Source organism: Chryseobacterium sp. 22458 (genome assembly GCF_052044975.1).
GTDB lineage: Bacteria > Bacteroidota > Bacteroidia > Flavobacteriales > Weeksellaceae > Chryseobacterium.
Map to the genome: position 1 here is coordinate 1 of NZ_JBQEOA010000008.1, position 115,343 is coordinate 115,343.

Annotated in this window: 114 protein-coding genes, 1 tRNA gene and 1 pseudogene (1 of these 116 running past the window's edge); 34 read left to right on the plus strand and 82 right to left on the minus strand. The window is 36.6% G+C overall.

Features of this window, described 5'->3' with window-relative positions:
- From ACTJJF_RS20475 to ACTJJF_RS20500, 6 genes and pseudogenes are all read right to left on the minus strand, one after another.
- Positions 1-811: pseudogene (locus ACTJJF_RS20475) on the minus strand (hypothetical protein); the annotation flags it as partial.
- A gap of 522 nt (positions 812-1,333) precedes the next feature.
- Positions 1,334-1,684: a hypothetical protein gene (locus ACTJJF_RS20480; RefSeq protein WP_440700843.1), complete on the minus strand. Its 351-nt coding sequence runs from the start codon at positions 1,682-1,684 to the stop codon at positions 1,334-1,336.
- A 1,873-nt stretch (positions 1,685-3,557) separates the two neighbouring features.
- A complete protein-coding gene (locus ACTJJF_RS20485) occupies positions 3,558-4,913 on the minus strand; it encodes a RagB/SusD family nutrient uptake outer membrane protein (protein ID WP_440700844.1) in 1,356 nt (451 codons plus the stop codon).
- A gap of 31 nt (positions 4,914-4,944) precedes the next feature.
- Complete coding sequence (locus ACTJJF_RS20490; protein ID WP_440700845.1) at positions 4,945-7,245, minus strand: TonB-dependent receptor domain-containing protein; 2,301 nt, start codon at positions 7,243-7,245, stop codon at positions 4,945-4,947.
- A complete protein-coding gene (locus ACTJJF_RS20495) occupies positions 7,242-8,126 on the minus strand; it encodes a TonB-dependent receptor plug domain-containing protein (RefSeq protein WP_440700846.1) in 885 nt (294 codons plus the stop codon). Before ACTJJF_RS20495 ends, ACTJJF_RS20490 begins: the two co-directional genes overlap by 4 nt.
- Positions 8,127-8,194: 68 nt before the next feature.
- Positions 8,195-9,487, minus strand: a complete 1,293-nt coding sequence (locus ACTJJF_RS20500) for a TlpA family protein disulfide reductase (protein WP_440700847.1) — start codon at positions 9,485-9,487, stop codon at positions 8,195-8,197.
- Between the two features lie 657 nt (positions 9,488-10,144).
- Between ACTJJF_RS20500 and ACTJJF_RS20505 the strand changes: the two genes are divergently transcribed.
- From ACTJJF_RS20505 to ACTJJF_RS20565, 13 genes are all read left to right on the plus strand, one after another.
- A complete protein-coding gene (locus ACTJJF_RS20505) occupies positions 10,145-10,453 on the plus strand; it encodes a helix-turn-helix domain-containing protein (RefSeq protein WP_241313607.1) in 309 nt (102 codons plus the stop codon).
- 262 nt (positions 10,454-10,715) lie between these two features.
- Positions 10,716-11,723: a hypothetical protein gene (locus ACTJJF_RS20510; protein WP_241313606.1), complete on the plus strand. Its 1,008-nt coding sequence runs from the start codon at positions 10,716-10,718 to the stop codon at positions 11,721-11,723.
- 31 nt (positions 11,724-11,754) lie between these two features.
- Positions 11,755-12,831 carry an SMEK domain-containing protein gene (locus ACTJJF_RS20515; RefSeq protein ID WP_440700848.1) on the plus strand — a complete coding sequence of 359 codons (1,077 nt, stop codon included), beginning with the start codon at positions 11,755-11,757 and terminating at the stop codon, positions 12,829-12,831.
- A gap of 3 nt (positions 12,832-12,834) precedes the next feature.
- Positions 12,835-13,599 carry an HNH endonuclease gene (locus ACTJJF_RS20520; RefSeq protein WP_059154149.1) on the plus strand — a complete coding sequence of 255 codons (765 nt, stop codon included), beginning with the start codon at positions 12,835-12,837 and terminating at the stop codon, positions 13,597-13,599.
- Between the two features lie 218 nt (positions 13,600-13,817).
- Positions 13,818-14,123, plus strand: coding sequence for a hypothetical protein (locus tag ACTJJF_RS20525; protein ID WP_440700849.1), 306 nt, complete (start codon positions 13,818-13,820; stop codon positions 14,121-14,123).
- A gap of 52 nt (positions 14,124-14,175) precedes the next feature.
- The gene (locus ACTJJF_RS20530; RefSeq protein WP_440700850.1) at positions 14,176-16,125 is read left to right on the plus strand and encodes a type VI secretion system Vgr family protein; all 1,950 of its coding nucleotides are present in this window, start codon (positions 14,176-14,178) and stop codon (positions 16,123-16,125) included.
- Between the two features lie 2 nt (positions 16,126-16,127).
- Entirely contained in the window at positions 16,128-17,177 is a 1,050-nt protein-coding gene (locus ACTJJF_RS20535) for a hypothetical protein (RefSeq protein ID WP_440700851.1), read from the plus strand.
- 6 nt (positions 17,178-17,183) lie between these two features.
- Positions 17,184-18,116, plus strand: coding sequence for a hypothetical protein (locus tag ACTJJF_RS20540; RefSeq protein ID WP_440700852.1), 933 nt, complete (start codon positions 17,184-17,186; stop codon positions 18,114-18,116).
- A 10-nt stretch (positions 18,117-18,126) separates the two neighbouring features.
- Positions 18,127-18,756 (plus strand): hypothetical protein, encoded by a 630-nt coding sequence (locus ACTJJF_RS20545; protein WP_440700853.1) that lies wholly within the window; start codon positions 18,127-18,129, stop codon positions 18,754-18,756.
- Positions 18,757-18,917: 161 nt separating this feature from the next.
- Positions 18,918-19,304: a hypothetical protein gene (locus ACTJJF_RS20550; protein WP_440700854.1), complete on the plus strand. Its 387-nt coding sequence runs from the start codon at positions 18,918-18,920 to the stop codon at positions 19,302-19,304.
- The gene (locus ACTJJF_RS20555) at positions 19,304-19,939 is read left to right on the plus strand and encodes a hypothetical protein (RefSeq protein WP_440700855.1); all 636 of its coding nucleotides are present in this window, start codon (positions 19,304-19,306) and stop codon (positions 19,937-19,939) included. Before ACTJJF_RS20550 ends, ACTJJF_RS20555 begins: the two co-directional genes overlap by 1 nt.
- Positions 19,940-20,042: 103 nt before the next feature.
- Entirely contained in the window at positions 20,043-20,429 is a 387-nt protein-coding gene (locus tag ACTJJF_RS20560; RefSeq protein ID WP_260125904.1) for a hypothetical protein, read from the plus strand.
- The gene (locus ACTJJF_RS20565) at positions 20,429-21,061 is read left to right on the plus strand and encodes a hypothetical protein (RefSeq protein WP_260125903.1); all 633 of its coding nucleotides are present in this window, start codon (positions 20,429-20,431) and stop codon (positions 21,059-21,061) included. The genes ACTJJF_RS20560 and ACTJJF_RS20565 overlap by 1 nt, the downstream gene beginning before the upstream one ends.
- 452 nt (positions 21,062-21,513) lie before the next feature.
- Here the strand turns inward: ACTJJF_RS20565 and ACTJJF_RS20570 are convergent, their stop codons facing one another.
- The 3 genes from ACTJJF_RS20570 to ACTJJF_RS20580 form a co-directional block, all read right to left on the minus strand.
- On the minus strand, positions 21,514-22,218 hold the full coding sequence (locus ACTJJF_RS20570; RefSeq protein ID WP_440700856.1) for a hypothetical protein: 705 nt from the start codon (positions 22,216-22,218) through the stop codon (positions 21,514-21,516).
- Positions 22,219-22,284: 66 nt separating this feature from the next.
- Complete coding sequence (locus ACTJJF_RS20575) at positions 22,285-22,503, minus strand: hypothetical protein (RefSeq protein WP_440700857.1); 219 nt, start codon at positions 22,501-22,503, stop codon at positions 22,285-22,287.
- A 56-nt stretch (positions 22,504-22,559) separates the two neighbouring features.
- Positions 22,560-22,715 carry a hypothetical protein gene (locus ACTJJF_RS20580; protein WP_440700858.1) on the minus strand — a complete coding sequence of 52 codons (156 nt, stop codon included), beginning with the start codon at positions 22,713-22,715 and terminating at the stop codon, positions 22,560-22,562.
- Between the two features lie 359 nt (positions 22,716-23,074).
- On the opposite strand from ACTJJF_RS20580, the gene ACTJJF_RS20585 reads away from it, so the two are divergent.
- Positions 23,075-23,147 (plus strand) — tRNA-Phe (locus ACTJJF_RS20585).
- Between the two features lie 231 nt (positions 23,148-23,378).
- Here ACTJJF_RS20585 and ACTJJF_RS20590 read toward each other — a convergent pair.
- The 19 genes from ACTJJF_RS20590 to ACTJJF_RS20680 all read right to left on the minus strand — a co-directional run bounded on the left by ACTJJF_RS20590 (position 23,379) and on the right by ACTJJF_RS20680 (position 40,999).
- Positions 23,379-23,708, minus strand: coding sequence for a hypothetical protein (locus ACTJJF_RS20590; RefSeq protein WP_440700859.1), 330 nt, complete (start codon positions 23,706-23,708; stop codon positions 23,379-23,381).
- A gap of 299 nt (positions 23,709-24,007) precedes the next feature.
- Positions 24,008-24,319, minus strand: coding sequence for a hypothetical protein (locus ACTJJF_RS20595; RefSeq protein WP_065398775.1), 312 nt, complete (start codon positions 24,317-24,319; stop codon positions 24,008-24,010).
- Positions 24,320-24,337: 18 nt separating this feature from the next.
- Positions 24,338-24,649: a hypothetical protein gene (locus ACTJJF_RS20600; RefSeq protein ID WP_065398776.1), complete on the minus strand. Its 312-nt coding sequence runs from the start codon at positions 24,647-24,649 to the stop codon at positions 24,338-24,340.
- A 27-nt stretch (positions 24,650-24,676) separates the two neighbouring features.
- The gene (locus tag ACTJJF_RS20605) at positions 24,677-25,162 is read right to left on the minus strand and encodes a hypothetical protein (RefSeq protein WP_065398777.1); all 486 of its coding nucleotides are present in this window, start codon (positions 25,160-25,162) and stop codon (positions 24,677-24,679) included.
- A gap of 303 nt (positions 25,163-25,465) precedes the next feature.
- Positions 25,466-25,930: a hypothetical protein gene (locus ACTJJF_RS20610; RefSeq protein ID WP_440700860.1), complete on the minus strand. Its 465-nt coding sequence runs from the start codon at positions 25,928-25,930 to the stop codon at positions 25,466-25,468.
- A gap of 30 nt (positions 25,931-25,960) precedes the next feature.
- Positions 25,961-26,422, minus strand: coding sequence for a hypothetical protein (locus ACTJJF_RS20615; protein ID WP_440700861.1), 462 nt, complete (start codon positions 26,420-26,422; stop codon positions 25,961-25,963).
- Positions 26,423-26,463: 41 nt separating this feature from the next.
- The gene (locus tag ACTJJF_RS20620) at positions 26,464-26,838 is read right to left on the minus strand and encodes a hypothetical protein (RefSeq protein ID WP_440700862.1); all 375 of its coding nucleotides are present in this window, start codon (positions 26,836-26,838) and stop codon (positions 26,464-26,466) included.
- Between the two features lie 34 nt (positions 26,839-26,872).
- Complete coding sequence (locus ACTJJF_RS20625) at positions 26,873-27,271, minus strand: hypothetical protein (protein ID WP_312305351.1); 399 nt, start codon at positions 27,269-27,271, stop codon at positions 26,873-26,875.
- Between the two features lie 35 nt (positions 27,272-27,306).
- Positions 27,307-27,717: a hypothetical protein gene (locus ACTJJF_RS20630; protein WP_312305353.1), complete on the minus strand. Its 411-nt coding sequence runs from the start codon at positions 27,715-27,717 to the stop codon at positions 27,307-27,309.
- Positions 27,718-27,750: 33 nt separating this feature from the next.
- Positions 27,751-28,137, minus strand: a complete 387-nt coding sequence (locus tag ACTJJF_RS20635) for a hypothetical protein (RefSeq protein WP_440700863.1) — start codon at positions 28,135-28,137, stop codon at positions 27,751-27,753.
- Between the two features lie 73 nt (positions 28,138-28,210).
- On the minus strand, positions 28,211-28,678 hold the full coding sequence (locus ACTJJF_RS20640) for a hypothetical protein (protein ID WP_440700864.1): 468 nt from the start codon (positions 28,676-28,678) through the stop codon (positions 28,211-28,213).
- A gap of 47 nt (positions 28,679-28,725) precedes the next feature.
- Complete coding sequence (locus ACTJJF_RS20645) at positions 28,726-29,334, minus strand: hypothetical protein (protein ID WP_440700865.1); 609 nt, start codon at positions 29,332-29,334, stop codon at positions 28,726-28,728.
- Positions 29,335-29,471: 137 nt separating this feature from the next.
- Positions 29,472-30,233, minus strand: a complete 762-nt coding sequence (locus ACTJJF_RS20650; protein WP_440700866.1) for a LytR/AlgR family response regulator transcription factor — start codon at positions 30,231-30,233, stop codon at positions 29,472-29,474.
- 75 nt (positions 30,234-30,308) lie between these two features.
- Positions 30,309-31,628 carry a RagB/SusD family nutrient uptake outer membrane protein gene (locus tag ACTJJF_RS20655; RefSeq protein ID WP_440700867.1) on the minus strand — a complete coding sequence of 440 codons (1,320 nt, stop codon included), beginning with the start codon at positions 31,626-31,628 and terminating at the stop codon, positions 30,309-30,311.
- A gap of 11 nt (positions 31,629-31,639) precedes the next feature.
- Positions 31,640-34,969: a SusC/RagA family TonB-linked outer membrane protein gene (locus tag ACTJJF_RS20660; protein WP_440700868.1), complete on the minus strand. Its 3,330-nt coding sequence runs from the start codon at positions 34,967-34,969 to the stop codon at positions 31,640-31,642.
- Positions 34,970-34,975: 6 nt separating this feature from the next.
- Positions 34,976-37,543: a zinc-dependent metalloprotease gene (locus tag ACTJJF_RS20665; protein WP_440700869.1), complete on the minus strand. Its 2,568-nt coding sequence runs from the start codon at positions 37,541-37,543 to the stop codon at positions 34,976-34,978.
- A gap of 130 nt (positions 37,544-37,673) precedes the next feature.
- Positions 37,674-39,311, minus strand: a complete 1,638-nt coding sequence (locus ACTJJF_RS20670) for a histidine kinase (RefSeq protein ID WP_440700870.1) — start codon at positions 39,309-39,311, stop codon at positions 37,674-37,676.
- A gap of 157 nt (positions 39,312-39,468) precedes the next feature.
- Positions 39,469-40,035, minus strand: a complete 567-nt coding sequence (locus tag ACTJJF_RS20675) for a cysteine hydrolase family protein (RefSeq protein ID WP_440700871.1) — start codon at positions 40,033-40,035, stop codon at positions 39,469-39,471.
- 10 nt (positions 40,036-40,045) lie between these two features.
- Positions 40,046-40,999 carry an alpha/beta hydrolase gene (locus tag ACTJJF_RS20680; protein ID WP_440700872.1) on the minus strand — a complete coding sequence of 318 codons (954 nt, stop codon included), beginning with the start codon at positions 40,997-40,999 and terminating at the stop codon, positions 40,046-40,048.
- A 141-nt stretch (positions 41,000-41,140) separates the two neighbouring features.
- Between ACTJJF_RS20680 and ACTJJF_RS20685 the strand changes: the two genes are divergently transcribed.
- Entirely contained in the window at positions 41,141-41,497 is a 357-nt protein-coding gene (locus ACTJJF_RS20685) for a winged helix-turn-helix transcriptional regulator (protein WP_312305379.1), read from the plus strand.
- Positions 41,498-41,533: 36 nt separating this feature from the next.
- On the opposite strand, the gene ACTJJF_RS20690 is transcribed toward ACTJJF_RS20685, so the two are convergent.
- From ACTJJF_RS20690 to ACTJJF_RS20700, 3 genes are all read right to left on the minus strand, one after another.
- The gene (locus ACTJJF_RS20690) at positions 41,534-42,202 is read right to left on the minus strand and encodes a hypothetical protein (RefSeq protein ID WP_440700873.1); all 669 of its coding nucleotides are present in this window, start codon (positions 42,200-42,202) and stop codon (positions 41,534-41,536) included.
- 11 nt (positions 42,203-42,213) lie between these two features.
- Positions 42,214-43,233 (minus strand): alpha/beta hydrolase, encoded by a 1,020-nt coding sequence (locus ACTJJF_RS20695; protein ID WP_440700874.1) that lies wholly within the window; start codon positions 43,231-43,233, stop codon positions 42,214-42,216.
- A gap of 159 nt (positions 43,234-43,392) precedes the next feature.
- On the minus strand, positions 43,393-44,508 hold the full coding sequence (locus tag ACTJJF_RS20700; RefSeq protein WP_440700875.1) for a helix-turn-helix domain-containing protein: 1,116 nt from the start codon (positions 44,506-44,508) through the stop codon (positions 43,393-43,395).
- A 327-nt stretch (positions 44,509-44,835) separates the two neighbouring features.
- Here ACTJJF_RS20700 and ACTJJF_RS20705 point away from each other — a divergent pair, with 327 nt between their 5' ends.
- From ACTJJF_RS20705 to ACTJJF_RS20715, 3 genes are read left to right on the plus strand one after another with little or no spacing between them, the layout of a single operon-like run.
- Positions 44,836-46,014, plus strand: coding sequence for a thioredoxin family protein (locus ACTJJF_RS20705; RefSeq protein WP_440700876.1), 1,179 nt, complete (start codon positions 44,836-44,838; stop codon positions 46,012-46,014).
- A gap of 7 nt (positions 46,015-46,021) precedes the next feature.
- Positions 46,022-46,645: a DUF3575 domain-containing protein gene (locus tag ACTJJF_RS20710; RefSeq protein ID WP_440700877.1), complete on the plus strand. Its 624-nt coding sequence runs from the start codon at positions 46,022-46,024 to the stop codon at positions 46,643-46,645.
- 4 nt (positions 46,646-46,649) lie between these two features.
- Positions 46,650-46,856 (plus strand): hypothetical protein, encoded by a 207-nt coding sequence (locus tag ACTJJF_RS20715; RefSeq protein ID WP_065398796.1) that lies wholly within the window; start codon positions 46,650-46,652, stop codon positions 46,854-46,856.
- A 153-nt stretch (positions 46,857-47,009) separates the two neighbouring features.
- On the opposite strand, the gene ACTJJF_RS20720 is transcribed toward ACTJJF_RS20715, so the two are convergent.
- The gene (locus ACTJJF_RS20720; protein ID WP_440700878.1) at positions 47,010-48,206 is read right to left on the minus strand and encodes an exo-beta-N-acetylmuramidase NamZ family protein; all 1,197 of its coding nucleotides are present in this window, start codon (positions 48,204-48,206) and stop codon (positions 47,010-47,012) included.
- 4 nt (positions 48,207-48,210) lie between these two features.
- Here ACTJJF_RS20720 and ACTJJF_RS20725 point away from each other — a divergent pair, with 4 nt between their 5' ends.
- Both ACTJJF_RS20725 and ACTJJF_RS20730 read left to right on the plus strand, forming a co-directional pair.
- Positions 48,211-49,440: an ABC transporter permease gene (locus tag ACTJJF_RS20725; RefSeq protein WP_440700879.1), complete on the plus strand. Its 1,230-nt coding sequence runs from the start codon at positions 48,211-48,213 to the stop codon at positions 49,438-49,440.
- A 111-nt stretch (positions 49,441-49,551) separates the two neighbouring features.
- Positions 49,552-50,535, plus strand: coding sequence for a PLP-dependent cysteine synthase family protein (locus tag ACTJJF_RS20730; protein ID WP_440700880.1), 984 nt, complete (start codon positions 49,552-49,554; stop codon positions 50,533-50,535).
- Positions 50,536-50,618: 83 nt separating this feature from the next.
- On the opposite strand, the gene ACTJJF_RS20735 is transcribed toward ACTJJF_RS20730, so the two are convergent.
- Genes ACTJJF_RS20735 through ACTJJF_RS20745 form a run of 3 tightly spaced genes read right to left on the minus strand, consistent with a single transcriptional unit; the run spans position 50,619 to position 52,396 of the window.
- The gene (locus ACTJJF_RS20735) at positions 50,619-51,146 is read right to left on the minus strand and encodes a hypothetical protein (RefSeq protein ID WP_440700881.1); all 528 of its coding nucleotides are present in this window, start codon (positions 51,144-51,146) and stop codon (positions 50,619-50,621) included.
- Positions 51,147-51,178: 32 nt separating this feature from the next.
- Positions 51,179-51,481 (minus strand): chaperone modulator CbpM, encoded by a 303-nt coding sequence (locus ACTJJF_RS20740; RefSeq protein WP_312305407.1) that lies wholly within the window; start codon positions 51,479-51,481, stop codon positions 51,179-51,181.
- A 3-nt stretch (positions 51,482-51,484) separates the two neighbouring features.
- Positions 51,485-52,396, minus strand: a complete 912-nt coding sequence (locus ACTJJF_RS20745) for a J domain-containing protein (RefSeq protein WP_312305409.1) — start codon at positions 52,394-52,396, stop codon at positions 51,485-51,487.
- A 94-nt stretch (positions 52,397-52,490) separates the two neighbouring features.
- Here ACTJJF_RS20745 and ACTJJF_RS20750 point away from each other — a divergent pair, with 94 nt between their 5' ends.
- The gene (locus ACTJJF_RS20750; protein ID WP_440700882.1) at positions 52,491-53,696 is read left to right on the plus strand and encodes a dicarboxylate/amino acid:cation symporter; all 1,206 of its coding nucleotides are present in this window, start codon (positions 52,491-52,493) and stop codon (positions 53,694-53,696) included.
- 55 nt (positions 53,697-53,751) lie between these two features.
- Here ACTJJF_RS20750 and ACTJJF_RS20755 read toward each other — a convergent pair whose 3' ends face one another.
- Positions 53,752-54,135 (minus strand): DUF779 domain-containing protein, encoded by a 384-nt coding sequence (locus ACTJJF_RS20755; protein WP_065398803.1) that lies wholly within the window; start codon positions 54,133-54,135, stop codon positions 53,752-53,754.
- A gap of 325 nt (positions 54,136-54,460) precedes the next feature.
- Positions 54,461-55,990, minus strand: coding sequence for an aldehyde dehydrogenase family protein (locus ACTJJF_RS20760; RefSeq protein ID WP_312305417.1), 1,530 nt, complete (start codon positions 55,988-55,990; stop codon positions 54,461-54,463).
- A gap of 181 nt (positions 55,991-56,171) precedes the next feature.
- Here ACTJJF_RS20760 and ACTJJF_RS20765 point away from each other — a divergent pair, with 181 nt between their 5' ends.
- On the plus strand, positions 56,172-57,107 hold the full coding sequence (locus tag ACTJJF_RS20765) for a helix-turn-helix domain-containing protein (RefSeq protein ID WP_440700883.1): 936 nt from the start codon (positions 56,172-56,174) through the stop codon (positions 57,105-57,107).
- A gap of 78 nt (positions 57,108-57,185) precedes the next feature.
- On the opposite strand, the gene ACTJJF_RS20770 is transcribed toward ACTJJF_RS20765, so the two are convergent.
- The 12 genes from ACTJJF_RS20770 to ACTJJF_RS20825 form a co-directional block, all read right to left on the minus strand.
- A complete protein-coding gene (locus ACTJJF_RS20770) occupies positions 57,186-58,808 on the minus strand; it encodes a RagB/SusD family nutrient uptake outer membrane protein (RefSeq protein WP_440700884.1) in 1,623 nt (540 codons plus the stop codon).
- A 12-nt stretch (positions 58,809-58,820) separates the two neighbouring features.
- Positions 58,821-61,673: a SusC/RagA family TonB-linked outer membrane protein gene (locus ACTJJF_RS20775; RefSeq protein WP_440700885.1), complete on the minus strand. Its 2,853-nt coding sequence runs from the start codon at positions 61,671-61,673 to the stop codon at positions 58,821-58,823.
- A gap of 570 nt (positions 61,674-62,243) precedes the next feature.
- On the minus strand, positions 62,244-63,572 hold the full coding sequence (locus tag ACTJJF_RS20780) for a hydroxymethylglutaryl-CoA synthase family protein (RefSeq protein WP_312305426.1): 1,329 nt from the start codon (positions 63,570-63,572) through the stop codon (positions 62,244-62,246).
- Between the two features lie 230 nt (positions 63,573-63,802).
- Positions 63,803-66,313, minus strand: coding sequence for a M1 family metallopeptidase (locus tag ACTJJF_RS20785; protein WP_440700886.1), 2,511 nt, complete (start codon positions 66,311-66,313; stop codon positions 63,803-63,805).
- Positions 66,314-66,338: 25 nt separating this feature from the next.
- A complete protein-coding gene (locus ACTJJF_RS20790) occupies positions 66,339-66,557 on the minus strand; it encodes a hypothetical protein (RefSeq protein ID WP_065399709.1) in 219 nt (72 codons plus the stop codon).
- Positions 66,558-66,710: 153 nt separating this feature from the next.
- Complete coding sequence (locus tag ACTJJF_RS20795) at positions 66,711-68,150, minus strand: hypothetical protein (RefSeq protein WP_440700887.1); 1,440 nt, start codon at positions 68,148-68,150, stop codon at positions 66,711-66,713.
- Positions 68,151-68,252: 102 nt separating this feature from the next.
- On the minus strand, positions 68,253-69,047 hold the full coding sequence (locus ACTJJF_RS20800) for a thymidylate synthase (protein ID WP_312305436.1): 795 nt from the start codon (positions 69,045-69,047) through the stop codon (positions 68,253-68,255).
- Between the two features lie 138 nt (positions 69,048-69,185).
- On the minus strand, positions 69,186-69,626 hold the full coding sequence (locus ACTJJF_RS20805; protein ID WP_312305439.1) for a hypothetical protein: 441 nt from the start codon (positions 69,624-69,626) through the stop codon (positions 69,186-69,188).
- A gap of 145 nt (positions 69,627-69,771) precedes the next feature.
- Positions 69,772-71,121, minus strand: coding sequence for an alpha-amylase family glycosyl hydrolase (locus ACTJJF_RS20810; RefSeq protein WP_440700888.1), 1,350 nt, complete (start codon positions 71,119-71,121; stop codon positions 69,772-69,774).
- A 616-nt stretch (positions 71,122-71,737) separates the two neighbouring features.
- Complete coding sequence (locus tag ACTJJF_RS20815) at positions 71,738-72,331, minus strand: IS1096 element passenger TnpR family protein (RefSeq protein ID WP_312305444.1); 594 nt, start codon at positions 72,329-72,331, stop codon at positions 71,738-71,740.
- A 134-nt stretch (positions 72,332-72,465) separates the two neighbouring features.
- Complete coding sequence (locus tag ACTJJF_RS20820; RefSeq protein ID WP_065398817.1) at positions 72,466-73,497, minus strand: sensor histidine kinase; 1,032 nt, start codon at positions 73,495-73,497, stop codon at positions 72,466-72,468.
- A 48-nt stretch (positions 73,498-73,545) separates the two neighbouring features.
- Positions 73,546-74,223, minus strand: a complete 678-nt coding sequence (locus ACTJJF_RS20825) for a response regulator transcription factor (protein WP_276162987.1) — start codon at positions 74,221-74,223, stop codon at positions 73,546-73,548.
- Positions 74,224-74,421: 198 nt separating this feature from the next.
- On the opposite strand from ACTJJF_RS20825, the gene ACTJJF_RS20830 reads away from it, so the two are divergent.
- Positions 74,422-77,061 (plus strand): TonB-dependent receptor plug domain-containing protein, encoded by a 2,640-nt coding sequence (locus ACTJJF_RS20830; RefSeq protein ID WP_440700889.1) that lies wholly within the window; start codon positions 74,422-74,424, stop codon positions 77,059-77,061.
- 34 nt (positions 77,062-77,095) lie between these two features.
- A complete protein-coding gene (locus ACTJJF_RS20835; protein ID WP_312305452.1) occupies positions 77,096-78,286 on the plus strand; it encodes a hypothetical protein in 1,191 nt (396 codons plus the stop codon).
- Positions 78,287-78,413: 127 nt separating this feature from the next.
- On the opposite strand, the gene ACTJJF_RS20840 is transcribed toward ACTJJF_RS20835, so the two are convergent.
- The 8 genes from ACTJJF_RS20840 to ACTJJF_RS20875 form a co-directional block, all read right to left on the minus strand.
- Positions 78,414-79,652: an amidohydrolase gene (locus ACTJJF_RS20840; RefSeq protein ID WP_440700890.1), complete on the minus strand. Its 1,239-nt coding sequence runs from the start codon at positions 79,650-79,652 to the stop codon at positions 78,414-78,416.
- An 80-nt stretch (positions 79,653-79,732) separates the two neighbouring features.
- Complete coding sequence (locus tag ACTJJF_RS20845) at positions 79,733-80,578, minus strand: AraC family transcriptional regulator (protein ID WP_440700891.1); 846 nt, start codon at positions 80,576-80,578, stop codon at positions 79,733-79,735.
- A gap of 207 nt (positions 80,579-80,785) precedes the next feature.
- A complete protein-coding gene (locus ACTJJF_RS20850; protein WP_440700892.1) occupies positions 80,786-81,454 on the minus strand; it encodes an ankyrin repeat domain-containing protein in 669 nt (222 codons plus the stop codon).
- A gap of 19 nt (positions 81,455-81,473) precedes the next feature.
- Positions 81,474-82,808, minus strand: coding sequence for an amidohydrolase (locus tag ACTJJF_RS20855; protein WP_440700893.1), 1,335 nt, complete (start codon positions 82,806-82,808; stop codon positions 81,474-81,476).
- 297 nt (positions 82,809-83,105) lie between these two features.
- The gene (hemL, locus tag ACTJJF_RS20860; RefSeq protein WP_440700894.1) at positions 83,106-84,395 is read right to left on the minus strand and encodes a glutamate-1-semialdehyde 2,1-aminomutase; all 1,290 of its coding nucleotides are present in this window, start codon (positions 84,393-84,395) and stop codon (positions 83,106-83,108) included.
- Between the two features lie 74 nt (positions 84,396-84,469).
- Positions 84,470-85,528, minus strand: a complete 1,059-nt coding sequence (locus ACTJJF_RS20865) for a glucosaminidase domain-containing protein (protein ID WP_312305464.1) — start codon at positions 85,526-85,528, stop codon at positions 84,470-84,472.
- Positions 85,529-85,543: 15 nt separating this feature from the next.
- Complete coding sequence (locus ACTJJF_RS20870) at positions 85,544-86,452, minus strand: 1-aminocyclopropane-1-carboxylate deaminase/D-cysteine desulfhydrase (RefSeq protein ID WP_312305466.1); 909 nt, start codon at positions 86,450-86,452, stop codon at positions 85,544-85,546.
- A 398-nt stretch (positions 86,453-86,850) separates the two neighbouring features.
- The gene (locus ACTJJF_RS20875; RefSeq protein ID WP_312305468.1) at positions 86,851-87,177 is read right to left on the minus strand and encodes a hypothetical protein; all 327 of its coding nucleotides are present in this window, start codon (positions 87,175-87,177) and stop codon (positions 86,851-86,853) included.
- Between the two features lie 40 nt (positions 87,178-87,217).
- Here ACTJJF_RS20875 and ACTJJF_RS20880 point away from each other — a divergent pair, with 40 nt between their 5' ends.
- From ACTJJF_RS20880 to ACTJJF_RS20890, 3 genes are all read left to right on the plus strand, one after another.
- The gene (locus tag ACTJJF_RS20880) at positions 87,218-87,400 is read left to right on the plus strand and encodes a DUF5522 domain-containing protein (RefSeq protein ID WP_007842321.1); all 183 of its coding nucleotides are present in this window, start codon (positions 87,218-87,220) and stop codon (positions 87,398-87,400) included.
- 1 nt (position 87,401) lies between these two features.
- Positions 87,402-87,929 (plus strand): DUF4136 domain-containing protein, encoded by a 528-nt coding sequence (locus ACTJJF_RS20885; RefSeq protein ID WP_065399712.1) that lies wholly within the window; start codon positions 87,402-87,404, stop codon positions 87,927-87,929.
- Between the two features lie 234 nt (positions 87,930-88,163).
- Positions 88,164-89,954, plus strand: coding sequence for an endonuclease (locus ACTJJF_RS20890; RefSeq protein ID WP_440700895.1), 1,791 nt, complete (start codon positions 88,164-88,166; stop codon positions 89,952-89,954).
- Between the two features lie 145 nt (positions 89,955-90,099).
- Here ACTJJF_RS20890 and ACTJJF_RS20895 read toward each other — a convergent pair whose 3' ends face one another.
- The 17 genes from ACTJJF_RS20895 to namA all read right to left on the minus strand — a co-directional run bounded on the left by ACTJJF_RS20895 (position 90,100) and on the right by namA (position 106,018).
- Positions 90,100-90,480, minus strand: coding sequence for a hypothetical protein (locus tag ACTJJF_RS20895; protein ID WP_440700896.1), 381 nt, complete (start codon positions 90,478-90,480; stop codon positions 90,100-90,102).
- Positions 90,461-91,021, minus strand: a complete 561-nt coding sequence (locus tag ACTJJF_RS20900) for a LemA family protein (protein WP_440700897.1) — start codon at positions 91,019-91,021, stop codon at positions 90,461-90,463. The genes ACTJJF_RS20895 and ACTJJF_RS20900 overlap by 20 nt, the downstream gene beginning before the upstream one ends.
- Positions 91,021-91,701, minus strand: coding sequence for a hypothetical protein (locus ACTJJF_RS20905; protein ID WP_440700898.1), 681 nt, complete (start codon positions 91,699-91,701; stop codon positions 91,021-91,023). Before ACTJJF_RS20905 ends, ACTJJF_RS20900 begins: the two co-directional genes overlap by 1 nt.
- A gap of 179 nt (positions 91,702-91,880) precedes the next feature.
- The gene (locus ACTJJF_RS20910) at positions 91,881-92,537 is read right to left on the minus strand and encodes a hypothetical protein (protein WP_440700899.1); all 657 of its coding nucleotides are present in this window, start codon (positions 92,535-92,537) and stop codon (positions 91,881-91,883) included.
- 24 nt (positions 92,538-92,561) lie between these two features.
- Positions 92,562-93,332 (minus strand): hypothetical protein, encoded by a 771-nt coding sequence (locus ACTJJF_RS20915; RefSeq protein ID WP_440700900.1) that lies wholly within the window; start codon positions 93,330-93,332, stop codon positions 92,562-92,564.
- 40 nt (positions 93,333-93,372) lie between these two features.
- Positions 93,373-94,083, minus strand: a complete 711-nt coding sequence (locus ACTJJF_RS20920) for a hypothetical protein (protein WP_440700901.1) — start codon at positions 94,081-94,083, stop codon at positions 93,373-93,375.
- 5 nt (positions 94,084-94,088) lie between these two features.
- Positions 94,089-94,694, minus strand: a complete 606-nt coding sequence (locus tag ACTJJF_RS20925; RefSeq protein ID WP_440700902.1) for a hypothetical protein — start codon at positions 94,692-94,694, stop codon at positions 94,089-94,091.
- A gap of 1 nt (position 94,695) precedes the next feature.
- On the minus strand, positions 94,696-97,491 hold the full coding sequence (locus ACTJJF_RS20930; protein ID WP_440700903.1) for an OmpA family protein: 2,796 nt from the start codon (positions 97,489-97,491) through the stop codon (positions 94,696-94,698).
- Between the two features lie 8 nt (positions 97,492-97,499).
- Entirely contained in the window at positions 97,500-97,991 is a 492-nt protein-coding gene (locus ACTJJF_RS20935; protein ID WP_440700904.1) for a DUF4280 domain-containing protein, read from the minus strand.
- Between the two features lie 137 nt (positions 97,992-98,128).
- Complete coding sequence (locus ACTJJF_RS20940; RefSeq protein ID WP_440700905.1) at positions 98,129-99,163, minus strand: hypothetical protein; 1,035 nt, start codon at positions 99,161-99,163, stop codon at positions 98,129-98,131.
- Entirely contained in the window at positions 99,164-100,204 is a 1,041-nt protein-coding gene (locus ACTJJF_RS20945; protein ID WP_440700906.1) for a DUF2931 family protein, read from the minus strand.
- 81 nt (positions 100,205-100,285) lie between these two features.
- Complete coding sequence (locus tag ACTJJF_RS20950) at positions 100,286-101,659, minus strand: phospholipase effector Tle1 domain-containing protein (RefSeq protein ID WP_440700907.1); 1,374 nt, start codon at positions 101,657-101,659, stop codon at positions 100,286-100,288.
- A gap of 23 nt (positions 101,660-101,682) precedes the next feature.
- On the minus strand, positions 101,683-101,859 hold the full coding sequence (locus tag ACTJJF_RS20955) for a hypothetical protein (protein WP_312305521.1): 177 nt from the start codon (positions 101,857-101,859) through the stop codon (positions 101,683-101,685).
- 1 nt (position 101,860) lies between these two features.
- The gene (locus ACTJJF_RS20960) at positions 101,861-103,792 is read right to left on the minus strand and encodes a type VI secretion system Vgr family protein (protein ID WP_440700908.1); all 1,932 of its coding nucleotides are present in this window, start codon (positions 103,790-103,792) and stop codon (positions 101,861-101,863) included.
- 150 nt (positions 103,793-103,942) lie between these two features.
- The gene (gene tssD, locus ACTJJF_RS20965; RefSeq protein WP_312305527.1) at positions 103,943-104,347 is read right to left on the minus strand and encodes a type VI secretion system tube protein TssD; all 405 of its coding nucleotides are present in this window, start codon (positions 104,345-104,347) and stop codon (positions 103,943-103,945) included.
- Between the two features lie 210 nt (positions 104,348-104,557).
- Complete coding sequence (locus tag ACTJJF_RS20970) at positions 104,558-104,836, minus strand: DUF2752 domain-containing protein (protein WP_440700909.1); 279 nt, start codon at positions 104,834-104,836, stop codon at positions 104,558-104,560.
- A 129-nt stretch (positions 104,837-104,965) separates the two neighbouring features.
- Positions 104,966-106,018, minus strand: coding sequence for an NADPH dehydrogenase NamA (gene namA, locus ACTJJF_RS20975; protein ID WP_440700910.1), 1,053 nt, complete (start codon positions 106,016-106,018; stop codon positions 104,966-104,968).
- Positions 106,019-106,117: 99 nt separating this feature from the next.
- Here namA and ACTJJF_RS20980 point away from each other — a divergent pair, with 99 nt between their 5' ends.
- The gene (locus tag ACTJJF_RS20980) at positions 106,118-106,600 is read left to right on the plus strand and encodes a cytidine deaminase (RefSeq protein ID WP_065398844.1); all 483 of its coding nucleotides are present in this window, start codon (positions 106,118-106,120) and stop codon (positions 106,598-106,600) included.
- A 176-nt stretch (positions 106,601-106,776) separates the two neighbouring features.
- Here the strand turns inward: ACTJJF_RS20980 and ACTJJF_RS20985 are convergent, their stop codons facing one another.
- From ACTJJF_RS20985 to ACTJJF_RS21020, 8 genes are all read right to left on the minus strand, one after another.
- Positions 106,777-107,088, minus strand: coding sequence for a barstar family protein (locus ACTJJF_RS20985; protein WP_312305542.1), 312 nt, complete (start codon positions 107,086-107,088; stop codon positions 106,777-106,779).
- Positions 107,085-107,705, minus strand: a complete 621-nt coding sequence (locus ACTJJF_RS20990) for a Zn-dependent protease (protein ID WP_440700911.1) — start codon at positions 107,703-107,705, stop codon at positions 107,085-107,087. Before ACTJJF_RS20990 ends, ACTJJF_RS20985 begins: the two co-directional genes overlap by 4 nt.
- A 56-nt stretch (positions 107,706-107,761) precedes the next feature.
- Positions 107,762-108,277, minus strand: a complete 516-nt coding sequence (locus tag ACTJJF_RS20995) for a ribonuclease domain-containing protein (RefSeq protein ID WP_440700938.1) — start codon at positions 108,275-108,277, stop codon at positions 107,762-107,764.
- A gap of 29 nt (positions 108,278-108,306) precedes the next feature.
- Positions 108,307-109,101 carry an NAD(+) synthase gene (nadE, locus tag ACTJJF_RS21000; RefSeq protein WP_440700912.1) on the minus strand — a complete coding sequence of 265 codons (795 nt, stop codon included), beginning with the start codon at positions 109,099-109,101 and terminating at the stop codon, positions 108,307-108,309.
- A gap of 13 nt (positions 109,102-109,114) precedes the next feature.
- On the minus strand, positions 109,115-109,645 hold the full coding sequence (locus tag ACTJJF_RS21005) for a GNAT family N-acetyltransferase (RefSeq protein WP_312305547.1): 531 nt from the start codon (positions 109,643-109,645) through the stop codon (positions 109,115-109,117).
- A gap of 2 nt (positions 109,646-109,647) precedes the next feature.
- Positions 109,648-110,172, minus strand: coding sequence for a GNAT family N-acetyltransferase (locus ACTJJF_RS21010; RefSeq protein ID WP_440700913.1), 525 nt, complete (start codon positions 110,170-110,172; stop codon positions 109,648-109,650).
- A 36-nt stretch (positions 110,173-110,208) separates the two neighbouring features.
- Positions 110,209-110,733: a GNAT family N-acetyltransferase gene (locus tag ACTJJF_RS21015; RefSeq protein ID WP_440700914.1), complete on the minus strand. Its 525-nt coding sequence runs from the start codon at positions 110,731-110,733 to the stop codon at positions 110,209-110,211.
- A 131-nt stretch (positions 110,734-110,864) separates the two neighbouring features.
- On the minus strand, positions 110,865-111,005 hold the full coding sequence (locus ACTJJF_RS21020) for a hypothetical protein (RefSeq protein ID WP_312305560.1): 141 nt from the start codon (positions 111,003-111,005) through the stop codon (positions 110,865-110,867).
- A 55-nt stretch (positions 111,006-111,060) separates the two neighbouring features.
- On the opposite strand from ACTJJF_RS21020, the gene ACTJJF_RS21025 reads away from it, so the two are divergent.
- The 6 genes from ACTJJF_RS21025 to tnpA form a co-directional block, all read left to right on the plus strand.
- On the plus strand, positions 111,061-112,044 hold the full coding sequence (locus ACTJJF_RS21025) for a gliding motility protein GldB (RefSeq protein WP_440700915.1): 984 nt from the start codon (positions 111,061-111,063) through the stop codon (positions 112,042-112,044).
- 31 nt (positions 112,045-112,075) lie between these two features.
- Positions 112,076-112,399, plus strand: a complete 324-nt coding sequence (gene gldC / locus ACTJJF_RS21030) for a gliding motility protein GldC (RefSeq protein WP_167023884.1) — start codon at positions 112,076-112,078, stop codon at positions 112,397-112,399.
- Between the two features lie 112 nt (positions 112,400-112,511).
- On the plus strand, positions 112,512-113,651 hold the full coding sequence (locus ACTJJF_RS21035; protein WP_065398850.1) for a cystathionine gamma-synthase: 1,140 nt from the start codon (positions 112,512-112,514) through the stop codon (positions 113,649-113,651).
- A gap of 68 nt (positions 113,652-113,719) precedes the next feature.
- Positions 113,720-114,166, plus strand: coding sequence for a GNAT family N-acetyltransferase (locus tag ACTJJF_RS21040; RefSeq protein ID WP_440700916.1), 447 nt, complete (start codon positions 113,720-113,722; stop codon positions 114,164-114,166).
- 88 nt (positions 114,167-114,254) lie between these two features.
- A complete protein-coding gene (locus ACTJJF_RS21045) occupies positions 114,255-114,767 on the plus strand; it encodes a DinB family protein (RefSeq protein WP_440700917.1) in 513 nt (170 codons plus the stop codon).
- A gap of 187 nt (positions 114,768-114,954) precedes the next feature.
- On the plus strand, positions 114,955-115,343 hold the 5' portion of the coding sequence (gene tnpA / locus ACTJJF_RS21050) for an IS200/IS605 family transposase (protein ID WP_440700918.1). 40 nt of this gene lie beyond the right edge of the window; only the first 389 of its 429 coding nucleotides appear in the window; its start codon is at positions 114,955-114,957; the stop codon falls past the right edge of the window.

A 115,343-nucleotide genomic window follows, 5' to 3' on the forward strand; every position in this document is an offset into this window, starting at 1 on the left:
TTGCACCAGAAGACCAAGAACCAACACATTCTAAGGTACATTCCGCCCATCCTTGAGGCAAGTTCTGATAATGTGAGTTATCCCCAGTCTTTTTAGTCTTCTTTTTGCTTTCGGGATGCTCCGATTTTATGCGTTCAAGCAGTACGGATGCCGGCTCATCGTTTGGATCCTGAGGAACAAGTTTGCCTCGGATGGCGAGGTCTAGGATTTTTGATTTTGTTTTTTGTATATAAGAAGATAATTGACTCTCATCATTCCCAATGCCATCAACAATCAAAAATAATTTTGATATACTTGAGAGAATTTTAGATATTTCTTCTAGGGGTGGAAGTGCAATAAGATAATCTCCGATAATATTTTTTCCGACACGTTGCTGTCCTACGGCTCCAGAAAAATTTGCTATCCCATTTGAAATAAAATTTTCCGTCTTTGATACGTACAAGGCATATTCTGCAATAATAGGAAAAATAATGGGGCGAAATACGTGTAATTCTGTAGTTCCTGCACCATAATTATTATACAAGTTTTTAAATACTACAGATTTTCTATTTTCAAAACAAGGTGTAATTTTAGCTATACCCAGATCATTGTTTTGAAAATGTGTAAATCCTAATCTTATGTCTCTCCATTGTCGCCTGTCAAATTTAGCTTCATTTGCATATCCATCCTTTATATGGGCCATAGGTACAAAAGAAACTTCAACATCTTCTTCTATTGTGTTTTTGGGATTAATTTGGAAAAGATTTCTCCATCTACACCACTCCCAACTCTCCGGTATCTCAAAAGGTATCTCCTCATCAACACATTTCACGGTTCCGTCTGCGAACTTCTCGTAATATGATTTATCAGAATGAAAAAAGCGATTATGATATCATATTGCTTCCCGAAAACAGTCGGTTCCATCAGTTTAAGTTTGAGGATAAAGAAGTTTCTTCGGTTTATAAGATTAATATAAAAACTCATTATGACAAAAACACATCAAGCTTTAGAAACAGGCTTCAATTCCTCAGCAAAATCCAACATCACCACCTGACTTCCTACAAACGGATTATATGACGGCTGATAATCAATATAGCCCGAAGAGTGGAGATTCTTCAGGCATTTGTGGTAGGAGGTGGCTATCACCTTTTAAAAACTGAAGTAAATTACTGTAATCACTGTCTGTTTGGGCAAAGCCCATTACTGGTAGTACTATTGCCAGTAAACAACAAAATAAGGTTAGTTTTTTATTCATGTTCAATATTGATATTTGTATTATTATACATTGAGAAATTCTTAATCTGATGTCGAATCTGGCGAGAGTATGATCCCATAGGTTACATTATCTTCAGAATCATTTTCCAAGCATAGAATAGATTCTGGAAAAAATCATATTCTGTTCTTTCTTCAATTTTTCAATTTCAGAAAGTGTATTTGAAAAATCTTCCAATAACTTTTCAGAAATAAACTTTTGCCCATTTACGATTCTTGCAACTTGGTTGATATTGGTTTCAATCTTGAAAAAAACGTTGCCTTGCTTTTCAATGAAAGCCATTACCATTCTTCTTTCATCATTAAAAATTCTATTTTCTACTGAATCAATGATTAGACTACTCAGAAAGATTCCCTTTTTGGAACAAAGCTTTTTCCAGTTTTCTTTTCTGGATTTTTGAATTCTTATGTAAATCCTTTCCTCCTTTTCCATGTTTATTCATTTTCAGTTATAAATAACTTTAGTACAGATCTATCTAATTAAAATAGCTCAGCGCTTCTAAGTAAGGTTTGATATTGCGGCCTTGATGAGGGATAGAAAAAATAAATCAGTGTTATATTTTCTGATTATTTTTTTTGCAAAATTGGGGTGTAAAAACATTAAAAGCAATAGTATACAAGGGGCTTGGGCTAAATAAGAATGATCTGGACTTATCTGGAATATCCAAAGATTAAAAAAGAATATACTGGGTTAATCTGGAATATTATACCTGATTTTCCCAAAATAAAAAAACTGAGTTCCGAAGTTTTTCCCCCTTTTTGCAAAAAAGGCAAGAGAGTCTTTGTAGGAAAAACTTGAAAAGTTTGTACGTACAAAGACACATCTTGCCGAGAAAAAAACGCCTAATTTTTAGAGCTCTGAAAAAGTAAAAAACAAACAACTAACACGCTATATATTAGTTGATTACGATTCAATTCAAGATTTCTTGCTATTGAAAGAAAAAAAAACGGCAAATTATGGAGGGAAGACCTGCGTAATTATTACGCAGGTTTTTCATTAACCTGTATCTATTTTACTCACCCTTGGTCATAGCCTGCCACTTTTTCACTCACGTTCTACAACAAGGTGGGTAAAAATTACTCAGGTTAGAGAAATAGGTGGGTGATTTTTACGCAGGCTGTAATTATTTTAAAAACTATGAGACAGTTTAGTCCTGAAAAAAGTTTACAGTTTTTTAGTTACGAAATGTGTAAACCTATTTTAGGACTAGACAGACTATCACATAAAAAGACGATGAATTATTAGAGTAAGACCTGAGTGATAAGAATTACTCAGGATCTTTGCTAACCTATATCTATTTTACACACCCTTGGTCATAGCCTGCTACTTTTTCACTCACGTTCCACAGCAGGATGGGTGAAAATTACTCAGGTTAGAGAAATTGGTGGGTAATTTTCACGCATGTTGTAATTATTAAAGTGAATCATGAAAAGAATTAAACTATATTAATGGACAGATTAATAAAAGAAAGTTCTCCTTTGTCGGAAACAGATTGAAGGATTCCAAAACCCTTTTAATTCCAATATTCTTTTTTATTTCTTTACAGTTCATTTTTTCTTTTTTCAAAGCAAATTTTCCCGTCTCTTTTCCTTTTAAATAAAAAAAGACTTTTTAATTACTTTTAATATACTTTTAGTGATTAGCCACATCCCCTTATGACAAAGCATCCATCTTCAATTCGGAATGAGTACAATTCCGAATTCCCCATGAGTACAAATCCGAAACACAAATGAGTGCAATTCCGAAAAAACAGCTTTTACCAGATGAGTACAATTCCGAATCTGGTTTTATTTTCTTCTGTTATTTTTACCTTATCTACAATTTTCAACGATTTTAGAATACCTAAATGAGTGCAATTCCGAAATCGACATCATAAAAATCCCAATTTTAACAATTTTTTAACTTCAGCGAGTGCAATTCCGAATTCCACATGAGTACAAATCCGAAATACGGATGAGTGCAATTCCGAAATTAAAGAATAACAGGTAGCCGTTTGGCAGTATTTCTGTCATTTTCGTTTCTCTATATAATCGTATAATAAGTTCCTGTATTTTGCTAAAAAAAACCGCTCCCTGAAAATAAATGTATAGATTATTTCAGAAGATACAGGTATACAGCAATAGCAGTAGTACTAAACCTTACTTTTTGGTTATATCCCCAAACACCGTACTTTCCGGTAAGACAAATGCTCAGGTACTTTCGATTAGTATGAATCGTAAACCTTAATTTATAACAAAGGTTGGCAAAATTGCCAACCTTTAATTTTTTTAAGTAAATCTATTATATATAATCACAATTTATTATTTCATCTACGATTCTGAGGCATCCCCGACAATTTAATAATTTCCTCTGGAATAGCTATAGCATAACGAGGATCATTAGGAGGCAAAGAATATTGTTTATTTTCAATAGTTCTTGTTAAGGTTATATTCGCTCCATCACGGTTGTATCTTTTCAAATCTGCCCAGCGAATTCCTCTAAACAATAACTCCTTTTGTCTTTCTTTCCTAATAAGCTGTAATGCCTCTTCTTTAGAATTAGCCATAAAAGGAATAAATGTTTCGGCTTTCCATCTGGTGATTAGAAGATCATTAAGCATTTTCATAGATTTGGTAACATCACCAGTCTGAGCATAAGATTCTGCTGCTATCAAATATAGCTCATCCACTGCAACACTGGTCATTTTTCCCGAAGAACCTCCTGTATAGTTTCCTTTAAATATAATATCCCCATTAGGGTTTACTCTAAAGTAAATAAGTTTTCTAAGATCATTTTCATGATATAATTGAAATAAATTTAAGGGAATCTTAGCTACTGCAAAGCGTACAGGTCCTGAAATACGCATCGTAGTTCTTAATAAAACTTCAGCGTTCATATCCTTAATAGGATAAGTATCTGATGATTTCAGCTTATTAAAATCCATTAATGTATTTTGCAACTCTAATGCCTGCGATACATATTGTAAAGCTTTTTCATAGTCTCCTACAAATAAATAGGTTCTGGCTAAATATCCAAGTGCCGTAATCTTTGAGGGTCTGCTGGCAGCTACCTGCTTTACAGGCAGTAATTCCACAGCCTGAGTTAAATCCCTTAAAATCTGATCATAAGTTTGTTTAACCGAAGACCTTACCGAAGTCTGGTTCATATCAGAATCTAATCGGAGTGGTAGCCCTAAATCCTGTTCTGCTGTTGCCTCATTATAAGCCATGCACCATATCTGCGCAGCATCCAGATAGCGTATGGCACGCAGTGCTAATGCCTGACCTTTTACATTTTCAGCTCCTGAAATATGATAGGTTTCCAGATTGTCAAGTACCGCATTACTTACATAAATAGCCTTATAACAAGAATACCAGTCATTTCCTACCCCTTGATTGGTAGAAACATAATCAGGCTGCCACGTATACAATCTTTTATCTTCATTATATTCCAAGGCATTATAATCACTATCTGATAAATAAAATTCATCTGAGGAGGTCATTCCACTGGAAGCAAAATCTCCCAGTACATCTGTTATTCTATCCAATAATGCCTGATTATCTTCAAGGGTTTGGGGAGTAGCCAACTGCGAGTCAGATTTTTCATCTAAAAACCTGCTACAGCTCGTTAACACTACTAATACAAATAAAAATCCAAATATTTTTTTCAATGTTTCTTTCATAACATAATAATATAGTATTGAAATAATCAGGTTAGAATTTGGCACGAAGCCCTATTGTATAAACACCCGGAGGTCTCAATCCATTAATCCCAAGGTTATAATCCGGGTCTATTCCGCTTTTATTAGCCCTCCATAAAATGCCCAGATTGCTTAGGTTCACAAATACACTCAGGTTTTCAAAAAGTGGAGATCCAAAAAGAGCCTTATCAAAAGTATAAGTGAGGTTGATATATTGTAATCGTATATGATCTCCTTTCTCAACAAGTATGCTTGATCCGCTATAGAATGCATCCCTGTTCGCATCACTCTGATAATTATTGGATGGTACATTGGTAAAGGCTTCATCCCCCTCTTTTTGCCACCTCAAGGCATAATCACTATGCCCAGCCCAACTGGTAAATAAGTTGGTATAGTTTATTGAGTTTCTTCTAAACCAGTATCCAAACTTGTAAGAAATACCTATATCCATACTCAAGTTTTTGTAGCTAAAGGAGTTCACAAATGAGCCGTAGACTGTAGGAACTGCTGAGCCGTAGAACTTTAAATCCTGAACTGAAGTACCTACACCCACCATTTGGGAATAATCCTTACTGACCTGTCCGTTAAGATACCCCTGCGGGTCTCCGGTTTTAGGATCTAATCCTGCCCATTTATACGCAAATATAGAATAGACAGGTAATCCCTCTATTCCTGATACAGGTACAGAAGAGCCATTCCCTATGAATTGACTTGCCAGAGGATCTGCCAGATAATATTTTGTGACTTTATCCCTGTAAGTGCTGAAGTTTAGAATAGTATTCCATTTTACTGCCCTGTCAATGTTTATAGTCTTTAGTTCAACATCAACTCCATGTCCGCTTGTCTCCGCCACATTGGAAAGCATATAATCTATACCCGTTGTGTAATCCATTTGTCTGGGACCAAAAAGGTTGGTTCCTTTTTTGGTAAAATACTCAACCGAGCCACTTATTCTGCTGTTTCGAGAAGAGAAATCTATTCCTGCATTAATCATTCTGGAAGTTTCCCAACGAAGCCTTGGATTAAAATAATTGTCAAAACGAGCCACTGATGTTCCGGTATAACGGGATTTGTCCGTATCAAAAGCGATGGTACTTACAGCGACCATTGCTGGATCTATATTTCCATTAAACCCATAAGAGGCTCTCAATTTTACATATGGAAGCCATTCTACATGGTAAAAATTTTCTTTGGAAATTTCCCATAATGTTCCCACTGACCAAAAGGGATTCCATTGGTCATTGGTATTTAACCCAAACAGATTACTGGCATCCCTGCGAAAGCTTCCCGAAATAGTATACTTGTTATCAAATGTATAGGCAGCATTTGCAAACAGAGAAACAAAACGAGTTGTTCTCTTTCCAATAGATTGCCCTCTCTGGATAAATTCCATATTACCCGTTGGAAGAAGTGTATACTGCCGGGTATAATCAACATTCCCGGAAGCCATACTGTTTTCATTATACCCATAGTAACGGTTATATTCATAGCTTCTTACCGCATCACGACTCTCTGCTCCTGCAATTGCTGTGACGCCGTGTTTATACCATTTACCTGTATAGTTTAATTGTCCTCTTACATTATTGATAATGGTTAATGCTCCTGACTTGTCTAAGATTCCTCCCTTAGGAACAATGAAGTTCGTATTTCCGTTGGTATCCACTTGGGCAAAACTGTTCACATAATTTCTGGCAAAGTAGCTTTGCGAATTATGAAGGCTTTCTGTAATATCATTCTGTCTCTGGTATTGGTATTTGAATTCAGCTTCAAATCCTCTTAGAATTTTATAATTAACAGAAGCGTTAATCATCACTTCCGTTCCATTAGTCTTTGTGCGGTCATTCTGCCAGTCTAAAAGTGGATAATAGTTCCAGTCCAAAAGCTTTCCTGATTCAAAACTATCTTTATAATTCTGATCATAGCCCTTTGTCACTATACTAGGATTACCTTCACTGTCTGCCAACTGCATATAAGGAACTGCTGAGTTTCTTGCCATTGTAATCCCACCATAGCTCGTGCGCCCACTTTCTGTACGGGTATCGGTATAATATATTCCGGTATTTACAGTTAATTGCTTTATGGGTCGCCATGTATTCTGAAAGCGAAGGTTGGTTCTGGTATATTTCTCTCCAAGATTTCCTTTGTTATCATCATAACCAATTCCGGATGTCCACGAAAATTTTGGTGCTCCACCTGCAATGTTTAAAAAGTACTGTCTTTTTTCAGAGGGCAGATACATATATCGCCTGTACTGATCTTTGGCATCAATGTTCCTTAAAGCTCCAATCTGACGGTTAACTTCATCCTCACTCATAAGCCCCTTTTCTGCTTATTCAGTAGGTCTACCACCGGAGATAAAGCAGGATGTAATGAAGAGTTAATATCACTTTCATAGTAACCTCTCTTAAAGAGTTCCGTTTCAACATCTATAAAATCTGATGATGAGATGGTCTTTAGGTAATTGAAATCAGGTTTTGGGCTTAAGCTTGTATTAGCGGTGAACTCTAGTGACAGTGGCTGACTGAATTTCCCGCTCTTTGTTGTAATGACAATAACACCATTGGCAGCTCTAGCTCCCCAAATACTTGCCGCAGAAGCATCTTTTAGTACCGTAATACTTTCGACCATATTAGGGTTGATATTACTAATGTCGCCCTCATAGGGAAAATTATCCACGACAATCAAAGGTGATTTAGGACCATTGATTGTACTGATACCCCGAATCATCAGTTGTGGAGTCCCTGAGGTTCCTCTGTCTATTGTTACGCCGCTTATCATATTGGAGAGACGATCCAAAACATTGGTTCCAACCTGTTGGTTTAAGAGTTTGTTATCTGCATGAGAATAAGATCCCGTGGCTCTTTCCTTTGAAATTTTCTGATATCCGGTGGCTATATTAACAGCTTCTATGTCCGTAAACTTAGCCGTTAGCGTAATTTTTACAGGGATACTTTGAAGAAGGTTTAATTCTATGGTTTTGGATTCATATCCCAGAACTGAGGCTATAACTTCAATTTTATTTTCTTTTGTCTGAAATTTAAAAAAGCCATTACTATCTGTGATTACTGCGGTATTGCTATTTTTTAGAGCTATGGTAACATTCCTTAATGGCGAATGACTCAACTCATCAAGCACCTGTCCGGAAATAGTATGTTGAGCCATAAGTGATATACTACTGCATAGTATCAATGGCATGAGTATTTTTTTCATAGTATATTATTAGAGTTTTATTATTGAGGGCTAAAGAATAGTGGGTATTCTCTTTATGACTTGTCCTTAATGACAAGTACATCTATATCCTTGTCTGCCTCAATGATCTCAAGATCATATTTTGAAAGTTCCTTATTCAAGGAGACAGGATCTGAAATACCCAATAACTTTAAATCCACATTTCCGGTATATCCTGTTTCGTCTATAATAGGTAGTTTTATTTCAGGAATTCCATTAATACTATTGACAAAAGCATACATGGAAATATTTTGTAAGTCCGATTCAGAGGTTGAAAATCTATATTTCATTTCTCCTCCTTTGGTAGCAATCTTATCTTTTTGCGAGGTTCTTCTAAGAATCAGACATTTTACCTTTCTTTTTTCTATACTGGCGGAATAATCGGCAAATTGGCTAAGATTTCTAAGCATCATAGGATAGAGTGAATCAGATAGTGATACCGGAACGATATATTCGTAATTATACAGATTGTTATCCTCCACACGTCCTTCTGAATTCTTTATATAATCCAGTGCAGCCCCATTCTTCACTTCTATAACTATTCTTTTATTACTGAAAGATTCTTTTCGTTGTTGAAAGATTTCATCGGTAATAGCGGTAAAGATCTCTAGTAGGGAGAGATTGGTAAATTGGCGGCCATATACAATATTTCCTTTTCTATGGAAGCCTGAACCGAAACCTATACTTCTTATCCTTCCTTTTGAAAGAAGTGAATAATTTGTAAGGCTGGTCCCTTTCTCCTGATCGAAACTTTCTGATAACATTAAAGGTCTTTCCCTACTCATGTATACAACGGTCTGAAGACTGGAGCTTTCTCCTTTTAATACTTCATTTATGGTATTTTCATTGACCTGAGCGCCATCGGTGGTATTAAGTAGTTTTCCGTCCTTAATCCATATAATATAAGGGACTCCTTTATGAGGAAATTGAGAATGCAGAATTTTATCTCCTGCTACGGAAAGGATCTCCTTATACCTTTGTCCATTTTTAGAGGCAAAGAATTTTTCCAGAGTGGCTCTATCCTGATTGCTCACAGCCAGTATTTTTATCTTGCCACTAAACTTCTTTTGAAGTTCTTCCATTTTAGGAAAACCTGTAAGGCACGCACTGCACCATGTATTCCAGAAGTCAAGTAAAATCAATTTATCTTTATCCTCGGATAATTTTATAGTTTTCTGTGGATGGTTGACAACCTCCATTGGGGCTGTCCAAACAGAATTTGGCACGGTATCACCTATTTTCAGAGTTTTTTTTTGTGAATATGCCAAGGCAGCTACTGTTACGGCTAAAATAAGGGACACACGCCCCCTGCAAAAGAAATTTTTCATACTTTTGATGAGTTTAAATAAACTATTTCTGATTACTCTTCCTCACTTTATGTAAATGCTACTTCACGAGGTGCTGGAAGAGTTTGTTTTTTCACGCTTAAAGATGCCATTGGTAGTGTTCCAATGATGAATACGAAGTTATTGGTATATCATAGGCAGTTGAAATTGTATTTTGAAAAAGCAGGAAAATATATCTCATAACTATATTCTCCCGCTAAATGCAAAAAATCTGGTTGATAAGACGAGAAAGATTTCATAAATAAGGATTGCTCCCGCAATGGTTGTACACCCACTGTAACTGTCCACAGTGATACTTTTACGGTAGGAGCGTCTTAGAGAATTGTAGAGTAGATCGGACAGCATAGAAATAAAAACGGCATGGGAAACTCTACAATATCTAACTTGAGGCACTGGTATACCTATCCCAAGATAAGAGAGAAACCCACGCCATGGTCGTGAGCCTCATTACTTATCATCTCAGGGATTTAAAAATTACCAGTTTTCAAGTTGAGATTCTAAGCAATAGCTTCTATTTATTATTCGTTGAAGTATCGCAAAGTTACCTTTATTGTAACTTATAATGCAAATATAATAAAAAATATTCAAAACGAAATATACTTCTTCATGAAAAGCAATTTAATTCCTAAATTTTACTAAATGTATAAATGGAATGTTGAAGAACTGAAAATTCAAATTGGAATTATCATCAAGCTATATAGGCTTAGGAAGGGATTATCGCAATTTCAAGTAGGAAATGAAGTTGACCTCACTAAGGATTATATTGGTATAATTGAAAGAGGTAAAACTAACCCAACGATTGAGGTAATTATTGGTATATGTAATTTTCTTGAAATAGATATAAGCTACTTGGTTACCAAAGTAGATGAAAATCAAATTGAAACTTTTAAACTTGAAACATTGGAGTTAGAAGCAAAATTTAAAAATCAAAATAAGAAAAAATCCTAGCAAGTAAATTAGAGTTTTTTTTACGGTTTCCCGTAAATACACTTTTAATATATTTCTTAATTTTAGAATTATAAAAGTAACAGCAATAATAAATCTTAAAAGATGATATTCAGTAATAGAACATATACTCTGTTTAGATAATATCAACTTTTTTGTTAACCAATAAATCCTGACGAGAGTTGGGATTTATTACTTTAATACGCTAATATATAAATGTTTGTATATTGCAATTTAGCTAATGATTTTAAAACAAATAATACCTATGAGCAAAGATAGTAAGTGGAAAGATTTTTTGTTAAAAAGTGGACTTCCATTAGAATATGAAATTAAAGAATATTTGGAAAACAATGGCTTTATTACAAATTTTGAATACACTTATCTTAGAGAAAATCAAGAAAATCAAATTACAGAATTTTCATACGACATAGATGCAACGTATGCATACCCGCCTTTTTTCTTTGAGCTAATGATAGAATGTAAATATCGGCACAATTCAACAAAATGGTTATTTCTCCCTGAAGATTATGAAGGAGTTGATGAAACAAATTTCACAAGCTTTCTTCATTTTAATGACCATTTTAATAAAAATGGACGCTATCCAAACTCTGAATATCCTTTCAAATTTGCAGATTTATGTTCTAAAGGTATTGAAATAACAACGGAGGGGCAAAATCCTAAAACTATCGATCAGGCAATGGCACAGCTTTCCTATGCAATGGCGGAAAAGATTATTTCAGGGATGCATCATCAAACAGATGAAATCCTTTCCAAGAGTTTTAATGGCACTATTTTTTTCCCTATTCCCATAATAATAACTACATCTGAACTTTATAGATTAAATGAGAATGTATCAATTGAGGAAATAAGAGGTTGTAATGATATTACAGAAATTGCTACAAAAACAAATAAGTTAATCATAAAAAACTCCACGGGAGTAAATTTAGAAAGATTTAACTATACCAAATTTAAAAGTTTTGAAGAGGAAGTAGGCAAAAATATTTTAGAGCAAAAGCTTAATACCTTCAATGAGGATTTAGATTTTGTTTGGAGTGTTATTTCAAAAAACTATTCTCCACAGTGTATTGTAGTTTTACATTATTCAAAAGAAAATAATGGGTTAGAAGAATTAGTAAAATATATTAAGCGATTTGTTAACCCTGACAAAATTACAATAAAAGAACTTGCAAAAATCAAAAAAAACAAAGAAGAAAGAATGCAGAAATTTTTGGAAAGGATGAACACAAACACCAAATCGATTAAGCCTAACTAAATTCACTCTCAAAATAATTAATCAGACCAAATTGAAAAGAGAACTATTTATAAAAGAAATTATTGAGGAATTTAGTATCCTTAGAAATAGGATTGAACTATTATCTGAAGTCAATCTACAAGATATTAATGTTGTTTCTGAATACCATATTCAAGAAATTCTAAATATTATTTTGGATTTAAAATTAAGCAATTCAAATAGTAACAGAAAAAATCAAACAGCAATTGACTTACAGGATGAAACAAATAGAATAGCTGTGCAGGTTACAGCCACTTCTAGAAAAGTGAAAATTCAAGAAACATTAAATAAATTTTTTGAGTCGAATCTTGAAGAAAATTATGACACTTTAATAATTTTTATTCTGGGTAAAAAACAGAAATCATACCCTAATTTAAAAATAAAAGATGGATTTGTATTTAATCCGGAGGAACATATTTTTGACTTTTCCAAAATTGTCTCCAGGTTTTCGCTCATGCCTACCAGTAAACTTGAAAAAATCAGAAATATTCTAAAAAATGATAAAATAAAACTTCAGACAAAGAATAATTCAAAGAAACAACTGTTTAAGAAAAATCAATCTATTAGAAAGAAAATAATAAAGTCCTTCATTGGCACATATAATCCAACAGACGAACCATTAATCTCTTACTATAATCCTCCATATAAATTTTTCTGCGATGAATTTATTATAAGATCTATTGAAGACAAATGTTATCCAGATTTTGATGATCCTGTTACTGGAGAACGTGCAGATTGGTATAAAGTATTTGCATTTGATGTCAAAGAGTTCTATTTAGAAGTACGAATAATGTACAGTGTTGAGATTGTTATTAATGATAAATTAGAATGGAATTATTTAAATGACCGTGAGAAGGGAAATTTTGATAAGTCTTTAAAATTCGGAAAAGTCGATGTTCTTGAAAGAATCCCATTCGAAAATATAGTTGATATCGAAATGGATGGAGAGTATCCAACGATATTTGTTGAGTTTAAAGATGGTAATGCCTACTTTGAACAAATACCTTTTATACCAGGATATTATATAAATGATAGGGATTGCAGAGCTACATATTATTTTGAAACAGCTAAACAAAATCTTGATTTATAATATATGAAAAAATGCATTTGGTGTAACCGTGATAATAACCACACAAGTTTCAAAACTATTGCTCATACTTTCCCTCAATCATTGGGAGGAAAAAATATTTGTATAAATGTTTGTGACAAATGTAACTTTGCTTTCGGAAATAAACAAAGTTTTCAGCCCTCTGTGGATCTAGCAATTAAGGAGATTTTTAATTTATCTAGATTTTTAATTTCAGATAAAAAGAACATATCATCTTACAAAAGATTCAGTTCGGAATATTTTAAAATAAATCTTGACCAGCGTAAAATTACTCTTAAAATGAAATACAAGCTTCTGGCAAAATTTCAAGAAAATTTTGCCAGAAGTTTCAAACGCGGCATATATAAAATATTTTTAGAGGAACGGGAAAGAATTTGTGGAGATTCCCACTCTGAAGAATTCAATTTTATTAGAGAATTTTCTAGATATAACCTGAATGATATTCCTTTATACTATTTAAAGCCCCAAAATGCTATAATATTTATCGACCAAGAACAGTTTGATAACCCTCGGCTCAATTTTCTGGAACCACATAATGAACTTCAAAAAAACTATAGGTTATATGAATTTTATTACGGAGGATATACCTACATACTTCATACAAACGTTTTCATGCAGGAATACCATATTAATAAATATGAAAATGAAGTCGTGCTAAGAAATAAAAACAGTATGAATCTATCATCTTTAGTTCAAATTCATAAAATGGAAGATTTAGATTTTAGGTATCATTTATTTAATAAAAAGTGATATTCCGATAAGAGAGTTGGGAATTTTATAAGTTCTAGCTATAGTATCGTGAAATATATTCTCCTCAATTACAGTATAGAAGGAATTTGAAAAATATTCTGATTATCATTTAGAAAATATACCTATTTAGGATTTTCATAATCTACTAATTTCCAAACATCTTATGCTTATTTTCAAAAAAATCACTATTTTTGGATATAAACACCAAGATCACACAAATGATTTATAAAATCCATCAGATTACCAATGATTTCATTATTGGGTCTGTCCAAGACAAAATAAGGAACTACCGCTGGATCGTAGTGGCAGATATTCCACGCCAAATGACCTTATATAATCGGGTTCAACCTCAAAATATTAGCCTTATCAGTGGCGAATCTGATGAAGACTTTAGTCATGATTTTGAAAGAGTATGGACACTATACATGGCAGAGCGTCTAAGAAACTGGCTAATTATTGAACATCCAGAAAAGCTATTTTCTTATAGAGATCAGCCAGTATCAATCAACAATAATTTTATCTGATTACTATTAATTAAAGATACTTACCAAAAAAACACTAAAACAAAAACAAAATATGAAAAAGAAAAATACTCCTGAAGATATTTTCTTCAAACCTGACGGATATAAAGCTCCGGATAATGCCAATGCTATTAAAGAGAATAGTATTGCAGGTATTAATCGTGTTGTAAAACTACAATGCATTGTGAATGGTAAAATCATTCCACACTTTAAAGATTTTAAGCTAAAACAGAGTACCAGAAACCATCATGAATTTGAGCTCATTCTGGCACATGATAGTCTTGAAAACAGACAGGATCATACATTAGAAGATGTCAATAAATTTCTTGGTGGCAGACTAACCGTCAGAATCATGTATAAAGATGTGGACAACAGTCCCGAAAGAGTATTTGTTGGAGTCATCACGAAGGTAGGATTCAGTCAGGATAATCATAGTCTTGGAAACATTGTACTGAAAGGTTTTAGCCCAACAATACTTTTAGATGCTGCTCCTCATACTCAAAGCTTTGGAGGTGGACAGCCTGTTAATATGGGTATTATTGCCACTGAAATTCTTAAGCAAGGTATAGATAAAGGTAAATATGACTATCGTGTTGATGCTAAAGCTTCTTCACAAATTATCTATAGTGCTCAGTATGAAGAAACCCATTACAATTACTTATGTAGAATGGCGGAGGCTTATGGTGAACAGTTTTATTATGATGGTGAAGTGCTGCATTTTGGGAACCTGCCACCTCAGAATAAAGTTCTGGAACTTATTTATGGGAGTAATGTTTCCGATATTAATGTAGAATTAAAAGCCGTACATATCAATCCTAGTTTTTACGGCTATAACAGCAGTGACAACACAAAACTAACATCGGGACAAACTCCGATTAGTCACAAGGGTGATTTGGCACAGACTGCCTATAAAAATAACAATGGTATCTTTAAAACACAATCCCTTCAAGTTGCTCCTATTAAAGCGAGAACTGATATGGATGTCACCAATTCCCAGACCAGTACAGCAGGAAGCCAGGCTGTAGAGGTGTTTACAGTTTCAGGGAAAACTACGGTTCCTTTCCTGTATCCCGGATGTGTAGCCGATGTTAAAATGAGAAAAGCTGATAGTAATGAAACTTCTTATTTTACCAAAGTAATGATAACTGAAGTAAACCATGAGATAGATACACTTGGACATTATACTGGTAGTTTTGTAGCTATTGCAGCAGACACAGGATTCTTACCAAAAGCTGATTTCACTATTCCGACTGCTTTACCTCAAATAGCAACAGTAATCTCCAATACAGATGCTGAAGGACAGGGAAGAGTTCAGGTGAAATTTGACTGGCAATTGAATGATACCACGAATTTTATTAGGGTAATGAGTCCTGATGCAGGTGGAACTGACCAAATCACTCAAAACCGAGGTTACGTTGCCATACCTGAGGTTGGGGATCAGGTAATGGTTAACTTTCAACATGGCCATCCGGACAGACCTTTTGTAATGGGTGGAATGTTTCATGGTGGAACAGGAATTGGTGGAAATATAGATAATCATATTAAATCCATACAGACCAGAAGTGGTAATAAGGTTATCTTTAATGATGCTGAAGGCAGTATACATATCGAAGATCCAAGTGGAAATATTTACTTTATGGATGGTAAAGGGAATATTACAGTCACCGCTCCCCAGAATATGACATTTAATGCCGGGCAGAATATAAGCATCAATGCCGGACAAAACATAAATGTCATAGCAGGAACCAATATCATGGCATCAGCAACGTTGAATTACACACAAGCAGTAGGAGTAAATTATATGAGTACAATTGCAGGAAATTCAAGCCATTTTATTACAGGGAAGCTTATGGAAATAATTGATGGAGACACTGTATCTGAATCTAAAAAAGAGAGGAAGGAATACAGTAGTCAGGATATGGAGGTACAATCAGAAGGAAATATAAAAAAGTATTCCCAAAAGACATTATATAACAACGGTGGTGAAAAATCTAACTCCCATTAAACATGAGCAGAATAAGAATTGTAAAGGGAAAATATACTAAGATAACCGGAGGTGATCATTATATGTTTTCTGATGGAAATATTATTTCCTCTGCCGGAGGAAAGTATGAGGAACAAGGGAATGAGGGAGGTATTGTTTTTGATGCCCCTAAGCCATACGAACCTTGGAAAAATTTTAAAGAATTTAAGACCTATTATACATATATTGGTTCAACTATTAATAAAAATTTCCCATTGAAGGAAATTAATATGGATAGAAATGTCAAAACCTGTCTTACTTGTATTACCATGTTGATGAAGGTTGAAGCCAAAGATGAGGAAATGAAAAATCAGTTTTATCTGCATAATTGGATGTATAATTTCAGTATTTATATGAATAATCGAGGTGAGGTTGTATATGGTACTTTGGATTTGTTTTCTTATCTATGTGACAATTCTGTGATGGTAGATGAACAGGATAAATTTGGAATGAATACCAGAAATTATAAGAATATAACAACCACGAATTTTCCACTTGCCAATAAAGGAAAAGCTTTGCATGATGAAATTTTTCTGGATAAAAAGATTAGCCTTAAAAATGGAACTACCTATGAAATGGATTATGAAGGAGGAATGGGAAACGAAGACTTTTACAACAAAATGGCGGCTTATCTGGTAGAAGCCAGTAAAGTATGCAGAGCTTTGGATATTTCTTATGTGTTTATGCTTACCAAGAAGCCAAAAGCGTATATTGAAAAGATGAAGGATTACACAAACATAACCATCTCATGCCCTTTATTGGATAAGGCAATAGAAAAGTTTAGTGGAGTATCATTGTTTAAAAAAGTATTTGGAATATTTAATTATACATTATCTCTTAATGAGGCTGCTAATAAGTATGGGAAAGTAGAAACCCTGAGAGGGCCAGCCCAAATGGGAGATACTATTTGTATTACAAAAATGAAAGATAAAGATAAAACTTACAGTACTGTATTACTGAACGAAATAACTCACGATACCCAAAAACTAGCTAAGTTCCTACAGAAACAGAATGATAATCCCTCTAAAAAATAATAAGTGATGGAGAAAGTTTATTTACCACAGGATTTTACAGGAGTTTTAGAAGATGATTTACGTTCTTATGAAGATAGGTCAACGAATTCTTTTGCTATAGGTTATACCAAAAATAAGCTCATAGAAATGAATATTGGTGAAAGATATAAAGATCAATTGAATGCCAATCTTACGGCTATTACATGGGTGGAAGATAGTAGGGGGAATTATAAAGGGGATTCATTTGATCTTCCTCCATTTGATAGAATTATTAAAATTTTCACAATATATTTAGATAGAGGAGGGTTTATAGTTGAGGGATTTTACAGAACAGTAAAATATTATGGTAAAATGGAAAGCCCAGTGAATATGCCAAGTGATGCTCGTATAGAAAAGAAGATAAAGGATGAATATAATATAACTCGTAGTTTCAAATCTCAAGGAATGGATCTTCACGAGGAAATTTTTGTAAAAGGAGTTATTAGAATTGATGGGTTTGAAGATGTAAAGATAAATTCAAAGTCTGTTTATTTCAAGCTACTTAGAGAGGCATCTATTTTTAACCGATGTTGTGATATGAATTTTGTATATGCAGTTGCGAATGAGGAGCAGGAAACTTTTGAAAAAATAAAAACTATTATTGGATTAGCAGCAATCCCTTTTACCATAGAAGCAGGAGCTTTTGTAAAAAGTTTACAAACGGCAGTTGGAATAGTTTCTTATTTATGTGATATAGATTCAACTTTTAGTTTGTCTGAAAAATTATATGAATATAGAGGCCCTGTTGTTATATCAGATGTATACTTAAAAGTATGGATGAATTCTTATTATTTTGATGATCAAGGAAAACGATTATGGGGAATGCCTAAAATAAATCCAGCATACGAAACACAATCGATTACAAGCAAGTCGGATGCGTTAGAAAAGTTCAAAAATCTCAAAAATGTCTTTAATATTTAAGAATTAGAAAATGAAAAAGAATAATTACATAATATTTTTAATAGGGATCTTATCTTTATTTGCTTGTAAATCAAATAACAAATTAATTAAAGAAGATTATATAAATCTTTACCCACAGAGTATAACCTTAGAAAAAGAATATTATCATTACAGAGATCGATTTCCTTATGATGATCGATATTCCATATTTTCACCAATAGAGCCAAGTAAAGAAGATAAAAAGTATGCAAAAGTATTAATTGAAGCTAAACTGCCATACAGTTATGATATTTTAAACAAGTATATCATGAATAATATGAATGGAATATATACATCCTATTTACTTGAAAATAACAAACCTATTTTTAGATTTTATTTAAAGATGTTTAAAAATAATGATAATGAAGAATTTAATACAAAAGAGAAAATAGAAAGTTATTTTCAAAAAAATAAAATTGACTTTACTTTTTTGAAACAAAATAAAGAGGGGAATCAAGCTTATTTATTAAAAAGAAATGGCTACGAATCCCCTGCTTATTGCTTGATTAGTGCAAAGAAAGATAAACTTGAAATATATCTTACTTATAACGCTAAAGACACTGTTCAGTCTCTTATCAGAAACTCACTTAGTCCATATATTGGAAAAAAACTTGAGTATTGATTTATTCTTTAAAATGAAATAAATAAAGACTTTCCCTTTTGCCTCCATTTAGGAAAGTTTTGTAAAAGGATTTATTAGGGTTGAAGGATTTAAAGTTAAATTCAAAGTCTGTCTATTTTAAGTTACTTAGGGAGGCTTCTATTTTTAATCGATGTTGCGATATGAATTTTGTATATGCAGTTGCCAATGAAGAACAGGAAACTTTTGAAAAAATAAAGACTATTATTGGATTAGCAGCAATACCCTTCACCATAGAGGCAGGAGTTTTTGTAAAAAGTTTACAGACAGCAGTTGGAATAGTCTCTTATTTATGTGATATAGATTCAACTTTTAGTTTATCTGAAAAACTTTATGAATATAGAGGCCCGGTAGTTATCTCTGATGTCTTCACTTATTCATATCGAAATACTCCCTTTACAAATGACAAAGGTAAATATGATTGGTTATTTCCTAAAAAAGACCCGGCGTATGATTCAGGAGCTGTTGGTAATAAAAAAGATGCTTTAGAACAGTTTAAGAATTTACAATCCATTTTAAAAATAAGCTAATGTTTAAATACAATATTAATTTTATCATTATTTCATTACTTTTTATAGGATTAAGTTCCTGTAATAAGAATAAAAAAGTTTTAGACGAAGATCTTATCAATCTATATCCTAATAAACAAATTATTAGCAAACAATATTATAAGTATTCTGTTTTTGATCCATTTTACCCAAATGATTCATTATATACACCTATAGCTCCTAGAGCATCTGATCCTAAAAAGGCAAAAGCTTTAATAAAGCCATTAAAATTTTACGAATTGAGTTATTTTTATAAGTATATAAAAGAAAATATAGGTAAAGAATATATTTCATATATATATTCAAATGATATTCCTGTTTATAGATACTATTTAAAGATGTATGAAAGAGGAGAATCAAAACAATTTGATACAAATAAAAAAATAGAAGAGTATTTTACAAAGAATAATATAGATTACAAGTTTGTGAAGAAGAAACCGAATAATGTGTCAATTTATTTATTAAATAAGAAAAATGACACAAATTCTATATATTGTACCATTATTTCTGATTCAGATTGGGAAAAAGTATTTCTTACTTATAATGTTAAAGATACTATAAAACAGCTTTCGTATCAAAGCATAACTCCTTTTTTTGGTAGTGAGATAGAGGATTAAACTTTATTGGCGTTCAACAGGACATTCTTAAAATCTTAATAGGTTTTCAAGACCTATTATTCAAAAAAATTCAGAAGCATCTATTTTTAACCGATATTGTGATATGCATTTTGTAAATGCAGTTGCGAATGAGGAGCAAGAAACTTTTGAAAAAATAAAAACTATTATTGGATTAGCAGCAATCCCTTTTACCATAGAAGCAGGAGCTTTTGTAAAAAGTTTACAAACAGCAGTTGGAATAGTCTCTTATTTATGTGATATAGATTCAACCTTTAGTTTATCTGAAAAATTATATGAGTATAGAGGTCCTGTAGTTATCTCTGATGTCTTCACTCATTCATATCGAAATACTCCTTTTACAGATGACAAAGGTAAATATGATTGTTTATTTCCTCAAAAAGATCCGGCGTATGATTCAGTAGATGTTGGGAGAAAAATGAATGCCTTAGAGCAATTTAAAAAATTACAAACCATCTTAAAAATAAACTAATGTTTAAATACAAGATCAATTTTATAGCTATCTTATTATTTCTTTTAGGATTAAGCTCATGTAGCAACAATAGAAAAATTTTAGATGAAGATTTTGTCAATTTATATCCTAATAAACAAGTAATAAAAAAACAATATTATAATTATTCTATCTTAGACCCTTTTTCTCCAACAGATTCATTGTATTCACCTATACCCCCTAGTAAATCTAATATAAATAGAGGCAAAGGACTTATTGTAAATTATAAATCTTATGACTTACAGTATTTCTATAAGTATATAAAGAAAGAAATGGGAGGAACATATACTTCATATATATATTCAAAAGACATCCCTGTTTTTAGATATTATTTGAAATTTTACAAGAAAGAAGAATTAAAGAAATTTGATACTAACAAAAAAATAGAAGCATATTTTAAACAAAAAAATATTGACTATGAATTTGTGAAAAATAAACCAAATAAAATATCTATTTATATACTCAAAAACAAAAATGATAAACCAATCTATTGTACAATTATATCTGATGAAGATTGGGAAAATATCTACCTAACTTATAATATAAAAGATACCATAAAAGATCTTTCATCACAGAGTTTTAGACCTTTTTTAGCCAGTAAGATAGAAGATTAAACTTTATTAGCGTTCTAAAGGTATTTTGAAAATATTAAAAGGTAATCTCAAAACCTGTTATTTAAATGACTTCAGAAGTATCTATTTTTAACCAGTGTAGTGATATGAATTTTTACTTCCATATTTAAATTTGCTCAATGATATATAAATATGTATATTTACTTAATACGATTTGAGAAAATTTATCTTTTTTCTGAAGGTGGAATAATCGGTTACCTAAAAAAATAAAATTCCTTAAAAGCCCTAACAATGGCTATTAAGCATAATTAAAGATATTCCTGGAGAAACCACTTGAAAGCCTCTGATTAGTCAGAGGTTTTTTTGTTTTTAACATGTAGACTTTTCTTTTTAGACTTATGACATATTTTTCTAACGTCAGTTTTTTATTCTTTATATTATATTTTTAAGGGAGCAAAGAATAAGACTTTCCCGCTAAAGAAGTTTTATATTCATTATTTCTCGTTCAGCAGTTTTAAATCAGCTGAAAGGTTCGCTTTTTTATATTCCTCTTCTTCAGGATATTCTTCTCTGTCCTGAAACATATATTCTTTTCCTTTTTTGTCAATAAGACTAATCTGTATCGTATCTTTTTTTCTTACTGCTCTGAAAGTATAAGTGTTTGACCAAACATCAGCAGAAAGCCCCTGTTCGAGTATAACATCCTTTATGTACTGAAGCTTTCCGTTATCAAACTCATATACAAAGAATGCAGCATACTCTTCTGTAAAGCTTGGAAATAATAATATCCCCGAAGAAATCATTTCATTATAAAGCAGATAACTTCCCTCTTCTGCAATTTCATAGGAACTGTCATAATAAAAGTTGGTATTACAAAACTGCCAGTCCTGAATAATCCCCCCATTAACAGCATACTGTATATAAGCTCTTTCCTGAATATATCTGATCCTGAACTCATGATCTTTAAACCGTACATCAAGACTTTGCACAGGCCCTTCTCCATAGTTCCTTATTTTTTTTACATCCCGGATTTCTGTATACACTGTTGTTTCTTCCTTTTTTATAGTTGTAACAGGTTTAGTACTTACGGTATCTTTCCTTATGATATTTCTGTTTTTCTTATCAGAAGTATCTGCCTTCTGTTCTTTTTTACAGGAACATACAGTAACAATCATCAGCATGATAAGTGAAAATTTCATAGGATTTGCTTTTTTCATCATATTTTATTTTAATGTTTCAGTGTTTTCTATGACAGATGCTGTATATCATTTAAGATCTTTCCGTAAAAACCGATAGGTTGCGATTCCCGGTGGAGACTGTTTACAATAAAAGAAGATTTCATATTTATAGAAATTCGGATGCCAATCAAGGGTATTGATTTCTTTTGCTATTGCCAAGGCTCCGGACTTCATCTCTTCTTCACTTTTACCACAGTCTATTTTTGAAAGGTAAAGTGTATAGGTCAAAGTATCTTTAGGGGCCAAAAGCTGATGTTCCGTCTCCGGAGACCTTTCAATTTTCTCTAAATGATAGTCTTTTTTTAACCGGGCAACAGTACTTTTTCTTTAGGTAAACTTTCTATCCGCTTTGGCGAAGAGAAATATGTCAGGAAGAATACAGCAAGAAAACCTGCCCCGAAATATAATACGACTCCAATTCCGGTAATAATCAATATTCTTTTGAGCATTTTTTTCATAGTTAATGTATTTTTTTAAATCAATAATTCTGTAGCAGCCAAAAACCATCCTCCTTTTATTGATTCCGATAAATATAAAAGGAATTCTTCTGTCAAAAGGATCATTGCGGTATAAATCTTAAAAAGTGTAGTATTTCTACGATCATATGTCCGGTGAAAAACCTATAAGGTGGAATCTCAGCGAATCATAATATAAAAAAACAAAGATCACAAATCACTAATGATCAGCCATTTGAATTAAAAAACTATTGACAGCAGCGAATTTTCTAAAAAACATCACGAAAAAACTTGCGTGATATCACAAAATGTACTACTTTTGCATCACTTTAAAACAACGAAGTAATAAACAACAATATAATGGTTTCTTAGCTCAGTTGGTAGAGCAATGGATTGAAAATCCATGTGTCCCTGGTTCGATTCCTGGAGAAACCACTTGAAGACCTCTGATTTTTCAGAGGTTTTTTTGTTTTTAACACACAGACTTCTCTTTTTAGACTGATGCGATATTTTTAGCACGCAAAGTTTTCTATTCTTTATGTTATATTTTTAAGGGAGCAAAGAGTGTGGTTTTGTCGCTGAAGAAGCTTTTTTAGCTATAAATCAAAATGAAACTGATTGGTCATACTCTGTTGTTGGAGAAATTGAAATTTCTTGAGATCTGGTTTATTGATTTAATATTGTTTTCCATTGTTGCAGAACATCTATAAACTCATCTACCGACATCTTAATAATAGGTTCATTCGGGAGCAAAGAATTTTCCAAATAAAAAGTTTTGGTATCAACATCAATATAACCACCAAGATCTTCAAATTTGAAAAATGTAAACCAGTTACCTGTTACATTAAATTCGCTAAGCGATTGCCAGTCCCAATAACCGCCTTCTTTTTCTATAAATGCCTCTCTAATCTCCATATTTTCCCAATTTTTATTGAGGTAAACGAGTTCTACTAAAAATGGGGTTACTGCCGCCGGAGTTTTAAAATCGTTATTCAATAGGTTTTCCAAATTGGCGTAGTATGGTTATTGAAACTTATTTTATGATTGATCATGGAAAAATCAGTTAATTTCATATTGTTTGATCATTCTATTTATATTCATTTCATGATTAGTAGAAGGCCGGATTTCGGCACATTCTGACAGAAAAACTAATCTTTAATGATCTTTCTCAATGTCTGAATTTCTTCCATAGTCAGAGGGCTCACATTATAATCGTAATCACCCCGGCAGATTTCTTTTAATTCAATTCTGGGTTTGTAAAATTCTTATAAGTCCATCTTTATATCATCAGTAATTTACAATGTGTAATAGTCGAGCAGATTTCCCTCATCATCGTATTTATAGACTTCCTGAGTGGTAGGTCCAACCGAATAGCATGAATAAATAAGAATTCCGGCTTCATTATACTCATTTTCCCAACCGATATGACTTCCTGAATTATATTCTACTTCTGCTTTAACCACTCCGTCCGGATATTTTGTAAATATAACATAGCCGGTGTAAAGCTCACCATTATGCATCGCCAGACAGCTCCCATCATAATCATAATCACCCCAGCAGACATCTTTCAGTTCAATTCTGGGTTTGTGAAATTCTTTTAAGTTCATCTTTATCTCATCAGTAATTTACAGTGTGTAATAGTCGAGCAGATTTCCCTCATCATCGTAATTATAGACTTCCTGAGTGGTTGGTCCCACCGAATAGCATGAATAAATAAGAATTCCGGCTTCATTATACTCATTTTTCCATCCGATATGACTTCCGGAATTGTATTCCATTTCTGCATCAATGTTTCCATTCGGGAATTTATCCAATATCACATATCCTGTATACAAACGTCCGTTATACAGAACAAGACTACTCCCGTCATGGTCATAATCGCCCCATTCAATATCTTCGAAATCTACTCTTTTTTTCTCCGGTTCTTTTAGGTTCATAGTATTTAAAATTGTGCTGAAAGTTTATTAAAACGGATTATAGCCCTGTTTCCGGAGATTAATCCTATGGTTTATAAATTCTGATAATGTATGACCTGACAGGTTCGAAATAAAAGGTATATTATAATCTTCACAAAACAGGTACGCTTGGCGCACTATAGGATCATCAGTCTCATCAAGATAAACAAATAAAAAAGATTCTTCATATGCCCAGCACTCAATTACATAGAAGGGACGATTAATCGCTTTATTATTCTCCTGCATCCATTCTCTCGGATTCTCCTGAAGTTCATTAATATCAAGAATATTATGGCTCAGCACATGACATCTTTTTCCCGCCAGAAATAATAGCTCCCTTACTGCTTCAGGAAATGGTTTGCCATTATTATAGATCTCTTCATGATTTTGAACTTCGGAAAAAGACATAGGTTCTATTCTTCCTTCGTATTCTTTATTTCCCGGATTTATTGCCGGATTATCCTTCAAATAGGTTAATATCTTAATTTCCATCATTTCTTTTTCTTACATGCTGATGAGTTATTTTTCAAATTCTCATGTTCCGTTTTCTTTCTTTAATCGTAGTCCTACAATTTCGAATCTTGCCTGTTCTTTAGGGAGATCAACCTGAAGGTAGGCCTTTTTTTACTTTTATCAAACAAAACTCTATGAAATGTATACTGTCCTGCGTAATTCTCATCACAGACCGCTTTCTTCACTCTTTTTAGATTCCAGGGATATTCTACCCTGCTGTTTTTTTGTAACGGTAAAAGTTTTATAAATATATTGAATTCTAAAAGCAGACCTATAAGCTCAATTTCAAAGAAGAGAATAATAGTAATTGATATGCATATCATAATCTTCATGCTCCCAATTTCCCTGAAGCATCCGGATTAAAGCATCTAAGATCCGGATTAAGTCCGCTGTTGGAAAAGGTTTGTTATAAAATAGTTTAAAATGATCGTCCATTGTTGGGATAGCTTGTAATTCCGCTAAAGAGATATACTCCCCTTTATGATGAATCCTGTCTTTTACAATTTGAAGAATCCGAACCATAGTCTGCTCCTCTGAGGAATTTGATATATACTCGTCCCAGAGAAATGCAAACCAACCTCCCATTTGACCATTGATTACCATCAGATGATAGTTTGTAAGAATTCTTTTCTGAATGAAAATATACTGGTCTTTTTTAAGCTCCTCATGAATATAATAAAGAGCTAACTCCATAAAAATATCTGATGTTATAAACCCTTTACCTTTATAGTCCATATTTTCTGTTGCCATCTTCGAGCTGTTTGATTGTATTGATTGATGTTATAGTCTGTAATTAATATCCAGGTAAAGATTGGTTGAAGTCCAGCTTCCATTGAGCATTTGTATAAGTGCATCCATAATCTTAATGAGTTCAGATGTTGGAAACGGGTTTCTGCTATATAATATTTCAAAACCCTTATCATCAGTAGGAATAGCCTTTAACTCCGCTAAGCTGATCATATCTCCTTTATTTATAAGTGAAGTTTTTACGTTTTGCAGTACCAGAATCATTGTCTGTTCATCAGCGGTTCCATCTAATTCTTCATCCCACAACAACACTAAATAACCATTGCAATAGCCATTAATAATAGAATCAAAACTATCAAGCAGCTCTGTTTTGTTGACAAACGTATACTGTGATTTCTTTAATTCTTCAAAAATATAATAAATTGCCAACTGCATAAATGATTCACTGATATAGAATCCTTTTTTATCCTTATAATCTATAAATGTTGTTGCCATATTTTTATTTGATTTATTAGCAGGCTCTTCCCGAGCGATATTTACTTTAGTGATCTTTTTCCATGACAGACGAAATCTCTCCATGCCCATGCGATCTCTTTGAAATCATTTGTTGGCAAAGCAAAATCAGGTATTGAATTCTGATCATGATAATCATCCTTATCAGTATAGATTTTTGTAACTGATGGAAATATTTCCACGAACTGCAGCCCATCTGTAGTAAACCTTACACTTCCATCTTGTGGATGCTCCTGGGCATACGTGATGGCTTCTACAAGCTCATCACTTTTTCTCATGGTATTGTATTCACTCATTAAATTACTCAGAATAAACTCATTAGATTTCATGAATTTATAATCTTTACCATGTATTTCCTGCACTCCAAAACTTATTTCATACTCTGCTATACTACTCATCCTATTAATTCTATCTTCATAATGTGTTAAAATATCAATCCCTGTAGAAGCTGGTTCTGCCCTCTTCACCTTCACCATTAACTACAAAATTTCTCCAAGCTATCACAATTTCTTTGAAATCTGCTGTAGGTAAAGTGTAATCTGCTGTAATGCCCGGATCTGAATCATGCTTAACAGAATCACGATAAATTTCAGTGGTGGTGTGTGTGATTTTAATAAGCTGCAATCCTTCTGTGATATATAGTATTTCTCCAGGTGAGGGTGATTCCATTATACTATTAATCGCTCCTAATAAGTTATCGCAATTAAGAATATTTCTAAAATCAGCAATAATTGAATCTAAAGAATAATTTATGGAACGCATGAATTTAAAATCCCGATCATGTATTTTTTTAACTCCAAAACTTATTTTATAATCTGTTGTAATACTCATCCTGTTATTTTTAATGTCTTAATTTATTTAAAATATCAATCCCTATAGAAGTTGGTTCTGCCCTCTTCACCCTCACCATTAACCACAAAATTCTTCCATGCTTCAACGATTTCTTTGAGGTCTGCTGTAGGCAAAGTATAATCTGCATTTACTTCAGGATTTATTTCAGGATTTGTATCATACTTTTCTACATCGATATAAATACTCGTCATGAAATGAGTGATTATTATAAGCTCTAACCCTTGAGTAGGAAAAAAATATTCTCCTGATTGAGGATTACGAAGCTGTGCATTTATAATTTCTAACAATATATCACATTCTTCTATACGTCTAAATTCGAAAAATACTCCATCTAATGCAGGGCTTATTGACTGCATCAATTTATAATCTGAATTATGAATTGTTTTTATAACAAAGCTCACTTTATAATCTTCTAAGACACTCATTCTATTATTTTTTACGCATTAACTTACTTCTATCTAAAGACTTTCAAAATCCAGAGGAGGAGTTTGAAGAAAATCTTTCCATAGCAATAAAACGGCTTTATAATCACTCAATGAAATTTCCTGAATAAAATGATCTTTTTCATCTAAAAAACGGGCAGTTGTATCGGTATATCTTACGGTTAGTTTATCCAGATAGATTTCCAAACAATATTCCGGATCATATCCTCCTTGTGATCCTATAAAATCAATATCTCCTGCAATTTCATCAATATCTGAAACAGATTTAAAATGGTTTAAAAAATATCCCCAAAAATCATCACTCACATGATGATCTGCTATCTTAACATTGCATTTTTGATCAGAATTAAATGCTATAACTTTATTTGTAAAGCTAATATTATAATCATCCAGTATACTCATTTGTTCATTTAGGTCTAAAACTGAAATATCATTTTTCAGACAGGTATGTATTTTTGTTTCCCGTTCCGGCAAGCTAATCAAAATAAGTCCAGTCCAGCTCCATCTGATAGTCTTTATGATCCCAGATTCTTTCCAGCATCTGAATAAGAGCATTCATTACACGGATCAGTTCTGCTGTGGGAAATGGTTTCTTATCCAGAATGTATTTAAAAGCGAGATCTTCAGTCGGAATCTTCATTAATTCTTCTACAGAAATAAGGTTTCCTTTTTTCTGTAATCCTGTTTTCACATCATTCAGCAGCTGTATCATTAGCTGTTCATCAGCCGGAGATTCGATACTATCAAATAATCCCACAGACATATAGCCCCGGCTGTATCCGTTGATATGAAATTTCAAGTCCATCACAAGGTCTTCCTTATCAGGGAGAGAACATTCCGGTTTCTCAGCCTCTTCCAAAATATAATGCAATACCAGCTGCATCATTGACTCTGATATCCAGAATCCTTTATCTTTTTCGTATTCTACCAGCGTTTTTCCCATGGTCTATAGAGATGTTATTGTGACTTACGATGATTTGAAAAATGTCTCTACGGCAACAGATCAGCGTTTTGATAGTAAGGATTCTCTGATAAAAAGCCGGGAAAGAAAAACTCAATTTCGCAATACTTTATTGAATAGTCATTTTCTGCGACAAACGGTGGTTCTGAGCCCCGCATTGAAGATAAATGACCATCCGGCTTATATATGAATTCAAATTTCTCTTGTTTTGACAGTGGATCATAATAGTATTTTCTGGTACCACTATGAGACCTCTCATCTACAATTTCATCTTCTCTTTCAAAGATAGGCAATCCATCTTCGTTCCGTAACAAAGTGATCTGAAAATCTTCATACGCACCCGTTGACAATAAAAACCTTTGGATTTCCTTTCTGTAAACACCAATCTGCTCTATGATACGTATTTCAAACCAATCCAGATCCGGATAGTGGTTCACAAGCTCTGAAAGAATCAACTGTTCATTATCATCAGCCTTCAGATAATGAATAACACTGATCAGGATATTATTTTTATATTCTTCTTTTCTGAAAACTTCGGCATTGACTGTAAAAACCTTGTGAAAATGCAGATTTATTGCTGCTTCATCAGAAGTAATAGCTTTTTCAAATTCATTCTCAAATGTTATATCTGCTGTCATTGTATATCATCTATTAAAAAGGAAATAACCTGAAATAATGACCAAGTCTGATGGTTTCAATCTGATCAGATCTCATTGGCCTTCCTCTTCTTTTTTCCGTCCAAAATAGAGATTATAGTTCTTCCGGCAAAATAAAATCAGCTGTTCAGCCAGCTCAGACATTCTGCGATCTGAACTTTACTGATGAAAACCTCAGCATTCACCTCCGGTTCCGGGGAAAGTTTCAACTCTACTTTCTGGCTTGTGTGCTTGATAATATCCGTAACAGCTTCTTTATTGATGATAAACTTACGGTTTATCTTGAAGAAAACCTGTGGGTTTAATTTTTGAATAATATCTTTGATGGTATCATCGTAAATATAGGTTTGATGGTCTTTTGATGTTAAGAAAAGATATTTCCCGGATGCAAAGAAATATGCGACATGATGTTCGTCTATTGATTTCAGCTTATTTCCTTCTCTTACCATAAAGCGTTTCATCATATCAGAATCTCCGGTTTGTAAACTGGAAATAGACTTCAGTGTCGATTCCGGATCAAAATTATTCCTGATGGAGATAAACTTCTGTAAGGCCTTGTGAAGGTCTTCTTCTTCGAAAGGTTTCAGAAGATAGTCTATGGTAAAATGCCGGAAAACCCTCATCGCATACTCATCGAATGCTGTGATGAAAATAATCGGGGTGAAAAGTTCCACATGCTCAAAAATCTCAAGGCTCATCCCGTCTCCGAGATGGATATCCATAAAGATAAGATCTGCAGAATGAGTCTGAAAGAAATCAATTGCCTGTTTTTTTGAGCGAAGAACCACTGTTTCAGTAACAGGAATGATGGTCTGCTTATCCAAAAGACCTTTCAGATAATTAACAGCCAGCAATTCATCTTCTATAATGGCAATTTTCATAACAGGTACAAAAGTACAAAAAAACCGCTAGAACGTTTAAGCTCCAGCGGTTTCAAGGGTTGTTAATATGAAATATTATAAATTAGGATTGTTCTTCTTTGCACTCATCGGATATTCTATGGTATATCTCGGGTCATTCTGCTGAAGAATATATTCTTTACCACTTATGGTATGTACTATTTTTTTCTGGCTGGTTCTTCTGAGATCAAACCATCTGTGCCCTTCCAGTGCAAATTCTCTGAATCTCTCATCCATTATGTAATTCGTGAAATCTGCGGCATTCATTGCATTCACCTGGCTCTGAACAGAAGTATAACCATTTGCAGTATATCTGTTTTTAAGAACGGTAAGTAATGTTTCTTTAGCTTCATCAAGCCTGTTAAGCTTTAATAATGCTTCAGATTTTATAAAATACAATTCCGCAGTTCTGAAGGATACTCTGAAATTTGTGCTTCCCCCTTTGATCAATTTATACAGGTTATTTTTCTTCTCGAAATACATTACGAATCTTTTATCCGAAGTATTATCATATTTTGAAATCAGTTCAGGAGAGATGATACCCAAATTCTGCACATTCATATCTGCCGGGTTATCCAAAGCCATAATAGACTCTACAGAAGTATAATGATTAGGTGCTACATTGGCTGTATTTAGATTGCTTAAAGTACTTTTTATTGCCAACGCCTGATCAGAATAAGTTCTCGCAGCATCCCAATCTCCCTGGTAAAGTGCTATTCTGGCCTGGAAAGCTTTTATGGCAACTTTGGAGAATCTGTAGTTAACACCGGATACCTGTTGTTCTTGCACCATTAGTTCTTCTGCTTTTTTCACATCCGCATGTACCTGATTATATACCTCCAGCACTGAAGATGGCTTCAACACTTCTTCAAGATCTGTTTCAAGATTAATTGGTACCCCTCTGTCTGAGGCAGCGGTAGCACTATTGAAATGTTTACCATACAAATTCACCATATCAAAGTATAAGTAAGCCCTTAATGCATAAGCTTCCGCCAGAATCTGCTGTTTTTCGGGAGAATTACTCATGGTCTTACTTCCTTCATTGATGATCTGATTCAGGTAAAAAGCCGTCATGTAAAAATTCACCCATGGATATTCTGCGGTCCCGGAATCATAATTACTGTCTTTCCACATTGCAAGTTCCCGGTAAACATTAAATTCGGTTAAATTTTCATTAAGATAAACCTCATCTGTACGAAATGCTGTCAAAGATTTATGGGTTGGATATTTCGAATAAGCTGATGTAAGAACTTTTCTGTAATCTTCTACGGTAACCGGGATTACTTTTCCTTCAGGCTGTATATCTAGAAAACGGTCACAGCTTACGCTGGTAAGGCTGATTACCGCTAATGCAATGAATAGAGTTATTTTTTTCATTTTTTCAAGTTTTAAAAAGAAACATTAAAGCCAATTGTAACTGACTTGGCGATAGGCTGGGCATAAATATTACCATACGTTTCCGGATCAAAATATCCTTTGTGTCCGTTGCTGAATACAAACAGGTTACGACCTTCAACACTCAGTCTCAGACTGCTGATTCCCATTGGGCTGGTAAATTCTTTAGGAAGTGTATATCCTAAACGGATACTGCTGATCCTCAGATAGCTGATCTCTTTAGCCCATACATCAAGCAAACCATAAGCATTAGAAGGGTTATCTCTCAACCATTTATTCCCCATCCATCCCGGGTTGCTTTCCATTTCAGAGCCTGTAATTGCAGGCAATGAACCTCCCGCTTCATAAATATCTCTGGTATAGTTTCTACCTCTGTCTATTTCCATTCCCCTGTAAGAAGGAGATCGCATTACGGTTTGTTTAAAACTGAAGGCAGCAGAAACAGTAAGGTCGAAATTATGTACTTTAAATGTATTGATAATTCCTCCTGTAAATTTAGGATCTCTATCTCCTACGTAAGTGAAAAGGTTTCTCATCTCTTCGCTTGAAAGTCTTGATCCTACAAGCTGCCCGGGAAGAAACTCTTCATATACATCATACAGCTTGAAGAAATCTTCGATCTTCATTTTTTCATTTCCTTTCCAGAACATCGGGTTTCCGTTTTCATCTACTCCTGCTGTTTTCAAAGCAAAAACTGCGTTTACAGGAAGTCCTTCTCTTGAAGGAATCAATGAGTTTTCACGCGGCTGCTCTGTAAGAACTTTACTCTTGTTATGAGCAAAATTAATAGTGGTAGACCATTTGAAGTTTTCCTTATCAATGTTTCTGGTAGATATGGCCAATTCAAAACCTTTGTTGGTTAAACTTCCCCAGTTCATCATCGTATAATTGAACCCTGTTTCAAGAGGGGTTTCTCTCATACTGATCATATCAGTTCCCTTTCTGCTGTATATATCAGCAGTAAGATTGATACGGTTTTTGAACAATCCCAGATCAACCCCAAAGTTCACATTGGTTGTTTTTTCCCAACGGAGTTTATCATTAGGAGGACTCATCACATTGATTATTTCTTCTTTCGTTCCCGGAAGAATAATGACTTCAGAATATTCCCCGATAAAGAATGGTGATGTATTACGGTCTATATTCCCCTGCAAACCATAAGAAGCTCTCAGCCTAAGATTAGACACAGCAGGAACTGCCTGCATAAAGTTTTCCTTGCTCACCAACCATGACCCTGAAGCTGCCCAGATCGGCAGATATTTATATTTTTTGTTTACTCCAAATAAATTGGTACCGTCGTATCTTACACTTCCAAAAAAGGTATATTTCTGATCATACGTATAAGAAGCTGTAGCAAACATGGAAGCATAAGCATTCTCTACAGGAGGCATTTCTCTGTAAGTTTCATACTTTTTATCTCCCGCAAATTCTGTGGTAGGGAATGAAATAGGCGCACCTGTTTTGGTAAATCCATTATAACCGAATGCTCTGGTTACGGTAGTATTATCTAACGTTTTACGGATTTCAGTTCCGGCCATCACATCAATCTCATGTACTGAATTGATTTTGGTGCTGTATGCTCCCTGTAATTTCCAGTTATATTGGAAAAAATCATTATCCCAATTCTGCTTTATCCCTCCTGCAGGCAGGAAATAACGGTACGCACCATCTTTATAATAGCGGGTACCTTCCCTCATCTTCCGGGTAAAATAGGTATTTTCAGCAGCAAATTTCTCCGTTTTATTGATATCGTACTGAAGTCCCAACTGGGATGTGAATATCAAACTTTTAGACGCTTTATATTCTAAATCCAGGATAGCCTTTAATGAATGATTCTTCAGCGTATAATCTGTATTTTCTCTTTCTTCAAGGAAATTAAAAGGAACGTACTGATCTGCATAGCCATCTATATCACGGTCATATCTGTAGCTTCCATCCGGATTGTAAGGCGTAAGATAAGGATTTGCATTTCTTGAATAGTTAATGGGACTCGCCGCCGCATCAGCATCCGTCATAAAAGATGAACGTTCACTTTGTGTACCGAAAACAGAGATTCCCGCATTCAGCTTATCGCTTAATTTATAATTGTTCTTTAAAGTCAGGTTATAACGCTTAAAACCTGTACCGATTGTTGTTCCTTCTTCATCAAAATACCCCAGTGAGAAATAATAATCTGAACGGTCACTTCCTCCGGAAACACTCAATCCGTATTGTTTGTTGATTGCATTTCTATACAACAGTTTCCCCCAGTCTGTATTGCTGTTTTTCAAGGCATCAATCTGTTGACGTGTCATAGGATCCAATGCGTCCCAACCTGCATTTCTGAAAGCATCAAGCTGATTGTTTTTCGTCAATATTCTCATGACTTCTCCTTTATCGGCACGATAGGTAAGATCGGTACGTTTTGCAAGCATCAACTCGAAATCAACTTTCTCAGATGCGTTCAAAAGGTTCAGCTTATCAAAATCAGGACGGGATGTAATAAAGGTGTCTGCAGAAAAATTCACTTTCATGGTTCCTTTTTTACCTTTCTTCGTGGTAATTGAAATAACCCCGTTGGCCGCTCTGGCACCATAGATAGCTGTTGCAGCGGCATCTTTCAGAATGGTAATATCTTCAATATCATTAGGGTTCAGCCCTGCGATAGAAAAGTTCTGAAGCTGGTCAATATTGTCTTTATCACTGAAATTCGGAACATCATTTCCTTCCAGCGGAAGACCGTCAATCACCCATAACGGATCCTGAGGCCCGGATAAAGACGCTGTTCCACGGATTCTGATTTTTGCGGCACCTCCCGGTGATCCTGTTTCAGGCGTAACCACTACCCCTGCAATCTGCCCGGATAACATCTGGTCTACACTGGCAACCCCGGACTGATTGATGGCATCCATCTTCACCGTAGAAACGGCTGAAGTCTGTTTACGTTTTTCAATCTTCTGGTATCCGGTGATGATCACCTCCTGGATTTTATTTTTATCTGAAATCTCAGGAGTCAGTCTTATGGTATATTGAGTTTTTCCTTCAGTAATCTGAATAAGCCTGGATTCATAGCCCGGATAGCTCACCAATACAGACTTTGTATCTGCCGGAATTTCCAGGATGAATTTTCCGTCTTTATCGGTTACCGTACCTACCGATACACTTTCAATGATCCCGGTAAGGTCGGTTTTGGTAGAAACAGACTGTGTTTCTATTTTTATAGATGCACCGGCAATGCTGCCGGAAGTATTTCCGTCTTCTATTTTCCCGGTGATGGTTTTCTTTTGCTGGGCTAGTGCAATATTAGCAGCCAAAAGAGGTAAAAGGATTAGAGTTTTTTTCATAGCTGTTTATTTGTTTAAAGCCTCTTCAATACGAATAATTAAATCTGTGTAATGTGCTCTTGAAGCATCATCGCCCTTATATCGGGTTCTGTTCAGCAGGTCTAGTACTTTCTGAAGTTCTGCTCTCTTGTAGGTAGTTACTTCAGATACTCTTTTCATGGATGAATAATTGATATTCCTGATGTTCTTTTCTTCACCATGGAAGTTGCAGATCATCGGTATATTCAATGTGTTGTATACTTTCAATCCCTTCACTGCTGTTTTTTCAAATAATTTATTGACAGAAACGATAAGGGCATCCACATAATTCTTCTGCGTCATCCTTTCAAGAATAGTGAGCGTGCCTTTTTTATTGAAAATTGAGTTCCTTACCTGATCAAATAAATTCTCTACCGTATAGATTTCTTCTTTTGAACCTGACATTTCGTGCTTCAACTCGTTTTCAAGCAATCTGAGAAGCCTGTCATCCATCAACAGAGCGTAGATATTTGCATACTGCATTCCTCTTGCTAAAGTGTACGGAGTCTGCTCAAACGGTCCCATCGGTGAGTTTTTAACAGCGTAAGTTTTTTCTGCAATGGGGTTGAAGAATAACCATTCCGGAAGGTTGATGGCATTTTTCACAAGGTAATCAACAGCCCTTTTCTGAGTCTCAGCCGGTACTGCTTCATATGCTTTTTTCTTGCTTCCAAAATTGGTATTGTTCAGATAAATTCCACCCACATTGGCCATCACATGCCCTGTATACAAATCCCACTGTCCGATGACACCAAAATACAACTTACCCGCATCCGTATAGCTTTTCCCGTCTTCATAAGTCCATTGTAACAGGTTATTGATAACGACTTTCAGGTTTTTCAATCCATATTCGCTGGCTTTCATGGCATCATCACCAAGGTCTTCTGACTGTGAACGGGGATCAATGGTTTCCAAATAACTTTGCTGCTCACCATAGAAATACAAAGGGTCATCCTGATGTTTCTCAATTAAATTTCTAAGTGCTTTTTTCTCAGAAAACTCATCCGGATACCAACGGTAGCCCCACTCTATCGCATATTTATCATAAATTCCTATTTTTGGAGTGATGGCAGTAACTCCATCTTCCGGCTGTGCCACATAATTGTAACGGGCATAATCCATGATAGAAGGAGCAGTTCCCCCCATTTTATCGGTAAATTCTTTTGAACGGAGTGATTCTACAGGAAATGCAAAAGAAGATCCCATATTATGCTTCAGCCCGAAGGTGTGCCCTACCTCATGGGATGAAACGAATCTGATTGCCTCACCCATATATTCATCACTGAATTTGTTTCCTCTCGCTTTAGGATCTATAGGACCAATCTGAATTCTCATCCACTCCTGAAGAGAAGTCATTACATTGTGCCACCAGATAATATCCGCCTCAATGATCTCACCACTTCTCGGGTCTACCACAGAAGGTCCCATTGCATTTGACTTTGGGGAAGCGGCATACGTGATCACTGAATATCTTACATCATCAATATCGAAGTCTTCATCTTTTTCATCGGGCATTTTAGCAATAACGGCATTTTTAAAACCTGCCTGTTCAAATGCAGCCTGCCAGTCATAAACTCCAGCTATGATCTTTTCTCGCCATTGTTTTGGGGTTGCAGGATCTATATAATAAACGATCGGTTTTTTCGGTTCTACCAGCTCACCTTTCAGGTATTTTTCTTTGTCTTCGTCTTTAGGCTCCAGGTTCCATCGGGTAATGAAGAATTTTTCATCCATTTTCTGCTGGCGGTCATTGAACGCCCAATGTTTTTCATTGAAAAAGCCGACTCTCTGATCAGAAATCCTTGGCTTCATAGGCGTTTTGGAAAGCAGTACGATATTAGTGGTTACTCCCAATGTTACCGGAAGATCTACCCCTCCTTCGTTCACAGAAGTGGTCAGCTGGGATTTCACAACAAGATTCTGAGGAAATGTCTTCACACCTTCGATGTACGAAAGGCTTGACTTCACAGATCCTCCAAGTCCTACATTCGCAAGAACATCATTAAAGCTTTTTTGATTACCGTCAAAAACTTTGTTCACTTTAATGGCTACTGCAGTAGAATCATTGTTTTGGGCTTCAATATCAAACACTTCAATCACAGATTCTGAAAAGTTGTCTTTTACAGATTTTGTAATTGCATCATTTTTAGGCGATGATACTTTGACGTCTGAGGTTTTAACCCAAATCTTTTTGGCCACATTGTCACGGTGGAAAGAAATGATCTTATTTTCATAATTCATCCCTTTGTTCAATCCCGCCTCATTCACCTGCATCGGTACCTGAGACAGCTTATTGACTACCAGAAACTGACGGTTCATCAAACTGTCCGGAATCTCAAAATAAACATCTGTTTTTACCTGGATCGTATTGAAAAGCCCCTTTTTATAGGTTCCTTTTTTGATCAGGTCTTCAATTTTTTTGGTCTTCTTTGATGATGAAACCTCAGTCTTATCAGTTTTGTCTTTATTGACTTTTACCGTATCTTTTTTCTGAGCCATTGCCATTGGTGAAGCTATAGCCAGTCCCAGATACAGTGCAAGTCTGTAATTCTTCATTAAAATAGTCCGATTCATTCCAAATAGTAAATATCTTAGTTTCAGCCGGCAAAGCTATAGGTAAAGAAATAATAAGGGGTATTGTTAGGGAGTGAGCGGTTGGTTTTTGGGAGTGAATGGATTTTTATTTTCACTTCAATAATGGTAAAAAACATACAAAATATTCACCATCTACAGATATATTAAGAGAATTAATCCTAAAATATTCATAAATTTGATTCAAATAGTCAATTCCGAACTTTTCTCCCTGTACCGGCTCAGTCTTGGGCTGCCAGGTATTCTTTACCGTAATCCCGTCTTCATCTACGATAATGATGATTTCCAAAGGCTGATCAATGGTTGCAATATTGTGTTTGATGGCATTCTCCGTAACAACCTGAAGGGATAGATAAGGAATTCTTTTTTCTAAACTTTCTTTATGATTGATGATCAGTTCAAAACTCAGTTCTTCATCAAACCTGCTTTTCAAAAGTTCCATATATTTCCGGATAAAACTAATCTCCTGTGAAACCGGAACAATATTCTCTTTCGGAGGTACGATCAGGTAGCGGTAGATCTTGGAAAGATTCATGGTAAACTTCTGAGCATTCTCCTTATTGATCCCGATCAGCATGTATAGTGAGTTCAGTGAGTTGAAAAGAAAATGGGGATTGATGTTATTTTTAAGCTGCTGAAGCTGATTAATTACTTCTGCCTTGTGCATTTTCTCATTCTCTATCAGCAGCAGATTCTTTTCAGACTGTATTTTTTCTTTCTCTTTATAGGCAATATTGGCTGATCTCTGAAAAAGAATAAATACTGTTACAATAAGAAAAAGGGCCGCCAGGAAAATAAAGATAGTATAGGTTCTTACCTTATATACATTTTCATCAATAATAAAGTTGACATGATTTACAACAGTGTAGCCTTCAAAGTTATCTGTTTTCAGCGGTTTTATAAACCGGGTCACTTCAACTCCTAAATATTCGGAAATTGCGGTTCCCTGTGTAAAACCTGTCTGCGACTTGCTGCACAGGGTATCTTTAGGTTTGATATCTGTAAACTCCGTAATGTTTTTTCCCAGATATTTTTTTTCAGGATGGGTAATGCAAATTCCTTCTTTAGTAAAGACATAAGCATAGGTATTCGAGTTTTTATCTACATTGATGAAATATTGGTGGAGATCATCAAGACTCACCGCAGAGCCATAATACAGCATATTTTTATTGGGCATTACCAGAGAATCATAGCTCATCCAGTATAAGCTGTCTTTATGACTGATCAAAAGGTCTTTGAAGTATCCGGATCCGCTGTTCTTAAGAGTAACCTGTTTTTCCGGGTTCTCATTATTTTTAAAAATATCAGACAGAGGGCTGTTGGTTTCAGATTTTCCGGTACTATTGCTGTCATAATAATACCAGCTGTAAGCCAGCAGATTCCTTTTTTTGTTGAGGTCATTCAAGACTGATGAATAGTCCTTATAGTTTTTCAGACCATCTTTACGGATCAGGGCACGAAGCAGGTACTGATAATCTTCAATATTCCTGAATTCATTTTCTATCGATTCATATTTGCGGAAGAAGGTTCGTCGTGCAAAATCTTCAGTATTTTTCCGGCTGTCACGGGTGATCAAAAAGCTTAGAACAGCAAATGCCACCACAGCGATCAGACAGACGGACAGGGCAGTAATATAAACGGATTTTCGGGTAAGGGCGTGCTTAAAATTCAATTCTTCTACATTCTTATTTTCTCCAAAAAGTATAACAAAGTATTTTACTTTACGGAGCATCTCTTCTACGATAACTTATTAATTTGCAAAAATATAACAAAGTTTTCAGGACTATAAAGTGAATTATTTTTTTTCAGCAATTACACGATTTTCTTTTTTAAAATAAAAAAAACGGCCATAAACAAGACCGTTTTAATGTATAAATCTGTAATTTTCTCTACAGTTTTTTTAATAAATCTTCAGTGTTCAGGATGGTTGCAAATTCTTCATTCAGGTTAGCCAGTGCCATGAGGTGAACTAATTCCGCATCGTATTTTTCACCATGTATTCCGGTTTTGTCAAAAGCGGCTGTAGCATCAGAAACCACATAAGTTTCATAGCCGAAGTTCCCTGCCATTCTTGTTGTGGTAGAAACACAATGATTGATTGTAATTCCCAAAATCACTACCGTATTTATTTTCTTAAGATCCAGTTTTTCTTTCAGATCAGTTCCTATGAAAGCACTGTTTACATTTTTGGTAATAACACATTCATCATTTTGCGGTAAAACATATTCATTAAATTCAAATCCTGGCTGAGTTTCATGCAATTTTGAGGAAAGGTTGGTAGAGCTGTGCCGGATGTGAAATATCGGCAAATTCAGGTTTCTCCATCTTTCCAGTATTTTTCCGCTGATTTTTTCTGCATCTTTATTATTCCTGTTTCCTCCCCAATAGTTTTCGTCAAGAAATCCTTTCTGAATATCGATAAGAAGCAGTGCCGGGTTTTTATCTCTTAGTTTCATATTCTTCAATTTATGGTATCATTTTGAAAAGTCTGTTCAGAAGAAACTTTTTATATTCATCATTCATGGAAGAATCAAAGAGATCAAATACATGCAGCGCTCCGGGGATCACCCATAATTCAGTTTTCACACCTGCTTTGTATAAAAGCTGAGCGTAATCGATATCTTCATCTCTTAAAGGATCAAGTTCACAAGCAACAATGGTAGTCTGTGGTAATCGGGAAAAGTTATCATAATAGGTCAGATCTGAATACCTGATACTTTTATCTTTATTTTCTTTACCCAGTACATGTAACCATGCAGTCTGGGCGTACTTTTTATTCCATAATGGGATATCGGTAAATTCTTCCATTGAAGAGGTATTCAGCTTATGATGAATCACGGGATATAATAAAAACTGATGTTTTATATTCTGAATACCACGGTCGGCAGCCATTTGAGCCACAGCAGCAGCCAAATGCCCTCCGGCACTTGCCCCGAATACGGTAATACGATCCGGATTGATTCCCAATTGATCTTCACCATACCCGATTACCCATTGCAATGCATCAAACCCATCCAAAACAGGTGTTGGAAACCGGTATTGAGGTGCCAGTCGGTAATCTACAGAGATTATGGTTGCATTCAGTTTATCCGCAATTTCAAACATTTGATAATCCACCTGCTCTGGCATTCCAAAAACATATCCTCCTCCATGAAAATAAAGAAGGACCCTTTCCTGATTGAAATTTTCAGACTGGTAAATATGAAGCCTGATTTCATATCCATCTTCTGAGCTTGGTGTAAAAATATCTTTTACAAGAATATGGTCCGGTTTTTTAAATGGATGCGCTTTTGTAAATTCTTTTCTTTCCTTTTGAATAACTTCCGGAGCATTCAAAAATAAATTTTCATCAATTTCCAATGAATAAGGTACATTTTCAATACTATATTTTAATTCCTTGTCTATTCTATTAAAATCCATCCTATTACAAATATTTTATTCTACATCTATAATTAAGCTTCTTTTCGGCTGTATATTTCTTATTTATTTGTAAATTTAGCTTATCGATATGGTGCTTTCCAAGTATACAAAAGATTGTATGGAACGAACAAAAATGTAAGTATGGGTATAAAAGAATCATCCACCAATAATGAAAATAAAAAAACACTGGAGTACAGCTGCTCAGAAATATATGCTGTCAATCTGATCAGTGGCCGTTGGATTCTCTCTATCTGTTATCATCTTAAGCGGGAGAAATTAAGATTTTTTGAGTTGAAAGATAAGATCCCCAACATTTCCGAAAGAATGCTTACCCTCCAGTTAAAAAAAATGGAACAGGAAAAACTCATTATAAAGACCGTATATGCGGAAGTTCCGCTAAAAGTAGAATATGAGCTGACAGAAATCGGAAAAAAGCTGATTCCTGTTCTGGATCAGCTTGAAATATGGGGTAAGGAACATAAAGAGATCAAAAAGTAATGAGGCAATCTCAAAAGTGAGACTGCCTCTCTTCTTTTATAGCTTATAATTATAACCTACCTGAACTAAAAAAGGCAACTGCGGTTTGGTTTTAAAATCCTGTGAAACTATATTTCCCAACTTCAGATAGATTTCCTGATGAGGAAAAGAATACCCACCCTGGATGCCATAATAGAAATTCCCTCCGGTAGCTGGCTCATACCATCCGTTTTTTACATCAGGAAATATTTCTTTATAGTGGGCTGTATGCTCAAAATGGGAAACAATCGCCTTATCAAAGCCTGCTTCAATACCGATGAACCATTTCGGTCTGTAATACCCAATGATTCCCGCCATATCTAATCCGAAATTAGCAATAGCTACATTCTCATTCTCGAATCGGCGGAAGATCCCCTGAACTCTGGTAGACAATTGAAAATCATTCACTTTCACCCAACGGATGTTTGCCCCTGCTTTTGCCTTGAAATCATCCAGCAATATACCTCCTGAAGGAACGGAAAACTCAACTCCGGTAATCATAGGAAACCATTTTGTATTCAACTTGTATCCGTATCCAAGGCCAAAGATCACTCCATATTCTGTACCTATATTAGCATTCAGGATGTGCTTTTCTTTGTTGTTAAGGCCAGCCCAGTTTACCGTTTGTGACTTTAAAGAACTAGCTGCCAGTATTACAAATAAGACTGATATTATATATTTTTTCATTGTATTAGTTTTTAAAGACCGTCGATAAGCGTAATGATATGAGGTTTTGTCTGGGTATTCCAGGCATTATAGTTGCTAATGATCCCGTCATGCCCTACTCCGGAGATCTTCACTCTGGTCACCTTTTTAAAGCTTCCGGAAATTTTCTGGGCCCATGAATCGGGATAGGCTTTATTTTTTTCACTATAAAAGAATAATACCGGGCCATTATAATTCTGAACTCCTTTTGAGAAATCCAGATTATATTTTTCTCCACTATCGAATAGCGCATCCATTATAACAGCTCCGCTCCTCCAGCTTATGGCAGGATCAAAATCACCTTCTCCTGTAATACTGTTTTTTGAAGAAAGCATAGACATTTTATAATCCAGAATCTCATGCTGATCTTCTTTTCCTGAAATAAACTGATCCAGATAGGCTGCGTCATTCAGAATTTCACTCCAGAGTTTAAATGATCTTGATTTTTTAACATAGTCTTTCACATCATCCCAGATCAGTCCTCCGGGCTCGCAGACAATAAGCCCCTGTATATCGTTGGGGTATTTTCCGGCATATCCTGAAGCCAGCATTCCTCCCCATGAATGTCCTAAAAGAACAACTTTCTGTCCTGGATTTTTACGGTAATGAGCAATAACAGCGTGCAGCTCATCATACATCAGGTCTGCTGCTCCTGCCCCTAAGGAGGTGTAAGATTTTTTAGGAAAACGCTGAGAAAGGCCGGAACCTCTCTGATCATAAAACACAACTCTGTAGCCTTTGTCCGCAAGGTCTTTACAATGGAGCAGATAACGGTAATCTCCTCCCGGACCACCATGTAAGGGAATAACAATCGTCCCGTTTTCAGGACCAAATGCTTCTGCATGCAATCTGGCTCCATTTATTGAGACAGACGGAAGAGAAGGATCCTGATCTACCGTTTTAGGAACGAGATTACCGGGTTGATCAATCGTCTTTCCATCTGTACAGGAAAACAACAAAGTAAAAATGGTAAAAACAGCTAAAGCCGGATTCGTTTTTCTGAAAGCAATCATACTTTTGGTTTTAAAAAATTATGATGCAAAGATTCATTATACCTGAAAGCAAACCGCCCCATCAGGAAAGTTGAACCCACAAAAAAACAAAACACAACTAATTGATTATATTACAGATATGAAGATTGAAACCTTCTCCCTGAAAGATGAAACGCAAAATCAGACTTTCTGATATTCACTTGGAGTGGCTCCCGTATATTTTTTGAAATTTCTGTTGAATGAAGTTTTAGAATTAAATCCACATTCAAAGGCAATGGATAGTAAGGTGAACTGCCGGCTTTCAGGTTTTGAAACTCTGTCTAAAAACTCCTCAATTCTTTTTTCATTGATAAGTTCATAGAAGTTTTTGTTTTCTTTGGAATTGATGACCTGTGACAGATAATTGGGATGAACTTCCAGCATTGCCGCCAGTTCATTCAGGGTAAGGTTGGGATTGATGAAAGGTTTTTCATCTGTCAAAAGACGTTTAAGACGATCATGAATTTCGTCCAGATTTTCTTCTGTAAGTTTTGATTTTTGATATTTCTTTTCAGCAGGAAAATGATGTTCTTCTGTTTTTTCAGTTTCAATAGCAGGGCTTGTGATCACTTCATTGCCCATAAAAGCCAATACCGGCTGATTGAAAACCTGAACCTGCTTTATTCCAAAATATCCAAGCCATACAATAAATATTGCTACAGCTCCATAAATAATATTGATATTAACGAAAAGAACAAGTCCCCAGATCAGCGCAATCCAGATAATAAGATACAGCAGCCAGTTGAAATTGATCTTTTCTGTATTGGAAAACTGCTGAACCATATTTTTCCTGAACTGGTACAAAGCACGGAAAGACATTACTACATAAGCAATTCCTGAAATATAAACGGCATAGAGCCTGATCAGCAGCTCTGTTTCAAAGCCACTTCCCTCATGTCTGAAGATTTCCACTCTTTTCTCAAAAGGAGCTGTATAGAATGACACAAACAACAGATTACAGATCAGAAAAGGAATAAAATGAACCAAATATTTCCATGAAAAAGATCCCTGAGAAGTTTGTTTTTTAACATAGATATATAAAAACGGACCATATACAAGCGGCAGTGTAAAGCCAAGAAAAGCTAATGAAGGATATTCTGTAAATTTACCGGTAAGAAACAAATAATAACTGGCCAGATTAAGTCCTATTGATGACAACCACATTGCTAAAATAAAATCAGCTGTGTTTTTATTTCTCTTTGTAATCAAAAGAAAAGCGAGAAAGAAAGCCAAGAAAACTCCGGACAGATAAAGCATATGAACTTTAATATTATTGTTAACTGATAATCAATAGTGTTGATAACAAAAGTAAATATAATTTTGTTGTAAAATTCCGGCATCGGTCAATAATTATATAATTATTCCCAATCAACCTGTTTTTATTCTCATTTTTGAAGAGTTAAGAGAAAATTACCCGTTCATTTCAGCATAAAAGTGGAATGCATCTTCTTCTTTACAGTGAATCGGAAGCAATCAAAGTACAATACAGAAATCTTAAAATTAGTTAATATCCTTATTCATCAGCAGATTCAACGTTTTATATTTTGAAAATTATTTATCTTCGCTTACAAATCTTATTTGAAAATGAAGAAGATCATCTCCGGGATATCTATTTTTTGCTCTATCGTTATCTCAGCACAAGAGACTAATATTCAGTTCCAGGAACTCCCGTTCAAAGATATTATAGCCAAAGCTAAAAAAGAAAAGAAGCTGGTTTTCATTGATGCTTATGCTGCATGGTGTGGTCCCTGCAAAATGATGGAGAAAAATGTTTTTACCCAGAAATCTGTGAGTGATTATTACAATAGCAACTTCATCAATGCAAGATTTGACATGGAAAAGGGAGAAGGCAGAGATATTGCCGCCAAGTTTGGAGTACGCTCTTATCCTACTTATCTTTTCCTGAATGGTGAAGGAGAACTTGTATCCCGAAATACAGGCTATATGGAAGAAAGTCTTTTTGTAGCCATGGCACAGGATATCAATGCACCCGGGAATAAAAAAGGATCCCTTAAAGAAAGGTTTGCCAACGGAGAAAAAGACCCTGAGTTTCTGATCAACGTTATGAAGCTGAATTCCAGTACGGATTATGAATTTGCCAAAAAGGCTTCAGAAAGGTATTTTGAGAATAAAAAGAAAACAGAAGAAATGACCAAGGATGAGATTGGTCTTCTGCTTTATTTTATCAAGTCATCTGAAGATGCCAATTATAATGTATTTGTATCCAGAAAGGCGGAGATCATAAAATTTTTACCCGAAGAGACTTATAATGAATTTAATGCCCAGCTTAGATTAGCAAAAGTTGTGGAACAGTCTATTGATGATAAAAACAAAAAGATCAATGATGATTATTTCATGAAAACGGCTGAGCCATTGGTAGGAAAGCAAGCCGCTACGGCAAAGCTCAATCAGACAAAGCTTAGCTACTATGAGCAAAACGCCAACTTCCCTGAATACGAAAAAGCAGCCTTAGAATATTATAAAAACTCAGATACATTTGACCCTAATGAACTTTTAAGAGCAGCATGGGTATTTGCAGATCATGTAAAAACCCCATCATCATTAAAAAAAGCAACGGAATGGGCTGAAAAGTCTGTCATGAGAGGAGAAACATCGGAGAATACTTATATTCTGGCAAAACTTTACTACCTGACTGGAAATAAGGAAACAGCAAAAAATTACGCTGAAATGTCCAAAAACATGGCTGCCCAGGTGAATAAAGATACTACACTGGCAGACGAATTATTAAAGAAAATACAATAACAGATTGATGAAATACAGAGTATTAACGGGTGTTTTAGCTTTCCTTGCAATGGGATCTATAAACGCACAGGAGCAGGAACAAAATGAAGATAAGAGCTTATATATAAAAGGTAATGCACTCTTTATTCCTATAGGTATTTTAAACGCCGGTATTGAAAAACAAATAAGTCCTAAATATACTATTCAGGGGGATGTCTTTATTTCACCGTGGAAGTCTTTTGCGGGACATAAATTACAGATGTACTCTCTTTCGGTTGAGGGAAGGTATTATTTTAAAGAAGCCTTCAAACATTGGTATGTAGGGGCTAACGTTGGTGTTTCAGCTTATAATCTTCAAAAATGGAATTATTGGAGTGGAACGTTTGTGACTGATAGTGGTGAAGTTCTTGATAGCTCCAATCTCTATCAAAAAGGATATTCCGTTATGATTGGAGTCACAGGAGGCTATCAATTCCAGTTATCTGATCGCCTGAACCTGGACATTTATGCTACAATAGGATCATCACAAGGGTTTTACAAAGGTTATGACCGCTCAACAGGAAGGCGTTATGATTCTGCAGAGAAATTTAATAAAAGTGGTGAAATCATACCTTACAGAGGGGGCATTATGATTTCTTATAAACTTAAATAGTACAATGAAACCATTCGGAAAAAATCATATTATCATTTCAGTGATCACTTTTGTGATCCTTTTTTTAATGAATTATCTTGGAAATGACCTCCCGGATAAATTACAAAGGGCACTCCTGACCGCTTTTGCAGGCGTTGTAGGATTAACGATCGGACTCTTTATATTAAATAAGGGTAAAAATGACAAGAATCCTCCTCAGAATTTTGATTGATTAAAAAGTTCAAAGGTGAAAGCTTAAGGTGACTTTCAGTCGTTACACTAAGTATTCTTTTGAAAAGTATAAAACAGAGATAAAAGTCATTTCCTATGACTTATGACTTCCAACTTTTTAAAGTTGGAAGTTTTCATTTCAGATTGACGCTAATTAATCTTCATAAACCACATATTTGGTTCTGATCTTTTCAAAGCTTTCAAGATCCTTTTTCCATGAAGCTTTGATCTCCGGAATTGATTTCCCTGCGATGATCTGTTTTCTGAAATCATCAGTTCCGGATAGGGTATCAAACCAAAGGTTCTTCAAAAAGAAATCCTGCTGTGGGTTTTTATAGTTTTTGTATGCCTTCATAACCCATTCAAGGTTCAGTTCCCGTAGATCGTTTGGATAATCGGAAAGATTTTCTCCGTAACATAATTTCCCGTTCAGGAAAGGATCTTTGGCTCCATAACTTGGCTTGGGAGTAAACTGATAAGGCAAATTCCCGGTCCATGGGGAACCATATATCTGAAAAGGAAGATCTGTTCCTCTTCCTACAGAAACCTGAGTTCCTTCAAAAAAGCATAAGCTTGGGTATAGGTTGATCGCTTTATCATTCGGCAGATTAGGCGAAGGTTTATCCAGTATCGGATAGCGTTGCTTTTTATGATAGTTCTTCATCGGAACCAGTGTATATTTAGCCTGAACACCATTTTTAAGCCACTTTTCACCGTTCACCATTTTTCCATATTCTCCTATTGTCAGTCCGTACACCACAGGAACTTCGTGCATTCCTACAAAGCTTGCCCATTTTTTTCTCAATACCGGGCCGTCAGTATATCCGTCATGTGGATTAGGACGATCCAGCACAAGAACTTCAACATTATTTTCAGCACCAGCCTCCATCAGATAAGTTAATGTAGAAATATAGGTATAGAATCTTACTCCTACATCCTGAATATCGAAAACAACAATATCAATTCCGGCCAGTTGTTCCGGTTTTGGCTTTTTATTGCTTGCATATAAAGAAACAATGGGTATTCCCGTTTTCACATCAACTCCATTTTTTACTTTTGCTCCTGCATCAGCATCGCCTCTGAAGCCATGTTCCGGTGCAAAAATAGCTTTGATCCTGATTCCGTTCTTTACTAAAAAATCTACCAAATGGGTTCTGTCACTCATCAGACCGGTCTGATTGGTAACAACTCCTATCGTTTTATTTTTTAATAATGGAAGATAAACCTCAGGCTGGTCTGCCCCCGTTTTAAAATCCGGTTGGGTTTGAATCTGAGAATAATATTGGTTGAATACTCCTAAAAAAATTAGGCAAATCAGAAGTAAATTTTTAATTTTGAAATCTAAATTCATAAGCTTGAAATTTCCTTTATATTTCTCTAGAAAAATAGCATTTTCCAAAGATAACAAAAATAACCTTTCAAGGGTTATCATCTTCATTGGCAGGCTTTCCGTAGCATTGGGAATCATCGTATCCCTGATTACCGTGGCCACAGGATTCGGTTCTAAAAAGGCTATCAAAGAGAGGCTGGCAGATTTCAGCGGACATATCACCGTAAGATCCACACGCTCAAATTCTTCTTACAATACCTCTGTACTTGATAAGCAGGGATTGAATATTACTAAAATAAAAGACCTTCCGGATGTGGCAAGCACTCAGAAATACGTCACTGTTACCGGGGTTATGCGAAACGAGCATAACTTTGCAGGGATTATCTTTAAAGGAATCGGGAAAGATTTTGACAGCTTAAGATTTAAAAAATTTCTTCTTTCAGGAACTACTCCAAAGGTAACGGAGAAAGGATTTAATAATGATATTACCATTTCTCAGAAAATAGCCAACGATCTGCACCTTAAAGTCAACGACAGTATTGTCACTGTATTTTTAAAAGCCGATCAAAAACCACTTTACCGTAAATTCCGGATTATAGGAATCTATAAAACTGATATTAAACTGATTGATGACCAATTTGTTATCGGAGGGATCAATCATGCCAGAAAAATTCAGGATATGAAGACTGATGAGATTGGTGGAATTGATATCTTCCTCACGAACGTTAATGATATTGATAAAGACTTCCCTGAAATAGAAAAACTGATCGGCTACAAGAACTATGCTGAAAAAGCAACGGAAAAGTTCCCTCAGATCACAGACTGGATCAGTATTTTCGATACCAATATTGCCCTGATCATTATCATTATGCTGATTGTAGTGGTGATCAATATCATTATGGTTCTTCTGATCCTGATTATTGAAAGAACAAACTCTATCGGGCTTCTTAAAACTTTAGGAGCAAGCAATTCTCAGATAAGAGCAACCTTCATCAATTATACCTTGATCATCATGATCCCCGGACTTCTATATGGAAATGCCATAGGGCTTGGCTTGATTTTAATTCAGAAATTCTTTGGGATAATAAAACTTAACCCGGAAAACTATTATGTAAGTACCGTTCCGGTAGATCTTAACCCTATTGCCATTGTTTCCATTTCTGTAGGAATTCTGATTATTTCCGGACTTGCTTTAATTATTCCGAGTTACCTGATCAGTAAAATTTCTCCTGTGAAGGCTATCAAATATAACTAATCTTTAAAGATAAAAAAGCTGCTGCTTGAGCAGCTTTTCATTTATTTTCAATACGATCCGGAGTACAGATAATTTTAAAAGCGTTATCTTTGCACCGCTTATAAAACATTTATGAAATACGCAAAAAATATTCTTGAAACTATAGGTAATACACCGTTGGTAAAACTTAACAATGTATTAGGTGAAGATTTTCCAGCTTTAGTTTTAGCAAAAGTAGAGACATTCAATCCGGGAAATTCCGTAAAGGACAGAATGGCTCTTAAAATGATCGAAGATGCTGAAAAAGACGGCAGATTAAAACCGGGCGGAACCATCATTGAAGGGACTTCCGGAAATACAGGAATGGGATTGGCATTGGCTGCCATCATCAAAGGCTACAAATGTATCTTTGTAACGAATTCCAAGCAATCAAAAGAAAAATGTGACATTCTTCGTGCTGTAGGAGCAGAAGTTATTGTTTGCCCTACAGATGTAAAGCCTACTGACCCGCGTTCTTATTATTCAGTATCCAAAAGACTGGCCAAAGAAACGGAAAATGGCTGGTATGTTAATCAATATGACAACCTATCCAACAGAGCTGCTCATTACGAATCTACAGCTCCGGAAATCTGGGAACAGACAGAAGGAAAGCTTACCCACTTTGTGGTAGGAGCAGGAACGGGAGGAACCATTACAGGTTGTGGAACTTTCTTCAAAGAGAAAAACAAGGATATCAAAGTAATTGGTGTAGATACTTATGGATCTATTCTGAAAGAATTCCATGAAACAGGAGAACTTCACTATGATCATGCTTACACGTATATTACAGAAGGAATCGGGGAAGACATTATTCCAGAGAACTATGATATGTCTGTAATTGATCACTTTGAAAAAGTAACGGATAAGGATGGTGCCATCTATGCAAGAAAGCTGGCTAAGGAAGAGGGTATTTTCTGTGGATATTCTGCAGGAAGTGCGATTGCATCATTAATCCAGATGAAAGATCAGTTCACTAAAGATGATGTTATTGTAGTATTGCTTCACGACCACGGTTCAAGATATGTAGGAAAAATCTACAATGATGAATGGATGAAAGAAATGGGCTGGCTGGAATAAAACAAAGAAAATTAAATGGGAGTCTGTGATTTACAGAACCCTATGGCCAATAAAAAAACGGAGCAAAATTTTGCTCCGTTTTTTTATATATTAATATTTTCCTTACCAATTTTTTTAAGCAGATTGTACTCTTTCTCACTCATTGATTTTTTGGGGAACATATAACTGTATTTTCCTTCCATGGAAATGAACTCATTATTGCTGTCGAAGTACCCGAAATCTTTCCATTCGCTGGTTTCTTTTTCACCATCAATATTGACTGTGAAGAAGTTTTGGTCAAATCTGATTTCATATACTTTGCATTTTTCAAGCAGATTCAGGTAGCCGTTTACCTGTTTTTTCCATCTTGAAACCTTATTAACGCTTACTGAAAGGAAAACGGCACACAGCAGAAATATAAAGCTCAGAAAATATAAGATTCCCTTGCTGTCTTTACTCAAACTGTCTTTGAAAAGAAATACAATTGCCAGGATAAGAGCAACGAGAATAGTTGTTATTGTTTTGCTTTTAGTCGTTTGGGAAAAAAGCAGGCTGTCCTGATTACCGCTAAAATAAATATCTTCAAAAATCTTTCTGTCCGGTTTCAATGTGATAACCTTTTCCTCATTCATAATGACTTGCTTTAAAAAGCTACAAAACTACATTAAATATCTTCATATTTGTCACTTATTGCGGAAAGTTTATTCATCAGCTCCCGGTTTCTTTTGTTTAAGGCATCCAGCTTTTTCAGCATATTATGAATCACTTCCAGACCCGGAAGATTGATTTCAAGATCATAATGCCAGTTGGCAAATTTTTCCAGATCAGGCAGGTCTTCATACATCAGATAATGAATATCATCTTCAATATATACTTTTAACAGGCCATAATCTACCAGCTCATCAAAAAAGGTGATTTCTATATTGTATATTCTTACGAGTTCTTCCCGTGATATTTTTTCATTCATAGCCTAGGAATTTTTAAGTTGTTCAAAAAGTTCTTTCTGCTTTTCTGTAAGGTTGGTAGGCATTTTTACCTCGTAGGTTACAAAAAGATCACCATGCTCTCCATCTTTCTTATAGACAGGGAAGCCTTTTCCTTTCAGCCTTACGGTCATTCCGTTTTGAGTTTCCGGTTTTACTTTAAGGTTGACGCTTCCATCCAGCGTATTCACCTTTACATCTCCTCCTAAAACTGCAGTATACAGGTCTATAGCCACTTTTGTTTTAAGATCATCACCAACTCTTTCAAAATCAGGATCTGCAGGAATATTGAATATGATATAGAGATCCCCGCCTGGGCCGCCATTCACTCCGGGATTTCCATGACCTTTTAATTTAATTTTCTGCCCATCATAGACTCCGGCAGGAATTGTAATTCTCACTTTTTTACCATTGATCTCAAAAGTTTGCGGATGAGTTACGGCAGCATCCCTTAATGTAAGGTTCAGTTCTGCCTGTATATCCTGCCCTTTGAATTTTCCGGAAGCCCTTCCTCTTGAACTTTTGCCGAAGCCGCCGGATCCGCCAAACATGTTCTGGAAGAAATCTGAAAAATCTTCGCCTTCACCAAAATCTGCACCGGAAAAACCACCATTGTAGTTCTGTTGCTGCTGATACTGTCTTTGCTGTTGCTGAGCTTTCTCATATTCTTCACCATGCTTCCAGTTTTCTCCATACTTATCATACTTTGCACGATTTTCCGGACTACTGAGCACTTCATTGGCTTCGTTCAGCTCTTTGAATTTTCTTTCTGATTCTTTATCATCAGGATTAAGGTCAGGATGAAGTTTTCTGGCTAATTTCCGGTAAGCCTTTTTGATATCATCCTGTGTTGCATTCTTGTCTACACCTAAAATTTTATAGTAATCTATATAAGCCATAGAAACGATGTTTACCCAAATTTATGAAATTTAGGTCTGAAAATTGTACAACGAAATGTTAAAAATAAACCTATCTTTGATAAAAAAGTGCCACATGAAAGAGGTCTTAAAGAACTATTCAGGAATTATATTTTTACTATTGGGAATCACTGTTGGAAGCATCATAGGAATTGTTGCTCCGGGTTTTGTGGAATATATTAAACCTTTAGGGGATATTTTCCTTAATCTTCTTTTTGTGAGTGTAGTCCCTCTTGTATTCTTTGCGGTGTCCAATTCTATTGCATCATTGGACCAGCAGTCTAAATTCGGTAGGATTATTCTTGTGATGGCCCTTACCTTTCTATTCTTTATTTTAACAGCAGCTATTTTTACAATCTGTGCAGTCTATCTTTTTCCGGTTTCCGGAGTTTCAGGAAGTTCTGATATGATTACAGAAGCTGCGAATGAGGACAGTTGGGGAAACAGGATTGTAAGTTTCTTTACCGTAGGAGAGTTTACAGCCCTGTTCTCGAGGCAGAATATGCTGGCGCTTCTTATTTTTGCTTTCATGACAGGATTTGCAGCCCGAAAAACAGGTGATGCAGGGCAGCCTTTCAGAGTTTTTATAGCATCAGGGTATGAGGTGATGAAGGAGCTTCTTCTGTTGGTAATGAAGCTGGCACCTATTGGTTTGGGAGCTTATTTTGCTTACCAGGTGGCTACATTGGGGCCACAGCTTTTCGGGTTTTATGCTAAACCTTTAGGTCTGTATTATGTTGCCGGAATTATTTATTTTCTTGTGTTTTTTTCAATGTATGCGTTTATGGCCAGTGGGCAGAGAGGAGTAAAAAATTTTTGGACCAATGCGATCTACCCTACTCTTACAGCGATAAGCACCTGCAGCAGCTTTGCAACAATGCCGGCCAATCTACAGGCAGCCTCTAAAATAGGAATTCCGAATTCGATTGCGAATCTGGTAATTCCAATTGGAACAACCCTGCATAAGAATGGTTCTTCGATGTCTTCGATTATTAAAATCTATGTGGCTTTTTTAATTATTGGAAAAGATTTCTTTGATCCTGCCAACCTGCTGTTAGCCCTGGGAATTACAGTGTTTGTAAGTATTGTGGCGGGTGGGATACCCAATGGCGGATATATTGGGGAAATGCTTATGATTTCGGTTTATAAACTCCCTCAGGAAGCCATTCCTGCAGTAATGATTATCGGAACTCTGGTAGACCCTCTGGCTACGGTTCTGAATTCTGTTGGAGATATTGTCGCCGCCATGTTTGTCAACCGGTTTGTGAAGGTCTCCTCTTAATTTCTTTAAGAACCAATGAACTTACTTTGCTAAAGTATTGTTTATATAAAACATTCTATTCACTACGCTTTACAGGTTCCAGATGCTCATATTCTTCCGGTGTGAAGAGTCTGTACTGTACTTTAAAGGTTTTTCCCAAAGGTGTTTCAAGAGAAAAGCCTCCCGGGCCGAATCCGTCCGTAACATCCAGGGTGAAATGTGAGTATTTCCAGTATTCAAAAAGATCACGGTCTATCCAGAATTCATAGCCGTTGATTGTGCCGATCATCGCATCGTTCATCCTTGGAAAAAAACCGCCTTTTTCAAAACATTGGGGCTGCGTTCCTTCGCAACAGCCTCCTGCCTGATAAAACATCAGTGGGCCATATTGCTCTTCAAGCTGCCTGATCACTTCAAGTGCTTTCTCTGTTGCTGAAAGTCTTGATATTCCTGTTTCCATTTTTTTATTTTTTTCAATTCATTGTAAAGAAGGTCTGCCTGTAAAAAAGTCCGGCAAAAGCTTTGCCGAACCTTTCAACTCTTATCATGTCTAATTTGAGTTGGTAATATCCACTATGATTATATTATCAATTACTTTTTCTGCTCAGTATGTCCGGCATTGCTGATCAGCTTATTCATAATTCTCTGCGTGAGGGATAGTAAGGGCGGCGAGGAACGAGCCGGTGCGAAATGCAATGGAGCACCGAAACGAAGTGCAGCCCTGAATAGCCCGACCGTCGCCCCCGGACAAAGCCAGGGCAAACGGGCACGCCCTAAAATTAATATTAAAAGAAGCCTAATTTATTTTTGTTGTAAGAGATCAGCATATTTTTGGTCTGACGGTAATGGTCAAGCATCATTTTATGGTTCTCTCTTCCGATTCCCGACTGTTTATATCCACCGAAAGGTGCTCCGGCCGGATAGGAATGATATTGGTTCACCCAAACTCTTCCCGCCTCTATCTGACGTGGAATATTGTACAACTGATGGGCATCTCTCGTCCATACTCCTGCTCCTAAGCCATACATCGTATCGTTGGCAATTTTCACTGCTTCCTCCTCATCTTTGAAGGTGGTAAATGCGAGCACAGGACCGAAAATTTCTTCCTGGAAAATTCTCATTCTGTTATTTCCTTTGAAAACAGTTGGCTGAATGTAGAACCCATCTTCCAGGTCTTCTCCCAAATGGTTGACATCGCCTCCTACCAGTACTTCCGCTCCCTCATCAATTCCCAGCTGGATATAGGAAAGAATTTTATCTTTTTGAATCTTTGAGGCCTGAGCTCCCATCATTACAGTTTTATCCAAAGGGTTTCCTACTTTGATGGCTTTTACTCTTTCGATCACCTTTTCAATGAAAGCGTCAGCAATACCTTCCTGAACCAGCAGTCTTGAAGGGCATGTACAAATCTCTCCCTGATTAAGAGCGAAAAGAACGGCTCCTTCAATGGCTTTATCTAAAAATTCATCATCTGCATCCATCACCGAATTGAAGAAAACATTCGGCGATTTCCCTCCTAATTCCAATGTCACCGGAATGATATTTTCCGTTGCATATTGCATTACAAGACGTCCTGTAGCTGTAGATCCGGTAAATGCAGCCTTAGCTACCTTAGGATTTGTTACTAAAGCTCTTCCCAGCTCTGCTCCGAAACCGTTGACGATATTAATGACTCCCGGAGGTAATAAATCTCCTATCAGCTCCATCAGAATCATAATGGAAACAGGGGTACTTTCTGCAGGCTTCAATACTACACAATTTCCTGCTGCCAGTGCCGGAGCCAGTTTCCAGACAGCCATCAGGATCGGAAAATTCCACGGGATAATCTGGGCAATGACTCCAAGAGGTTCATGCACGATCAGTGATACGGTATCCTTGTCCAGTTCGTTATGAGAGCCTTCATCTGCACGGATTACTGAGGCAAAGTATCTGAAATGATCAATAGCCAATGGTAAATCTGCAGCCAATGTTTCTCTGACTGCTTTCCCATTGTCTATGGTTTCTACTGTAGCCAGATATTCAAGGTTCTGCTCTATTCTGTCTGCAATTTTATTCAGGATAATGCTTCGCTCTGTGGATGAGGTATTTTTCCAGGTTTGAAAAGCTTTTGCTGCAGCATCTACAGCGAGTTCCAAATCTTCTTTGGATGAATGGGCTACCTGGGTAAAATTCTTCCCGTCTACCGGAGACACGACATCAAAATACTGCCCTTTAACAGGTGGTGTAAATTTTCCGTCAATATAATTATCATATCTGCTTTTGAACTCTGGTCGCTGTAAAAGAGTTGTTGATCTGGGTTCTGTAAGAGTGCTCATATCTGTATTATTTTAATTTTTTGAATAATGCCAATTTACAGGTACGGAAAAAAAAAGCATAGCACAATCGTATAAAAAAAGTGCAGAATGCTACAGAGGTTGAATTTTATAATTTTATTAACAGCAACGTACAGTCAAATTTTCTATATTTGAGTTACTTCCCTTTCAAAAAAAGTCAGAAATGAACAACAATAGTAAGATTTTATTAAATACTCCCGAATTACATAAGGAAAACCAACTATTGAGCCTTGTTGAAAACCAGACAAAATTCAATCTGAATAATTGTGAGTTCAGCATTTATGAAACACATAAGACGGCTTTCGGGGTAAAACTTCATTTTGAAAATATAGCTTTTACAGCAATGCTGCGGGGCAAAAAACATATGAAACTGGATAATAAGACCGGTTATTTTGATTATTTTCCGGGAGAAAGCATTCTGGTAGCGCCAGGGGAAACAATGGTGATTGATTTTCCTGAAGCAGACAATACACCTACACAATGTATTTCTTTGAGCCTTAATCCTGATTTTATAGAGAATTCTCTTAATTATTTAAATTATAATCTTCCTAAGGTGGATGAGTCTTCCCAATGGAACATTCAGCTGGATGAATATTTTCTTTTTAATAATCAGGCACTGGCTTCTGCTACTAATAATATTATGAGAATTGCTATGGATGATAATTCCCAGAAGGATATCATGGCTGATTTTGCCCTGAAAGAACTTCTGATCAGACTGATGCAGACCCAGGCCAGAAGTATGGTTGAAAAGAATATTGTAAAAAACAGATCAAGAATAGGGTTTGTGGTAGATTATATCAAAAGAAACCTGCATCAGAAGCTTTCCATAGACAGTATTGCAAAGCTCGCCTATGTGAGCAAATCTAATTTCTTTAAAATGTTTAAAGATGAATTCGGGACTTCTCCCAACGACTTTATTCTGCAGGAAAGAATCAATAAGGCTAAAGAATTGCTGGCCAGCCAGAACAGCATTAAAGAAACGGCTTATCAGACCGGATTTTCAGATACCAACTATTTTACACGGGTTTTCAAACAGCTTGTAGGGGTTACCCCGAAAAATTATCAGAACAGACAGCATATTCTGGATAGCTGTTTATAAAATTTCCAATTGTCTCCTGATTAAATATAAAAAATCCCCTGAAGTAAGACTCCAGGGGTATTTTAATTTTAACTTCGATTAATAGTAACCGTCGTTTTGTTTGATATTCGGGTTAGCCGACATTTCCTTAATTGGAATAGGTAACGTATATCTGTAGTCACCATTCTCAAGGTTTTCAACTGCAATCACATCATCCGTAGCGTTTCTGTCCATAGATACGTTTGCTGCTACTGCAAGTCTCTTCAAGTCAAGGTAACGGTGCCCTTCAAGTGCTAATTCTACTCTACGCTCTTTCAGGATATCTGCATAAGCCACCTGAGTATTGGCGTAAGCAGGAGTTACCGCTGCATTCTGATAATTTCTTGCTTCTCTTACTTTCTGGATCAGGTCACGAGCTGCTGAAAGATTTCCTGCAGCCACTTCAGCTTCAGCTGCAATGAAATACATTTCTGATAATCTGAAAACTTTCACATCATTTCTGGTAGCGATCGCTGTTTTACCAGGGTATTTATCAACTACCAAACCATCACCTCTTGTATTTCCGGCTGTTGCACTTGCATAATTAGGATTTGCCTTTGAGCTTGGATCTACATAAGCATATTTTCTGATATCCCCCGGAATACTCTGAAACAGGTTATATAAGTTTCTTCCCCAGAACCACATTGGTGAACCATTCAGCTGAGACTGGTTGGTATTCCATTTTGAACCGATGCTTCCTCCTGCACCCAATGGAAGTCTGTTTAGAGAGAAAACAATTTCACCTCTTGAAGAATCATTCCACAGGTTTCTGTAAGGGTTGAAAGAAGTTGCAACATTATAAAACTCTTTAGCCCAAGTAGTTGTAGCAGAACTAACATCAATAACAGGAGCTGTTGGAGTTACAGCAGGATCAGCTACAGTCAGCTTCAGTTTCGTATCTGTAATCACTTCATTTGCATATTGTTTTGCCAAAGGCATATTTCCTCTATACAAATTAAAACGAGCCGTTACAGCATTCACAAACCCTTTATCTGCAAAATATCTTGCTCCCTGATCTGATGCAGCAGAATACGTTAATATTCCTCTTGCATAATCCAAATCAGCATTAATGAAATCATATACATCCTGATTTTTTGCTCTTGGCAACTGTGCATCTGTAGAAGGAACATCTTTCAAAAGAATAACACCTAATTCATTAGGGTTCTTCATGTCCTTAGAGAAATAAGCCTCTAGCTGTACATAGCAATATGCTCTGATAGCTCTTGCCTGTGCAAGGATATTATTATATTCGTCCTTTTCTTTATCTGTAGAAGGGGTAATTCTTTTTGCTCCTTCCAATAGTCTGTTGACTCTGTTAATAACTCTGTAGTTATTTAACCAGATACCATCACTTCCAGCAGTCCCTACAGTACCTCCTGTTACAACAGGGCTGGCAGCATCAAGGAAGAATCTGTGTAGAGAATATTCCTGACCTCCACTAGCAGAACCAGGCTTTACTTCATCTGTAAATACGGCTGTAAAATAGATCTCATCCATCGGATCCAACTGAGCATATACAGAACCATTCAAAACTTCTTTCAGGTTGGCTACATTCGTATAAAGGTCTTTCTCCTGCAATTCCCCAGCCTGTGTGATATCTAGTGCATCCTGGCAGCTGTTCAAAGTAAATGCTGCAGATGATAAAGTTGCTACAATTAATACTGTATTTATTATTCTTTTCATAATTCTTCTCTATTAAAAATCAACATTTAAACCTACCGATACGGTTTTTGGGTTCGGATAGACATTTAGTGAATACGAAGTAATCGGCTCCGGGTCAAATCCTTTCCATTTTGTCCATGTATAAAGGTTTTCAGCCTGAACAAATACTTTAATACCTCTTACCGGCAATTTACCTAACTGCTCTTTAGTAAAGTTGTATCCTATTGAGATATTCTTAAGTCTTACAAAGTCTGATCTGCGTAAGAATCTGTCTGAAGAACCTAAGCTCAGGTTTTTTGCACCTAATGAAGGTACGTCCGTGTTTCTGTTATCAGGAGTCCATGCATTTAACAGATCTGCAGAAAGGTTTCTGTTGACTACTGCATTTGGATCCATTAACCAGGAGTTTAAGTTATCATAAATCCAACCTCCCTGTTGGAAAGAGAATAATGTATCAAAGAACCATCCTTTGTGCTGGAAGTTGAATCCAAAACCTCCTGTAAATTTAGCATAACGGGATTTTCCTGTCAACCTTCTATCACCAGATGTAGGTGCTTCAGTTATGTTTCCGTTTCTATCAAGAAACTGTAAGTTTCCATTATCAGGATTTACTCCGATGTATGGATATAACTGATACTGCCCAGCAGGTCCTCCTATCGCATGTACAACATCACCGGCAAGGTTTTCACTTCCCATCGATACGATTTTGTTGGAGTTATAAGCTGCATTGGCAAAGATGGATAGTTTTGTATCTGCAGTTTTAATCGCATTATATCTGATCAACCCTTCAACACCTTTGTTATCAAGGATTCCGTCATTTCCTCTGATAGAATAGTATCCTGTAACTGAAGATTTCTGAAGGTCATTGAACATTCTTGTTGTTCTCTTCTGATAATAATCAACGCTACCTTCGATCAGGCCTTTATAATTAAAGTCCAAACCGATGTTAGTCTGTTTTACCTGTTCCCACTTCAAATAAGGATTTGAAAGGTTGGTAAAGTTGTACCCTAACAAGTTCTGATATCCTGAAATACCGGAATAAAGGTCAAGGAAGTTATTGGGAAGTAATGCCAATGGGTTTTGATTATCCGAAGCAATTCCTAAGTTCTGGTTACCTGTAGTACCAATGGAAGCTCTTAACTTTAATAATCTGAATCCTGAATCAGCCATGAAGTTTTCTTTGTCAATATTCCATCTACCTGCTACTGACCAGAAAGTCTCCCATCTGTTTGTAGGAAGGAAACGATAAGAACCATCTCTTCTTACAACCCCACTTACTCCATATTTGTCTTTGTAATCATAGTCTAATGTTCCAAAGTAAGCCAGTGTACCTGCAGTTACTTTAGAAGCACTTACTGAAGGTCTGTAATAGTTCGGAGTATCCGGGTTAAACGGAATATAACCTGTTCCCGCACCAAACTGCCATTGTAATGGGTTCAGACCGTTTTGTCTCTGGAAAGTTGAATTAACATGAGCTTTGATATAGTCCATGTATGCCCCAGCACTAATGGTGTGGTCTCCAAAAGACTTATTGAACGTAATGTTCGTAATACTGTTGAATGTTAAATCCTGTGTTGTTGTGAAATCTTCATTTCCTCCATAAGCAGATCCGTCACTGTTTGCAACACTGATAGAAAGGTAACCTAGTGGTGATCTTGCGAAGGTTCTCTGATATTCTTTATATTCAATACCTGTTCTGTTTCCGATGCTCAGGTAATCTGTAATCTTATAGTTTACATTGGCATTGGCAGAAATACTTAATTCGGTGAATCTGTTCTGGATACCTCCATTAACGTTATCCTGAAGAATCCACTGTCTGTTGTTCGTTGCATCATTTCCAATAGCATTGTAAAGCTCTCTTCCGTTTGCATAAGGTGATGGTCCGATGTACGGTCTTGAAAGAATACCTCCGAATAATGGGTTCTGAAGGGTGTTGTTAGCAATCCCTGTATTGGTTTCATCATCCAGCTGGTTTCTCTTGGAATATCCTAGACCGATGATAGAACCGAAAGTTAATTTTCCGTTTTTAGACTTACCATTAAGGTTGTTTCTTAATGTAAATCTTTTGAAGTCTGTAGATCTCACAGTACCTTCACTGTCTACGTATCCTAAAGATAAGAAGTTGTTGATATTTTCTCCACCTCCGGTGATGGCAAGGTTATGTTGCTGAGAAATACCGATACGGGTAAATACTTTGTTCCAATCAGTATCTGTTCCCCAGTTGTCAATCTCCTGCTGTGTTAAAGTATTACCTTTTCCTGCCTGCAAAATCTTCTGAAGCTGTAGTAACTCACGAGCATTTGATGCGTTGTATTTATTTCCGGGTAACTTACTGAAAGAAGTCAGGGCATCATAAGAAACCTTTAGTCCGGAATTGAATTTTCCTCCTTTTGTTGTAATTACAACAACTCCGTTTGCAGCTCTGTTACCATAGATAGCGGTAGCCTGGGCATCTTTCAGGATACTGAATGTATCAATATCATAAGAGTTCAGGTTTCTGAACTGAGACCCTGAAGTAATCACCCCGTCTATAACGTATAAAGGATCTGTAGAACCATTAAGGGAACTTGTTCCTCTGATCAGGATATTGAATTTCCCTGAACCCGGAGAACCCGAAGCAGAGTTTACTACAATACCTGGAGCCGTACCCTGAATTGAGTTCAGTACCGAAATATTCGGTCTGTTTTCCAAAGTTTCAGCACCTACAGTTACTGAAGATGTTGTCGTTTTAGCTTTTGTAGCAGTTTTGCTATACCCCAAAACAACTACTTCCTCAATCTTAGTTTCTTTGTCCTTCCCGTTCTTAGATTCTTTTTCTTGAGCAAATGCAGCTTGCCCTGTAAAAAACAGGACTCCAACTGTCAAAACACGCAGTTTCACATTCATATTAACAAATTTTAATATATTGAAGTGACAAATATGTTAATAAATATCAACAACATCAATTCAATAAACGCTGAAAACAGCTTGTCAGAACAGGAATATCCGCAGCAATCTCCAATAAACGGTAAAGAAAAATTTTAATTGTTTTTAAATTTTTAACGAAACTCAAAGCATTTCAAATATTAAGGGAATTTTAACAAAAATTGAAATTAAAATCAAAATTCATCAATTAACCAATTATGGTAAAAAAAATAAACTTAAATAGATTTTTTAACGAAAAATATAAAACTTAATATCATCGGATTTTGCACAAAACAACGTAGAATAAAGGGTATTTTTTCTTAATTTTCACTAAAAATAATCTGATAAAAAACAGGAAGAGGTACTAAAAGACAGTTTTGGCGAAAATCATACCAAAAATTTGTTCGTATAATTGATTTAAATCACTTCATTATTGGAAGCTCTTTTTAAAAAATTTTAGCATAGATTTTTTACCCTATCAGATTCAATTTAAATTAAAAAAATAAAGCATTCCAAAAATGAAATGCTTTTTATAATACCTATCAAATTATATTATTTCTGATATCCGTAATATCTCGCCCCTTCTAAAACAGGATTATCAGTCTCAATAGAAACAAGCCCGAAACCTTTATAATAACTGTTTACAGACCTTTTAAGCTGCTTTCTGTGCAATTGCTCATAGGTTTCAAAGTCAACGGCTGTTCGATCATTTAAATTTTCAAATAAGTTCCATTTTGCCACCACGTTTTTCCAGTTTTCAGAAACCTTTCCGGCAAAAACTTTTGATTTAGAACCGCTTCCGTACCCTACAAAACCTATTTCTTTTCCGGATAGTTCCTCATTCTCATTAAAAGAAGTCTGCAGGGCGGATAAAAGCGCCATAAAAACAGAAGCAGTATACATATTCCCTATTTCAGAAGAGGCCCGCTGGGTTTTTTCTATCTTATTATTGATAAGCTGCAGATAATTTTCAGATTTTGCAACAGCTTTTTGCTCATCAGACGTCCCATAGGGAAGTCCGTTCTCAAGGCTGTAGATCTCCGTAAATATTCTTTTCCCGTGAAATGCATACGGAAGGTGGAAAATAATATATTTCCAGCTCTCATAAGGCTTTTCCTGTTTTGTAATCTCTTTATAATGATGATAAGCTTCCCTGATCCTGTCCTGATAACACTGATTGGAATACTGCCCGTCAAATACCGGTTCATCTGTGAAGATCTCAATTTTCTCAGGATAATTTTCCGGTGCATTCTTCAGGGCTTCTTTATTGTATTGCCTTCTGGGCTTAAAAAAGTCGAAAACGCTTTCTGAAGCTACTCCCCAGTTATTTTCAATTTCAAGGAGATCCGGGTTTGAAGATACCAGTAGGGCAACTGCTCCCCCACCTTGTGTATATTCTCCGGAAGAAGCTAATTCATATTTAGCATAATCACTGGCTATTACCACTGCTTTTTTACCAGGATTTACTCTTACAAAGTCCAAAGCATTGTGCAAGGCATCTACACCGCCTACACAGGCAAAAGTCATATCGAGCACATCACAGTTTTTAAAGCTTCTTTCGCCATATTCTTCTTCAAGCACTTTTTCTACCATCTGTACAGCATAAGAGGCAGTAGGTTTTGCTGCATCCACAGCACTTTCCGTACCCAAATAAACCCTTGCTATTTCTTTAGGGGCGATGCTGTAATCTTTGATTAATCTTAATAATGCTTCCGCCGCAAAAGTAGCTGCATCTTCATGAACATCAGAAAGCCCCATTTTATGAAGTCCCAGCCCTTTCTCCAATTTTGCCGGTTCTATGCCTCTCTTTTCCGCTAAATCTTTAATTTCCAAATACAAAGAAGGCACATAATAGCTTGCCGCTTCAATTCCAAAACTCATAATTTTTCAAATTTTAAACGAATTTATGAAAGATCTTGTAAAAAACAGCTGTAAAAACCACTGATTTTTGTAATATTATTAAAAACCAACCAGGAAGTTTATATATGACACCAATAGAAGCAGGGAGATTCTGAAGTTAAAATCTCAGTAGTAATAAGCTATACAGACTTATATTTTTTAAGCATTATGAAAAGAACAAGCCGGCAAATTTTGCCGGCTTGTTTCTATTTTTATTTAAAATTTTCAATTGCTTTATTTATAGCATCGATCTGTTTATTGATGCTTGCTGCGTTTTGCGGATTCTGTCTCAGCAGTTCCATTTTTTTGCTCAGTCCATCTTTCAGCGTCTGAACAACCATCATTTTAGCCTGTGGATTATTTTCCATCTGATTTTTCGCATAGCCTAAGGTCTTCGTTATTTTCTCAACAGCTTTCAGATGATCTGAACTCATGATCCAGTTATACCCTTCTTCTGCAGTTTTCCCCAATTCCGGATCCTGGAATTTAACAAACGGATAGAATGCTGTAAGAGGAGCAATGTATTCCATTTGGGAAGCTATTTTATTCTTCACAACAACCGGCATGAAAAGAGCTAACAATTCATCTGAAGCTCCATCCAGATCTATTTTATCAGCCAGGATTTTCACTTTTGACGGATCGATGGTGATAAGTGCATTCAAGGAATTTGCTTTTACAACATTAGAAACTGCATTGACTCCTTTTTCATAGATTGGAAGGTATTTTTTATCTTTTGTTTTTGCCAAAGCTGCAATAGCCGCCGCCTGGGTCAGTGTTTTCGGATCATTTACTGCAAGTTTTTCAACGTCAGCTCCTAAAGCTTTCATCTGGTCAGGATTGGTAAGATCCATCAATTCCAAAGCTTTTATTCTTACCCTGAAGAACGGATCTTTCAGTGCAGCAGCCAGCAATCTGATGGCAGCAGGATTTTTCCCAACCTGATCCTTAATGCCTGTCAGAGCATTATATCTGCTTTTAAATTCTTTGGAATTGGTAAACTGCAATAGGTTTTGTTCTGGTGTTTTTGTTTCCGTGATCTCTGCCAGCAAAACTCCATCGGCATTAATATTCAGTACATCCGGGGTTTTTGAAACATCAAAACTGAACGTATTTTTTGCTTCTGCATTTACCCATACATTGTATCTTTTCGGCTTACCGTTATCATACACATCGATTGCCAGAGGGAATTCAAAAGGCTTCTCCTGAGTCTGGCTGATGGTTACAGAAACCTGCTTTTTCATCGGCTCAAATGTAGATGAATAATTGATTTTCGGATTTCCACTGCCAAAATACCACTGATTGAAGAACCAGTTGAGATCTTTTCCTGACACTTTTTCAAAAGACAATCTCAGCTGATGGGCTTCTGCGTTTTGATATTCATTAGTTTTCAGGTAATCATTCATTCCGGCAAAGAAAGCGTCATCACCCAGATAGTTTCTCAGCATATTCAGGATTCCTCCTCCTTTCTGATAGGTTACGAGGTCAAACACATCTTCACGGGAATCATAATTGAATCTTACCAGATTTTTCTTGAAATCGCCAGGATTATGGATGTACAGATTCACGTCGCTCATCAGGTGATAGTCTGCCTGATCTTTTCCGTATTTATATTCATTCCAAAGGTATTCGGAATAGTTGGCAAAAGATTCGTTTACGGTAAGGTTGCTCCAGCTTTCGGCCGTCACCAGATCGCCAAACCAATGGTGGAACAATTCATGGGCAATGGTATCTTCCCAAGTGTTTTCATCGATAAGCTGTCCTGGTTTTTGAAGAATATCACTTCCATGAAGGGTTGCTGTCGTATTCTCCATCGCTCCACTCACATAATTCCTGCCGGAGATCTGTGCATATTTTGCCCATGGATAGTCATAATTCATTTTTTTAGAGAAAAACTCGATCATTTCCGGTGTATTTCCATAGATCTGCTTTGCATAAGGTTCGTATTCTTTCTCTATATAGTAATCAACCGGAATATTTTTCCATTTGTCTTTCACAATAGCATATTCTCCTACCCCCATAAAGAAAAGATAAGTAGAATGCCTTTTATCCATTACCCAATGATCAGTCCTCATACCGTTGGACTCTTTCTGAGAATCTTTTAGGAGACCGTTTGAAAGGGTAACATATTTGTCAGGAACGGTCATATAAATTTCCTGGGTTGTTTTCTGGTTAGGCTTATCTATAGTCGGAAACCATGCTGAGGAAGATTCTGTTTCTCCCTGCGTCCAGATTTGGGTAGGCAGATCCGGATCTGTTCCCTGGGCATTGATGAAATAAAGACCTTTGGCATCATTGATGGCCATACTACCTTCCTGTTTCACCTCATTGGGACGGGATGTATACTTGATATAAACTGTATAGTCCTGATTTTTCTGATAGGTTTTATCCAGATTAATTTTCAGAACATCATTTTTGTATTCGTATTTTAAAGGAAATTTTTTGCCGTTGTTATCAAGTGCCACTTCATGGATCAGCATTGCTTTCGCATCGAGTATAAGCTCATTGGAGGGATAGAAATAAGGTGAAGCCGTAAGCCATTCTTCTCCATTCATCTGCTCTTTCTGATAATCGAAATTTACTTTTAGTTTGGTATGCTTAAGCTCTGTGACTTTGGTGTGTGTTGCTCTGTAAACTTTTTCCCTTCCTGATGTTTCTGTTTGTGCAAATACCTGGGCTGAAAATAAAATTCCAAGTACAGCAATTGATAAAATGGCCTTTCTCATCGGTCTACTTTATTATTTTTTAGATTTATTTTTTTATTATAATGTCAAAAATATCATTTACAAGTGTTTCATAATCTCCGGTTTTCAACTGTTCTTTGGTTTTTGCAAAAGCTTTTTTCAGCTCACTTTCCGGGTTTTCATCATCAACAATTTCTGCTGAAGCGACTCCTTTCAATTGAAGGACTGCATTTTTCAGGATTTCAATATCTGCGCCTTCTTCTGTATTTATTTTCAGGTACTTCATAATTTCTGTGATCAGTATTTGACTTTTATTTATACCCAGTTTTTCCTTTTCCGGAAACCGGAATGGATCAGACTGTTATTCTTTCAAATTTAAGAAACAAATACTAAAGAAAGCTCCTTTAAGCCCTTTATATTAAGATAATCTGGAAAAAAGTTATTTCGTACGAATCATTTTCCCATTTTTATATTGAAACTCCACTTCACAGCTTTTTTGATTTTCTATATTGTAAACATGGATTTTATCAGGATCTATCCCATTCATTTGAGAAAGCATAGGGCTTTCCCAATATTTATAAAAAAGGGGCTCTCTCAGCATAAGATTCGGATCAGACTTTAGGACTTCAAACACATGATAATCTATACAGACGTTTCCTTCCGATATGTTATTTTGCTTCAGTGCCACATTCAGCTGCCTGAATAATTCGTTGTTGAATTTACCCGCATAAATCCAGGAATTTTTCAAGCTGATATTGGTGATAACAAGAATAAAAGTAATTCCGGCCAAAAAGATACTGATCATTTTACTTTGCAGTTTCAGCCTGACAGAAAGATAAATAATCCCTGAAATAATAAATAAGGTATAAAAAAGCCGTATGGCTCCCAGATTCCGGTTGTCAAATCCAAAAAGGGTCGGAATATAGGATGAAAAGAGAAAAATACTCAGCCCCAACAGTATTGAGATAAAAGAGATAATACTTAGCTTTTTTAATTCCTGCATCCTGCTTTTAAAATCATACCCTGCAAAAACTTTATAAACAACTGAAGATATGATGAGTGCCAGCAGTATTTCTAAAATATGCAGCTTTTTCAGATTCAGTATACCTTTCCAGATTCCTTCGAAAATATCTCTGAAGAATAATTTCACCGCACATACTGCAACGAATATGACTCTTTTGAACTCAAAAACTTTAGTGATCTCATCCCTTTGATATGAGTTGACAAATAAGGCCGGCTGAATAACTTTCCTGAAAATTACGATAATCCCCAAGGTCAGCAAACCGAATACAACCTTTTTTTTATGATCTTTAATCAGAAAAAGATGAAGCATGATGAAAGGAAGAAAGATTTCATAACTCAATACGGAAGCAATAAAAAACAGTGAACTCAGTATCAAATTTTTCCTGATATATACATAATAGATACTTACGGCAAAAAAAATAGTCGCCAGATTTGAATTGAGCATAATACTGGAAAACTGAATACTGCTGCCGATCAGAGAACATGCATACAGCAGTGTAAGCAGGCTGGCAAGTTCTTTAGACAGTATATGCCTGGCCACCCAATACAGCACAGCTAATGAAAGAGGAAAAAACAGGGTCCCCAATAAGTAGAAAGATTCATGATCTTTTGACAGAAAGGACAAGGTTCCTGACACTAAACCTGATACAGGCCTTGCCGCCATCAAAGAGGAGTCCAGAAAAGAGTAAATATAACTGAAATAGGATTCCGGAACAGCTCTTAGCTGATAAACCCCTGCCAAATCATCTGAAAGCACAGTTTTTTCTGTAAAAACAGACCAACATATATAAAGGGTATAAACAAGGATTAAGATATTGAGAAATATCAGATAATAACGGCTCAGTTTTTTTTCCATCGTATTTTTTCAAAATTTGTAGCGGAAGCTTCAATCGCTTACCAATTTCAAAAATAACAGAATTACCGCAATTAAAAAATAATATCAGAATATTACTCAATATTAAATGGCAACAGGAGCCTTAATTCCCGGATGCGGATCATAATTTTCCAGGGTAAAGTCTTCAAAATCAAAATCGAAAATATTTTTAACTTCCGGATTCAGTTTCATGACAGGAAGAGGTCTTGTTTCTCTTGAAAGCTGCCTGTTCACCTGCTCAAAATGGTTATTATAAATATGAACGTCTCCAAAGCTGTGAACATAATCTCCTACTTCAAGATCGCAAACCTGTGCTACCATCATCAGCAAAAGAGCATAACTTGCAATGTTGAACGGAACCCCAAGAAAAACATCTGCACTTCTCTGATACAGCTGTAAAGATAATTTTCCGTCTGCAACATAAAACTGGAATAATGCATGGCAAGGAGCCAATGCCATATTAGGAATTTCCGCTACATTCCACGCTGAAACGATAAGTCTTCTGGAGTCCGGATTTTTTTTTATCTGATCAATCACTTCTGTAATCTGATCTACAATCTTCCCGTCGGCACCGTTCCAGCTTCTCCACTGAGCACCATAAACAGGACCTAAATCACCGTTTTCATCTGCCCATTCATCCCAGATACTTACCCCGTTATCTTTAAGATATTGTATGTTGGTATCTCCTTTCAGGAACCAAAGCAGTTCATAGATAATGGATTTCAGGTGCACTTTTTTTGTAGTTACCAAAGGAAACCCTTTTGACAGATCATATCTTAGCTGATATCCGAAAACACTTCTTGTTCCGGTACCGGTTCTATCGGTTTTATCGGTTCCGTTGTCTAAAATATGCTGTAAAAGGTCCAGGTAATTTTGCATTGTGAGAGAAATTTTATGCCCCAAATTTAGTAAAAACGATTATAAAAAGCACTCATTTTTATGAATGCTTTTTATGGATGCTATAACCAAACTCTATTAAGCAGCTGTAGATGTGCTTTGTAGATCTGTGATATTTTTTTACCAGACATTTTCTATTTGCTGATGAACAGTATTGATCGTGAATGATTCTCCGGCCTTTTTACCGTACATCATTTTTACCAGCGGCGATTCTGCTGAAACAGTCATAATTTTTTCCTTTTCAAAAACAATTTCTCCCAGCGATACGGAAATATAGAAGAGTCCTTTATTCGTTTTCACTAATGCCCCGTTCTGAACTTTTTCAGAAGGTTCTGAGGTTATTTTCTGCACAACAGCCTGCTGATTCAATGTTTCATTAAGCTGCCTCTGCAGATTGTTGATTTCCTGCTGGAGCATTTCACGTCCCGTTTCATATTTATCACCCATAGAGCTTTTGGTATCATTATTTGATGCACGGGTCTCGGCGATCAGATTCTCAAAATACCGGATTTTATCTGTAATTTTTTCCCTGATGATGTTTATTATTTCCTGTTTGTTCATGTACTGCTGTTTTTTATTGTGGAGGGTATAGACCACCCATCAAAATCATAGATTTTGACACCTCTCCGGTAGAGGGGAATTAGGTACCATTAAAAACTAGTGGTTAAGATTTACAGTATAATTCAAAATTTCAGAATTTCCAATTTCATTTTGCAAATACGGCGTAATCTGAAACTTTAAAACTGAAATCTTTTCCCTGGTTGAAATCTCTTCTAGTCTTATCAAAAACATTTCTGAATGTTCCGGAAAGATGTTCGTCTTCAATGGTAAAATTCACAGGTTCCTTTGACATATTCAAAACCACCAGCACTTCATCTTTTCCGTTTTTTCTTACATAAGCCAGAATTTTATCATTTGCTGTTGTATTCAGCAGATAAGTTGTTACCTCAGGATCTCCACCTCTTAGGGCAGGATTGGAAGATTTTAAATCCAGTAATATTTTATAAAAGTCGGCTACCTGATAGGTATTGGTCCATTTGATGACATCTTTTTCAAAAAATTCCAATCTCTTCATGTTAGGAAGTTCCTGACCGGAGTACAACAACGGAACCCCATTCCATGTTGCAGAAAATACAGCCATAGGTTTTGTTATTACAGCATATTTCTCATATTCTGTCCCATTCCATGAGTTTTCATCATGATTGGTGGTAAACCAGGCCCTCATTGAACCGTCACCGATATTGGAATATTGTACCAGCAGATCTTTCAATTCCTGAAGAGGTTCATTTTTCTTATAATAATCGGCAGATTTGTGCATCCATTTCCAGGAATAGCTGGCATCGAATACTTTTCCGTATTCAGGACTTTCCAATTCGTCGAATTCTCCCAGCCAGAAAAGCGGTTTTACTTTTTCCACTTCAGGGCGTGCCTGTTGCCAGAAATCAACTTCCACCCATGAAGCAAGATCACATCTGAACCCGTCGATATTGGTTTCCTGCACCCAGAATTTCATGGCATCAATCATTGCCTGGCGCATTTCCTGATTTTTATAATCCAACTCAATGATATCATCCATTCCGGAAGCAATATGGAATTTACCGTCCGGATCTTTTAAATAAAATTCGGGATGTGATTTCGTCCACACATGATCCCATCCGGTATGATTCGCTACCCAGTCAATGATTACTTTGAATCCCAGTCTGTGTGCCTCATTCACCATATCTTTAAAATCCTGCAATGTTCCGAATTCCGGATTGACAGAGGTATAATCTGCTGCTGCGTAAGGACTTCCGAGACTTCCTTTTTTGTTCTGCTGTGCAATGGGAGTGATGGGCATAAACCAAAGGGTTTTTACTCCCATAGCTTTCAGGCGGGACATTTCTTTGGCAAATGCTTTGAAAGTTCCTTCCTGGGTATATTGTCTGATATTTACTTCATAGATATTGGTAGTATGTTTCCATTCTTTTGGCAGCTCTGTCATCTTCTTTGTATTTTTTTGAGTGGTACAGGAAACAATTCCCAGACCAATTACGGCTAATAAAATTAATTTTTTCATTAATCTATTTTTAACAAAAGTAAGGATTGTTTTTTGGGGAGAAAAAGGTAAGGGGTATTTAGGCTTATAAAAAATATGGGATATATTAAAACCATTAAGAATGGATTTAAGAAATAAAGTATAGTTAAGATGAATCATTCTGATTTTTAAGCATAAAGCGGAGCTTATCTTAATACAACCTTAATATTTCAAAAAAGTATAAATAAATTCTGGATCAGGTGCAAAATTTGGGGACTAAAAAAAATTAGTTAATCTGAAGAAAAAATGAATTATCTTTTTACTCTTCTAAGCTTTATACTGAATTTTATTTAACGCAAAGACAAAATGAAATTCATTATTGATAAGGGAGCTAAGAAAGCGACAAAGGTTGCTGATGAAGCTATGTAAATATACGTACGCTTAGAAAGAATCTATACAATTGATTCAGTTGCTTCCTAAAATAAAACACCGGATAATAAAAATCCTTTACGTTAAATTTTAAAATTAAATAGAGCTGAATATTGTAAGCCCCCCAACTTTTGCGTTGATTCTAAATTCTGCCGATAATATATCAGTAAAATGCTATAAAAAAGCCCCGGATCAACACCCAGGGCCATAATTTGTATATTTTTACATCTTATCTTTCATCATCATTGTCATCCTCATCATCAAAGACATCGTCATTGTAGTCTTCTTCTTCCTCATCATCGAAGCTGTCATCTTCATCTGCAAAGTTTCCTCCTGTTCCGAAATCATCATCAAAACCGAACTCATCATCTACCAACGGCATTGCTGACTTCTTTTTGCCTCCGGAGTTTCCGTTTTTGCTAGGGGCCTTCAATGGAACATTTCCAAATCTGTATACCGTGATCGGGTAGTTTACACCTTTTGTTTCCTCAATCACTTCTACAAGCTCGCAGAAGAATTCCCAAAGATCAAGAAGCCCGTACTGGAACTGTGCTTTGTCACCTACATTTTCAAAAGCCTCATCAATGTAAACATCTGACATGATCTCGCCATCTCCATCATCACTCATATCTTCCAATGGGACACTTTTTACGATCGTTCCGTCATCTTCCAACAGATTAAAAGTAGAAAGCTCATCTCCCTGCAGACTGAATGCACTTTTAATTCCTAAATGTAAGTTCCATAACGTTTGTTTTCCCTTAACTTCGACATCACGGAAAATATCCTCTTTCGCATCTAATATTACGCGGATTTTGTAAACCATATCAGTTTCTTAAATTACTTTTTTGCCTTTATAATTATGATAAATCTATGTTGCAAATATATAATAAATGACATGTGACAAAAAAATATTTCAGGATTTTTTAAAATATTTTTTTTTCTTACATTTTGCCGGAATTATTTACTTTTTTCGAGCATAAAACTGAATTTCGTTCCTTCAAGGTAAACGCTTTCTACGGTAATGTTTTCGTTGTGAGCTTCAAGGATATGTTTTACAATAGCCAATCCTAATCCGGAACCGCCTTCTCTTCTGCTTCTGCTGGTTTCCACTCTGTAGAATCTTTCAAAAATCCTAGGCAGGATCTCAGATTTGATTCCCATCCCGTTATCGATAACTTCAATCAGTACTTTATTTTTCAGGATACTGGTTTTTACAATCACTTTTGCTTCCTGTCTGTTGGCATAATGGATTGCATTTGAAATAAGGTTGATAAAAACCTGTGAAATTTTCTGTTTATCGGCTTCTACAAAGATCTGCGGATGGAGGGTCTGAATTTGCAGGGTTGTATTTCTTTTCTCAGCTTCAAGATCAAGAAGGTCAAAAATCTCTTTAATCAGGAGATTGACATCGAATCTGGACACGGTAAGATTGATCTCTCCTGCTTCAAGTCTGTTGATCATATCAAGGTCTGTCACAATAGCGATAAGTCTTTCAACAGATTTGTCGATTCTCTCGAGATATTTGTCACGGATGGTGAGATTATCCACCCCGCCGTCTCTTAAAGTTTCCACATAGCCCTGAATAGAGAATAAAGGAGTCTTCAGCTCGTGGGAAACGTTTCCGATGTATTCTTTACGATAGCTTTCCATTTCCTTCATCATATCGATTTCGGTTACTTTCTGCTGGTTAAGATCGGAAAATCGTTCTCCAAGTTCTTTGATGGTAATATTTTCGTCATGATCATGTACGATCTCCTGAGGAAGAATGCCTGAAAGGCCTTTCACCTGCTTTCTGCCGTAATAGTTGAAAAGAAGTTCCAGAACTACGCAATTGATAATAAAGATCAGGACAATACAGATCAAAAGACCCGTTTTAAATAAAGGGGTCTCGTAATAGATATCTTTCAGTGAATCGAAAACGACCACCAGGAAAAGCATTACCAGTGTCAGCAGACAGGAGGCAACGAGGGTAAGTCTGTAAAATTTCAATTTTACAACGTTTTAAGAATTGAACGTAAAGTTAAGATTTTTAAATGATTAAACGATCAGCTTATAACCAATCCCTTTTAATGTCTGAATGGTATTGATCCCTAATTTTTCTCTTAATCTTCTGATATGAACATCAATGGTTCTCTCTCCTACGATCACATCATTACCCCATACTTTCTCAAGAATTTCTTCTCTTTTAAAAACTTTTTCAGTGTTGGAAGCCAAAAGGTAAAGCAGGTCAAATTCTTTTTTGGGAAGAAGAAATTGCTGTCCGCTCTTGGAAACTCTGAAGTTATCTTTATCAATGACAAGGTCTCCTATTTCTATGAGCTTAGCATTATCAGATACCTGAGAAGTTAATTGCAGTAAAGCATTTACTTTGGAGATCAGGATTTTCGGTTTGATCAGCTTTACGATATAATCGTTGGCCCCGGCCTGGAATCCTGCCAATTGGGAAAATTCTTCGCTTCTTGCGGAAAGGAAAACAATAAGTGTTTTTTGAAGTTCTTTCACTTTACGAAGTTCCTGACAGGTTTCAATACCATCTTTTTCCGGCATCATTACATCTAGAAGGATAAGGTCCGGAACAATTTCCTTTGCTTTTTCTATCCCTTCGTTACCATTGGTAGCTGTATAGATATCATAACCTTCTTTTTCTAAATTGTAAGACAGAATCTCTAAAATATCCAGTTCATCGTCTATTAAGAGTATTTTCTTTTGGCTCATTTTAAATTTTTACTGTTTCAAAGTTAATCATTTTTGAATGATAGATTAATAAATTAGTTATCGTTCATATAAAGTTAACAATAATACTCTTTTCTTAATATTTAGTTAAGAAAAAATTAAATTTTACTAAACCATTTACCCCATTAAACTTTTATTCCTTTGCACCGAAAGAAATCTAGTAATAAAGCAAGTAAAGGAATGAAAATTAATAAACTTAGCATTGCAGTCTTATTTTTATCCGGATCTGTATTTTATGCTCAGGAAACAAAGCAGGATACAATCACTAAGGAGAAAAAAATTGAAGGCGTAGTAATCCAAGGAAGCAGTAACAAGAAAACTGAAACTGCCGTATTAGGAGAACAGAAGAAAGCGATTATTCAGAAACAGGCTGTAAGTGCTGAAGAGATTTCCAGAAAAGGAATCTCCAATGTAGAACAAGGTCTTACGAAAGTAACAGGGATCACTACGGTAGAAGGAAGAGGTCTTTTCGTAAGAGGTCTTGAAGAACGATACAACTATTTATTAATTAACGGTCTTGGTTCACCATCCAATAACCCTTTCCAGAAGATTATTGCCCTAAAGCAGTTTCCGACGGATGTTGTAGGTAAACTGAATATTTATAAGACTTTCAACTCCAATCTTTACGGAGACTTTGCAGGAGCTACTTTTGATATTGAGACCCTTACGATTGATAAGCCTTTCACTAAAGTAGAATTCAGTGTAGGAGTGAATACTTTGAGTACTTTCAGAGATAACTTTAAAGTAGCAGAAGGTGCTGATGGAATGAATGGGTATTTAGGGTTGAACTCAAGAGATAGAAGGCTTCCTGGTGAAATTAGAAATGCAAGACCTAATAACTATAGATTTACAGCCGATCAATCACTGAACTCTTTTAAAGATTCATGGAATGTGGATAATGTAAAAGCAATGCCTAATACAAGTATTGGATTTACGACTGTACAAAAAATTAAAGCTGGAGAAACTGGAAATTTAGGAGTATTATTTTCTTTAAATCAAGGTACAAAATTCGAATATAAGGAAGGGGATAATAATCAGTTTAGAGCACAAGGTTCTACTCTTATTGATAATATGAACTTCCTTACCCGTAAGCAATATAACTACCAAACAGAATCTTCTATTTTGTTAGGCTTAGGTTATAAAAATAGAGGAACAAATGTTAATTTAAATGCTATTTACCTACAAAACACCAATAATATCATTGAAGATAATTTTGGATACAAGGATCAGCAGGTTCAAAATAAAAACACTGGCTTTTTCAGAACAAACCAATTAGACGTCTCAAGATTCTTAGATTTACAACTTACTGCATCTCAGAAAATCGCAGACAGGCATCTACTGAAAGGAGGAATCAGCTACGTACTCAATAACTACAGCCAACCAGACCGTAAAATTTTGGAAGGAAACAGAGCTGATGAAAATAATAAAATGCTTCCTGATGGGCAGATACTTATGAAATACGGTGGTAATAACCTTATTCGCCAATACCTTGATGTAAACTCAAGATTTTATGGGTCTGCATATGCTGAATACCAGTTATCTTTAGGTGAAAAGGGTGATAGAAAGGACTACCCTATACAAATTACTGCCGGATATAATGGATTTACTGATTTTAGAAAAACCTCTTACCGATTCGTTTTTGGTCGCCGTGCAAATGATTTCAATCCAAGTTTTGTAGCCAATTTAGACAGACCTCAAGACTTGTTTGATGCCTCTATAAGAAAAGGAGATTTATTTTATCAGGAAGGATCAGATATTTCTCAATTCTTTAATAGTTTCTATCAGATTATTAATGCGGGTTATGCTAATATTAATTTAAAGCCAAATGATTCTTGGGATATTTTATTAGGAGCAAGATATGAACACGATATGACTCTTATCCGTTATTCTGAGCAGAGTGCTAAATATAAAACGAATGTAGAAAAAGTAAAAGATTTTATTTTACCATCACTTTCCATCAAAAAGGCTATTGATAATAAAAATAATGTAAGATTTTCATTTAGCAAAACCGTTACAAGGCCAATACTTATTGAGACGATGCCTATTAAATACATCAGTCCGGATAACGTGAATATTGTTGGTAATGAAAATATTCAAAATAGTGAAAACTATAATTTTGATTTAAAATGGGAGTATTTCCCAACCAACAAGGAAATGTTTGCTGTAAATCTTTTTGCTAAACATATTAAAAATGCAATTGAACGTTCATTAGTAGCGTCAGGAGATGCTACGGGATCTACAATAACATTTTTCAATGCTAAAAAAGCAGACATATACGGATTAGAAGTTGAGGGAATCTTCAACCTGGGCAGAATTTCTGAAGCTTTAAATAAATTTACTTTAGGAGCTAACGCTACCATTATGTATTCTAATGTAGAAAGAAGTGAAGATCAGCTTAAAATGGAAGAACCTACATGGTTTCCAACTACAGGAGAAAAACTTCGTAAAAGAGGCCTGCAGGGAGCTGCTCCATATACAATCAATGCGGATTTAAAGTATGAATTTAAAAACCATAACAACCTTTCACAAACATTCTCTTTAGTTTATAATGTTTCAGGAAGTAAAATTTATGCGACGGGAGGTGCTGGTACAGATAACTATTATGAAAAACCTTTCCATCAGCTAGATTTTGTTTATCAGAATCAGTTGACAAAGAATTGGAATGTGAAATTCGGTGTACAAAACATTCTTAATAACAAATACAGAATCCTACTTGGAGATAAAAATTATGTACCACTTCAGCTTGAAGAAGGCAACAATACACTTATTAACTATTACAGAGGGGTTACATTTAATCTTACAGTAGGTTATACATTCTAAAAAATCAAATTTAATAAAGTAAAAAAAGTATAAAATGAAAAGAAGAGTATTATCATTATTATCATTAACAGCAGTTTTAACATTAGCTTTAAACTCATGTACGATAGAAGTAAATGACGGCCTTGGCGAAACAGTTGTTACTCCTGGTGTAACCGATTTGGAGGGAATCATCAGTAAAGATACCGTATTTAAAAAAGGAAATTATAAACTGAAAGGTGTTGTAAAAGTTATGAACGGAGCAACCCTTACAATTGAAGCCGGTGCAACTTTCACCGTTGATACTTCTGTGACAAGTGGATTAGTAGTTCTTCAGGACGGTAAGATCAATGCTGTAGGTACAGCAGCAGAACCAATTGTATTTACAACAGCGACAAAAATGCCGGGTGACTGGGGAGGTATTACATTATATGGAAGTGCGCCGATCAAAGCTGTAAACGGAAATACATCTGCTTTATCAGAAGATGGTAACAACGTTAAATATGGAGGTAGTGACGCTGCATCCAACTCAGGAGTAATGAAGTTCGTACGTGTTGAATATGCTGGTAAAAAAATTGGTGATGGTACCTCTGAAACCAACTCTATGACATTTTACGCTGTAGGTACAGGCACAGTATTAGAAAACTTAGTTACTTACAAAGGAACAGATGATGGTTATGAATTCTTCGGAGGAACAGTAAGTGCAAAAAATCTTGTTTCTTATGGTAACTATGATGATTCATTTGACTGGCAGGATGCATGGAGCGGACAAGAAAATACAAACTGGTATGCCTTCCAAACCGGAACAGGTAACTTCGGAATGGAAATTGAAGCTTCAGGAAATGCAGACAATGTTGCTCCTAAGATTTCAAATATTACATTAATCAGAAATACTAATACAAATCCTGAGACAGCTAACTCTCCTGAGATTTCTGCAATTCAGTTTAAAAAACACGGAACAGGAATTTTCTCTAATGTATATATCAGTGGATATAAAAATATTGGTTCACAAAAAGCTTATGCTGTATTAATTCAGGATGATGCTACCAATACAAGCCAAGTGAATGCAGGAAAAGTAAAAGTAGAACCTCTTACTTATCTGAATTCTGATAATCCTGGCGTTTGGGGTTATGCTCAGACCAATGGTGGTAAAACTTTCACAAATGCTACAGGTGTTACAAAAGTTTCTCTGGTACCGGGAGCTTGGGCTACCGTAGATGGAGTAAACCTTTTAGCAGCTTTACAATAACTAGTTTCTTCATTTCAATAAAAAACCATCAGAAATTTCTGATGGTTTTTTGTTGCATAAAACAACCATCGTAAAAACGATGGTTGATTACAAAAAACAAGTGTATAAAAAATATATATACTTTTAATTAATTTCTCCAAAACAGGTTCCCGTCATGCATCAGGGCTTCTATTTTAGAGATTCTGGAAACGGCTTCTGCAGAACATGAAGCTTCTGTCAGAACAATGGCTGCTTCATCTCCGGCTTTAGGCCACTGTTGCTTTCCTTTTTCATCCAGCGGAAGAATACTTTGTGTGGCAAACTGCAACGCTCTTGACAATGCATATTCTGTAGCATATCCGTAGAGTTCAGCAATAAGATTTGCTTTCTGCAGCATACTTCCGGATCCGAAAGTGCTCCAGTAATCCTGTACATTATCATTTCCTATCAATACATTTACTCCGTATTTCTTTAAGGTCGGAATCGGCATTATTGTTTTCCCAAAAGGTACGGAAGAAGCAATTCCCACTTTTGCAGCAGCCAGTCTTTCAGCGATCTGCTCTGTTTCTTTCGGATTCAGATGAGCCAGAGCAAATGCATGACTTACAAAAGTTTTCCCCTGAAGCTGTGGATTTTCAATCGCTTTATCGATCAAATAATTGATGGTTTTCATTCCGGACTCTCCTACTTCATGCAGGTGAATATCAATTCCTTTATGATGATCCAATGCCAGCTGTACGGTAAAATCCATTACCTTTTCAATACTTCCATCGATGCTCAGAGGATCCAGGCCACCAATAAAGCTCACGCTTTTCAGTTTTGCGGCTTCTTTCATCAGAGGAAGCGTTTCCGTATAGTATACTCCATGCTGAGGAAAGGCAACGGTTTCCACTTTAAAGGAATCTTTCTTATTTTCGAGGGCCTGCTCCAGGCGCTCCAGCGATTTTAATCCTGAAGTGGGATCAATATTGAAATGGGTTCTTGCAAAGTGAGTTCCGTAATGCTGTTGAAGGCTGATCAGCTGTTCTGCCCTCTCTACAGAAGTTTTTAAAAGTTCGGGAATAATTTCCTGCTCATAGGCAATCATATCTTTCACCGTCCTTCTTTTGGGTGAAAGTGCCTTCCATGGAAGTCCATATAATGTTTTGTCCAAATGGATGTGCATATCCCTGAAAGCGGGAAGCATCAGATATCCTTTGGCATCTATGGCATTGGAAGCGGGATCATTGGCTTTTATTTCTTTAATTTTTCCGTCCTCAATTTCAATACTGAAAAGGTTTGTTTTTGTTCCGGTCACCTCCTCATTTTCGTATTCAAAGCCTGTTTCCAGGCGGACATTCTTCAGGGAATATGTTCCTTTTGCAGTTAATTGATATGGAAATTGCATGATTTACTATTTTAACACCACAAAATTACACCGGCTTTTACTCAAAACCGGTGTATCAATTATGTCATATTTTGTACAGATTATTCTTTGAATTGAGACGGAGTCATTCCCGTCTGTGTCTTAAAGAACTTCGAAAAACTGGCGTGATCATAAAAACCAAGATCATATACAATGTCTTTTACTGACATTTCAGATACTTTTAAAAGACGTTTCGCTTCCAGTAAAATACGGTCCTGAATAAGAGATGAAGCGGAAGCATTAAGATTTTTCTTACAGACAATATTCAGATAATTGGCCGAAATATTCAGCTTATCGGCATAAAATGAAACAGATCTTTCTGTTCTGAAATGTTCATCAATGAGATGCAGAAATTTCGAAATGATCGGGTTGGAGTGATAGACCTCGAAGTCTTTGAAAGCTCCTTCCATTGTTTTGCTCACCAGCAGCCCTATCAGCTCACTCCTTTTCTGAATAAGTTCCCAAAAAATTTTCTCTTCACTGAGTTCTTTTTGGATGGCCTGAAATTCATACAGAAAAGCGTTAAAGACCTCCCCGGAAAGATTAATGACCGGATGATTCTGATAGTAGGAAGCAGAAAACCTTAATGAAGGCAGGAAACTTTCGAACCAGTCTCTGCTGATCATCAGCTGATAGCCTACCGTTTCTTTTTCAATCACCCATTGATGTACCTGATCCGGAAAAACGAGATGGATCTGATGATCTTTAACCGGATATTCCGTAAAATCTATGGTATGCGAACCTACCCCATGCTCAAAAAGGTTGATGATAAAAAAATCGTGCTTATGAGGATCATCTATGGAACGGGCACCGTAAAGTTCATTAAACAGCAGATGACAGCCTTTCAGCTGGTTTTCGCTAAACTCCTGAATTCCTAAAATAGGAAAATGATCTGTATGAGAACTCACGTTACCTGAATTTCTCTTAAAATTAATAAAATTTATGAGAGAAAAAATTAAAATAGCCACAAAAGAAGCAAAGACATCCTTTGTGGCCGAAAAACACTAACTAAATTATATTTCCAAATTGATATTATATACTTTGGAATATTGGCCGGATGAATGCAAAGACTCGAATCCCTTTGCATTATCCAACCTCCAACAGCATAAGTTTATCTATGATTTCAATATTTGAGCAATCTCTGCAAACCCTGATTCTTCTGCATGCTGCAGAGCTGTTTTCCCTGATCGGTCAGGAATGGTAAGATCTGCCCCGTTATCTTTTAAAATCTTTACGATCTCCTGATATTTCTGAGTTCCGTTTCCCAGAATTACTGCTTCCATCAACTCTGTCCATCCCAGGCGGTTTACATGATTGACAGGGAAACCTTTTGTCTTTGCCAGAACTTTTACCGTTTCCACATGCCCTCTTTCACAGGCAGGAATCAAAGCAGTACCACTATAACGGTTGAATACATCGAACCTGGCTCCGTTTTCTAAAAATAATCTGATCAGTTCGGTCTGCCCGCTCGCTCCTGCATACAAAAACGGACTGTCAAGCTGATCATCCTGAAGATTAACATCTGCTTTATAGGAAACGAGCAGTTTTGCCATTTCCGTCTGCTTGTCTATGGTTGCTATAAGCAGTAAGGAACGGCCTTTTTTATCCTTAGTATTGACATCTGCCCTATTATCCAATGCTGATTTTACGGCAGCAATGTCATTTTTTTTCACCAGGTTTATGATATTTGTTTCCTGTATCATCTCTTGTTTCTGAAATTCAACAGGTTTCTTCTCGCAGGCATTCAGGCTCCCGAGTGACAGAAGAAATAGTAATACTTTCATTATGATTCATTTTTGAAAATTAAAAAACAATATTTCCCTGATGAACCAACGATTCTACGTTTGAAATTCTTGATACCGCTTCGGCTGAACAAGTGGCATTGATCAGGACAAAATCTGCCCTATCTCCAGATTTAGGCCATTGCTGAGTACCTTTATCATCCAATGGAAGGATATTTCCAGTCGCCAGCTTTAAACTTCTCGACAGATGAAACTCCGTGGAATAGCCGTAAAGTTGTGCCATCAGATTAGCTTTCTGAAGCACGCTTCCTGTCCCGAAAGTGTTCCAGTGATCTACAATACTGTCGTTCCCGGTCAGTACCGTTACATTATGCTTATAAAGTACAGGAATCGGCATAATCATTCTTCCGAAAGGAATAGTTGAAACAATCCCGATTTTTGCTTCAGCTAATTTTTCAGCAATTTCCTCCTGCTTTGTGGCTTCTAATTTCGCTAAAATAAAACAGTGGCTCAAATAGGTTTTCCCTTTCAGAGATGGATTTTCATTCACTTTCTTTATCAGATATTCTACCGTTTTCAATCCGGAATCTGTTGTTTCATGTAAGTGAATATCAATCCCTTTTTTATGATCCAAAGCAAGCTGAACTGTGAAATCTATGACTTTTTCAATATTCCCGTCAACATTAAAAGGGTCTACACCACCGATAAAATCAATATCCATCTTTGCCGCCTCTTTCAGATACGGAGCTGAGTCTGTATAAAATACGCCATGTTGTGGAAATGCCACGAGCTCTGCACCAAAACCTTTCTTTTTATTCTCTAAAGCTTTCTGAAGATTTTTTAAAGACTGAAGCTTTGAGGTGGGTTCAATATTCACATGGCTACGGGCAAATGAAGTTCCTTTTGACTGCAGCAGTTCGATCATTTTCTCAGCTTTGAATGTTGAATTTTTCAGCATTTCAGGCAGCATTTTCTGCTCCAGTTCTATCATTCCTTTCACTCCGCCGGTTCTTTTCCTTACGGCCTGCCAGTGATCTCCGTAAAAAGTTTTATCAAGATGAATATGCATATCCTTAAAAGCGGGCAGCATCAGGAGACCTTTAGCATCTATCGCTTTAGCATCAGGCTGGTTGGCAGCAATCTTTGTGATCTTTCCATTTTCAACTTCTATATAAAAAAGATCTGTTTTTGTAGAAGACACTTCTCCTTCTTCATATTCAAAACCGGTTTCAAGACGAACATTCTTAAGGCTCAGTTTTCCTTTTGCTGAGGTATCTTTTGCTTCAAAAAGAGGTGATGCGGTCATGATATTAGGTATTAAAGTTAATCCCGCCATGGCCAATGCCGAATTTCTGATAAAATCCTTACGGGACAGGGTATTGTCTGAGGTCTTCATTTCCAATCTGTTTATGACAAAATTAAAAAGAACCGGCCTGAACAAAGTGTATGGTTTATTACAAAATCTGTATGATTTATGCTTTGTGGTGATTACTTACTAAAATACCTTTCATATTCCAATAAGAAAGTATCCACGGAAATTGTCATTCCGGTAGAAATCTAAATGATGCTGTTTTACCTTATTGAGACTCCTACGGAGTGATATAGATTGCTTTGAAATTTTTTCAATCCAAACTCTTCAAATCAAATTTCTTTTGCATAAAAAAACCGGATAAAAATCCGGTTCCATTTATTTTTATTTATTTGAATATTCAAATTTCCTTACAGCTTCCAGTGTCATATCAATTTCTTTTTCCTTGATTGCATCACTGATGAAGTAGGTTTCATACCCGCTTGGCGGCAAATACACTCCATTCTGAAGCATCTGGTGGAAAAAGTTGTTGAATAATGAATGGTTCGCTTCCTGAGCTTCATCAAAATTGGAAACCCTGTTGGTATGGAAGAAAACGGACATCATTGAACCTTTTCTGTTGATCTTATGGGAAATTCCTTTTTCATTTAAGATTTTTCCGATTTCAAGATCCAGTGTTTGGGTTGTTTTGTTTAATCTGTTGAAGAATTCAGGATCGTTTTTGATCAGCTGAAGCGTTTTTAATCCTGCTCTCATCGCCAAAGGATTTCCGCTTAATGTTCCTGCCTGGTATACTCCGCCTTTTGGTGCCAGGTGATCCATAATTTCATTTCTTCCTGCAAAAGCTCCTACCGGAAGTCCTCCTCCGATTACTTTTCCGTAAGTTACCAGGTCAGCTTTCACATTGAAAAGTTCCTGAGCTCCCCCGAATGCTAATCTGAAACCGGTCATCACCTCATCAAAGATCAGTAAAGCCCCGTTTTCGTCGCAGATCTTTCTTAGATTCTGAAGGAAATCATTTTCAGGCAATACACAACCCATATTTCCGGCAACCGGCTCAATGATCACCGCAGCGATCTCTCCCTGATTGTGACGGAACAGATCTTCCACCTGCTCGAAATCATTATAACGGGCCAATAGTGTATCTTTTGCAGTACCGGCAGTTACTCCCGGAGAGTTTGGGTTTCCAAATGTAGCCGCACCACTTCCCGCCTTGATCAGAAATGAATCTGAATGCCCGTGATAGCAGCCTTCAAATTTTACGATTTTATCTCTTCCTGTATATCCTCTTGCCAGTCTGATGGCACTCATACAAGCTTCTGTTCCTGAAGAAACCATTCTGATCTGGTCTATATTCGGGACATTTTCAATGATGAATTTTGCAATTTCTGTTTCCAGTTCTGTTGGAGCTCCGAATGAGAATCCTTTTTCGGCCTGTATTTTCAGTTCTTCCAGTACTTCAGGATGGGTATGCCCTAAAATAGCCGGCCCCCATGAATTGATGTAATCAATATAGGTATTGTCATCTGCATCGGTAAGGTAAGCACCTTTTGCCGATTTCATAAAAACAGGAACACCTCCTACAGATTTAAATGCTCTTACCGGAGAGTTGACTCCTCCCGGAATGTATTTGTAGGCTTCATCAAATAAAGCCGAACTTCTTTGGTATTTCATATATATTTAGCTGTTCGTTAACAGTGGCTGTTGGCATTTAACTGTCAACTATAAACTCTCAACGAAAAATAAAATTAGTTTCGTGGTTTTTTATCAATCAGATAAATCAGCTGTCCTGCAGATGGCTGTTGCCCTTCATCCATTCTGTTTTTAGCATATAATTTATGTAATTTGATTCCGAATTTCTGGGCAATATCATGCATATCTTCACCGGATGCGGCTTTGTAAGTTGCTGTATTTCCTGAGGAGTTTTTAGATTCAAGGAAGACAATATCATTTTTCTTCAATGTCTCATTTTCCAGTTCATTCCACTTCATCAGGCGGCTTTCGCTCACCTTGAATTTATTGGCGATGAATTTTACGTCGGTATCTTCAGGGATGATAATGTATTTCAGACCGTCATTCGGGTGGCTTTTGATAAGAATGGAATTAAGAATTTCTGCTTTTGTTTTGATTCTTTCCACTCTTTTCTGCTGCTGTGCATAAGAGGTCTGTTTGTAAGGAACTTCTACGGTTACCGGTTCTTTAGCTTTTTTTGTTGCCTTTGAAGGTTCCAGCTGTGCCATGAAAGTTCTGTCATCTTTCAGATCCGGATACATTTTAAGAACGGCGTACAGCACTTCATTAGAATTGGTATTGTCGTATTCGTATAATTTATACTTTTCAATTTTGGTGATCAGGATGGAAGCATAGCGTGGATTGGTTGCATAACCTGCTTTTTTCAACCCATGTGCCCATGCTCTGTAATCTTTCATATCCAATTTGAAAAGATTAGCGTAATATTTTCTGGTAGATAAAAATATGGAATGGTCTTCATAAGACTGTCTGGGATCGTCATACACACGGAAGCATTCATTAGGTGCATCATCCGTATGCTTCATTGTTTTACCTGTCCAGTCTTCTTTACATTTGATACCGAAGTGGTTTTTACCTTCCTGAGCCAGTCTGCTCTGTCCGCCTCCGGTTTCCAGGAGCCCCTGGGCAAGAGTGATAGAAGCCGGAATTTTATATTTTTCCATTTCTTCTACTGCGTATTTAGCAAATCTCTGAATGTACTGATCTTCGGTTGCCCATCCCTGAGCAGAAAATTTTGATAAAACTAAAAGGCTTATGGATAGGAAAAGTCTTTTCATGTTTTTCAATTTTACTTATATAATTAAATTTCTATTCTGTTTTTCTAACAGCAGATTAGCGCCTTCAATTCCCTGCAATCCGCCTGTATGAAAGCATAAAACCCTGCTGTTTTCAGGAAAAAACTCTGCATCAATCAGCTCAAATACCTTCTGCATCATCTTTCCTGTATAAATCGGTTCCAGAGGAATATCGTATTTCTCTTTGAAATCATTGATAAAACGGATATTTTCATCACTTATTTTACCATAACCTCCAAAACATGAATCTATTAGATCAAAATTCCGTTTCAAAGTTAATTCAAATATTTTATTTTCCAGTGAAGCATCATCAACAGCTTTAAATCCTATAACTTTCTGATTGTCTTCACAAAATTTCGAAATTCCGGCAATGGTACCTCCGGTTCCAACTGCGGTGCAAAGATAGTCAAAATCTTTTGTTTGCTCGTTCAGCATCATTTTCACACTTTCTACCGCCTCTCCATTGGTTCCTCCTTCCGGAACAATTAAAGCCTCCGGGAACTCGTGCTGCAGGAATTCAGTCAATTTTTCTTTATGCCGGTATTCTTCACGGGTGACAAATTTCAGGTTCATTCCGTTTCTTTTTGCAAAAAGTAAAGTAGGATTATCCCTCCATTTATGCTGCAGTTCTTCTCCTCTTATTATTCCCAAAGTCGGAATACCTGCCTTGCTTCCTACTGCAGAAACCGCTGCAATATGATTGGAAAATGCCCCTCCGAAAGTAATGATATAAGGTTTCTCAGGATTTTTTTCCAGATAATGATTGACATTATAAAAAAGCTTCCAGTATTTGTTACCAGAAATCTGAGGATGAATAAGGTCTTCTCTTTTGATGAAAACCCTGATATTTTTATGAATCGGGATTTCCTGAATCGGAACAGGTTCTGTGGGGAATTGTAATAGCATTTTAGTTTTTTAAACTATCCATGGGTTATTTTTGCAAAAGTAGTAAAAGATTAGTTATAGTTTTTGTCCCAATCATATTGGACGATGCAGCAATTTTGTATGGGATGTTGATGGGCATTTAACCACAGACATTACAGTTTTACACAGATGATTGTAAATTATTTCATATAAAATGTTCATGAAATTTGTGAAATTATTTGTGATGTTGTGTTCACATTTTTAGGTTTGGCTAAAGCCAATGGAATATTTTAATTTATTTGGCCGGGCTAAAGCCCGCCCCTATTGATATTGATATTGATATTGATATTGATATTGATGTCCTTATATTTATAAGCAGGATAATAGTTCTATAACGACAAAATCTTTCAATCTTTCAATCTTTCAATCTTTCAATCTTTCTACAAATATTTCCTGAAGTTCCAGAATTTTCTTTTTTTGAGATAAGTCAAATTATGTTCATTGGTATAGGCTTCTCTTTCGAATGAGATTCTTCTGTAGGCGAGATAGCCGTCTTTAAGTTTGAAAAACCAGTAATAATACTCAATAACGTAGAAAATGTAGAAAAAAATGATAAGCATTTCCAGTTGCTGCCGTAAATGAATCTTTTCGTGATTGATAAGTATATTATTTTCCTTATCTTCGGGTTTCCTAATGAAGATAAAGGGAAAGAGAGCTATGCCGTTAATTTTTAGTTTTTTTAATGGCTTTTGGCATACAATTATCATAGTAACAAATATAAAAAGTTTTTTGACTTGCGTTTAACTTATGGCCCATTATGACATCAAAGAAGGTGAAGACTTTTACTATAATGAACAGGGATACAAGGTTTTTACAGAAAAATTCCATCTGAAAAGAGGATATTGCTGTAAAAGCGGCTGCAGGCACTGTCCTTACGGGTACGATAAAAAGACTGATACATTCATTAAAAATGATAAAAAAAATAAATAAAATGAAAAAATATATTTTTATTTTGTTGGCATCTGCTACATTAGGTCTCACTTCTTGTAGCCCTTTTCAGGTACGTTCAGACTATGCTGAAACCGCCAATTTCAATTCTTATAAGACTTATAAAATAAGAATTGACGATCTTAAACTGAATGATATTGATAAAGACAGAGTTCTGAATGAGTTGTCAAGACAGCTTCAAAGTAAAGGACTTCAGTCAGGAGAGAATCCTGATCTTATTATCAACGTAAAAGCAAATCATAAAAAAATTACGGATATACAAAGTTCTTCTCCTTACGGAATGTGGGGATGGGGCGGGCCCTTCGGATGGGGTGTCGGTATGAACAGAACATGGACGAGCAATTATAATGAAGGCGCATTAATCGTTGACCTGATCGACGCAAAAACCAACAAACTGGTTTGGCAGGGTATCGGAAGCGGAATTTCTGTAGATTCTCCAAGATCTAAGCAAAGACAGATTCCTGAAATCATGGCTGAGATCATGAAAAACTATCCGCCACAGAGAAAGTAAAATTGAGGACTATTATTATATACAGACCGGTGCATTTTTGTACCGGTTTTTGTTTGGGTTTATATGGGTGAGGATATTGGTAATGTTTATGTTGTGTCAGGTTTTGGCTAAACCATTGTTGGATTTCATGAATGACTACATATCCATAAAACAGAATGTTCTACATTCAAAATTAATGATAATGTAATTTTTTATTCGTAAAAATGTAGTAATCTTGCTGAAACTTGTATTGATATGAAAAAAATCATCTTATTCTCTGTATTTGCGGGACTTGCCCATGCACAGGCTCCTGCAGGATACTACAATTCTGCCAGCGGATTAAGCGGCGCAGCACTGAAAACTGCATTGAGCAGCATTATTACCAGCGGACATCAGGACAAAGGTTATAGCGGACTGTGGACGGCCTATAAAACTACTGATATTGATAAAGATTACGAAAACGACGGATCTATTCTTGATATATATTCTGAAAAACCTGCAGGTGCCGATCCTTATAAATATACACCCGGAAGCAACCAGTGCGGAACGTATTCTACGGAAGGCAATTGCTACAACAGAGAGCATGTGATCCCTCAAAGCCTGTTCAATCAATCTTCTCCAATGGTTTCAGATATTCATTTTATCAGGGCCACTGACGGAAAGGTCAATGGAATGAGGAGTAATTATCCTTTCGGGAAGGTTGCCAGCGCAACATTTACCTCCAAAAACGGTTCTAAACTTGGATCTTCTGCATCTTCCGGATATTCAGGAACGGTTTTTGAGCCGATCGATGAGTTTAAAGGGGATGTAGCCCGTATGATCTTCTATTTTGTGACCCGTTATCAGAGTAAGCTTTCTTCATTCACTTCAGGAAATATGCTGGGGAGTTCTGCTTTTCCGGGATTACAGACCTGGGAGCTGAATGTTCTTCTGGCCTGGCACAATCAGGATCCGGTTTCTCAGGCTGAGATCAGAAGGAATAATGCGTCTTATACGTATCAGGGAAACAGGAATCCGTTTATTGACAATCCCAATTATGTTAATCTTATCTGGGGTTCCCAGCAGCCTTCAGGTGATACGCAGGCTCCGACAACGGCTACCGGCTTAAATATTTCAGGAAAGACATCCAACAGCATTTCTCTTGCCTGGAATGCGTCTACGGATAATGTAGGAGTAACGGCTTATGATGTGTATATGAACGGAAGCCTTAAAGCAACGGTAAGTACAGCCTCTACAACAGTTTCAGGACTCAGCTCTTCCACAACCTACAGTTTTTATATAGTAGCCAAAGATGCTGCCGGAAATTCTTCATCGAACAGTTCAACTGTTTCAGGGACAACCAATGCAGGAAGTACTACAACTCCGTCTACTGGATGTACGAATGAAAATTTTGAGACGATCCCCGCAACCAGCGCTTCCTATACAACAAGAACCTGGAGCAACGGCGGTATCTCATGGACGGCAACGGATGCAAGGACAGATCAGACGATCAATAATAAAGCGATTACGGTAAGAAACGGTTCTTTAACATCAGGAAGCTCTTCCAATGGTATCGGTTCTTTAACGGTAACTACTCAAATGAAGTTTTCGGGAAGCAACGGAACTTTTGATGTGAAAGTGAACGGAACTACAGTGGGAACGGTTCCATACAGCACCTCAGCAACGACTACAACGATCAGCAATATCAACGTCTCAGGAAATGTAACGGTGAGCCTGGTGAACAATTCATCAACCAACAGAGTGGCTATTGATGACCTTTCGTGGACATGCTATTCTGAATCTTCGGCAAGACAGGCTCAAAGCATTTCTCCGGAAGCAACAAAGAGTTTTAAAATTTCACCAAACCCGGTTACAAATCAGGAAATCTTTGTAAAAGGCGATCTTCAGAGTGTAAAAAAAGCTGAAATCTATACACTTCAGGGTAAGGTTTTACAAACAATTGATCAGCCATTCAGAAATGGTAACTCTATTAAAACCGGAAATCTGGGTCAGGGAATTTATATTCTGAAACTGGATCATGCTACGATGCAGTTTTTGGTAAAATAATATGTATTTCAATATAAAAAGCCGGTCTTCTATTTTTGGAGACCGGCTTTTTTAATTTTTTTTTAAAACTGTTTCTTTTCTTTTGAATATCCATCAACCAGCTGGTACGATAAAGCTAAATAATATAGAAAAGGTATTTTACCTGTCACCTTCTCTCCTTATCCTTAATAATCTTTGACCAATCGGTGAACATTTTAGTAATGGTATTGGAGTTGATCATGCTGAAAATAAACATCCCGACCATTACGGTAAGCCAGCAATAGGCTAATTTTATTCCGTTCTTATCTGTAATAAAATAAAGTACGAATATGGTAAGGGCACCCAATACAAAAGTAAACAGTAAGGTATACATCAATACATGGATGATATACATATTGAACTTAAGCTTCCTGAATATCCAACCGATGACAGCTGCAGGGATAAACAACAGCAACGGAAGAAACATAGCCCCGAATATCACCATTTCAGGATGCTCCGTGATTTCTGTTTCGAGTCCGAAGAAGGTATTAAAACTGAACTCCGTCATAGTGTTTTTCAGCGTTTGTTATTTCCAGTAAGGTCTTGTCTTTATAGCCCAGCATTTTGGCCAGTATTACATTAGGGAATTCATGAATTCCGATGTTATAAAGATTGACACTGTCGTTAAAAAACTCTCTTCTGTCTGCAATTTTGTTTTCCAGCTCGGAGATTCTTTTCTGTAGCTCCAGAAAATTGTTGCTTGATTTCAGTTCGGGATAATTCTCGGAAACGGCAAAGAATGATGACAAGGCTTTTGAAGTTTCATTAGCAAGCTCAGTCCTTTTATCGGCATCGGATGTCCGGTTATAAGAAGTTCTGAGTTCTGTAAGACGGGAAAGCAGGTTTTCTTCATAATTCATAAAGTGCTTCGCTACATTGACCAGGTTCGGAATTTCATCTGCACGCTGCTTCAAAACAACATTAATATTGCCATAAGCTTTATCAACGTTAAATTTCAGCATGACCAGTTTGTTATATAAATTGATCAAAAAACTTATAATCACTACGCCTAAAAGGATGAGTAATATGATGGCAACAGTCTGATTCATTATTGTATGAGTATATAAATGATAATTAAAAGGATTATTGAACAGGTAACCATGAAAGACCTCAGCAGCGGCTGGTATTTATTCCATACGGTGATTCCTGATGATGAAGTCACTCCGAGGATTTTATAATGGTCATCTTTTCTGATGAAAGGCACACCGTTTTTAGCATCTGCGTACCCAACCAGCAGAATTTTTTGTCCGTCTTTTAGCAGGGTTTCGGTGTATCTTTTATTATTGCTGCTGCTTACATTGGTTTCTCCAAGCAAAACAAGCTCTATTCCTTCCGGCTCAATATCAATAGTTCCCGTCTCGTCTTTTATGCTGAAAGGGTTGCATCGGGTTTCCCTGTGAATGGTTCTGTAAGAAAGTTTCCCGTCAGAATCCCTGTCAATATCTTCTATGGTATAATAATATCCGATGCATATTTCATGATCAACCGGTGAAGATAAAGGCTCTTTCATGATCAGGGTTCCTTCAACTTCTACAATCCCTTTTGCCAGCGATTTTATTTTGGAGGTGGGAAGGGATGCCTGCAACCTTAAAAATCTCTTAGCAGAAGTTGGTCTCATCAAAGTAAGAAAAATAAAGACAAAAAAGATCAGGGGAATGATGATGATTGCTTTTTCTGCGTATGCATCATAATTATTGGAAATTTCATAGAGGTATGTATGCAGCGGCATTTTTTCTTTAAAAATAGTCCACAGTATAAAATAAAGAAAACAAAACACGATCGTTCCCAAAATCCCATAGCCTATATATGATTTTTTTCTAATATTCTCCATGCTTTGTTATTGTTTTCCCTGCATTGTGCTTTGGTTTTTCATCCAAAAATACATTTTATTAATGAATGCTGCCTGAATTATTGTTGTTTAAGATAAATTAGAATGACACACGTTATATTAATCAGCACTATGAGACCTGCAATGTATGAAGATATGTTTAGTCTTCTTTTGAAGGTCAACTTTGTACTGTAAGTAGCCAGCAGACTTGCAAAAAATGCTGTGATTCCTGTAAAAACTCCTCCGAAAATAAAGAAAACCCAATTCAGTTCTATGGAATTGGCACTGTCTTTAGATGCGCCGGCGGTAATCTTCAGCCGTTCTCCTATTACCGGAGGCTGATTATCTGTAACGTCTACGGTTTTGATCACCTCCTTTCCTTTCGAATCTGTATACTTCACTTCCGGAAAATAAACCACTTTAGCATCATAAGAGGAATTTTTAAAATTCTGATTTTTTACGGTTTCTTTTTTATACCCTACAACGATAGCTTCGTATTTATTTTCGTTGGCTGCCCTGTAGGCTTTCTCCCAAAAGTAAGTATAGGACAGGACGCCTGCCAGAGAATTGATACCAACAGTCAAAAGACAGATAAAAAGCAGGACAACACCTTTTTCCAGAATGCCTGCATCTCCTTTTTCAGCATTTCTTTGTTTTGAAATTTTTTCAAAAATCCTGTATGCTATATATAATGAGAAAAGAACTACAGCTAAAATGAAGTATCCGAAAACAGTCATATGTTCAAGATATAATCCGGGACGCTATATAATTTCAAATTCATTTTTTCCGGCAGGAATATAAAAAGTGATGTCCAGCATCAGCTCTTCCCTAGTTTTAGGATCTACAAGATATAATGCAGCATCCCCGTTGAGTCTTTTCAGAACAGCGGTTCTGTTGTCTGCATGCAGGAACATTACGGCATCCTGGGGAACGGGCTGTATTTCCATTCCTGAACTGAATTCCTGAAGCAGTTCTTTAAATCTCCCCTCTGATTCTCCTTTTGAAAGGTACATAGATGCTGCCATGTTTTCTTCTCTCCGGGAGATCATCTTTTGATACTCATCATATTTTTTATTCTGAATTGCCTTGATGACCTTTTCATAGGCTGCTTCCAGTTTTTCCCTGCAGTTTTTAAGATCTTTAAGATTGATACCGTCCTGCCATGCCTTAAGCTGATAAGGAACTTCAGCCTTAAAGGTACTGTCGTATCTTATAACGGGTAACTTTTCATTCTCAACGGGTTTTGACTGATAGTCTCCAAACTGGCTGTCAAATACAAAATTATTGGTAACATCAAAAAGTTTGATATTGAATTTCAATCCGGCCTGCTTATCAATTTCGGTCTGTCCGGCAACAGGTAAGATACTGGCGGTAATCTTCTGCTCTCCGCTTTCCAGAATGGCATAGTTGATGGGGATCATCGTGGAAATCTGGTTCGGAATATTCATATGGATGACCGGATAATCATTGATCCTGATCTCCAGCATACATGCTGAGGCACTGAAATCTATTACATAATAAGGCTGCTGCATAGGAATCTTTATCTTTTCTAAAAATGTTTTTTTATTTGATTTAAGGGATTTTATTGAGGTCAGGATATCCTGATCCCTGCAAGAGGTTTACCCATTCACGGTTTTTAAAAACAAACATATTGCATCTGTACTCCTCCGGCTTGTTTTCTATCTTTGTTTCACAATAGTAATACACCAGATCTTTGACTTTCCAGATGGCTACTTCCTGTATGAATTTATTTTGAGTCGGGATGATATTGTTGTCTTTCACTTCAGCATCAAAGCTTTCATGAACAGTTGTGAAAACCGGTTTCTGAAGGTTTTTTTTCAGGTTTTCAAGAAGGGCTTTTGTTTGCGGTTCGGAATAGATATTGAGCTGGTACATTCCCAGTTCTTCATTTTTTTCGTTAGCAATCGGCCCAAATTCTTTCTCTACTTTTCCGTAATGAAAAATAACTTTATTGGTATTGTAGTCATTTTTTCCTTCCAGACTGGCTCCATTGTACTTCATCAGCTTTCCGGAAGCAAAAGCTAATCTTTCGTTACCCATTAAGGTTATATCATCAGCCTGTACAGTATCTTTCACTGCCCATCCTCCGGATTTTAAGATATCATTGATGTTTTCTCCCATGCCGAGTGATGCCAGATCTGAAATTCCGGTCACAGACTGGGTTTCTGTCACAGTATGAGTATCATTCTTTTTTTCCTTCGGGCTGCATGATGCCATTCCCACGCAGATTGCCGGTATCAGGATGTATTTTAACTGTTTCATATTATTTATTGTTCATGACTGGTTATAAAACTTTGTAAAACGGTTTCACGGTCTTTCATATTCCCGTAACGGATACCGCTTTTCACAAAATACAGATTGGTTTCAAATCCTTTTGTTTCTTTCTGACCTGTGATCACCTTATTTCTGATCTTTTCCAGTAAGATATCAAAACCGTCTCTGGTATTCTTCCAGTAATATCCTGAGTAGGGCCATGCATCAGTTGCAACGGATATGACTGTGGGCTGGCCATATTTTTTCTTCAGGCTGGCCATAAGATGATCACTCTCCTGAAAGTTTTTTGTACTGATATAATATCCCTGAAGAATATTATCATTCTGATTATTGACCAGAAAACCGATCTCACTTTTAAGGTATTTTTTTTCCTTTGGATAATCTACCAGAAAATTAATTCCACCGTATTGATACTGATCTACTTTAAAAGTGCTGTAATACGGATAACCGGTAGTCTGCTCCAGGTCAGTTTGCTTTGTTGTATTTTTAACGATCAGCTCATTTGCCGAACCTGTTTTCAGGGCAGACAGATCTGTTTTCGACTGAGCGCTGCAAAAATTAAACAGCATGATTGTATTGATCAATATTACTTTCTTCATATTATCCTTTTTGAATGAATGGAATCTGGGCAGATAATCCTGTAAGTTTTTCCAGTTTTTTAATGACATCAAACTCGGGAATAATCTCATAGGTTTTATCAAAATCCACCAGATCTATTTTTCTGTCGGTTTCCAGAAAACCTTTTTTAATGTATAAGCCCACACTTGCTTTCACGATTACAGTGGCTATCAGACCTTCAAATTTTACCTCGGGTCTGTAATATAAAGTTTTCTGAGTGCTGCTTTTCTGTTCATAGACTAAACGATGACCAAAAGTAGCCGTAGCTTTTCCTGTAGCTTTCAGCTTTCCTTCGGCATAGGCTTCGGCAATGATGATCACAAATTTCGCTTTCACTTCTATTCCTGCATCCAATTCCACACCAATCTGTGTATCCAGCTTTCCGCTTGCTCCTCCTGCATCGGAATTGGTATTGAAATTCAGCTTGGTTTCTCCGGAAATGGTTCCGAAAAGTTTCAGATCGATATACATATTCAGAGTTACAGGATGGTCTTCGTCAGCAAGCCATGCTCTTACTTCGTTCAGTATCCTTTTGGCAGCAATATTGGCAGTTCCTCCGCTCACTACGCCTACTCCGGCCTGGATCAGCATATCGAGAAGATCGATGGTCAGTTCAAGCCCGATGATAGGTTCTGCCTTAAAGTACAGTTCCAGCGAGGTCCCTATCGTCTGCAAAGGTTTTCTGTTCTTCTGCCCTCTTTCCAGCTGCCATTCTGCTCCCATACAGAAGTTGGGAGGTTTCATTTCTATGGTCAGGGGCATTTTGCTGGTAAAGCTGCGTTTTCTGATCTTCCCTTTCGTCTGGTCTGTAACTCCGGTAGAAAATTCTTTCAGTGAGCTGAACACTTTATACATCCATTTTATCTTATCCTCAAATTTTAGGGTAGCATCAAAATGGCCGTTGTATTTGTCTTCTGCGGTTCTGTCCCAGTTGGCTTCCAGAGTAACACCAAAGTCTACCGCTGTATATTGTTTGCTTTTTTCGTTTCCTATTTTTCCTGCTTTACTCTGCATTTCTTTATGTTTTGCAGGAGGCAGGTTCTGCCATTTTACACTAAGCTCATTGCTCAGGTTCATAGAGAAATGGAAATCCCACTTGATATCGGGATAAGCCTTTACCAAAACGGTAACCTTGTTCGTATTACTATAAAACCTGCAGCTATGGGCATGCAGATGAATTTTATTCGGGGTGGTGGCTTCCGGCCAGATGTACTGCAGAGGAACGACAGAAAATCTTGACAAGTCCGAATATATGCCGTAATTGAATGTAGGCGGGGCAAATGTTCTTTCTTTATCTCCTGCATCAATGGCCTGTCCTACATCCAGCAGCTTGATTTCCCTGGTATGCAGATTTTTATTTCTGAAACAGGCTTTGGTATCATAGTCTGTAACGTCAATGGTAATGTTTCTTCTGGTAGAAACAGTAGGGGCTATTGTTTCATAAATAATGGTATTGGCATCATGAGGAAAGTATTCGAAATAAATATCTACCCTTCGGTTATTTTTGTATTCTTTTTCGTCTTTAAATTTGATATTGTCTTTCCCATTCTTATTATCTGTAGGATTGACTTCCCCTTTTCCTAAGGATCTGATTCTTTTTACATCCAGACCTCCGTCTGTAAAAAATTTCTTTACAATATCGGATCTTTTCTGGGATAAAGACTGATTGTATTCCATTTTACCGATCACACAGGCATAGCCGTCTACGGTAATTGTGGAATGCTGATGCTCCAGCAGGAACCGAAGGATATTGTTAAGCTTTTTCTCCCCATCTCCTTCTATAATTGCAGAATTGAATTCATAAAAGATGGTTGCATGGATCGTTTCTTTTCCAGCAATATTCTTTACTCCTTTCCCGTTATCAAAAACCATGACAGGGGTTTTCACCTCACCGTTCTTATCGAATGTGATATCGGTGATCCTGATGGTTTCAAATTTACAGGGCTCATAGCGTGCCAGGTTTTTATCCGGCATATAGACTTTGGTGGGAACTACATTTTGCGGTGGCTTGGGAGCCTTGGCTACCAATTCATTTTTCATTCTTAGAAAACGCCCATGGATATCGTCATTATTATCGTCAACAATGTATTTTCCGGTTCTGGGGTCTTTTACTTTGACATATAATTCTTCAACATTTTTGATGTTTTTGATGGTTCCTTTCCATTGGGATGTATTCTGAACGACAACATTGATCTCGCCATCATTCACTTCTACATTCGTCCAGCTTCTCATCAGAGGGTCATCGCTTGTACCTCCTCCCATTCTGATTCTTCTGTATATTTCTACAATAAGGTCTTTTCTTCCGTTCAGGCCTTCTGTTCCCAAATAAAGATGGATGATATGTCCATAGCTGAAATAAAACGTCTGTCTGACATCTTTACCTCCTTCTGTAGTACTCCATCTGGAATCTACGATCTTCGGAGGGCAGTATCCGAGGATATGAAACCCCACTTTATTGACTGTATCCGGTTTTCCGCTTAAGCTGGCCTCAATATAATAGGCAACAATCCCGCATTCTTTTTTGGTAAATTTATATTCATATACAAAGCCTGCAGGTCTTCTGAGCTGTTCTATGATTCCTTTTCTGCCTGCTTTCTGGCGGATCCAGACGATTTCTTTTTTCTTATCGGCATCAGGAGTCCCCGGAAACCATTCCGAAACATTGAAACGTATAGGCTTACCCGGTTCTACAGATATATATTCACCGTTATTGTATATGATCCTGGCATTGTCTGCTCTTGGAACGATGCCAATTTTTTTAATTCCTTTATTTGCCATACCCTAATTTATTGAAGTGTCTCCGGCTGTATCCTCATTATTTTTTCTTCTTTACGCATTTCTTCAGCATCCACCAGCGGATTGATCTGCTGCTGTACGTCTTTATCAGCATTTTTAAAGTTCTGTGAACTCGCTTCTGCTCTCTGGCCGTGATCAATAATTTCAATGCATGGGGTACCGGCCACTGCACAAACTGCCTTGCTGTCTTCTACAATAATAAACCCGCCGTTGCTGAGCTGTACCTTATCATAAAAGTTCTGCCATTCTGTAACCATAATTTTACAGGGTGGTGGCGGACCTCCCATTTTGGTACAGTTTCCGAAGGTATTCTTTTCAAATGTAGCCCCTCCGATTTCTTTTGTGGTAACGATCAGCTTTTTGGAAGCGGCTTTATCATTGGCGTATTCTTTCTGGTGGGTAAGCACTTTCAGCTTGTCCGGAGCCTGTCCGAACTGGCATCTGCACATCGCTCCCTGTACTACAACATGTTTTTCTGCCATGGTTAAAATTCTTTATTGGAAATAACAGGCCTTGTAAGGTACTCGTTGCCGGATTCCTACACACAGGCCAAAGTTTATGATCAAAAGGAGAATGGAAAGTCTCCTGCTTAATTTTATTTTCATTTTGTTTTGTTTTTTTAAAGGGCAGCCACCACTACCGATATTTTCTTTTCTTCTTCCAGCTTTATACTGCATTCCAGATATATGGATTCAGGAAATGCTGTCTGGCCGTTCAGATAATACCTCAACCTGAATTCACCCTCCCTGTTAATCATCGGGTTATCACTGATCATCATTGAAAAGGGAGCGCCACTTATAAAATCATAAGAAGATCTTTCATCATTCAGGGTTCCGGTTCCATCAATACGGATCAGGCTATGCTCATCTTTCAGCGGATCGATCTCCAGCTTTATTTCGTATTGGGGTTCAACAGGATTTTCCACGACCGGAAAGCTTTCTGTACCTGTAATCTGAAAATCCGGACCAAAAGTCTGATAGATGCCCCAGAATAAAGTTCTGATGAAGTAATCGCTCTTAAGATAAAAACTGATCGTTTCAGGCGCTTCTATAACTTCCTCTATTTTCCGGCAGTATCTGTCTACGGTTTCACCATCAAATTCTTTATAGACTTCTTCTTTTACCGCAGTCCATCTTTTTTTAAAAATATCAATATTTTCTACGGCATTAAACTTCCCTTTCTGATCTACACTGATCTGCAAAGGATATAAAACCTGTGAAGTCCGGTAAGCCAGCATATCAGCAATTTCATTGACCTCTTCTTCGTTCAGATACAGCTTTGAGGTTCTGTCTATTTCAAAATAATGAAGGTTGTTTTCACTTTTCAGCCAGCGGACGGAAGTTTCATATTTAAGCTCATTTTTATGATCTCCTTTTTCAATACTGATGATCACACCATATCCTGAAGACATTTTTCCGGGATTGAAAGCCAGTTTGTTTCCATGCCCGAATTTCACCAGCTTATTCTGATCTTCAACCGCATTCCTTGGAATGAAGATTTCTTTCTGCCCTGTCAGCTCTATAAGAATCATATCTTTTACGCTGCAGAGGTTATTATGAAATAATTTTAAAGCATCAGGCTCCAGTCCGTAAAGGGCTGCAACGGTCTTCAGGGTTTCATTTTTCTGAACGGCATGTTTATTATAAGGCGTCATTTACTGGCCAAAAGTTTTTGCAATGATACTTTTGAAAGCAAGATTCTGATCTCCCTGCTTTAATGAAACGCTCAGAGACTGGTCATTGCTTACATTAATGATCAGTTGTGCAGGTTCTGCCGGCTTCAGCTGATGAAAGTTTTTAAATACTTCTTCCTGTCTGAAATCTGCAGGTCTTGCTTCTCTGGCTGAAGCTTTGGTTGCTTTATAAATTGCATTGTAATAATTCATATTTTCCCCGAAAACAATTCTGGAATTGTATTGTTTACCGTTAAGAGACCAGAAGAATTCGATATTGTAAGGCACTGCTCTTTTCTTATTTCCGTGATCAGCCTTGTATAATGTTTCTGTTTCAGCATTGATTGTTTTCACCGAAATATTTTCAAGTTTACCTCCCGACGGAAGATTGACAAGCATATTCCAGTTGAAACGGTCATCATAGGTCTTCCAAAGGTCTAAAGGAAGGGTTTTGGTAAGGATTTCATTTTTAACTTTCGGGGTGTATACATCATTGTTCAGTCCGTATTCCACTTTTTCCTTACGGTCTGAGTCTTCAAATACAGATTTCCAGTCCGGGAAGGCTTCTTTGGCCGTGAATGTGGCCAGTACTTTTTGGGCATCTTCGCCTTTCATCCACAGAACAACCATTCCACCCAATGTAAACCCTACTTCTATACGGTTATATTTGTGAAAAATACCGTCTTTGCTGTCTTCGTTCTTCTTATTGGCGTATTCCGGGTCGTCTGCCTTTTCGTTAAGATATTCTTTGATCTTCTCTACCGGCAGATTGAATTCTCCTTCATAGAATTTATCTTCCGCATAGGAATAATAGCCTACTTTCATGGTAGCAGGAAGTTTTTTATCCTGTTGTTCATTTTTCACATAGGTAACGCCTCCGTTCCCCCATGGGCCTCTCTGAAAGCCCATTCCATCAATCTGGATCATTTGGTTATCCTTAGAATAAAATACCTGGCGGTAAGTATCTATAGGATAGCTCTCATCACATCCCGAACCAGTTTCGTACATGTACGTATCGTTCATAACATTAGCTTTTTGACAATTATACAGCAAACTACTCAGTGTTGCAGATAATAGAAATATTTGTATTATTTTTTTCATGAATCAGCCGTTTATGATTTCTCTTCTTCCGTCTTTTCTTGGCCCATGTCCCATTTTTCCTGTAGCAGACCAGTGTACATAATAATTGATGAGTTTTTTTTCATTCTCAAAATCGAGATACTTTTTGTAAGAAACTTTATTTCTTTCAAATGCACTCATATTTTTGGTATCATCAATATATTTCTGCAGCTTGCTTTTGACATAGCTGAGCAGATGAGTTCCGTTCTGACCTGCCTTTTGTGGAATCTGAAATTTGAATTCCACGGAAGAAGTATTGAATTCTGATTTTTTCTCTTTGGCCATCTGGCACATAAAGTGTAAGGGAATATAGCTATATCTTTTGTCAATATACCTTTCTCCCTGCAAATAAATATGGTTGACATACTTGTTGGAGTGCGGACCTGTCTTGATCTGCCCTTTTATATACCAACCCTGATCAATGAAGACCTGTTTCTTAGCTTCAGCAATACGATTGTATTCCACAGGATCATTGATAACTCTTGCCGGGGATACGGAAGGGCTGTGATCCTGTTTAAAAACTTCGCTCTCATAGCATCCCCCAACATCTGCATGAGCACCGGGAATAATAAATTCTTTTCCTTTTTCTCCTGCACTGGTAATATCGGTAAGACTGAAATTGGTTCTCCATTCATGGCCAGCCCCGAACTGCACAACATTCTTTACAGCACTGTTCTTGATAGCATCCAGCCCAAGATCTTCCACATCATCGCCGAAGTCTGCACCGTATGAAGATACCGTATCATACAGCCCTACGAATCTTATCTGAAATTTATTGATCTGAATATTGTAATTTTCCAGTCTCTGTCCCAATACTCCTCTTGCCGGAGTTTTTCCGTTTCTTGATTTTGTAACTTCATGCACAAAATGACGGGCAGCGGCAGCACCTCTGCTGAAACCGAAGACATCCAGAATAAGATTGACTGTTTTTTTCCTGGTGGCAAAACTTTTAATTTTATCTGCTACAAGTCTGCAGCCTATTTTCACTTTGGCTGGAACTCCGGTGCTTCCCGTACCTGTAATATATCCTTGCGTATCGTCTGTTCTCGATCCGTTTTCTGTTCCTATACCTTCTACATAGATAGAGTTCTGGCTGTTGTTATCATAGAAATGGTACATTCTGGCCACATTGGAAAAGTCGTTCTCATAGCTATCAGCATCAATCTGAATGATAGGATAAGCATCCGCAGCTTCTTTATCATAAGGCTGTTTTGCTTTTTTCTTCTGGTATTCTTTTCGCAGGTAGCTATTCCTTTCGTTATTCAGGGTACCGTCAAAAAAGACGCCTATGATCACTTCCTGTATCCCGTCATCTTCTTCTTCGGAAGGTGTATAATTTCCAAAAACTATATTTGACATATATTTTAATAGATCTTATTCGGTTATTTGCTTTTACTTCCCTGTGATACGATTTTCTTCACACTTGCCAGGATCAGGTTTTCACTTTTTGCCTCAACATTAATTTTCTGAGCAATTTTCTCAACCTTTTTTCCTACGTTCAGATGGTAAGAATCATTAACAGTGATCTGTATATTGGTTGCTGTTTTTCTTATTGCCATATCAGAAAAGTTTTGATTTTTCTGCACTGTTGAACTCCACTATTTTACCGCTCTGCATTGTCATATTTTCAAGTTCACTGAACATGGAAATTTCTCCCGCAATCTCATTGGAGGTCTCGGATTGTCTTCTGAATTCTTTCTGCACCATCTCAGTCCGGGTATCTGAAGCTTCTCTGATGTCTCCGGAAGCGGTTTGTACAATATCATGGCCTGCCGTAGAAATTATATCGTCGTTGGCAGTGCTTGTTATACTGTTTCCGGCACCGATTGAGATTTCTTTTCCGGCATTGATTGTAATGTTATCTCCTGCATTCAAAGTAAAATTTTTCGGAGCAGTCATGTTGATATTTCCTTTTCCATCCATAAAGTAAATATTCCCGCTTGGGTCAAGAATTTTTACACTTCCTTCCTGGTCATTCATTAAAATCCTGATTCCGCTTCTGGTTTGTATAGACTTCAGGTGATTGTTGATACCTCCTCCTAAAGCTACTTTCCCATGAAACATTCCTCCCATGACGAAAGGTCTGTCCGGATGGCTGTGTACAAAATTAACCATTACCTGATCTCCTACTTCAGGGATCGCCACATAACCTCTGTTTTGAGTAATCTGATCTGTTCCTCCAGCATCAGGGCTCATCATACGGATGAAATGAGTGGTATCATTGGTCTGCCAGTCGAATCTTACCTGTATTCTACCCTGCCCTTCCGGATCTGTATTGGAAATCACAGTTGCTGTCTGTGGTTCTGCCTTTGGAACGGTAAATTCTGGTTTCGGTAAAAATCCTGTATCTGCTGCAATTCCTTTAAAGCTACCGTTATAATGTCCTATAGCATCAATCTCATGCTCTGCTTCTGTAATCATGATCCTCGTGAAATAGGAGGTTTCATTGGAATCCGGTTTACGCATCTGCATATCTGCTACACAACCGGGATGCAGAAAAGGAACCGTAGTATTTCCTGATACGGAAAATACATTGACCGCTTCACTTCCGGAAGCACTTTTCTGTGCATACTCTACATCAAGATGCGTGCTTGCTTTGATCGGAGCAATTTGTAAAGCAGGTGTTTTATAAATGGAATCATTATGACTGTAAGCTGTTTTTGCCAGGTCACCTACATGCTTGATTGGTGTTGCTCCTGATGTAAGCTTTTCATCTTTATTGCTGTTATACCCATAGAATTGGGGTTTGGTATGAACTGCTTTCAATTCAACTTTAATGTTCTGAGCGCTGCTTCCATATGTAAGGATAATAGGCTTATTCTGAGGCGGAAGTTTACCGAAATGTAAGACTTCACCATCATAGTAGAACTGCTCACCATATGCTTCAGCCATTCTTGCCAGGTAATTATAATGGGTTTCATCATACTGGCTGCTGTAAATGATCTGAGAAAAATTATTGGCTTCTACCCTGATATCAAAACGGCTTTTATCAATTCCCTGTCTGATCACCTCTTCTGCGATGATCCCCATATTCACAGGCTGACTTCCTCCAAAGCTTTGAACATGTGACGCTCCGTCAAGAAGAATAGTAGGGCTATACCCCGTGAGTACGATGTTTCCGAGGCTCATCTGCTCCTGGCTGAAACCTACTCCGGTGATTACTCCTACGAAAGTTCTTTCGGGGCTGTTGTCTATATCTTTATATGAGATTACTGCTGTAAGACGTTTCCCAAGGAATTTATTGGCATCTTCCAGAGAATGGGTTTGTCTGTTGCCTAAAGTATCATGAGCCAGGGTCAAAGTAAATTCGTGATGGCGTCTGGTGCTTTGTATAAGCTTAAAGTGTTTATAATATTTGATAATTTTCCCTTCTATAACCAGGGAAAGTTTTACCAGGCGGTTGATTCCTGTATGATGATTTTCGGATACGCCATCTGCGTTCTGGGTAGGACGGAAAGATGATGCTCCTAATTTTTCAGGATTATTTAACATATTTTGTGCTGATAGTTTAAGTTTTTAAAAATTCTTTAATCGAAACGGAAAATTCTTAAAACAATCAAAAATTTCTTGTAACTGGTTTTATAATGGGTAAAAAAAGACCGTCTTATAAGGACAGTCTTTTTATATTGTAGTTCAGAAGACTTAGCTTAAAGGCCAAAGTCCTTCATAGAATGAGTTTCCGTAAGTAATGCTTTCTGCGCTTACTACAAAACTGATCAGCATATTATTGCTGTCTATAGCATCAAAGTCTACTTCATGCTGGATCACATATCCGTTCTCCCATTTTAAAGAGATCAGTGTTCCTTCTTCGTGAGATTTATTGAAAGTAATTTCTCCTGTTGTAGGCTTATATTTACTGTTAAGTAAACTTTCCAGTACATCAGATTTTTCTGTTGCTTCGATCGTTACTTTAACCAATGCATTTGACGGATCAGATGCTACACGTCCTGAAACATCTGTAGCTCTTGATACACTGTAGTTAAGTTTTAATAATTTCTGACCTTCTCCTCCATTGAATTTTAAGATTCCTCTTGAATTTCCTGCCATTTTTCTTACATTTTAATCTTTAATGATTGTTTCCGTATATACGATTATAAAACAAAGATAGACTACATGTTCTAATTTTAAAAGTTTTTGGACAACAGTTTAAGAAATTGTAGTAGTTCTACGACAATTCCGGGATCTGATCACTGTTCCGTTTATTTTTTCATTTAAAAATGATTCCAGTATCAACAGATATAAATCACTGGTAATGAATCAATAATGTTTATAAGCATAGGCAACAACCATAATAATGAGGTTGACCACTGCCATACCCAACAAAATACTGCTGTATTTTCTTTTCCTGTCAATAAAGCTTATCCCCAGGGTAAAAAAGAACAACAACAAAGTATATACAGCCGGATATAGATAAAACGCTTCAGAGAATTTCCCTTCAAAAACGAGAACGACTGCTCTCTGAGCACCACACCCAAGGCATTCAACACCCAGAAATTTCTTACTGGGGCAGGTCAGCATAAAGTCTTCCACTTTCATTTTTTATGGTTTTATAATTTAATCCAATGTTAACCAGACAATAATCAATTGATTTTAAATAACTAAAAGTAACCTCCAGCTTCTTTCTTCCTGCTTCCAGCCATTTACTCTAATCCGGACTCAAATAATTTATGAGGAAATCTTTGCTCTTGTATACTGATGGGGAAAGAAACAGTCTTCTTGCTTTTCAAATGACCCCTGAACTGCCAAATATGGATTTCTCAGAATTTCCCTCGCAACGAAGATCAGATCGGCATCGCCATTCTGAAGGATCTCTTCGGCCTGGCCCACTTCTGTAATTAAGCCAACTGCTCCGGTTTTCACCTCAGCTTCATTCCGTACCTGCGAAGAAAAAGGTACCTGATAGCCATCGAAAACGGAGATTCTTGCACCGTGAATATTTCCTCCACTGGATACATCTACCAGATCAACAGAATGTTCTTTTAAAACTTTTGCGAGTTCTACACTGCTTTGAATGTCCCAACCGTTTTCAGCATATTCCGTTCCGGAAATTCTTACAAAAAGAGCGGTGTTTTCATTAAGTTCTTCATTGACTGCATCTACGATCTCAAGTAGAAACCTGATTCTGTTTTCAAAGCTTCCTCCGTATTCATCGGTCCTGATATTGGATAACGGTGACAAAAACTGATGAATGAGATATCCGTGGGCTCCATGAATTTCAATGATATCAAAACCTGCCTTTACAGCTCTTCCGGCTGCTTTTTTAAAATCCAGAACAAGACCTTTGATCTCATCCGTACTCAGCACATGAGGAATTCTTTCTGACGGATGATAAGGAATTGGGCTTGGTGCTACGGTTTCCCAGCCTTCTTCCAGGGAAATCTGCTGATTATTCCAGGTGGAGCCTTTTCTTCCTGCATGAGCCAGCTGGATTCCTATTTTACTTTCTGAATTATTATGAACAAATTCTACAATTTTCTGTAGTTTCTCTGCCTGCTCATCATTCCAGATTCCCATACAATGGTTTGTAATTCTGCCTCTCGGTTCTACTCCTGCAGCTTCCACTACGATCAAACCCGTTCCGCCCTGTGCCCTGCTTCCGTAATGAACGAAATGAAAGTCATTGGCAAGCCCGTTCTCACAGGAATACATGCACATAGGAGACATTACCCACCGGTTTTTTAACTCTACATTTCTGAATTGTATTGGTGTATATAACATTTTATCTTTTAAAAAATTAAACTTTGCTCAGGAAGAATAAAATATTGCCCACTTCATTAAAAAGAACTAATTTTACCCCCCTTTTTTAGTCTACAATATATGAAAAAAGACATACAGATCAGTTACGAATATTTTAAGAATAGCAGCGAGCTGAGCGATATAGAGAAAAAATTATTTGAAAAAGCCAAAGAAGCCCGTGAGAATGCATATGCTCCTTACTCACAGTTTTTCGTGGGATGTGCAGTGCTGTTGGAAAACGGAGAAATCTATTCCGGGAACAATCAGGAAAATGCAGCTTTCCCGTCTGGACTTTGTGCTGAAAGAACAACGTTGTTCTGGGTTGCTGCCAACTTCCCTGATGTGAAAGTAAAAAAGATTTTCGTAGTAGGCGGTCCTAAGGAATTTCATGAGAAAAACCCTCCTATTCCACCTTGTGGAGCCTGTCGCCAGAGCTTAATAGAGTACGAAACCAAACAGAATGAAAACATTGACCTCTATTTTTCCAGCATGAATGAAGAGGTGGTAAAGGTACATGCTGTGAAGGATCTGCTGCCTTTTTATTTTGATTCTACATTCTTATAAGAACGAAAAATTGAATGGGTAATAATTGTTTTTAAACCGCATAGATACATAGTTTCAGTAATTATGCAGAGTTATTTTTATTGATGGATGTATAGCTAAACACATATCAAGATTCCTAACAAAATTTAACAAAAAAACAAAGCTGCTTCCATCCCGGAAACAGCTTTGTTTTTTTGTTATTCTTCAGATTCTACTTCGTCATCCTCATCATCTTCGTACTGCTCAAGATAATAGCTGAAAGTAAAGTCTTCCACTTCTTCTTCAGCATCCTCCAGGGTGGTCAGCAGATCTTCAAAAATTTCCAGCTGATCTACGGTCATATTGACGAATTCCAGGTGAAGGGGCATTTCAAGATCTCCTGTAATGGTATCAGAAAGGGCATCCAGATTATCTCCGAAGTGTTCCGGCAACTGAATTTTTTCCTTTAACTGGGCGTAAAAATCTTCGTAATCGCCGATGTCTGTAAAATCGATATATACTGTCTTCATATTGAACTAAATTTCCAATTTTTGTTGATTAAAAAAGTTTTGCATTTCCGGCAGAAGTCCGTTTCTTCATCGGTGGGATTCTTACCTTCTGCATCTCTCATAAAACACATTTTTTCAGGGCAATGTGGCAGCCCTTGTGTATGACCAAGTTCGTGAATCGCTACTTTGTAAAACTGCTCATCTGTATTTTTTCTGCTCAGCCTGTATTCTGAAGCAACGCAGGCTCTTCCGGGTCTGTATCCAAGTCCCATAATGCCAAAATCTCTGATCTTACCTCTGGTAGCGCTGATATCTTTTGAAGTTAAGCCAATGGTTACAAAACCATCTTTTGTTCTGCCGTTTAAAAATTTAATGATCGAATCTGCTCTGTAGCGGTTTCTTTCTTTATAATAAGTATTTTCAGGGAAGTCTATTACGCTCAGAACTTTTACATTCGGATATACTTTCTTTATTCCTTCTGTTACTTTCTCTACGGTACCGGGTTTTATATCTTTGAACGGCTGTATAAGTATGGTTACAGGCGGTTTTTCTATTTCTTTCTTTACCTCTTTTTTTTCTGAACACGATAGCGTCAGAAAGAAAACTGATGAAAGGTAAAAAGTGTTTCTAATTATCAAAGTTCTTATCGTAATTTATAGCTTATTATCGGTCATTCCGTTCCCTGCAATGATTATTACTGTTTTTCGAAGCTTTTATAGTGGTTTTTGGTAAGGTATACATCGCCGTTTCTTGTAAAGATGATACGGTCTGCATTTCTTCCGCCACAATGATAGTTGACATCTGCTTCAAAGTACTTTTCTCCGCCCGGCAGCCTTCCTTCCCTGTTTCCGAATTTATCTCCTCCGATAGCTTTTCCCGGCAGCACCTCACAAAGGTTACCTTTTGAAGGGTTCCATCCCTGTTTTCTGGCTTCGTTCTTGGTGATATAATAATCCGGCAGCTGATGATTCTGTTTTACATAGCTGATCACTTTTCGTTCTTCCGTTAATTCATCAATCGAAACCTGTGTGGCAGAAGTTCCGGCACTATGTTGATTATCTGTAGAGGTACGGCCGTATTGTATAGCTTCCGTCTTTGGATCTGACTGATCTTTTTTGTCTTCAATAAAATTCTTGTAGACATACATCACAGACATTCCGAAAAGAAGTCCCAGGCACATAAAAAGCACAGCTCTTATTTTACTGTTCATCATATTTTAAGTAACAATTTACAGACTTTTTACCCTTCTCTCCATTCTTCAGGAATATCACAGATCGGGATAGGTTCCATTTTATGTCTGGCTGCTTTGTGCATCCTGTCGAAGATCAGAAATACTTCCTTATCTCTTCCTTCATAGTCTTCGGCTGTTTTGGTACCGTATTCTTTCTGAATTTTTTCAAGTTCGGGATAAGTGGCACCAATCTGCTGTTCATCGGTTCTGTCCACATCCCAAAGTCCGTCTGTCGGAATGGCTTCCTGGATGCTTTTGATCAGGTTCAGACCTTTGGCAAGGGTGTATACTTCTGTTTTATAAAGATCTGCGATCGGGGAAACATCTACTCCGCCATCGCCGTATTTTGTATAAAATCCGATTCCGAAATCTTCTACTTTATTTCCTGTTCCGCATACCAAAAGCCCGTTCAGCTGCCCGTAATAATACAGGGTAAGCATTCTCAGACGGGATCTTGTATTCGCAAAAGCCAGTTTTTCGTTAGGATACAGATCATCCTTTACATCGAAGGTTTTATAAAGTTCTTCAAAGGCAGGTGTAAGATCTACGGACATGATTTCTACATTAGGAAACCTTGATTTCAGATCGTTCATATGGTCTTTTGCACGGTCTACCTGATCTGCTTTCTGACGAATCGGCATTTCTATCAATAATGTTTTCAGGCCGGTCATTGCTGCCAGTGTGGAAACCACTCCGGAATCCACGCCTCCGGAAACTCCTATTACATATCCGTTCACTCTGGCTTTTGTAGCATAATCTTTTAACCATCCTACGATATGATTTATCACTTTTTGTGTCTGCATCGTTTATATTTTTTTAATCTATTCCAAATTCTTCAGGATACTTTACGATCCCTTTTATATTGTTTAATCCGTCTTTTACCAGTTCCACTGCCATACCGTTTTCTTCCGGAATCTCAAACGGAAAAGAGATCCCAAAATTACTTGTTTTTTCGTAACCAAACCTCGGATAATATTTTTCATGTCCGATCAGGATGACCGACTGGTATCCCAATTCTCTTGCAATACGATGTCCTTCCGTGATCAATCTTCCTCCAAGTCCCTGATTCTGAAATTCCGGTTTCACGGAAACAGGAGCTAAGGCCAATGATTCAAAAGATTCTGAACCGTTGACAATTTTTATTTTTGTAAACAGGATGTGACCTGCAATTTTTCCATTTTCTTCTGCCACCAATGACAATTCCGGAATAAAAGCATCAGATTTTCTAAGCTTCTCAACAAGGAACTGTTCCTGATGGTCACTATGCTCCATTTCCCGGAATGCTTCTTCAGTAAGCTGAAAAACCTGCTGATGGTCTTTTTCTTCTTCCTGTCTTATTGTTATCATCTTTATTCAATATAGTTTTCACGTTTCAGTTCATACCAGAAACATTTTTCATCAGAGTCTTCAAACTCGCCTTTATTTTCAAAGCCAAGCCTTTTTAAAATATGATTGGAACCAGTATTTCCGGTATTAGCATAAGCATAAATAGTCTCAGCATTTAATGTTCTGAAACCATAATTCAAAGAAGCTTTTGCCGCTTCCCAGGCATATCCTTTTCCCCAAAATTCAGGAATGAAACGATAGCCAAGATCTAATGTATTAACATATCCATTGACAGGTTGTCTCAGAAGTTTTAAACCACTCCATCCTATCATCAAACCGCTCTCTTTTTCAATAACAGCCAGTCTTCCCACTCCATTTTCTTCATATTGCTTCTGAATTGTCCTGATCATCTTTTTTGAATCTTCAACCGTTGTTGCAGGAGTTTCCAAATATTCCATCACTTCTGGATTAGAATCCATCAGGAACAATCTTTCAAAATCAGCATCTTCAAGCTTTCTTAAAATCAATCTTTTTGTTTCCAGTATCATTGGTTTTATTTTCTATTTTAAGTTAATTCACGGATATTAAATAAATTTTTCACGTTTCAGTTCGTACCAAAAGCAAATACCGTCAGGTTCTTCAAACTCACTTGTTTTCTGAAATCCTAACTTTTTTAAAATATGGTTGGAAGCATCATGTTCTGAGTGGGCATATGCATAAATGGCCTCAGCATTCAGTTCATTAAAACCATATTCAAGAGAAGCCACTCCGGATTCCATGGCATAGCCTTTTCCCCAGGATTCAGGGATAAAACGATAGCCAAGTTCCAGTACGTTCTGATAGCCATTTACTTCTTTTGTCAATAATTTCAATCCGCTCCATCCTATTACCAGACCGCTTTCTTTTTCAACCACGGCCAGTCTTCCTACTCCGTTTTCTTCATATTGTTTCCGGATCATTCTGATCACTTCTTTTGATTCATTGATGTCCGTCAATGGAGGAACGCCAATATATTTCATTACTTCAGGATCAGAATCCATCAGGAACATGCGTTCAAAATCAGAGTCTTCAAGTTCTCTTAAAATCAGTCTTTTGGTTTCTATTTTCATATTATCAGTTTGTTATTCGGTGCTAAAATGATTACATCTGTTTTATACATTTTAAAAAGGCTCAGGTCATCTGCAGAAATGATCCTTTCATGAGTCAGGAACAGATTCAATATCCTGTTCATCTCCCAAGGTTACAGTATTCCATTCTTGTTCTGATCCAAGTTTTCAAGGATTGCTTTTTCAAAGTTTTTATCTTTAAATACAGGTTTTTGTCTGTAGAAAAAGAGAAGTCCATAAATAAGGCTGAGTGCTGCAAATATTTTAATTTTCATCCCATATTGTTTATTTAATCCTTATTTTTGTAAACTTAAAATCCATGTAAAAATAATGAAGATTTTTAGATATATCGCACTTTCTTCTATTTTAGTTGCAGGCCTGAATTCCTGTCAAAAAGAATCTGAAAACCAATGGAAGGTAGAGGTAAAATCCCCTGCTGAAAAAGTGGAGATGACAGATATTTCCAAAGAATTCTATGACCAGAATGTTCCGTTGGAGCAATTTAAAGCTAAATTCCCATGGTTTCAAGGAAGTGTCTCTGATGCTGATTTCGGAAAAAGAAGAGCTGATGCTGAAGAAATAAAAATCTACAAGGAAGCCATCGGTAAAATAGATCAAGCTAAGCTTCAAAACGAGCTTCAGAGTTTATTTTCACATATTAATTATTACTTCCCGAAGTTTAAAAGTCCCAAAGTGTATCTGTTTTCATCTGCATTGCAAATGATTCAGGACCCTATCTTTTATGATCAGAAAGGCAACCTTCTATTTATAGATGTTACAGGCTTTATGGGAGATGGAAATGCCCATTACAAAGGATTGGAATTATACTTTCAGAAATCAATGAATCCTCAGAATATTGTTCCTAAGGTTTCACAGCTTTTTGCGGAAAACATTGTTACGGAATCTCCCGACCATCAGAAATTCATTGATCAGATCATTCTGAACGGAAAAGTGATGATTCTTCAGGATGCTTTTCTTCCTGATTTCCCGGATTATCTGAAAATGAATTATACACAGAAGCAATACGAATGGGCGAAAGCTAATGAAGCCAACATTTGGAATTATTTTGTAGAAAGCAATTTGATTTTCGGAGATGATCCTCGATTAGGTGAACGTTTTATTGCACCGGGGCCATTTTCAAAGTTCTATACAGAAATTGATAATGAGTCATCACCACAAATCGGAATTTTTACAGGATGGCAGATCTGCAAAGCCTACCTTAAAGAAAAACCGGAAACAAAACTGACTGATTTTCTGAAAATGGATGCAACCACCATATTTAATCAGTCCGGTTATAAACCGAAACTTAAATAATAGAAAATTTAGAATTAGAAAAATAGAAAAAATGAGAAAGACTCAGATTACGATAGATGTAGAGCTGGATGAAAACCACGTTCCTGAAAACATCACCTGGAATGCACAGGACGGAGGAATTGAAAAGGAAGAAACCAAAGCAACAATGATTTCCGTTTGGGATGATAAGACAAAAGAGGCTCTGAGAATTGATCTTTGGACTAAAGAAATGCCTGTAGACCAGATGAAAATGTTTATCCACCAGATTTTAATTTCTTTAGGAAGCACGTATCAGAGAGCTACCGGAGAAGAAGATGTAGCACAGTGGATGGAAGAGATCGCAGAAGAATTTGCAGTAAAATCGGCAATCAAATAAAAATGTAACCTATTCAATATAAGAATGTATCGGGATACCCATGTAACAATTTTTAAAACAAAGAAACATTGGTACACTGTTAGATGCTTAGATTGGTAAATTATAAAATATTATGAATTTTAATACTAAAGTAATTCACGGAGGGCAGCATCATGAGTCTGCAACAGGTTCTGTAAATGTTCCTGTATTTTTGACCTCTACGTTTGCACAAAAAAGCCCGGGCGTACATTCCGGATATGAATATTCAAGAGCTGCCAATCCTACAAGACAGGCATTGGAAGATTCTCTGGCAAGTATTGAAAACGGAGCGAGAGGTCTGGCTTTCGGGTCCGGACTTGCTGCCATCGACTGTGTTTTGAAACTATTGAACCCAGGTGATGAAGTGATTGCTGTAGATGATCTTTACGGAGGTACTTACAGAATGTTTACCAGACTTTTTGAGAAGTATCAGCTGAAATTCACTTTCATCAATTTTGATGATGTGTCTAAAATTGCAGATGTGATTACAGATAAAACCAAACTGATCTGGGTGGAAACTCCAACTAACCCATTGATGAAGCTGGTGGACATCAAAGCTGTAGTGGAAATTGCCAAAGGAAAAGATATTTTAGTAGCAGTAGACAATACTTTTGCTACTCCTTATATCCAGAGACCTATTGATCTGGGAGCCGATATTGTAATGCACTCTGCAACGAAATATCTTGGCGGGCACTCTGACGTTATTGCCGGAGCTCTTATAGCCAAAGATGCTGAACTGGGAGAAAAACTTCACTTCATTCAGTTTGCAAGCGGTGGTATTTTAGGACCTCACGATTCTTATCTGGTATTAAGAGGGATCAAAACACTGGCCTTAAGAATGCAGAGACACTCTGACAACGGTCTTGCCGTAGCAAAATACCTTGAATCTCATCCTGCAGTGGATAAAGTAATCTACCCAGGATTGGAATCTCACCCTCAATATGAACTGGCAAAATCTCAGATGAAGGAATCGGGAGGAATGGTTTCATTCACTTTCAAATCCGGAAAAAAAGAAGATGCAATCAAGTTTTTAGAAAAAGTAAGAGTGTTTACTTTGGCAGAATCTTTAGGAGGTGTGGAATCTTTAGCGAATCATCCGGCCTTAATGACCCATGCTTCTATTCCTGCTGAAAAACGTGCTGAATTGGGCATTACCGATGATCTGGTACGTTTAAGCGTTGGTATTGAAGATGCAGAAGATCTTATTGCAGATCTTGAGAAAGCTTTTTCTTAATATACAATACATGAAATGAGAAGGATTGATTAATTCTTCTCATTTTTTCTTATCACCACAAACTAAACATGAAAAATACCAGAAAAGCCACTTCAGCCGATCTTCCTCAACTGGCTGAATTATTTGATCAGTACAGAATATTTTACCATAAAGAATCTGATCTTCAAGCAGCAGAAAATTTTCTCAGAGAAAGGATTGAGAATAAAGACTCTGAAATTTTTGTTGCAGAAGAGAATGGTAACCTTGCAGGATTTGTACAGCTCTACCCCATATTTTCATCTACAAGAATGCAGCGTTACTGGCTACTCAATGATTTATACGTCAACCAGGATCACAGAGGAAAAGGGTATTCAAAAGCACTGATTGAAGAATCTAAAGATCTGTGCCGGTCATCAAAAGCCTGCGGTATCCTTCTGGAAACAGGAAAAAGCAATGACATCGGAAATCAGCTGTATCCTGCATGCGGTTTTGAACTCTATGATTCGGTAAACTTCTATGAGTGGAGCAATTCATAAGTAATGGGTAATTATTAATGAGTAATAATTTATACTTGAATCACTTAACCCGCATCACGAAAACCTAACAACCTATAACACAAACAATATGACAGATTTTCAGAAATACATTCAAAGATATTTAGATCAGATTCCTTCAGGAAACTGGCTGGAGCAATTAAAAATTTCGGGAGAGAAAACAACCGGGATTTATGCTAACCTTACTGAAGAACAGTCCGGATTTGCCTATGCCGAAGGAAAATGGACATTGAAAGGATTGCTATTACATTTATCCGATACGGAAAGAGTTTTTCAATACCGGATCCTTGCCTTTGCAAGAGGTGATAAAAATAACCTTCCTGGATTTGATGAAAATGAATATGCCGATCAGTCTTTTGCAGAGGAAAGAAGCCTGAAATCTCTATTAGAAGAGTATAAACTGGTCAGAAAATCTTCTGAGGTCCTTTTGGAAAACCTTCGTCCTTCCGCTTTACAAAACAAAGGTATTGCCAATGGCCATGAAATTTCCGTAGAAACCATCGGGAAGCTTATTGTGGGCCATAATTATCATCACCTGAATATTATTGAGGAGAGGTATTTATCGAAATTGGGGTTCATGTAATAAATGGGCTAAAGCCCATTTCTATTGAATAAGATAAACATTCTATGATAAAAATATTATATTCCTATTCAGAGTAGGAGTACATCAATAGGAACGGGCTTTAGCCCGTTTTTCTTTTAAACATACATTCCATTGGCTTTAGCCAAAACCTATTAAAAAAATATTATTTTTGATAAAAATAACACAAATGTCTTTTATCAAAATTTATATCCATTTTGTTTTCTCAACAAAAAATAGGAACCCTTTTCTTAATACATTTGATTTACGGATTAAAGTATGGAAACACATTAAGGAGTATGCTACGGAAAAAGGAATATTCTTAGACATGATCAATGGATATTCCGACCATTGCCACTGTTTGATTTCTCTTGGTTCTGATCAGAATATTGAAAAAGTTGTACAATTATTAAAAGGTGAATCTTCCTATTGGATTAATAAAAACAAACTCACAAAAGAAAAATTTTCCTGGCAGGATGAGTATTTTGCTGTTTCTGTTTCAGAATCAGTAGTGGATTCGGTGAGAAACTATATTAAAAACCAGGAAAAGCACCACCAGAAAAAAAGTTTTACCGATGA

Excerpts from the sequence above, each read along its gene's own strand:
- ACTJJF_RS20480 (WP_440700843.1), bottom strand. The coding sequence starts at position 1,684 with ATGGAAAAGGAGGAAAGGATTTACATAAGAATTCAAAAATCCAGAAAA.
- ACTJJF_RS20485 (WP_440700844.1), bottom strand. The coding sequence starts at position 4,913 with ATGAAAGAAACATTGAAAAAAATATTTGGATTTTTATTTGTATTAGTA.
- ACTJJF_RS20490 (WP_440700845.1), bottom strand. The coding sequence starts at position 7,245 with ATGAGTGAGGATGAAGTTAACCGTCAGATTGGAGCTTTAAGGAACATT.
- ACTJJF_RS20495 (WP_440700846.1), bottom strand. The coding sequence starts at position 8,126 with ATGCCATTGATACTATGCAGTAGTATATCACTTATGGCTCAACATACT.
- ACTJJF_RS20500 (WP_440700847.1), bottom strand. The coding sequence starts at position 9,487 with ATGAAAAATTTCTTTTGCAGGGGGCGTGTGTCCCTTATTTTAGCCGTA.
- ACTJJF_RS20505 (WP_241313607.1), top strand. The coding sequence starts at position 10,145 with ATGTATAAATGGAATGTTGAAGAACTGAAAATTCAAATTGGAATTATC.
- ACTJJF_RS20510 (WP_241313606.1), top strand. The coding sequence starts at position 10,716 with ATGAGCAAAGATAGTAAGTGGAAAGATTTTTTGTTAAAAAGTGGACTT.
- ACTJJF_RS20520 (WP_059154149.1), top strand. The coding sequence starts at position 12,835 with ATGAAAAAATGCATTTGGTGTAACCGTGATAATAACCACACAAGTTTC.
- ACTJJF_RS20525 (WP_440700849.1), top strand. The coding sequence starts at position 13,818 with ATGATTTATAAAATCCATCAGATTACCAATGATTTCATTATTGGGTCT.
- ACTJJF_RS20530 (WP_440700850.1), top strand. The coding sequence starts at position 14,176 with ATGAAAAAGAAAAATACTCCTGAAGATATTTTCTTCAAACCTGACGGA.
- ACTJJF_RS20535 (WP_440700851.1), top strand. The coding sequence starts at position 16,128 with ATGAGCAGAATAAGAATTGTAAAGGGAAAATATACTAAGATAACCGGA.
- ACTJJF_RS20540 (WP_440700852.1), top strand. The coding sequence starts at position 17,184 with ATGGAGAAAGTTTATTTACCACAGGATTTTACAGGAGTTTTAGAAGAT.
- ACTJJF_RS20545 (WP_440700853.1), top strand. The coding sequence starts at position 18,127 with ATGAAAAAGAATAATTACATAATATTTTTAATAGGGATCTTATCTTTA.
- ACTJJF_RS20550 (WP_440700854.1), top strand. The coding sequence starts at position 18,918 with ATGAATTTTGTATATGCAGTTGCCAATGAAGAACAGGAAACTTTTGAA.
- ACTJJF_RS20555 (WP_440700855.1), top strand. The coding sequence starts at position 19,304 with ATGTTTAAATACAATATTAATTTTATCATTATTTCATTACTTTTTATA.
- ACTJJF_RS20560 (WP_260125904.1), top strand. The coding sequence starts at position 20,043 with ATGCATTTTGTAAATGCAGTTGCGAATGAGGAGCAAGAAACTTTTGAA.
- ACTJJF_RS20565 (WP_260125903.1), top strand. The coding sequence starts at position 20,429 with ATGTTTAAATACAAGATCAATTTTATAGCTATCTTATTATTTCTTTTA.
- ACTJJF_RS20570 (WP_440700856.1), bottom strand. The coding sequence starts at position 22,218 with ATGAAATTTTCACTTATCATGCTGATGATTGTTACTGTATGTTCCTGT.
- ACTJJF_RS20580 (WP_440700858.1), bottom strand. The coding sequence starts at position 22,715 with ATGAAAAAAATGCTCAAAAGAATATTGATTATTACCGGAATTGGAGTC.
- ACTJJF_RS20595 (WP_065398775.1), bottom strand. The coding sequence starts at position 24,319 with ATGAACTTAAAAGAATTTCACAAACCCAGAATTGAACTGAAAGATGTC.
- ACTJJF_RS20600 (WP_065398776.1), bottom strand. The coding sequence starts at position 24,649 with ATGAACCTAAAAGAACCGGAGAAAAAAAGAGTAGATTTCGAAGATATT.
- ACTJJF_RS20605 (WP_065398777.1), bottom strand. The coding sequence starts at position 25,162 with ATGATGGAAATTAAGATATTAACCTATTTGAAGGATAATCCGGCAATA.
- ACTJJF_RS20610 (WP_440700860.1), bottom strand. The coding sequence starts at position 25,930 with ATGGCAACAGAAAATATGGACTATAAAGGTAAAGGGTTTATAACATCA.
- ACTJJF_RS20615 (WP_440700861.1), bottom strand. The coding sequence starts at position 26,422 with ATGGCAACAACATTTATAGATTATAAGGATAAAAAAGGATTCTATATC.
- ACTJJF_RS20620 (WP_440700862.1), bottom strand. The coding sequence starts at position 26,838 with ATGAGTAGTATAGCAGAGTATGAAATAAGTTTTGGAGTGCAGGAAATA.
- ACTJJF_RS20625 (WP_312305351.1), bottom strand. The coding sequence starts at position 27,271 with ATGAGTATTACAACAGATTATAAAATAAGTTTTGGAGTTAAAAAAATA.
- ACTJJF_RS20630 (WP_312305353.1), bottom strand. The coding sequence starts at position 27,717 with ATGAGTGTCTTAGAAGATTATAAAGTGAGCTTTGTTATAAAAACAATT.
- ACTJJF_RS20635 (WP_440700863.1), bottom strand. The coding sequence starts at position 28,137 with ATGAGTATACTGGATGATTATAATATTAGCTTTACAAATAAAGTTATA.
- ACTJJF_RS20640 (WP_440700864.1), bottom strand. The coding sequence starts at position 28,678 with ATGGGAAAAACGCTGGTAGAATACGAAAAAGATAAAGGATTCTGGATA.
- ACTJJF_RS20645 (WP_440700865.1), bottom strand. The coding sequence starts at position 29,334 with ATGACAGCAGATATAACATTTGAGAATGAATTTGAAAAAGCTATTACT.
- ACTJJF_RS20650 (WP_440700866.1), bottom strand. The coding sequence starts at position 30,233 with ATGAAAATTGCCATTATAGAAGATGAATTGCTGGCTGTTAATTATCTG.
- ACTJJF_RS20655 (WP_440700867.1), bottom strand. The coding sequence starts at position 31,628 with ATGAAAAAAATAACTCTATTCATTGCATTAGCGGTAATCAGCCTTACC.
- ACTJJF_RS20660 (WP_440700868.1), bottom strand. The coding sequence starts at position 34,969 with ATGAAAAAAACTCTAATCCTTTTACCTCTTTTGGCTGCTAATATTGCA.
- ACTJJF_RS20665 (WP_440700869.1), bottom strand. The coding sequence starts at position 37,543 with ATGAAGAATTACAGACTTGCACTGTATCTGGGACTGGCTATAGCTTCA.
- ACTJJF_RS20670 (WP_440700870.1), bottom strand. The coding sequence starts at position 39,311 with ATGCTCCGTAAAGTAAAATACTTTGTTATACTTTTTGGAGAAAATAAG.
- ACTJJF_RS20675 (WP_440700871.1), bottom strand. The coding sequence starts at position 40,035 with ATGAAACTAAGAGATAAAAACCCGGCACTGCTTCTTATCGATATTCAG.
- ACTJJF_RS20680 (WP_440700872.1), bottom strand. The coding sequence starts at position 40,999 with ATGGATTTTAATAGAATAGACAAGGAATTAAAATATAGTATTGAAAAT.
- ACTJJF_RS20685 (WP_312305379.1), top strand. The coding sequence starts at position 41,141 with ATGGGTATAAAAGAATCATCCACCAATAATGAAAATAAAAAAACACTG.
- ACTJJF_RS20690 (WP_440700873.1), bottom strand. The coding sequence starts at position 42,202 with ATGAAAAAATATATAATATCAGTCTTATTTGTAATACTGGCAGCTAGT.
- ACTJJF_RS20695 (WP_440700874.1), bottom strand. The coding sequence starts at position 43,233 with ATGATTGCTTTCAGAAAAACGAATCCGGCTTTAGCTGTTTTTACCATT.
- ACTJJF_RS20700 (WP_440700875.1), bottom strand. The coding sequence starts at position 44,508 with ATGCTTTATCTGTCCGGAGTTTTCTTGGCTTTCTTTCTCGCTTTTCTT.
- ACTJJF_RS20705 (WP_440700876.1), top strand. The coding sequence starts at position 44,836 with ATGAAGAAGATCATCTCCGGGATATCTATTTTTTGCTCTATCGTTATC.
- ACTJJF_RS20710 (WP_440700877.1), top strand. The coding sequence starts at position 46,022 with ATGAAATACAGAGTATTAACGGGTGTTTTAGCTTTCCTTGCAATGGGA.
- ACTJJF_RS20715 (WP_065398796.1), top strand. The coding sequence starts at position 46,650 with ATGAAACCATTCGGAAAAAATCATATTATCATTTCAGTGATCACTTTT.
- ACTJJF_RS20720 (WP_440700878.1), bottom strand. The coding sequence starts at position 48,206 with ATGAATTTAGATTTCAAAATTAAAAATTTACTTCTGATTTGCCTAATT.
- ACTJJF_RS20730 (WP_440700880.1), top strand. The coding sequence starts at position 49,552 with ATGAAATACGCAAAAAATATTCTTGAAACTATAGGTAATACACCGTTG.
- ACTJJF_RS20735 (WP_440700881.1), bottom strand. The coding sequence starts at position 51,146 with ATGAATGAGGAAAAGGTTATCACATTGAAACCGGACAGAAAGATTTTT.
- ACTJJF_RS20740 (WP_312305407.1), bottom strand. The coding sequence starts at position 51,481 with ATGAATGAAAAAATATCACGGGAAGAACTCGTAAGAATATACAATATA.
- ACTJJF_RS20745 (WP_312305409.1), bottom strand. The coding sequence starts at position 52,396 with ATGGCTTATATAGATTACTATAAAATTTTAGGTGTAGACAAGAATGCA.
- ACTJJF_RS20750 (WP_440700882.1), top strand. The coding sequence starts at position 52,491 with ATGAAAGAGGTCTTAAAGAACTATTCAGGAATTATATTTTTACTATTG.
- ACTJJF_RS20755 (WP_065398803.1), bottom strand. The coding sequence starts at position 54,135 with ATGGAAACAGGAATATCAAGACTTTCAGCAACAGAGAAAGCACTTGAA.
- ACTJJF_RS20760 (WP_312305417.1), bottom strand. The coding sequence starts at position 55,990 with ATGAGCACTCTTACAGAACCCAGATCAACAACTCTTTTACAGCGACCA.
- ACTJJF_RS20765 (WP_440700883.1), top strand. The coding sequence starts at position 56,172 with ATGAACAACAATAGTAAGATTTTATTAAATACTCCCGAATTACATAAG.
- ACTJJF_RS20770 (WP_440700884.1), bottom strand. The coding sequence starts at position 58,808 with ATGAAAAGAATAATAAATACAGTATTAATTGTAGCAACTTTATCATCT.
- ACTJJF_RS20775 (WP_440700885.1), bottom strand. The coding sequence starts at position 61,673 with ATGAATGTGAAACTGCGTGTTTTGACAGTTGGAGTCCTGTTTTTTACA.
- ACTJJF_RS20780 (WP_312305426.1), bottom strand. The coding sequence starts at position 63,572 with ATGAGTTTTGGAATTGAAGCGGCAAGCTATTATGTGCCTTCTTTGTAT.
- ACTJJF_RS20785 (WP_440700886.1), bottom strand. The coding sequence starts at position 66,313 with ATGAGAAAGGCCATTTTATCAATTGCTGTACTTGGAATTTTATTTTCA.
- ACTJJF_RS20790 (WP_065399709.1), bottom strand. The coding sequence starts at position 66,557 with ATGAAGTACCTGAAAATAAATACAGAAGAAGGCGCAGATATTGAAATC.
- ACTJJF_RS20795 (WP_440700887.1), bottom strand. The coding sequence starts at position 68,150 with ATGGAAAAAAAACTGAGCCGTTATTATCTGATATTTCTCAATATCTTA.
- ACTJJF_RS20800 (WP_312305436.1), bottom strand. The coding sequence starts at position 69,047 with ATGCAAAATTACCTGGACCTTTTACAGCATATTTTAGACAACGGAACC.
- ACTJJF_RS20805 (WP_312305439.1), bottom strand. The coding sequence starts at position 69,626 with ATGAACAAACAGGAAATAATAAACATCATCAGGGAAAAAATTACAGAT.
- ACTJJF_RS20810 (WP_440700888.1), bottom strand. The coding sequence starts at position 71,121 with ATGAAAAAATTAATTTTATTAGCCGTAATTGGTCTGGGAATTGTTTCC.
- ACTJJF_RS20815 (WP_312305444.1), bottom strand. The coding sequence starts at position 72,331 with ATGGTTTACAAAATCCGCGTAATATTAGATGCGAAAGAGGATATTTTC.
- ACTJJF_RS20825 (WP_276162987.1), bottom strand. The coding sequence starts at position 74,223 with ATGAGCCAAAAGAAAATACTCTTAATAGACGATGAACTGGATATTTTA.
- ACTJJF_RS20830 (WP_440700889.1), top strand. The coding sequence starts at position 74,422 with ATGAAAATTAATAAACTTAGCATTGCAGTCTTATTTTTATCCGGATCT.
- ACTJJF_RS20835 (WP_312305452.1), top strand. The coding sequence starts at position 77,096 with ATGAAAAGAAGAGTATTATCATTATTATCATTAACAGCAGTTTTAACA.
- ACTJJF_RS20840 (WP_440700890.1), bottom strand. The coding sequence starts at position 79,652 with ATGCAATTTCCATATCAATTAACTGCAAAAGGAACATATTCCCTGAAG.
- ACTJJF_RS20850 (WP_440700892.1), bottom strand. The coding sequence starts at position 81,454 with ATGAAAGTATTACTATTTCTTCTGTCACTCGGGAGCCTGAATGCCTGC.
- ACTJJF_RS20855 (WP_440700893.1), bottom strand. The coding sequence starts at position 82,808 with ATGAAGACCTCAGACAATACCCTGTCCCGTAAGGATTTTATCAGAAAT.
- hemL (WP_440700894.1), bottom strand. The coding sequence starts at position 84,395 with ATGAAATACCAAAGAAGTTCGGCTTTATTTGATGAAGCCTACAAATAC.
- ACTJJF_RS20865 (WP_312305464.1), bottom strand. The coding sequence starts at position 85,528 with ATGAAAAGACTTTTCCTATCCATAAGCCTTTTAGTTTTATCAAAATTT.
- ACTJJF_RS20870 (WP_312305466.1), bottom strand. The coding sequence starts at position 86,452 with ATGCTATTACAATTCCCCACAGAACCTGTTCCGATTCAGGAAATCCCG.
- ACTJJF_RS20875 (WP_312305468.1), bottom strand. The coding sequence starts at position 87,177 with ATGATAATTGTATGCCAAAAGCCATTAAAAAAACTAAAAATTAACGGC.
- ACTJJF_RS20880 (WP_007842321.1), top strand. The coding sequence starts at position 87,218 with ATGGCCCATTATGACATCAAAGAAGGTGAAGACTTTTACTATAATGAA.
- ACTJJF_RS20885 (WP_065399712.1), top strand. The coding sequence starts at position 87,402 with ATGAAAAAATATATTTTTATTTTGTTGGCATCTGCTACATTAGGTCTC.
- ACTJJF_RS20890 (WP_440700895.1), top strand. The coding sequence starts at position 88,164 with ATGAAAAAAATCATCTTATTCTCTGTATTTGCGGGACTTGCCCATGCA.
- ACTJJF_RS20895 (WP_440700896.1), bottom strand. The coding sequence starts at position 90,480 with ATGACGGAGTTCAGTTTTAATACCTTCTTCGGACTCGAAACAGAAATC.
- ACTJJF_RS20900 (WP_440700897.1), bottom strand. The coding sequence starts at position 91,021 with ATGAATCAGACTGTTGCCATCATATTACTCATCCTTTTAGGCGTAGTG.
- ACTJJF_RS20905 (WP_440700898.1), bottom strand. The coding sequence starts at position 91,701 with ATGCCGCTGCATACATACCTCTATGAAATTTCCAATAATTATGATGCA.
- ACTJJF_RS20910 (WP_440700899.1), bottom strand. The coding sequence starts at position 92,537 with ATGACTGTTTTCGGATACTTCATTTTAGCTGTAGTTCTTTTCTCATTA.
- ACTJJF_RS20915 (WP_440700900.1), bottom strand. The coding sequence starts at position 93,332 with ATGCAGCAGCCTTATTATGTAATAGATTTCAGTGCCTCAGCATGTATG.
- ACTJJF_RS20920 (WP_440700901.1), bottom strand. The coding sequence starts at position 94,083 with ATGAAACAGTTAAAATACATCCTGATACCGGCAATCTGCGTGGGAATG.
- ACTJJF_RS20925 (WP_440700902.1), bottom strand. The coding sequence starts at position 94,694 with ATGAAGAAAGTAATATTGATCAATACAATCATGCTGTTTAATTTTTGC.
- ACTJJF_RS20930 (WP_440700903.1), bottom strand. The coding sequence starts at position 97,491 with ATGGCAAATAAAGGAATTAAAAAAATTGGCATCGTTCCAAGAGCAGAC.
- ACTJJF_RS20935 (WP_440700904.1), bottom strand. The coding sequence starts at position 97,991 with ATGGCAGAAAAACATGTTGTAGTACAGGGAGCGATGTGCAGATGCCAG.
- ACTJJF_RS20940 (WP_440700905.1), bottom strand. The coding sequence starts at position 99,163 with ATGACGCCTTATAATAAACATGCCGTTCAGAAAAATGAAACCCTGAAG.
- ACTJJF_RS20945 (WP_440700906.1), bottom strand. The coding sequence starts at position 100,204 with ATGAACGATACGTACATGTACGAAACTGGTTCGGGATGTGATGAGAGC.
- ACTJJF_RS20950 (WP_440700907.1), bottom strand. The coding sequence starts at position 101,659 with ATGTCAAATATAGTTTTTGGAAATTATACACCTTCCGAAGAAGAAGAT.
- ACTJJF_RS20955 (WP_312305521.1), bottom strand. The coding sequence starts at position 101,859 with ATGGCAATAAGAAAAACAGCAACCAATATACAGATCACTGTTAATGAT.
- ACTJJF_RS20960 (WP_440700908.1), bottom strand. The coding sequence starts at position 103,792 with ATGTTAAATAATCCTGAAAAATTAGGAGCATCATCTTTCCGTCCTACC.
- tssD (WP_312305527.1), bottom strand. The coding sequence starts at position 104,347 with ATGGCAGGAAATTCAAGAGGAATCTTAAAATTCAATGGAGGAGAAGGT.
- ACTJJF_RS20970 (WP_440700909.1), bottom strand. The coding sequence starts at position 104,836 with ATGAAAGTGGAAGACTTTATGCTGACCTGCCCCAGTAAGAAATTTCTG.
- namA (WP_440700910.1), bottom strand. The coding sequence starts at position 106,018 with ATGTTATATACACCAATACAATTCAGAAATGTAGAGTTAAAAAACCGG.
- ACTJJF_RS20980 (WP_065398844.1), top strand. The coding sequence starts at position 106,118 with ATGAAAAAAGACATACAGATCAGTTACGAATATTTTAAGAATAGCAGC.
- ACTJJF_RS20985 (WP_312305542.1), bottom strand. The coding sequence starts at position 107,088 with ATGAAGACAGTATATATCGATTTTACAGACATCGGCGATTACGAAGAT.
- ACTJJF_RS20995 (WP_440700938.1), bottom strand. The coding sequence starts at position 108,277 with ATGAACAGTAAAATAAGAGCTGTGCTTTTTATGTGCCTGGGACTTCTT.
- nadE (WP_440700912.1), bottom strand. The coding sequence starts at position 109,101 with ATGCAGACACAAAAAGTGATAAATCATATCGTAGGATGGTTAAAAGAT.
- ACTJJF_RS21005 (WP_312305547.1), bottom strand. The coding sequence starts at position 109,645 with ATGATAACAATAAGACAGGAAGAAGAAAAAGACCATCAGCAGGTTTTT.
- ACTJJF_RS21010 (WP_440700913.1), bottom strand. The coding sequence starts at position 110,172 with ATGATACTGGAAACAAAAAGATTGATTTTAAGAAAGCTTGAAGATGCT.
- ACTJJF_RS21015 (WP_440700914.1), bottom strand. The coding sequence starts at position 110,733 with ATGAAAATAGAAACCAAAAGACTGATTTTAAGAGAACTTGAAGACTCT.
- ACTJJF_RS21020 (WP_312305560.1), bottom strand. The coding sequence starts at position 111,005 with ATGAAAATTAAAATATTTGCAGCACTCAGCCTTATTTATGGACTTCTC.
- ACTJJF_RS21025 (WP_440700915.1), top strand. The coding sequence starts at position 111,061 with ATGAAGATTTTTAGATATATCGCACTTTCTTCTATTTTAGTTGCAGGC.
- gldC (WP_167023884.1), top strand. The coding sequence starts at position 112,076 with ATGAGAAAGACTCAGATTACGATAGATGTAGAGCTGGATGAAAACCAC.
- ACTJJF_RS21035 (WP_065398850.1), top strand. The coding sequence starts at position 112,512 with ATGAATTTTAATACTAAAGTAATTCACGGAGGGCAGCATCATGAGTCT.
- ACTJJF_RS21040 (WP_440700916.1), top strand. The coding sequence starts at position 113,720 with ATGAAAAATACCAGAAAAGCCACTTCAGCCGATCTTCCTCAACTGGCT.
- ACTJJF_RS21045 (WP_440700917.1), top strand. The coding sequence starts at position 114,255 with ATGACAGATTTTCAGAAATACATTCAAAGATATTTAGATCAGATTCCT.